Origin of the sequence: Streptomyces sp. NPDC058284 (assembly GCF_042881135.1) — a bacterium.
Taxonomy (GTDB): Bacteria; Actinomycetota; Actinomycetes; order Streptomycetales; family Streptomycetaceae; genus Streptomyces.
In genome coordinates, this window is sequence record NZ_JBHVYE010000016.1 from 112921 (window position 1) to 207400 (window position 94480).

85 protein-coding genes, 1 tRNA gene and 1 pseudogene (1 of these 87 cut by a window edge) are annotated in these 94480 nt (G+C 71.4%); 45 read left to right on the plus strand and 42 right to left on the minus strand.

Features of this window, described 5'->3' with window-relative positions:
• From ACFVYR_RS22655 to ACFVYR_RS22665, 3 genes are all read left to right on the plus strand, one after another.
• A protein-coding gene (locus tag ACFVYR_RS22655; protein WP_384251722.1) for an acyl-CoA dehydrogenase family protein crosses the window boundary here: on the plus strand, positions 1-953 show its 3' portion. Its footprint begins 199 nt before the window's first position; only the last 953 of its 1152 coding nucleotides appear in the window; its start codon lies beyond the left edge, outside the window; its stop codon occupies positions 951-953.
• Between the two features lie 60 nt (positions 954-1013).
• Entirely contained in the window at positions 1014-1301 is a 288-nt protein-coding gene (locus ACFVYR_RS22660) for a YiaA/YiaB family inner membrane protein (protein WP_384251493.1), read from the plus strand.
• Between the two features lie 98 nt (positions 1302-1399).
• Positions 1400-2047: a TetR/AcrR family transcriptional regulator gene (locus tag ACFVYR_RS22665; protein ID WP_384251495.1), complete on the plus strand. Its 648-nt coding sequence runs from the start codon at positions 1400-1402 to the stop codon at positions 2045-2047.
• Here ACFVYR_RS22665 and ACFVYR_RS22670 read toward each other — a convergent pair.
• A complete protein-coding gene (locus ACFVYR_RS22670) occupies positions 2038-2502 on the minus strand; it encodes a MaoC family dehydratase (RefSeq protein ID WP_384251497.1) in 465 nt (154 codons plus the stop codon). The two genes, ACFVYR_RS22665 and ACFVYR_RS22670, sit on opposite strands and share 10 nt — an antisense overlap.
• 119 nt (positions 2503-2621) lie before the next feature.
• Here ACFVYR_RS22670 and soxR point away from each other — a divergent pair, with 119 nt between their 5' ends.
• On the plus strand, positions 2622-3092 hold the full coding sequence (soxR, locus tag ACFVYR_RS22675; RefSeq protein WP_384251500.1) for a redox-sensitive transcriptional activator SoxR: 471 nt from the start codon (positions 2622-2624) through the stop codon (positions 3090-3092).
• Between the two features lie 169 nt (positions 3093-3261).
• Entirely contained in the window at positions 3262-3780 is a 519-nt protein-coding gene (locus ACFVYR_RS22680) for a hypothetical protein (protein WP_384251501.1), read from the plus strand.
• Between the two features lie 12 nt (positions 3781-3792).
• Here ACFVYR_RS22680 and ACFVYR_RS22685 read toward each other — a convergent pair whose 3' ends face one another.
• Entirely contained in the window at positions 3793-4401 is a 609-nt protein-coding gene (locus tag ACFVYR_RS22685; protein ID WP_384251504.1) for a hypothetical protein, read from the minus strand.
• A 311-nt stretch (positions 4402-4712) separates the two neighbouring features.
• Between ACFVYR_RS22685 and ACFVYR_RS22690 the strand changes: the two genes are divergently transcribed.
• A complete protein-coding gene (locus ACFVYR_RS22690) occupies positions 4713-7553 on the plus strand; it encodes a penicillin acylase family protein (RefSeq protein ID WP_384251506.1) in 2841 nt (946 codons plus the stop codon).
• Positions 7554-7565: 12 nt separating this feature from the next.
• Here the strand turns inward: ACFVYR_RS22690 and ACFVYR_RS22695 are convergent, their stop codons facing one another.
• From ACFVYR_RS22695 to ACFVYR_RS22705, 3 genes are all read right to left on the minus strand, one after another.
• The gene (locus ACFVYR_RS22695; RefSeq protein WP_384251509.1) at positions 7566-8834 is read right to left on the minus strand and encodes a serine-threonine protein kinase; all 1269 of its coding nucleotides are present in this window, start codon (positions 8832-8834) and stop codon (positions 7566-7568) included.
• A 66-nt stretch (positions 8835-8900) separates the two neighbouring features.
• The gene (locus ACFVYR_RS22700) at positions 8901-10235 is read right to left on the minus strand and encodes an MFS transporter (protein ID WP_384251511.1); all 1335 of its coding nucleotides are present in this window, start codon (positions 10233-10235) and stop codon (positions 8901-8903) included.
• Positions 10236-10293: 58 nt separating this feature from the next.
• Positions 10294-11628 (minus strand): erythromycin esterase family protein, encoded by a 1335-nt coding sequence (locus ACFVYR_RS22705; protein ID WP_384251514.1) that lies wholly within the window; start codon positions 11626-11628, stop codon positions 10294-10296.
• A 147-nt stretch (positions 11629-11775) separates the two neighbouring features.
• On the opposite strand from ACFVYR_RS22705, the gene ACFVYR_RS22710 reads away from it, so the two are divergent.
• From ACFVYR_RS22710 to ACFVYR_RS22725, 4 genes are all read left to right on the plus strand, one after another.
• Positions 11776-12471, plus strand: coding sequence for an alpha/beta fold hydrolase (locus tag ACFVYR_RS22710; RefSeq protein ID WP_384251516.1), 696 nt, complete (start codon positions 11776-11778; stop codon positions 12469-12471).
• Positions 12472-12576: 105 nt separating this feature from the next.
• Positions 12577-13341, plus strand: a complete 765-nt coding sequence (locus ACFVYR_RS22715) for an SDR family oxidoreductase (protein ID WP_384251518.1) — start codon at positions 12577-12579, stop codon at positions 13339-13341.
• Positions 13338-15020, plus strand: a complete 1683-nt coding sequence (locus ACFVYR_RS22720; protein WP_384251520.1) for a class I adenylate-forming enzyme family protein — start codon at positions 13338-13340, stop codon at positions 15018-15020. The genes ACFVYR_RS22715 and ACFVYR_RS22720 overlap by 4 nt, the downstream gene beginning before the upstream one ends.
• A gap of 21 nt (positions 15021-15041) precedes the next feature.
• Complete coding sequence (locus tag ACFVYR_RS22725) at positions 15042-15635, plus strand: TetR/AcrR family transcriptional regulator (RefSeq protein ID WP_384251522.1); 594 nt, start codon at positions 15042-15044, stop codon at positions 15633-15635.
• 36 nt (positions 15636-15671) lie between these two features.
• Here the strand turns inward: ACFVYR_RS22725 and ACFVYR_RS22730 are convergent, their stop codons facing one another.
• The 4 genes from ACFVYR_RS22730 to ACFVYR_RS22745 all read right to left on the minus strand — a co-directional run bounded on the left by ACFVYR_RS22730 (position 15672) and on the right by ACFVYR_RS22745 (position 19344).
• Positions 15672-16604, minus strand: a complete 933-nt coding sequence (locus tag ACFVYR_RS22730; RefSeq protein ID WP_384251524.1) for a hypothetical protein — start codon at positions 16602-16604, stop codon at positions 15672-15674.
• A 98-nt stretch (positions 16605-16702) separates the two neighbouring features.
• The gene (locus tag ACFVYR_RS22735; protein WP_384251526.1) at positions 16703-17917 is read right to left on the minus strand and encodes an acyl-CoA dehydrogenase family protein; all 1215 of its coding nucleotides are present in this window, start codon (positions 17915-17917) and stop codon (positions 16703-16705) included.
• A 10-nt stretch (positions 17918-17927) separates the two neighbouring features.
• Positions 17928-18959 (minus strand): phosphotransferase family protein, encoded by a 1032-nt coding sequence (locus ACFVYR_RS22740; protein WP_384251528.1) that lies wholly within the window; start codon positions 18957-18959, stop codon positions 17928-17930.
• 88 nt (positions 18960-19047) lie between these two features.
• Entirely contained in the window at positions 19048-19344 is a 297-nt protein-coding gene (locus ACFVYR_RS22745) for a hypothetical protein (RefSeq protein WP_384251530.1), read from the minus strand.
• Positions 19345-19495: 151 nt separating this feature from the next.
• Here ACFVYR_RS22745 and ACFVYR_RS22750 point away from each other — a divergent pair, with 151 nt between their 5' ends.
• Positions 19496-20431 carry an NADP-dependent oxidoreductase gene (locus ACFVYR_RS22750; RefSeq protein ID WP_384251533.1) on the plus strand — a complete coding sequence of 312 codons (936 nt, stop codon included), beginning with the start codon at positions 19496-19498 and terminating at the stop codon, positions 20429-20431.
• 26 nt (positions 20432-20457) lie between these two features.
• On the opposite strand, the gene ACFVYR_RS22755 is transcribed toward ACFVYR_RS22750, so the two are convergent.
• The 6 genes from ACFVYR_RS22755 to ACFVYR_RS22780 all read right to left on the minus strand — a co-directional run bounded on the left by ACFVYR_RS22755 (position 20458) and on the right by ACFVYR_RS22780 (position 24172).
• Positions 20458-20781 carry a DUF202 domain-containing protein gene (locus ACFVYR_RS22755; protein ID WP_384251535.1) on the minus strand — a complete coding sequence of 108 codons (324 nt, stop codon included), beginning with the start codon at positions 20779-20781 and terminating at the stop codon, positions 20458-20460.
• Positions 20778-21170, minus strand: a complete 393-nt coding sequence (locus tag ACFVYR_RS22760) for a YidH family protein (RefSeq protein WP_384251538.1) — start codon at positions 21168-21170, stop codon at positions 20778-20780. Before ACFVYR_RS22760 ends, ACFVYR_RS22755 begins: the two co-directional genes overlap by 4 nt.
• 43 nt (positions 21171-21213) lie before the next feature.
• Complete coding sequence (locus ACFVYR_RS22765) at positions 21214-21753, minus strand: NUDIX hydrolase (RefSeq protein WP_384251540.1); 540 nt, start codon at positions 21751-21753, stop codon at positions 21214-21216.
• Positions 21754-21768: 15 nt separating this feature from the next.
• A complete protein-coding gene (locus ACFVYR_RS22770) occupies positions 21769-22539 on the minus strand; it encodes a glucose 1-dehydrogenase (protein ID WP_384251542.1) in 771 nt (256 codons plus the stop codon).
• Entirely contained in the window at positions 22536-23180 is a 645-nt protein-coding gene (locus ACFVYR_RS22775; RefSeq protein WP_384251544.1) for a TetR family transcriptional regulator, read from the minus strand. Before ACFVYR_RS22775 ends, ACFVYR_RS22770 begins: the two co-directional genes overlap by 4 nt.
• Positions 23181-23281: 101 nt before the next feature.
• Positions 23282-24172, minus strand: a complete 891-nt coding sequence (locus ACFVYR_RS22780; RefSeq protein ID WP_384251547.1) for a DMT family transporter — start codon at positions 24170-24172, stop codon at positions 23282-23284.
• Positions 24173-24382: 210 nt separating this feature from the next.
• Between ACFVYR_RS22780 and ACFVYR_RS22785 the strand changes: the two genes are divergently transcribed.
• The 3 genes from ACFVYR_RS22785 to ACFVYR_RS22795 all read left to right on the plus strand — a co-directional run bounded on the left by ACFVYR_RS22785 (position 24383) and on the right by ACFVYR_RS22795 (position 28833).
• The gene (locus ACFVYR_RS22785) at positions 24383-26047 is read left to right on the plus strand and encodes an FAD-binding dehydrogenase (RefSeq protein WP_384251550.1); all 1665 of its coding nucleotides are present in this window, start codon (positions 24383-24385) and stop codon (positions 26045-26047) included.
• Between the two features lie 159 nt (positions 26048-26206).
• Positions 26207-27169 carry a hypothetical protein gene (locus tag ACFVYR_RS22790; RefSeq protein WP_384251553.1) on the plus strand — a complete coding sequence of 321 codons (963 nt, stop codon included), beginning with the start codon at positions 26207-26209 and terminating at the stop codon, positions 27167-27169.
• Between the two features lie 77 nt (positions 27170-27246).
• Entirely contained in the window at positions 27247-28833 is a 1587-nt protein-coding gene (locus tag ACFVYR_RS22795; RefSeq protein ID WP_384251556.1) for an APC family permease, read from the plus strand.
• A 44-nt stretch (positions 28834-28877) separates the two neighbouring features.
• On the opposite strand, the gene ACFVYR_RS22800 is transcribed toward ACFVYR_RS22795, so the two are convergent.
• Complete coding sequence (locus ACFVYR_RS22800; RefSeq protein ID WP_384251559.1) at positions 28878-30275, minus strand: gluconate:H+ symporter; 1398 nt, start codon at positions 30273-30275, stop codon at positions 28878-28880.
• Between the two features lie 104 nt (positions 30276-30379).
• Positions 30380-30895, minus strand: a complete 516-nt coding sequence (locus ACFVYR_RS22805; RefSeq protein ID WP_384251724.1) for a gluconokinase — start codon at positions 30893-30895, stop codon at positions 30380-30382.
• 138 nt (positions 30896-31033) lie between these two features.
• Between ACFVYR_RS22805 and ACFVYR_RS22810 the strand changes: the two genes are divergently transcribed.
• The 3 genes from ACFVYR_RS22810 to ACFVYR_RS22820 all read left to right on the plus strand — a co-directional run bounded on the left by ACFVYR_RS22810 (position 31034) and on the right by ACFVYR_RS22820 (position 35421).
• The gene (locus ACFVYR_RS22810; RefSeq protein WP_384251562.1) at positions 31034-31735 is read left to right on the plus strand and encodes a FadR/GntR family transcriptional regulator; all 702 of its coding nucleotides are present in this window, start codon (positions 31034-31036) and stop codon (positions 31733-31735) included.
• Between the two features lie 97 nt (positions 31736-31832).
• Positions 31833-32240: a YchJ family protein gene (locus ACFVYR_RS22815; RefSeq protein ID WP_384251565.1), complete on the plus strand. Its 408-nt coding sequence runs from the start codon at positions 31833-31835 to the stop codon at positions 32238-32240.
• 304 nt (positions 32241-32544) lie between these two features.
• Positions 32545-35421 carry a peroxidase family protein gene (locus ACFVYR_RS22820; protein ID WP_384251568.1) on the plus strand — a complete coding sequence of 959 codons (2877 nt, stop codon included), beginning with the start codon at positions 32545-32547 and terminating at the stop codon, positions 35419-35421.
• 82 nt (positions 35422-35503) lie between these two features.
• On the opposite strand, the gene ACFVYR_RS22825 is transcribed toward ACFVYR_RS22820, so the two are convergent.
• Both ACFVYR_RS22825 and ACFVYR_RS22830 read right to left on the minus strand, forming a co-directional pair.
• Positions 35504-37063, minus strand: a complete 1560-nt coding sequence (locus ACFVYR_RS22825; RefSeq protein WP_384251571.1) for an acetolactate synthase large subunit — start codon at positions 37061-37063, stop codon at positions 35504-35506.
• 81 nt (positions 37064-37144) lie between these two features.
• The gene (locus tag ACFVYR_RS22830; protein ID WP_384251727.1) at positions 37145-38173 is read right to left on the minus strand and encodes a GlxA family transcriptional regulator; all 1029 of its coding nucleotides are present in this window, start codon (positions 38171-38173) and stop codon (positions 37145-37147) included.
• 98 nt (positions 38174-38271) lie between these two features.
• Between ACFVYR_RS22830 and ACFVYR_RS22835 the strand changes: the two genes are divergently transcribed.
• The 10 genes from ACFVYR_RS22835 to ACFVYR_RS22880 all read left to right on the plus strand — a co-directional run bounded on the left by ACFVYR_RS22835 (position 38272) and on the right by ACFVYR_RS22880 (position 46908).
• Entirely contained in the window at positions 38272-38685 is a 414-nt protein-coding gene (locus ACFVYR_RS22835; protein ID WP_384251574.1) for a cupin domain-containing protein, read from the plus strand.
• A gap of 272 nt (positions 38686-38957) precedes the next feature.
• Positions 38958-39047, plus strand: coding sequence for a K(+)-transporting ATPase subunit F (gene kdpF / locus ACFVYR_RS22840; RefSeq protein WP_037802756.1), 90 nt, complete (start codon positions 38958-38960; stop codon positions 39045-39047).
• Positions 39048-39055: 8 nt separating this feature from the next.
• Entirely contained in the window at positions 39056-40720 is a 1665-nt protein-coding gene (gene kdpA / locus ACFVYR_RS22845; protein WP_384251577.1) for a potassium-transporting ATPase subunit KdpA, read from the plus strand.
• Positions 40717-42870, plus strand: a complete 2154-nt coding sequence (gene kdpB / locus ACFVYR_RS22850; protein WP_384251580.1) for a potassium-transporting ATPase subunit KdpB — start codon at positions 40717-40719, stop codon at positions 42868-42870. Before kdpA ends, kdpB begins: the two co-directional genes overlap by 4 nt.
• A 7-nt stretch (positions 42871-42877) precedes the next feature.
• The gene (locus ACFVYR_RS22855) at positions 42878-43549 is read left to right on the plus strand and encodes a potassium-transporting ATPase subunit C (RefSeq protein ID WP_384251583.1); all 672 of its coding nucleotides are present in this window, start codon (positions 42878-42880) and stop codon (positions 43547-43549) included.
• Between the two features lie 798 nt (positions 43550-44347).
• Positions 44348-44872: a DUF6879 family protein gene (locus tag ACFVYR_RS22860; RefSeq protein ID WP_384251586.1), complete on the plus strand. Its 525-nt coding sequence runs from the start codon at positions 44348-44350 to the stop codon at positions 44870-44872.
• Positions 44862-45695: a helix-turn-helix domain-containing protein gene (locus tag ACFVYR_RS22865; RefSeq protein WP_384251589.1), complete on the plus strand. Its 834-nt coding sequence runs from the start codon at positions 44862-44864 to the stop codon at positions 45693-45695. Before ACFVYR_RS22860 ends, ACFVYR_RS22865 begins: the two co-directional genes overlap by 11 nt.
• Positions 45696-45757: 62 nt before the next feature.
• Complete coding sequence (locus ACFVYR_RS22870; RefSeq protein WP_384251592.1) at positions 45758-46072, plus strand: hypothetical protein; 315 nt, start codon at positions 45758-45760, stop codon at positions 46070-46072.
• Between the two features lie 43 nt (positions 46073-46115).
• A complete protein-coding gene (locus tag ACFVYR_RS22875) occupies positions 46116-46352 on the plus strand; it encodes a DUF397 domain-containing protein (RefSeq protein WP_384251595.1) in 237 nt (78 codons plus the stop codon).
• Positions 46353-46443: 91 nt separating this feature from the next.
• The gene (locus ACFVYR_RS22880) at positions 46444-46908 is read left to right on the plus strand and encodes a hypothetical protein (protein WP_384251598.1); all 465 of its coding nucleotides are present in this window, start codon (positions 46444-46446) and stop codon (positions 46906-46908) included.
• A gap of 568 nt (positions 46909-47476) precedes the next feature.
• Here ACFVYR_RS22880 and ACFVYR_RS22885 read toward each other — a convergent pair.
• Positions 47477-47564 (minus strand) — tRNA-Leu (locus tag ACFVYR_RS22885).
• Positions 47565-47752: 188 nt separating this feature from the next.
• Between ACFVYR_RS22885 and ACFVYR_RS22890 the strand changes: the two genes are divergently transcribed.
• From ACFVYR_RS22890 to ACFVYR_RS22900, 3 genes are all read left to right on the plus strand, one after another.
• Complete coding sequence (locus ACFVYR_RS22890) at positions 47753-49078, plus strand: M20/M25/M40 family metallo-hydrolase (protein ID WP_384251601.1); 1326 nt, start codon at positions 47753-47755, stop codon at positions 49076-49078.
• A gap of 200 nt (positions 49079-49278) precedes the next feature.
• Positions 49279-49512 (plus strand): chaplin ChpH, encoded by a 234-nt coding sequence (gene chpH, locus ACFVYR_RS22895; RefSeq protein ID WP_384251605.1) that lies wholly within the window; start codon positions 49279-49281, stop codon positions 49510-49512.
• Between the two features lie 139 nt (positions 49513-49651).
• Positions 49652-50515, plus strand: coding sequence for a chaplin family protein (locus tag ACFVYR_RS22900; protein ID WP_384251608.1), 864 nt, complete (start codon positions 49652-49654; stop codon positions 50513-50515).
• Between the two features lie 85 nt (positions 50516-50600).
• Here ACFVYR_RS22900 and ACFVYR_RS22905 read toward each other — a convergent pair whose 3' ends face one another.
• Positions 50601-50789, minus strand: coding sequence for a DUF5703 family protein (locus ACFVYR_RS22905; RefSeq protein WP_355810220.1), 189 nt, complete (start codon positions 50787-50789; stop codon positions 50601-50603).
• Positions 50790-50836: 47 nt separating this feature from the next.
• On the opposite strand from ACFVYR_RS22905, the gene ACFVYR_RS22910 reads away from it, so the two are divergent.
• A complete protein-coding gene (locus tag ACFVYR_RS22910; RefSeq protein WP_384251611.1) occupies positions 50837-51640 on the plus strand; it encodes a hypothetical protein in 804 nt (267 codons plus the stop codon).
• A gap of 80 nt (positions 51641-51720) precedes the next feature.
• On the opposite strand, the gene ACFVYR_RS22915 is transcribed toward ACFVYR_RS22910, so the two are convergent.
• Positions 51721-53934 (minus strand): helix-hairpin-helix domain-containing protein, encoded by a 2214-nt coding sequence (locus ACFVYR_RS22915; RefSeq protein ID WP_384251613.1) that lies wholly within the window; start codon positions 53932-53934, stop codon positions 51721-51723.
• Positions 53931-54911: an aldo/keto reductase gene (locus tag ACFVYR_RS22920; RefSeq protein WP_384251616.1), complete on the minus strand. Its 981-nt coding sequence runs from the start codon at positions 54909-54911 to the stop codon at positions 53931-53933. The genes ACFVYR_RS22915 and ACFVYR_RS22920 overlap by 4 nt, the downstream gene beginning before the upstream one ends.
• Positions 54912-55080: 169 nt before the next feature.
• On the opposite strand from ACFVYR_RS22920, the gene ACFVYR_RS22925 reads away from it, so the two are divergent.
• The 3 genes from ACFVYR_RS22925 (at position 55081) to ACFVYR_RS22935 (ending at position 57488) form a co-directional block, all read left to right on the plus strand.
• Positions 55081-56136, plus strand: a complete 1056-nt coding sequence (locus tag ACFVYR_RS22925) for an LLM class F420-dependent oxidoreductase (protein ID WP_384251619.1) — start codon at positions 55081-55083, stop codon at positions 56134-56136.
• A 253-nt stretch (positions 56137-56389) separates the two neighbouring features.
• Positions 56390-57178 carry a ferritin-like domain-containing protein gene (locus ACFVYR_RS22930; protein WP_384251622.1) on the plus strand — a complete coding sequence of 263 codons (789 nt, stop codon included), beginning with the start codon at positions 56390-56392 and terminating at the stop codon, positions 57176-57178.
• A 115-nt stretch (positions 57179-57293) separates the two neighbouring features.
• Positions 57294-57488, plus strand: coding sequence for a hypothetical protein (locus ACFVYR_RS22935; RefSeq protein WP_384251625.1), 195 nt, complete (start codon positions 57294-57296; stop codon positions 57486-57488).
• Between the two features lie 31 nt (positions 57489-57519).
• On the opposite strand, the gene ACFVYR_RS22940 is transcribed toward ACFVYR_RS22935, so the two are convergent.
• Positions 57520-58002 (minus strand): MarR family winged helix-turn-helix transcriptional regulator, encoded by a 483-nt coding sequence (locus ACFVYR_RS22940; protein ID WP_384251628.1) that lies wholly within the window; start codon positions 58000-58002, stop codon positions 57520-57522.
• A gap of 77 nt (positions 58003-58079) precedes the next feature.
• Between ACFVYR_RS22940 and ACFVYR_RS22945 the strand changes: the two genes are divergently transcribed.
• Positions 58080-59333 (plus strand): multidrug effflux MFS transporter, encoded by a 1254-nt coding sequence (locus ACFVYR_RS22945; protein WP_384251631.1) that lies wholly within the window; start codon positions 58080-58082, stop codon positions 59331-59333.
• Between the two features lie 48 nt (positions 59334-59381).
• Here ACFVYR_RS22945 and corA read toward each other — a convergent pair whose 3' ends face one another.
• Complete coding sequence (gene corA, locus ACFVYR_RS22950; protein ID WP_384251729.1) at positions 59382-60383, minus strand: magnesium/cobalt transporter CorA; 1002 nt, start codon at positions 60381-60383, stop codon at positions 59382-59384.
• 61 nt (positions 60384-60444) lie between these two features.
• Between corA and ACFVYR_RS22955 the strand changes: the two genes are divergently transcribed.
• The 5 genes from ACFVYR_RS22955 to ACFVYR_RS22975 all read left to right on the plus strand — a co-directional run bounded on the left by ACFVYR_RS22955 (position 60445) and on the right by ACFVYR_RS22975 (position 67242).
• Positions 60445-61131, plus strand: a complete 687-nt coding sequence (locus ACFVYR_RS22955) for a histidine phosphatase family protein (protein WP_384251634.1) — start codon at positions 60445-60447, stop codon at positions 61129-61131.
• Positions 61132-61256: 125 nt separating this feature from the next.
• Complete coding sequence (locus ACFVYR_RS22960) at positions 61257-61847, plus strand: DUF3090 domain-containing protein (protein WP_384251636.1); 591 nt, start codon at positions 61257-61259, stop codon at positions 61845-61847.
• The gene (locus ACFVYR_RS22965; protein ID WP_384251639.1) at positions 61811-62632 is read left to right on the plus strand and encodes an SCO1664 family protein; all 822 of its coding nucleotides are present in this window, start codon (positions 61811-61813) and stop codon (positions 62630-62632) included. The genes ACFVYR_RS22960 and ACFVYR_RS22965 overlap by 37 nt, the downstream gene beginning before the upstream one ends.
• Before the next feature lie 133 nt (positions 62633-62765).
• Positions 62766-63995, plus strand: coding sequence for a cysteine--1-D-myo-inosityl 2-amino-2-deoxy-alpha-D-glucopyranoside ligase (mshC, locus tag ACFVYR_RS22970; RefSeq protein WP_384251642.1), 1230 nt, complete (start codon positions 62766-62768; stop codon positions 63993-63995).
• A gap of 187 nt (positions 63996-64182) precedes the next feature.
• Positions 64183-67242: an NPCBM/NEW2 domain-containing protein gene (locus ACFVYR_RS22975; protein ID WP_384251645.1), complete on the plus strand. Its 3060-nt coding sequence runs from the start codon at positions 64183-64185 to the stop codon at positions 67240-67242.
• A gap of 76 nt (positions 67243-67318) precedes the next feature.
• Here ACFVYR_RS22975 and ACFVYR_RS22980 read toward each other — a convergent pair whose 3' ends face one another.
• The 10 genes and pseudogenes from ACFVYR_RS22980 to ACFVYR_RS23025 form a co-directional block, all read right to left on the minus strand.
• Positions 67319-68311 (minus strand): PAC2 family protein, encoded by a 993-nt coding sequence (locus ACFVYR_RS22980; protein ID WP_384251648.1) that lies wholly within the window; start codon positions 68309-68311, stop codon positions 67319-67321.
• Positions 68312-68462: 151 nt separating this feature from the next.
• Positions 68463-68951: pseudogene (locus ACFVYR_RS22985) on the minus strand (FadR/GntR family transcriptional regulator); the annotation flags it as partial.
• 59 nt (positions 68952-69010) lie between these two features.
• Positions 69011-69778: a ferredoxin reductase gene (locus ACFVYR_RS22990; protein WP_384251650.1), complete on the minus strand. Its 768-nt coding sequence runs from the start codon at positions 69776-69778 to the stop codon at positions 69011-69013.
• A complete protein-coding gene (locus ACFVYR_RS22995) occupies positions 69771-70388 on the minus strand; it encodes a sulfite oxidase-like oxidoreductase (RefSeq protein WP_384251652.1) in 618 nt (205 codons plus the stop codon). Before ACFVYR_RS22995 ends, ACFVYR_RS22990 begins: the two co-directional genes overlap by 8 nt.
• Before the next feature lie 61 nt (positions 70389-70449).
• Positions 70450-71805, minus strand: coding sequence for an amidohydrolase (locus tag ACFVYR_RS23000; RefSeq protein WP_384251655.1), 1356 nt, complete (start codon positions 71803-71805; stop codon positions 70450-70452).
• Between the two features lie 49 nt (positions 71806-71854).
• Positions 71855-72616 (minus strand): purine-nucleoside phosphorylase, encoded by a 762-nt coding sequence (locus ACFVYR_RS23005; protein WP_384251657.1) that lies wholly within the window; start codon positions 72614-72616, stop codon positions 71855-71857.
• Positions 72613-73515: an ABC transporter permease gene (locus ACFVYR_RS23010; RefSeq protein ID WP_384251659.1), complete on the minus strand. Its 903-nt coding sequence runs from the start codon at positions 73513-73515 to the stop codon at positions 72613-72615. The genes ACFVYR_RS23005 and ACFVYR_RS23010 overlap by 4 nt, the downstream gene beginning before the upstream one ends.
• Positions 73515-74645, minus strand: a complete 1131-nt coding sequence (locus tag ACFVYR_RS23015; RefSeq protein ID WP_384251662.1) for an ABC transporter permease — start codon at positions 74643-74645, stop codon at positions 73515-73517. The genes ACFVYR_RS23010 and ACFVYR_RS23015 overlap by 1 nt, the downstream gene beginning before the upstream one ends.
• Before the next feature lies 1 nt (position 74646).
• A complete protein-coding gene (locus tag ACFVYR_RS23020) occupies positions 74647-76212 on the minus strand; it encodes an ABC transporter ATP-binding protein (protein WP_384251665.1) in 1566 nt (521 codons plus the stop codon).
• Positions 76196-77272 (minus strand): BMP family ABC transporter substrate-binding protein, encoded by a 1077-nt coding sequence (locus ACFVYR_RS23025; protein ID WP_384251668.1) that lies wholly within the window; start codon positions 77270-77272, stop codon positions 76196-76198. The genes ACFVYR_RS23020 and ACFVYR_RS23025 overlap by 17 nt, the downstream gene beginning before the upstream one ends.
• A 355-nt stretch (positions 77273-77627) precedes the next feature.
• Here ACFVYR_RS23025 and mtnA point away from each other — a divergent pair, with 355 nt between their 5' ends.
• Positions 77628-78689: an S-methyl-5-thioribose-1-phosphate isomerase gene (mtnA, locus tag ACFVYR_RS23030; RefSeq protein ID WP_384251671.1), complete on the plus strand. Its 1062-nt coding sequence runs from the start codon at positions 77628-77630 to the stop codon at positions 78687-78689.
• Positions 78690-78833: 144 nt separating this feature from the next.
• Here the strand turns inward: mtnA and mtnB are convergent, their stop codons facing one another.
• The 7 genes from mtnB to ACFVYR_RS23065 all read right to left on the minus strand — a co-directional run bounded on the left by mtnB (position 78834) and on the right by ACFVYR_RS23065 (position 86196).
• Complete coding sequence (gene mtnB / locus ACFVYR_RS23035; RefSeq protein ID WP_384251673.1) at positions 78834-79463, minus strand: methylthioribulose 1-phosphate dehydratase; 630 nt, start codon at positions 79461-79463, stop codon at positions 78834-78836.
• Positions 79460-80188, minus strand: a complete 729-nt coding sequence (gene mtnC / locus ACFVYR_RS23040) for an acireductone synthase (protein ID WP_384251676.1) — start codon at positions 80186-80188, stop codon at positions 79460-79462. Before mtnC ends, mtnB begins: the two co-directional genes overlap by 4 nt.
• Positions 80185-80775 (minus strand): acireductone dioxygenase, encoded by a 591-nt coding sequence (locus tag ACFVYR_RS23045; RefSeq protein ID WP_384251678.1) that lies wholly within the window; start codon positions 80773-80775, stop codon positions 80185-80187. Before ACFVYR_RS23045 ends, mtnC begins: the two co-directional genes overlap by 4 nt.
• 200 nt (positions 80776-80975) lie before the next feature.
• On the minus strand, positions 80976-82586 hold the full coding sequence (locus ACFVYR_RS23050) for an FAD-dependent oxidoreductase (RefSeq protein ID WP_384251681.1): 1611 nt from the start codon (positions 82584-82586) through the stop codon (positions 80976-80978).
• A gap of 5 nt (positions 82587-82591) precedes the next feature.
• Positions 82592-84139 carry a glycerol kinase GlpK gene (glpK, locus tag ACFVYR_RS23055; RefSeq protein WP_384251683.1) on the minus strand — a complete coding sequence of 516 codons (1548 nt, stop codon included), beginning with the start codon at positions 84137-84139 and terminating at the stop codon, positions 82592-82594.
• Between the two features lie 70 nt (positions 84140-84209).
• A complete protein-coding gene (locus ACFVYR_RS23060) occupies positions 84210-85001 on the minus strand; it encodes an MIP/aquaporin family protein (RefSeq protein ID WP_384251685.1) in 792 nt (263 codons plus the stop codon).
• A gap of 430 nt (positions 85002-85431) precedes the next feature.
• Positions 85432-86196: an IclR family transcriptional regulator gene (locus ACFVYR_RS23065; RefSeq protein WP_384251690.1), complete on the minus strand. Its 765-nt coding sequence runs from the start codon at positions 86194-86196 to the stop codon at positions 85432-85434.
• 306 nt (positions 86197-86502) lie between these two features.
• On the opposite strand from ACFVYR_RS23065, the gene metH reads away from it, so the two are divergent.
• The 4 genes from metH to ACFVYR_RS23085 all read left to right on the plus strand — a co-directional run bounded on the left by metH (position 86503) and on the right by ACFVYR_RS23085 (position 94436).
• Positions 86503-90039, plus strand: a complete 3537-nt coding sequence (metH, locus tag ACFVYR_RS23070; RefSeq protein ID WP_384251693.1) for a methionine synthase — start codon at positions 86503-86505, stop codon at positions 90037-90039.
• 99 nt (positions 90040-90138) lie between these two features.
• Entirely contained in the window at positions 90139-90834 is a 696-nt protein-coding gene (locus tag ACFVYR_RS23075; RefSeq protein ID WP_384251696.1) for an HAD family hydrolase, read from the plus strand.
• A gap of 337 nt (positions 90835-91171) precedes the next feature.
• On the plus strand, positions 91172-92779 hold the full coding sequence (locus tag ACFVYR_RS23080) for an ABC transporter substrate-binding protein (RefSeq protein WP_384251699.1): 1608 nt from the start codon (positions 91172-91174) through the stop codon (positions 92777-92779).
• A 70-nt stretch (positions 92780-92849) separates the two neighbouring features.
• Positions 92850-94436 (plus strand): ABC transporter substrate-binding protein, encoded by a 1587-nt coding sequence (locus ACFVYR_RS23085; protein WP_384251702.1) that lies wholly within the window; start codon positions 92850-92852, stop codon positions 94434-94436.
• The last annotated feature ends 44 nt before the right edge of the window (positions 94437-94480 follow it).

Consider the following 94480-nt stretch of genomic DNA (forward strand, 5'->3'; position numbering starts at 1 on the left):
TCGCGTACTGCCTGGTGACCGAGGAGCTGGGGCGCGGGGACTCCTCCGTGCGCGGCATCGTCTCGGTCTCGCTCGGCCTGGTCGCCAAGACCATCGCGTACTGGGGCAGCGAGGAGCAGAAGCGGCAGTGGCTGCCGGGGCTCACCTCCGGGGAGTACGTCGGGTGCTTCGGGCTCACCGAGCCGGGCACCGGGTCCGACGCGGGCAGCCTGACGACCAGCGCCGTGCGCGACGGTGACGCGTACGTCGTCAACGGCACCAAGATGTTCATCACCAACGGCACCTGGGCCGACGTCGTGCTCCTCTTCGCCCGCACCGGCGACGCCCCCGGGCACAAGGGCGTCTCCGCCTTCCTGGTCCCTGCGGACACCCCGGGCCTGACCCGCCGCACCCTGCACGGCAAGCTCGGCCTGCGCGGCCAGGCCACCGCCGAACTCGTCCTCGAGGACGTCCGCGTCCCTGCGTCGGCCATGCTGGCGCCCGAGGGCAAGGGGTTCTCCGTCGCCATGTCGGCCCTCGCCAAGGGGCGCATGTCGGTGGCCGCGGGCTGCGTCGGCATCGCGCAGGCCGCCCTCGACGCCGCGGTGCGCTACGCCGGCGAGCGCGAGCAGTTCGGCAGGAGCATCGCCCACCATCAGCTGGTGCAGGAGCTGATCAGCGACATCGCCGTGGACGTGGACGCCGCGCGCCTGCTGACCTGGCGGGTCGCCGACCTGATCGACCGCGGACAGCCCTTCGCCACGGAGTCCTCCAAGGCCAAGCTGTTCGCCTCGGAGGCCGCCGTGCGCGCCGCCAACAACGCCCTCCAGGTCTTCGGCGGTTACGGCTACATCGACGAGTACCCGGCGGGCAAACTGCTGCGCGACGCCCGCGTGATGACCCTCTACGAGGGCACGAGCCAGATCCAGAAACTCGTCATCGGCCGTGCTCTCACCGGCGTTTCGGCGTTCTGAGTACGCGCCTGAGTATCCGTACGGATACGACGCCCGTGGCGCCTCGCCGATGCTGTTCGCATGACTGAGCCGCCCGTGAGACAACAGACCACCAACGCCTTCTACGGCCAGGCCGTGGCCTCCTTCGCCGTGTCCATCGCGGCCGTCGCCGTCGGCATCGGCTACCTCGACGCCTCGGCCTGGGTGCGGGGCTTCCTCGCCATCGCGGTGCTCTACCTGACGACGTCCGCGTTCACCCTCGCCAAGGTGATCAGGGACCGGCAGGAAGTGGTGCAGATCGTCAGCAGGGTCGACCAGGCCCGCGTCGACAAGCTGCTCGCCGAGCACGACCCGTTCGGCACATCCTGACCGGGACCTGATCCCGGTTCCCGGGCCCAGGACAGGGTCTAAGCGCTTGCTCACCGTCAGAGGTATGGTGTCCCTCCCGAAAGCTGAAGGAGTGGGCGATGAGCGCGGCGGAGGAGATCGGCGGCGAGGAGCAGCCGTGGGGCGAGGTGAGCCCCGACGCGGCCAGGCGGCTGCTGATCGCCGCCGTCGAGGCCTTCGCCGAGCGCGGCTACCACGCGACGACCACCCGGGACATCGCGGGCCGCGCCGGGATGAGCCCCGCCGCGCTCTACATCCACTACAAGACGAAGGAAGAGCTGCTCCACCGCATCAGCCGGATCGGCCACGACAAGGCGCTCGCCATCCTGCGCACCGCGGCGGACGGCGAGGGCAGCGCCGCGGAACGGCTCGCGGCGGCCGTGCGCTCCTTCGTCGGCTGGCACGCCGCCCACCACATGACCGCGCGCGTCGTGCAGTACGAGCTCGACGCGCTCGGCGAGGAGCACCGCACGGAGATCGTCGCGCTGCGCCGCAGGTCGGACGAGGCGGTGCGGGACATCATCAACGACGGCGTGCGGGCGGGGGAGTTCGACGTCCCCGACGTGCCGGGCACCACGCTCGCCGTGCTCTCGCTCTGCATCGACGTCGCCCGCTGGTTCAACGTGGCGGGGCACCGGACGCCCGACGAGGTCGGCGCGCTCTACGCCGACCTCGTGCTGCGGATGGTGGGAGCGGCGGGCGCCAGGCCCGGGGAATCTCAGAAGTAGTAGCGCGACACCGTCTCCGCCACGCACGCGGGCTTGTCGCCGCCCTCGCGCTCCACGGTGACCTTCGCCGTCACCTGCACGCCGCCGTCCTTCGTCGGCGTGACGTCGGTGAGCTCGGCGGTGGCGCGCAGCCGGGAGCCGACCGGTACGGGGGAGGGGAAACGGACCTTGCCGGTGCCGTAGTTGATGCCCATCCTCATGTTCTCGACGCGCATGATCTGCGGCACCAGGCTCGGCAGCAGCGACAGGGTCAGGTAGCCGTGCGCGATGGTCGTGCCGAAGGGCCCCTGCGCCGCCTTCTCCGCGTCCACGTGGATCCACTGGTGATCGCCCGTGGCCTCGGCGAAGAGGTCGATCCGCTTCTGGTCGATCTCCAGCCAGTCGCTGTACCCGAGCTGTCCGCCGACTCCGGCGCGCAGTTCCTCGGCCGACGTGAAGATCTTCGGCTCCGCCATGTCCCTGGCCTCCTAGACGTATGCAGAAACGCACGCAGAAGCGTACGCAGACTAAGCGCTTGCTCAGCATGCGGTGTGCGCCGACGCGTGTCAACGGAGGTGCCAGTAGGGTTCGAGGGGTGCCCCAGATCCCAGAGAAGGTCAACGAACTCACGGTCGGCCAGCTCGCCGACCGCGGCGGCGTCGCCGTCTCCGCCCTGCACTTCTACGAGTCCAAGGGCCTCATCACCAGCCGCCGCACATCGGGCAACCAGCGCCGCTACCACCGGGACACGCTGCGCCGCGTCGCCTTCATCCGCGCCTCCCAGCGCGTCGGCATCCCGCTCTCCACGATCCGGGAGGCGCTCGACTCGCTGCCCGAGGAGCGCACGCCCAACCGCGAGGACTGGGCGCGCCTCTCGGAGGGCTGGCGCTCGGAACTGGACGAGCGCATCAAACAGCTGGGGCGGCTGCGCGACCACCTCACGGACTGCATCGGCTGCGGCTGCCTGTCCCTGGACACCTGCGTGCTCTCCAACCCCGACGACGTCTTCGGCGAGCGGCACAGCGGCTCCCGGCTCCTGGTGGACCGCAGGTCCCGCAGGACGTGACCCGCCGGATCCGACCCGTCGGCCGTGTCACCGGGTGACCACCGGAAATTCCCTGTGCGCCCCCTAGCCGCGAACGCGCCCCCGGCAGCACCGTGTTGGTACGCAAAGGAGCCGCGCACCGTACGTCGGCTTGCGCGCGGCACGTCGACGCCGACCGGGGGAGAGGCCGATGTCCGTTGTCATCTGCTCACTGCTGTGGGACACCGCGCGGCACGGACGGCAGTCCGTCAAGTACGACAGTGACGGCTACCACCTGGTGCGCTTCCCGTACGGCGCGGGCGACGAGTCGTACGACCCGTGGCACATGCACGACCCCGCGAAGGGCGGCGGGAGACCCTCGAAGTTCCCGGACGCCCGCTCGGGGCTGATATGGCCCAGCCACGAGGGCTGGGGAATGCTCTCCGCGATGGTCTTCTGGGAGGCAGACGCGAGGGCGACCGAGTTCCGCTCGCGCTACGTCAGGGACCCGCTGAGCCTGACCACCGGGTACGACTCGACCGCCACGACCGACATCACCCCGACCCGGGGCGGGCAGTACAGGACCTACCTCTGGCAGCTGTTCGTGCACCCGGACACACCCCTGGGCCTGAAGATCTCGGCACGCGGCGTGGGAGACGTGAAGCGTCCCACGCCGCTCATACACGCCCAGTTCAAGCTGGCCATCCACACGGACGTGAAGACGCCCTGACCGGCCCGCACCTCACGCCGGCACGAGGGGACGCAGCTGCCGCGCCTGCGCCCGCTCCACCGCGTCCGGCGTGAGGACGGGTGCGGGCACGACGATGCCGCAGCCCGTGCAGACCACTCCCGACGACGGCTCGTGCGCAAGCCCGTGCCGCCAGACGAGGTCGGTGTCCGCACAGACCGGGCAGGCCGCGCCCGGCTCCCTCTCCAGCGCCGCGATGAGCCGGCGCAGAACTTCGGCGAGGGGGGCGTGCGGGTGGATGTCCGGGTCGTCGCACCAGGCGATACCGCACCCTCCCCAGGTGCAGCGGTGCCAGTCGTCGACGCTCCCGGGGCGCCTGAGCCCGTCGTGCTTCTCCTTGCGGCGGCGCTCCGCGAAGCCCGCCTCGTAGGCGAGCCAGACCGCCCTCGCCGCCTCCAGCTCGTTCAGCGCCGCCACCAGCCGCGCCGGGTCGGGCGACCTGTCCTCCGGCCCCAGGCCGGCCCGGGAGCACAGATGGTCCCAGGTCGCCCGGTGTCCGTACGGCGCGAACCTCTCCAGGCACTTGCGCAGCGAGTACCGCCGCAGTGCCAGATCGCTCTGCGGATCACGCACCTGTCTCGCGAGACTCCGGAATCCGGCCATCGCCCTGCACCTCCGTCACACGTACTTCCGTACTGGTACCCGTGTTCCGTTTTCGCCGGCGCCGCTGTCGAGACGGGGCCCGTCACGGCCATCGATTCGAAACGACGTCGCCGAGTAGACGTATCGACTCGCGATTCGGCTCCCTCATCGCGCGACGTGTTTCGCCTGCCCGACCCGGCTGGGGTGATGCCTGCACAAGGGGGGCGCGTTGTGGTGATTCGGAAAAGCCGACGTATGTTCATCTTTCGAGTTCGCCAACTCGCCAGTAGCCTCCGGCGCATCGGTCTTCCGCAGGATCCGGAGGAGCACCCATGCGACGACGCGACGGCAGGCTCAGAACACTCACGGCGGGAGCGGCGCTCGCGCTCGGCGCCGCCCTCCTGGCGCCACTGCCCGGGGCCGTGGCCGATCCGGGCCATCCGGCGGCGAAGGGGCGGGCCGCAGGCGACGACGACTACTGCGGCAGCCAGTGCGCGGACATCCTGCCGCCCGGCGCGAACGGCAACGCGACCCTCGCCGAGATCCTCGCCCACCGGCTCCTTGGCACCCAACCCCCGCACGCGGACGACCAGTTGGGCCCCTACGACGCGCTCTCCTCCGGCTACACCTCGCTCACCGACGACCGCCTCACGGAGTTCTTCGACGATGCCTCCTTCGGGGTGCCCGACGGCCAGGCAGCCTCGGTCACCCGGCCGCGCGACGACGTGACGATCACCCGGGACAAGAAGTACGGCATCCCGCACATCAAGGGCACCACCCGCTACGGCACCGAGTTCGGCGCCGGGTTCGCCGCGGGCCAGGACCGGCTCTGGCTCATCGACCTCTTCCGGCACATCGGGCGCGGGCAGCTGACGTCGTTCGCGGGCGGCGCGCTCGCCAACCAGGGCCTGGAGCAGCAGTTCTGGCCGCAGGCCCCGTACACCGAGAAGGACCTGGAGAAGCAGGTCGAGTACATCAGGACGACGCAGGGCGAGCGCGGCAAGCAGGCCATGGAGGACGCGCAGGCCTACATCGACGGGCTCAACGCCTACCGCACGAAGTCGAAGGACGGCCGCTACTTCCCCGGCGAGTACGTCCTGACCGGCAAGATCGACGCGGTCACCAACGCAGGTGAGATAGCACCCTTCAAGATCACGGACATGATCGCGCTCGCCTCCGTGGTCGGCGGGCTCTTCGGCAACGGCGGCGGCGGAGAGGTCGAGTCCGCGCTGTCCCTCATGAAGTCCCAGGAGAAGTACGGCGTCGAGAAGGGCACCGAGGTCTGGGAGTCCTTCCGCGCCCGCAACGACCCCGAGGCCGTGCAGACCATCCACGACGGCACGAGCTTCCCGTACGCGGGCAAGCCGGCGAAGGCGCGCGGCACCGCCATGCCCGACCGGGGATCGGTCGAGCGCGAGCAGCTCGTGTACGACCGGACGGGCGGCGCGAGGACCGGCGCGAAGGACCCGGTGCAGGCGCCGAAGAAGCTCAAGCCGCTTCAGGGCATGTACGACAAGGGTGTCCTGCCCCCGGACCTGTTCCGGGCCGACGGCCACAAGAAGGGCATGTCGAACGCGCTGCTCGTCTCCGGCGCGCACACCGCGAGCGGCCACCCCGTCGCCGTCTTCGGCCCGCAGACCGGCTACTTCGCGCCCCAGCTCCTCATGCAGCAGGAGCTCCAGGGGCCTGGCATCAGCGCCCGCGGCGTCTCGTTCGCGGGCGTCGGCATGTACGTCCAGCTGGGACGCGGCCAGGACTACGCCTGGTCGGCCACCTCCGCCGGACAGGACATTACCGACACGTACGCCGTCGAGCTGTGCGAGCCGGGCGGCGGCGCCCCCACCAAGCAGTCGGCCGGCTACCTCTACCGGGGCACCTGCACGCCCATGGAGAAGCTGGAGCAGAAGAACGCCTGGAAGCCGACCCTCGCCGACTCCACGGCCGCGGGCTCCTACCGCATGCAGGTCTTCCGCACGAAGTACGGCGTCGTCACGCACCGCGCGAGCGTCGACGGCAAGCCCGTCGCGTACGTCTCGCTGCGCTCCACCTACCGCCACGAGGCCGACTCCATCATCGGCTTCCAGATGCTGAACGACCCCTCGTACGTCGACAACGCCACGACGTTCAAGAAGGCCGCCCAGCACATCAGCTACGCCTTCAACTGGTTCTACGCCGACTCGCGCGACATCGCGTACTACAACAGCGGCGCCAACCCCGAGCGCGCCGACAGCGTCGACCCCGCCCTGCCGGTCAAGGCCGGACAGGCCTACGAATGGCGGGACTTCGACCCGCAGGACAACACCTCGGCGCAGACCCCGCCCGCCGAGCATCCGCAGTCCGTCAACCAGGACTACTACATCTCCTGGAACAACAAGCAGGCCAAGGACTTCAGCACCGCGGGCTTCGGCATCAGCGCCGTGCACCGCGGCGACCTGCTCGACGGGCGCGTCAAGAAGCTCACCGAGGAGGGCGGGGTCACCCGCGCCTCACTCACCCGCGCCATGTCGGAGGCGGCCGTCACCGACCTGCGCGGCGAACAGGTGCTGCCCGAACTCCTCAAGGTGGTCACAAGCAAGCCGGTCACCGACCCGCAACTGGCCAAGGCCGTGCAGCAGTTGGACGCCTGGCGCAAGGCGGGCGCGCAACGCAACCAGACGGCGCCGGGATCGAAGACGTACGCCCACCCCGACGCCGTACGGATCATGGACGCCTGGTGGCCGCTCCTCGTCGAGGCCGAGTTCAAGCCCGGTATGGGCAAGGAGCTGTACGAGGCCCTGACCGCCCAGCTCGCCACCGACGAGGCGCCATCGGCGGGGCACGGACCCACCGGGGCGCACGCCGGATCGGCCTTCCAGTACGGCTGGTGGGGCTATGCCGACAAGGACCTGCGCACGGTCCTCGGGGAGCCGGTGAAGGGCGGGCTCGCCCAGACCTACTGCGGCGGCGGCGAGCTCGACGCCTGCCGCGACAGCCTGCTCACCACCCTCGCCCGCGCCGTCGCCGAGCCCGCCACCGAGGTCTACCCCGGTGACGAGGCGTGCAAGGCGGGCGAGCAGTGGTGCGCGGACTCCGTCATCCACCGGGCGCTCGGCGGCATCACGCACAAGCCGATCCAGTGGCAGAACCGCCCGACCTACCAGCAGGTCGTCGAATTCCCCCGGCACCGTCCGTAGCCGGACCCGCCATCAGCGCAGGGCGATCCGCCCGGCGGCGAACACGACACGCGCCAGTTCCTCGTGGCAGATGTCGCTGTGCGCGCCGGCGGGCGGGCCGCCCCGCCGCACCACCGACGACGTGTCGATGCTCACGCACCCCTCGGTGGGCACCCTTTCGCCCAGCTTGATGCGCCGGGTGCCGTCCACGGCCCGGATGCCGTTGTACCCGACGGCCCCCCACCGCTCCCACAGGTTGAGGAAGCTCGTGTCGTCGCCCGCCAGCTTCGACGCGAGCGGATACAGCCGCCCCAGGGCGTCGTCGAAGTGCGAGTAGCAGGCGACCAGCGGGCCGTCGATGCGGTGCTGCATGCCGTGCAGGGCGCCGCCGCGGAACCTGTCGTGCGGCAGCCGCTCGGCGAACGTGTAGTGCGAGAAGGCGCCCTCGAGCAGCGTCACCGACTTCACCGCGCGCACATCCGCAGGCATCCCGCGCAGCGCGTACGAGACGAGCCGGGCACCGAAGCTGTGCCCGAGGAGGTGCACCCGGATCGTCGGTACGTCCGCGGCGAGCAGGCCGATCGCCGGGCCGAGGCCCAGCTGGCCCACCGCGCCGGCCCGGCGCTTCATCGCGTAGTACGTGCCCTGCCGCAGCAGTTCGTGCGCGCCGTCCCACAGCCGCTCGCGCAGCTCACCGAGGAGCGCGGGCTCGCCGGTGTCCGAGCGCGCGGCGGCGAACACCTCGCACACCTGGACCGCGTCGTCGGTGAGCATGGCGGGCTCGCCCGCGCCGGTGTCCTGGCCGAAGTGGCGCGCCGGATGCGTCTCGCGCAGGGAGACCAGCTCGCGCACGCGCCGCCCGAACTCGTACATGCGGGACGGCACCCGGGAGCGCTCCGCGAGCAGTTCGGCGATCCGGTCCAGGGTCGCGCCGTGGTCGGGGAAGGCGCGGTCGAGCGCCCGCCGGGTGGCCGGGTCGAGCTCGGGGCGGCCGGGCGGGGTCGCGGGGACGGTGGGCGCGGCCGAGGGGTCGAAGTCGGGGATCGGTTCGTCGGGGAAGCGGATGGCGGGCCAGAGCACCCCGACGTAGCCGAGGCGCACCTCGGCCCCGCACAGGTCCTGGCAGGGGGTGAGGAAGCGCCGGTACAGCTTCCTGGCGTCCTCCTGATCGTTGTTCCAGCCGTGCGCGAAGACCAGCAGATCGGTGACGCGTTCACGTTCCGCGCCGGACAGCAGCTGGGCGCGCTGCGCCGTGTCGACGTCGCCGTCGGCGTCGAAGGTCAATTCCCAGTAGGGCTCCACGCCGGTATGGTCCTGCCGCCCGGCCCGGCTGGCCAGATGCCGCGCACGATCTGCGGGGGCGCGCTCTCAGGCGAGTTCCCGCTCCCGGGTCTCGGGCAGCGCGAGGACGCAGAGCAGCGAGACGACGGCCATCGCGCTCACGTACCAGCCCACCGACGAGGAGCCGAACGCCGCCTGTAGTCGGGTGGCCACCAGCGGCGAGACCGCGCCGCCGAGCACCCCGCCGAGGTTGTAGGCGAGCGAGGCGCCGGAGTAGCGGACGTTCGTGCCGAACAGCTCGGGCAGGTAGGCGCCCATCGGGCCGTAGACGACGCCCATGCAGAACAGCGCGCCGCCGAGGGCGAGGGCGATGAGCGCGGGCTGCCCGGTGTCGAGGAGCGGGAAGAGCACGAGCCCCCACACCACCGCGAGCGCCGCGCCCGCGAGGACCAGCCTGCGCCGCCCCGCACCGTCGGAGCGCGTCGCGGCGAGCCAGGTGCCGGCCGCGAGGAAGAGGCAGGCCACCAGGGAGAGGCCGAGCATCGTGTTGCGGGAGATGTGCAGGGTGCCGGTGGCGTACGAGAGGCAGTAGGTCGTGGCGGTGTAGAAGAGGCCGTACGCGACGACCATGCCGCCCGCGCCGAGCAGCAGTTCGCGCGGGTGGCGGCGGAGCACGTCGAGGGCGGGGACCTTGCTCGCCTCCTGCGCCGCCATGACCTTGGCGAAGACCGGCGTCTCACTGATCCGCAGCCGCACGAACAGGCCGACGCCGACCAGGACGAAGGAGAGCAGGAACGGCACGCGCCAGCCCCACGAGCGGAACGCGTCGTCGGAGAGTGTGGCCGAGAGCAGCCAGAAGACGGCGGTGGCCGCAAAGAAGCCGACGGACGGGCCGAGTTGGGGGAAGGCCGCGTACAGGCCGCGCTTCTTCCTCGGCGCGTGCTCCACCGCGAGCAGCGCCGCCCCGCCCCACTCGCCGCCGAGCCCGACGCCCTGGAGGAAGCGGAGCAGGATCAGCAGCACCGGGGCCCAGACGCCCCACGTGCCGTAGCCGGGCAGAAGACCCACGAGGGCGGTGGAGAGCCCCATCAGGAGCAGCGAGGCCACCAGGACCGACTTGCGCCCGACCCGGTCGCCGAAGTGCCCGAAGACCACCGAGCCGATGGGCCGGGCGGCGAACGCCACCGCGTACGTGGAGAACGACGCGAGGGTGGCGTTGACCGGGTCGAGGTTCGGGAAGAAGGCCTCGTTCAGGACGAGGGCGGCCGCCGTGCCGTAGATGTAGAAGTCGTAGAACTCGATGGCCGTCCCGATGAAAGAGGCCACGGCGACTCTGCGCAGGCTCTCGGGGCTCGCTTCCGCGTCCTGGACCTGCTGTTTCTCTGCTGCTGTCGCTTCGCTGTGCACGAGCGGCACTCTCATGGCGGATGCAGGGAGCAGTCAATACCCGGGACGGCTCGTCTCGGCTTCTGAGACCGCGTCACCCGGCGGGCCGCCGGTGGGCCGCCGTGACCTCGTGCAGATGGATCAGGATGTCGTGCGAGGGCGCGAGACGGATCTTGTACGGTCCGTCGGGCCACCCCGAGCCGATGCTGCGGGTCACGCGCGCCGTGCCGAGCCACTTCCTGGTGGCGGCGGGCAGCGTCCGCAGGTCCACGAAGTAGCCGTCGAGGCGCACCTTGTCGAGGGTGTGCTCGTTCATGCCGCGCGTGGCGGGGCCCACGGAGTACGACTTCCACCGTCCGTTGTCCGGGCCCTGCGCCATGAACGAGCCCCGGTCGAAGGTGAATCCGATGCTCGCGTACCGCTTGCCGAGGCGGTCGCGGAGGAAGGCGCCCTGCATCTTCGGATAGCGCGGGTCGTAGGACTCGTACGAGACATGGGCGTTGTGGGCCGACAGGAACACCTTGCCGCCCGTGTACCGCTGCCACCACGCGGTGTTCTGAGCCATCAGCCGGTCGCGGTACAGCATGGCGTCCTTCTTGCCCTCGTCCGTGTCGAGCGGGAAGGCGTACATGTCGGCGGTCTGTGCGACGGACCGGGCGTGGTGCAACGCGAGGCCGAGCGACGGGCTCTCCGCGCCCTTCTGACGGGACCTCAGCAACCGGTACGCCGTGCCCGCCTTCTTCGCCAGCGCCTCGCGTTCCGCGAGCGGCCGCCCCATGTAGGTGTCGCCGTCCGTCAGGCGGCGCAGCGGCGCGTACAGCCCGTCGATCCGCGGGAGCAGATCCGGCTCGTGCGCGCGCACGTAGTCCCGCACCCCGTCGAAGAGCTCCACGCCCTGCTCCGGGTAGTTGAGGTCGTTGCCCATGAAGCGCAGCTCGCGCTCCGGATGCCGTTCGTTGTACGCGCGCATCCAGCGCAGCAGATGCACGTACTCGTCCGTGTCCCACGGCGTCTTCGCCAGCTCCCGGTGGACCAGTTCGCGCGCATCGCCCGCGCCTCCCCGCACATAGGCGTCGAAGCGCAGCCCCGTCGTCCAGCTGACCTCCTGGGCGAAGGTGGTGAACCCCTTCTCGGCCACGAGGTGGCGGAAGACCCGCTCCTTCATGGTGAAGAACTCGTGGGATCCGTGCGTCGCCTCGCCGAGACCCACCACGGAGGCGTCGCCCACCATCCGCCCCAGCGGCCGCAGGTCCTTGGCGGCGCCGCCCGGGGTGGTCGAGCGCAACGGGTGGGCCGCACGCTCGATCGCCGCGACCGGACCGGCGGGACGCTGCGTGGCCACCGCGGCCCCGGGAGCGAGCAGCGCGCCCGCCCCGGCCACCGCCACCAGCAGGAGCGGAACCCCGCGCCGCGTCACCCGTGTTGTCATGCCTGCCTCCCCGACGTGCCGGAATCCCCGGTGGATTCCGCGTGGCGGATCACGGTCCCGTGCGGGCGGACACGGCACCATCCGGCAGGCACCCGCAGGCCCGGTGGGGTCTGCCCCACCGCGGCCGCGGCGTGTACGTTCGACGGCATGGCTGAATTCATCCTCGTGGCAGGCGCATGGCTCGGCTCGTGGGCATGGGAGGACGTGGCGCAGGAGCTGCGGGCGGCCGGGCACGGCGCCCACCCCCTGACGCTCTCCGGGCTCGCGGACAAGCAGCACGTGCCGGCCGGACAACAGACCCATGTACAGGACATCCTCGACGAGGCCGAGCGCCTCGGCCCGCGGGACGTCGTCCTCGTCGGGCACAGCTACGCGGGCATCCCCGTCGGCCAGGCCGCGGAGCGGATAGGCGACCGGCTGGCCCGTGTCGTGTTCGTCGACTCCAACGTCCCCGTCGACGGGGAGTCGTTCGCCTCCCTGTGGTGGCAGGGCGAGCCGGCCTTCGAGGCCCTGCTCGCGAAGGGCGACGGCTCCTGGTCGCCGAGCGCGGGGGACTTCGACGGACAAGGCCTGGACAGCGAGCAGGTCGCCCGGATCGCGAGCGGCGCGACACCGCACCCGGGCGCCACCCTGACCGAGCCCGCCGTGCTCGAACGCTCGCTGGACGAGCTGCCCGCGACGTACGTCAAGTGCCTGCTCGACGGGGAAGAGCCGCTGGAGGAGGTCGCCGACCTGCTCAAGAGCGAGCACTGGCGGCTCGTCGAGATGGACACCGGGCACTGGCCGATGTTCTCCCAGCCGCGCGAGCTGGCCCGGATCCTGCACGCGAGCGTACGCGCCTGAGCGGTCCGGGCACCGCCCCTCCACCCGCGCCGCCCCCCTTTCCCCGCGACATACCGACTGGTTAGTCTGCCGGGGAAGCCGAGCCGCGGGTGAAGGAGAACGAGCGTGGAGACCTTGCAGGACAAGGGAGTCGTCGTCACCGGCGGGGGAGGCGGGATCGGAGCCGCGCTGGCCCGCCGCTTCGCCGCCGAGGGGGCCCGCGTCGTCGTCAACGACCTGGACGGCGACAAGGCGCGGGCGGTCGCCGACGAGGTGGGCGGCATCGCCGTGCCGGGCGACGCCTCCGTGATCGTGCCGGAGGCCAGGGAGGCGCTCGGCGGCACGGTCGACGTGTACTGCGCCAACGCCGGGCTCGGCTCCGGCGGCAGCGAGGCCGCGCCCGAGGAGGTCTGGGCCACGGCCTGGGACGTCAACGTCATGGCGCACGTACGGGCGGCGAACGCGCTGCTGCCGCAGTGGCTGGAGCGCGGCAGCGGCCGCTTCGTCTCCACGGTCTCCGCGGCGGGACTGCTCACCATGATCGGCGCCGCGCCCTACAGCGTCACCAAGCACGGGGCGTACGCCTTCGCCGAGTGGCTCTCGCTCACGTACCGCCACCGCGGCGTCAAGGTCCACGCGATCTGCCCGCAGGGCGTGCGCACCGACATGCTCACCGCGAGCGGCACCGCGGGCGACCTCGTGCTCACCCCCACCGCGATCGAGCCCGCGGACGTCGCCGCCGCGCTCTTCGCGGGCATGGCCGAGGACCGCTTCCTGATCCTGCCCCACCCCGAGGTCGCCGCGTACTACCGGGCCCGCGCGGATACCCCCGACAAGTGGCTGGCCGGCATGAACCACATCCAGCAGAAGTGGGAGGCGACGCAGCGGTGAACGACTCCCATCCCGCCCGGTCCGGTTACGCGGCCAAGCCCTGGCTCGCCCGCCTCAACGACGCCCAGCGCGGCCCCGTCCACCCCGCAGCCTCCCTGCCGCACGCCTTCCGGGACGCCGTCGCCAGGGCCCCCGGGCACACCGCCCTCGCCTACTTCGACGGACGCCTGACCTACCGCGAGACGGATGCCCTTTCCGACTCCGTCGCCGGGCACCTGGCCGCGCGCGGCGTCGAACGCGGCGACCGCGTCGCCATCCTCCTGCAGAACACCCCGCACTTCGTGCTCGCGCTCCTCGGCGCGTGGAAGGCGGGCGCGACCGTCGTCCCCGTCAACCCCATGTACAAGTCCGCCGAGGTCGGCCACGTCCTCGCGGACGCCGGGGTGAGCGTGCTGATCTGCTCGGACCGCGCCTGGGAGACGTATCTGCGCGAGACGGCGGCAGGATCGCCGGTGCGCGTCGTCCTCACCGCCTGCCAGCTCGACCTGCAGACCCGCAACGACACCCGCGTCCTGGACTTCGAGCGCCTGCCGGTGCCCGCCGACGCCGACGACCTGGTGGCGGTCGCGCGCCAGGGGCACGAGGCCCCCGCCGACCGCGAGCCTCGCCCGTCCGACGTGGCGCTGATCAGCTACACCTCGGGCACCAGCGGCACCCCCAAGGGCGCCATGAACACCCACGGCAACATCACCTACAACGCCGAACGCCAGCGCACAGGATCCGGGATACCGGAAGGCTCCTGCTACTTCGCGATGGCGCCGCTCTTCCACATCACCGGCATGGTCGCGCAGGTCGCGGCCTGTATCGCCAACGCGGGCACGCTCGCCCTCGCCTACCGCTTCGAGGCCGGCGTGGTCCTCGACGCCTTCGCCGAGCACCGCCCCGCGTACACCGTCGGCCCCTCCACGGCCTTCATGGCGCTGGCCGCCCACCCCTCGGCGACCCGCGCGCACTTCGACTCCTTCGTGCTGATCTCCTCGGGCGGCGCGCCGCTGCCGCCCGCCCTGGTCGAGAAGTTCCGCGCCTCCTTCGGCCCCTACCTGCACAACGGCTACGGCCTCACCGAGTGCACCGCGCCCTGCGCCTCCGTGCCGCCGGGCCAGGAGGCCCCGGTCGACCCGGTCTCCGGCACCCTCGCCGTCGGCGTCCCGGGTCCCGAGACGGTCGTACGCATCCTGGACGACCACGGCCGCGAGGTGCCGTTCGGGGAGCAGGGCGAGATCGCCGTACGCGGACCGCAGGTGGTGCCCGGCTACTGGCGGCGCCCCGACGCCACCGCGGAGTCCTTCCCCGACGGCGAACTGCGCACCGGCGACATCGGGTTCATGGACCCGCGGGGCTGGCTCTACGTCGTCGACCGGAAGAAGGACATGATCAACGCGTCCGGCTTCAAGGTCTGGCCGCGCGAGGTCGAGGACGTCCTGTACGCCCACCCCGCCGTGCGCGAGGCGGCCGTCGTCGGAATCCCCGACAGCTACCGGGGCGAGACCGTCAAGGCGTACGTCAGCCTGCGTCCGGGCGACGGAACAGGACCCGACGAGCTGGCCGCGTACTGCAAGGAGCGGCTCGCCGCGTACAAATACCCGCGCGAGGTCGAGGTCCTGACGGAGCTGCCGAAGACGACAAGTGGGAAGATCCTCCGGCGGGAACTGCGTTCCCGCACCCGGCAGGACAAGTGACGCGAAAGGCAGGTGGCGACAGTGGCCCGAACGACGGACGGTGAAAGCACACCCGTCCCACAGCGCCTGCTGGCCGCCGCCACCAGGCTCTTCGCCGACCACGGCTACGACCGTACGTCGGTGCAGGAGATCGTGGAGGCGGCCGGCGTCACCAAGGGCGCGCTCTACCACTACTTCGGCTCCAAGGACGACCTCCTGCACGAGGTCTACGCCCGCATGCTCCGCGTCCAGCAGGAGCGCCTCGACACCATCGCCGACGCCGACGCCCCGGTCGAGCGGCGGGTGCGGGACGCCGCCGCGGACGTCGTGGTCACCACCATCGACAACCTCGACGACGCGTCGATCTTCTTCCGCTCCATGCACCACCTCAGCCCGGAGAAGAACAAGCAGGTCCGCGCCGAACGGCGCCGCTACCACGAGCGGTTCCGTGCGCTGATCGAGGAGGGCCAGGAGTCGGGCGTCTTCTCCACGGCGACCCCGGCCGACCTGGTCGTGGACTACCACTTCGGCTCCGTCCACCACCTGTCCACCTGGTACCGGCCCGAGGGACCGCTCACCCCGCAGCAGGTCGCCGACCACCTCGCGGACCTGCTGCTGAGGGCGCTGCGGCCATGAGGTGACCGGGCGGCCGGTCGCCCGCGGGAGCAGGCCTCAGACGCCGTCCTTGTGGCCGTTCGCGACGAGCAGCTGCTCCATGCTCTCGTGGGCGCGGGCGGCCTCGGTGTTGCTCTCGTCGTGGAACGTCCTGAGGTACTGGAAGAGGGCGCTCACGCAGGCGTCCCGCCCCTCGTACTGGGCGTCGTCCACGAGCCGGCAGTCCTTCGAGATCTCCCTCAGCCGCCCGTCGGGAGTGGTGTACACCGGGTGCCAGACCAGCTTCACGTCCGGGTTCAGCCGCTGGACCAGCCGCAGCTGCGGGATTTCCTGCGAGATGAGGACGCTCTCGGGGGCGTAGGCCCGCATGAAGATGTGCACGGGTCCGGTCGCACGCGCCACGAAGGCCTTGGACAGCACGTTCCACATCGGCGTCTTCAGCTTCCAGTCCGAGTGCACCTCAAGGACGTTGAGCACGCCGCCGATCCGGGTCCGCTCCAGCGGGGTGTGGCCTTTCCCGTACGCGTAGTCGCTGGCCGCGATCCCGCCCGACCACAGGGCCATGGTGGGCGTCCTGATCTCCAGGTGCTCCGTCATGAGCCTGACGAACTCCTGGTACCACGTGTTCGACGCGCGCAGTTCGCGCCGCTCCTGGTGGTCGGCCGTCCTCGCCCTGGCCTCGTCGTTCAGCGCGCCCTGCGAGTCGACCCCGCCGAGCAGCAGCTGCCACGCGTCGTCCGCGGCGGCCTGGGGGATGCCCGCGGCCCTCGTCAGCTCCTGGTACGGCCCCCACTCGGGGTGCTCGGTGGGCCGCGTGGCGTAGTGCTCGCCCGTGCCGCCCGTCTGACGCTGCACCCAGAGCGAGACGGCCGCGTTCCCCGCGCGCCGCTGCAACGCGGCCAGGCCCGTGGGGGGCGCCGCACGCCCGGCGGCGGCCCGCGCCGTCGCCTGCCGCTGCGAAGCTGTCGTCCGGGTCTCGCGCACGCTCATCCGCCCCTCCGGTTGCTTCCGCCGATCCTAGACGCGGCGGGAGCAACCGGAAGAGTGCGAAAGGGCAAGCAGGAGGGCATGCGCGACCCCCGCGCCGCCTACAGGTACTTCTTCAGCTCCCGCCGGGCGAGCGAGCGCTGGTGCACCTCGTCGGGACCGTCCGCGAGCCGCAAGGTCCGGGCCGCCGCCCAGAGTTCGGCCAGCGGGAAGTCCTGGCTGACGCCGCCCGCGCCGTGCAGCTGCACCGCCCGGTCCAGGATGTCGACCACCGCGCGGGGCGTCGCGATCTTGATGGCCTGGATCTCCGTGTGCGCGCCCTTGTTGCCGACGGTGTCCATCAGCCAGGCCGTCTTGAGGACGAGCAGCCGCAGCTGCTCGACCGCGACCCGCGCGTCCGCGATCCACTCCTGCACGACGCCCTGCTGGGCCAGCGGCTTGCCGAAGGCGGTGCGGGCCACCGCCCGTTCGCACATCAGCTGAACGGCCCGCTCCGCCATGCCGATCAGCCGCATGCAGTGGTGGATGCGCCCCGGACCGAGCCGCGCCTGCGCGATGGCGAAGCCGCCGCCCTCCTCGCCGACGAGGTTGTCGACGGGCACCCGGACACGGTCGAGGACGACCTCCGCGTGGCCTCCGTGGTAGTGGTCCTCGTACCCGTACACCCGCATGGCGCGCCGCACTTCGAGGCCGGGGGTGCTGCGCGGGACGAGCACCATGGACTGCTGGCGGCGGATGTCCGCGCCGTCCGGGTCGGTCTTGCCCATCACGATGAAGACGCCGCAGTCGGGGTTCATCGCGCCGGAGATGTACCACTTGCGGCCCGTGATGACGTAACTGTCGCCGTCGCGCTCGATGAGCGTGGTGATGTTCGTGGCGTCGGAGGAGGCCACCTCCGGCTCGGTCATCGCGAAGGCCGAACGGATCTCACCGGCGAGCAGCGGCTCCAGCCAGCGCTTCTTCTGCTCGTCGGTGCCGAACTGCGCGAGCAGCTCCATGTTGCCGGTGTCGGGCGCCGCGCAGTTCAGCGCGGTGGGCGCCAACTGCGGTGAGCGGCCGGTGATTTCCGCGAGCGGCGCGTACTGGAGGTTGGTCAGCCCCGCGCCGTGCTCGGCGTCGGGCAGGAACAGGTTCCACAGGCCCTGCCTGCGGGCCTCGGCCTTCAGCTCCTCGACGACGGCGGGCGTGTCCCACGGCGAGGCCAGTGCGGCGCGCTGCTCGTCGGCGACCGCCTCCGCCGGGTACACGTGCTCGTCCATGAAGGTGAGCAGCCTGGCGCGCAGCTCTTCGGTGCGGGCGTCGTATGCGAAGTCCATGGCGTGCGTCTCAGCCTTCCTGTCGTCCCCGGAGCGTGGCGCGGCCGTGCTCGATGAACACGGGCACCAGCTCGCCGATCCGGTCGAAGCCCGCGCCGACCGTCTGCCCCAGCGTGTAGCGGTAGTGAATGCCTTCAAGGATCACGGCGAGCTTGAACCACGCGAACGCCGTGTACCAGGAGACGGCCGACACGTCGCGGCCCGAGCGGGCGGCGTACCGCTCGATCAGCTCGGCCGGGTCGGGGTGTCCCGGCGCGCCCGCCGTGGTGCTGACGGGGGAGTCGGGCACCTCCAGCTTCGCGCTGTACATCACGAGCAGGCCGAGGTCGGTGAGCGGGTCGCCGAGCGTGGACATCTCCCAGTCGAGGATGGCCTTGATCCGGTCGTCGTCGCCGATCAGGACGTTGTCCAGGCGGTAGTCACCGTGCACGACCGTGGGCGCGGGGGAGTCGGGCAGTGCGCGGCCGAGCGCGGCGTGCAGCTCGTCGATGCCGTCGAGCTCGCGGTTGCGGGAGGCGTCCAGCTGCTTGCCCCAGCGGCGCAGCTGCCGGTCGAGGAAGCCCTCGGGCCGGCCGAAGTCGCCGAGCCCCACCGAGGCGGGGGCCACCGCGTGCAGGTCCACGAGGGTGTCGACGAGGCCGAGGACGGCGGCGCGGGTGCGCTCGGGGCCGAGCGGCGCGAGCTCCTGGGCGGTGCGGTACGGCGTCCCGTCCACGTACTCCATGACGTAGAAGGGCGCCCCGATCACGGCGTCGTCCTCGCACAGGAGGACCGGCGCGGGCACCGGCACGTCCGTCGGGTGCAGGGCCGCTATGACCCGGTGCTCGCGCTTCATGTCGTGCGCGGTGGCGAGGACATGGCCGAGCGGGGGGCGGCGGACCACCCAGCGCGAGGCGCCGTCCGTCACCGCGTACGTGAGGTTCGACCGGCCGCCCTCGATGAGCCGGGCGGTGAGCGGCCCGCCGGCCAGACCTGGCCGCTCGCGGTCGAGGTGGCCGCGCAACTGGTCGAGGTCGAGGCCCGGCGGGTGGTCTGAGCTCATTTTTCTGCTCCTGGTCGGCGTGGTGGCTGCTGCCACCCCATGATGCCGACCAGTCGGTATGCCGTCCAGAGGTTACCGGGCGGTCAACTCAGTGGTCGTCCCAGTGCCCGTCGTGAGCCGCGTGCCGGTGCCCGTCGTGAAGGTAGTCGACGTGGTCGCCGTGGGTCACGGAGTCGTGGCCGCAGCCGTCCCCGTGCCGGTGGTCGTGGCCCCGGTGCGCGGTGTGCCCGGTCGGCTCGCACTCGTCGTAGTGGTCGGAGTGCAGGCGGTGCATGTGGCCGTCGTGCGCGTAGTCGACGTGGTCGCCGTGCGGCACCTCGGGGTGGCCGCAGGCCGGGCCGTGGACGTGGTCGTGGACCGGGTGTTCATGGTGGAGCGTGGTCATGACGCACACCTTCTGTGACGTGGGGAGAGGGGTGCCGCCCGGGGAGGGGTGACCCTCTCAGGCTAGCCCCTGATGCCCTATTAATTCCGTTATGCGACCCTTGTTGATGTTTCGATGACCTCCGCGAAGGCGACCCTGTGAGGGCACTGGCATGAAGGCGATCAGCTACCGCAGCTACGGCGGACCCGAAGTCCTCGAGTACGGGGAGGTCCGCGACCCCAAGGTCGGCCCGGACTCCGTCCTGGTGAAGGTGCGCGCAGCGGCCGTGAACCCCGTCGACTACAAGTGCCGTGAGGGGCACCTCGACGGGCTCATCGACCCGGTCTTCCCCGTGATCCCCGGCTGGGACGTCTCGGGAGTGGTGGTCCAACCGGGCGCCGCAGCACCGGAGTTCGCCGTCGGTGACGAGGTCATCGGCTATGTGCGCGAGGACTTCCTCTCCCGCGGCACCTTCGCCGAGTACGTCGCTGCGCCCGTACGCACCCTCGCCCGCAAACCGCGCAACCTCACCTTCCCGGAGGCCGCGGGCCTGCCGCTCGCCGGGCTCACCGCCTACCAGGTCCTCAACGGGGCCCTTGAGGTGACCGAGGGGGACGTCGTCCTCGTGCACGCGGCGGCCGGTGGTGTCGGCTCGATCGCGGTGCAGCTCGCCCGGCACGCGGGCGCCCGCGTCATCGGCACCGCGAGCGAACGCAACCACGACTACCTGCGGGAGCTCGGCGCCGAGCCGGTCACCTACGGGGACGGGCTCGTGGACCGGGTCCGGGCGCTCGCCCCCGAAGGCGTCGACGCCGCCTTCGACACGGTGGGCGGCGACACGCTCAAGGCCTCCGCGGAACTCCTCGCCCCCGGCGGCCGGCTCGCGTCCATCGCGGACGGCGGGGTGATCGGCCTCGGCGGCCACTACTGCTTCGTCCGCCCCGACGCGGCCGACCTGCGGCGCCTGACCGAACTCGTGGAGCAGGACGTGGTGACCGTGCACGTCGACGAGACGTTCCCGCTGGAGCGGGCGGCCGACGCACACCGGCGCAGCGAGGAGGGCCGCACCCGGGGCAAGGTGGTCGTGACGGTCGACTGGGACGACTGACCCGCCCCTGCGGTACGCCGCGCGCCTCACACCACCATCGTCGCCGCGCACACCGCAAGGGCGAGGGTGCACAGCGCCGCCGTCCGCGCGGCCCGGAGCGTCATCGTCCGGGGCGCGCGCGCCGTCAACGCGACCATCCTGCGGTGCGCGACCGCCAGGAAGCCGAGCCAAAGGAGCAGGCACAGCGCGCAGGACAGCAGGCCCGGCGCGGTGGGCCCGGCGTGCAGCACCGCGCGGGCGGCGAGCACCGCGGCGACCGTGGCCGACAGCGTCGTACGCCGCCAGGCCAGACGCGTGCGCTCCGGCTGCAGCCCCGGGTCACGGACCTGCCGCCCACCGTCCCGGCTCACCCCTCCCACCCGAAGAGCACGACGATCACCATGGCGAGCGCGACCACCGCGACCGCAAGGCTCAGCACGGTCGGGAACCGGCTGGTCGGCAGGTCCTCGCTGCGCCGCATCGCACGCTCGCACCGCACCCAGTGGTTGACCGCGCGCAGTGAGCACAGGACACCCGCGGCGAGCAGTGCCAGGGCGAGACCGATCCGCCAGCCCCAGCGCAGGTCCGGCAGGAACTGGTCCACGGCGAAGCCGCCGCCGATCAGCGCGAGGGCGGTGCGCAGCCAGGCCAGGAAGGTGCGCTCGTTGGCGAGCGAGAAGCGGTAGTCGGGGGTGTCGCCCTCCTCGCGGATGCGCTCGGGGGCGAACCACAGCCGCAGACTCTGTACGAAATTGCTCACCGCCGCACCATAAGCCGTGCTGATCACGGGGCGGGGCAGCCCCTCAGGCGCCCGCACGGAAGGCCTTCAGACGCCGGTACGCGTCCAGCCCGTCCGGCACCCACTCCCACTCCCCGAGCCGCCGCTCCAACTCCTCCTCGGTGAGGAAGGTGTGCCAGGCGACTTCCTCGGCCTGGGGGTGCACCGGCACCTCGCAGCGCACCTCGTAGAGGTACGACCACCAGGTACGGCCCGCCCCGCCGTCGTACAGGAACTTGAACAGCGGTACGGGGCGCGGCAGGCCGCGCACGCCGAGCTCCTCCTCGGCCTCGCGCAGGGCGGCGTCGTCGTAGGACTCACCGGCCCCGACCACGCCGCCCACGAACATGTCGTACAGCGAGGGGAAGACCAGCTTGGCCGGGGTGCGGCGGTGGACGAAGACGCGGTCGTCGGCGTCCCGCGCGAGGACGAATGTGCAGCGGTGGCGCAGGCCCCGCGCGTACGCCTCGCCGCGCGGGGCCTCACCGACCACCTCGTCGTGCTCATCGACGATGGTGATGATCTCTTCGCTGGGGTCGGGCACGGGCCGGCTGTCGCTCGTCATACCGGCCATCCAACCTCACTGGCCCATGACGTACTTCACGGTCGGTCCTGCCGTCCAGCCGCCGTCGACGGCGAGTTCGGCGCCCGTCACGTAGGACGCGGCGTCCGAGAGCAGGAAGACCATGGCGCCCGCGATCTCGTGCGGCTCGCCGACCCGGCCCATCGGGGTGTTGGGGTACTTGCCCTCGCCCTGCTCGATGCCGACCTGGGCGGTCATCGGGGTGTACGTCATGCCCGGGTGGACGGAGTTGACGCGGATGCGGGCGGTGCCGAGCTCGACCGCGCCGATCTTGGTGAGGCCGCGTACGCCCCACTTCGACGCGCCGTACCCGGCGGTGAGCGCGAGCCCCATCAGGCCGGCCGCGGAGGAGATGTTGACGATCGAGCCGCCCCCGGCCTCCTTCATGGCCGGCACGACGGTCTTCATGCCGATGAAGACGCCGGTGAGGTTGATGTCGAGGACTCTGCGGAAGTGCTCGACGGACTCCGACTCCAGGAACTGGCCGGTGGATATCCCGGCGTTGTTCACCAGGCCGTGCAGAGCGCCGAACTCGGCGACCGCGAGGTCGGCGACGCGCCGCCAGTCCTCCTCGGACGTCACGTCGTGGCGCGCGAAGCGGGCACGCTCCCCAAGGTCCGCGGCGGTGGCCGCGCCCTCCTCGGCCAGGACGTCGGTGAGGACGACGTTCGCTCCGGCGGCGACCGCCTGGCGGGCGGCCTCGGCGCCCAGGCCGCGGGCGGCACCGGTGATGACGATCGTCCTGCCGGTGAGGTCGTACTGGGTCATGAGCTGGCTCCAAGGGTGGGTCGCGGGGCCCGCAGCAGGGCCGCGGTGGTCTGGACGAGGTCCGCGAGGAACACGTCCTCGCCGGTCAGGGGGGTGCTGCCCGCCAGGTACTGGCGGGCGCGGTCGCTCATCGCGGCGCCGATCAGGGTGAGTGCGAGGTCGAGCCGTTCCAGGCGGACCGGCTCGGGCAGCTCGGCGGCGAGGCAGTCCTCGAGCCGCCCGATCAGCGACCAGTAGACGGTGCCGTCGAGGGTGGGGTGCGGGGTGCGGGTGCGGACGCCGCTCTCGTGGCTGAGCTGGGCGCAGACGCGCAGGCAGCGGCGCCCGCGCTCGGTGCGCAGCTCGGTGGCCTCGGCGCTCACCAGGGCGGTGAGCAGCCCGCACAGCCCGGCGGCGTCGGCGCCGGCGCGTTCCAGTTCGGCGGTGAGCACCTGCTCCGTACGGCGCTGGCGCTCCGCCATCACCGCGTCGAGCAGACCGCCGCGCGAGCCGAAGTGGTACTGCACCGCCGAGGGGTTGCTCTGCCCGGCGAGCCGGACGATGTCGCGCAGCTGGGCACCGTCGACGCCTTGGGCGGCGAAGACTTCCTCGGCGGCACGGATGAGCTTCTCGCGGGTCTCGGGACCTGAGGTTCGGGCCATGCGACAACTCTAATGCTGGCCATTATTAAAAGCGAGGGCAATGCAGCCCGTCCGGCGTTCGAGGACGAACCCGGCGAAGCCGGTGATGAACCGGCAACACCTCATCGCCGGTCCACATACCCCCGCACAGGCCCCCGGCCAGACCCCGGCATCGCGGGATGCAGACCCAACAGCACCACCCCCGCCACGATCGCCGCCAGCCCCGCCGCCTGCCAGGCCAACGCCCCCGTGTCGGTCCGCAGCCGGTCCCCGAGGAACCCGACGCCGCACGCGATCCCGGCCAGCGGCTGCGCGGCGGTCAGCGCGGGCAGCGACATCCGCAGCGGCGCCGTCTCGAAGGCGCTCTGCACGAGGATCAGCCCCGTGACGCCGAGCACCGCCACCCCGTACGGCTGCCAGCCGGTGAGCACCTCGGAGACCCCGCCGTCGGCGAACCGGTCCCCGGTGATGCGTGTCAGCGCGTCCTGCACCCCGAAGAGGAGTCCCGCGGCCAGCGCGAGCAGCACCGGGCCCACGCCGAACTCGGTCCTCTTGGCGAACGCCGTCAGGAGCAGCGCCGCGCCCACCATCACACCGAAGATCAGCCAGTGCCGCAGCGGACTCGTCACCGCGTCGCCGCCGCGCGGCTGGCCCGCCACGATGAACGCGGTCACCCCGCCCGCGAGCAGGATGAGTCCGGCCCAGCCCTGGCGGCCCAGCGACTGGCCGGTCTGGTGCCGGGAGAGCGCGAGGGCGAAGAGCAGTTGGGTGGTGAGCAGCGGCTCGACGAACGAGATCTCCCCGCGGCCGAGCGCCAGCGCGCCGAGCACCATGCCGCACACCATCAGGCCGATGCCGGCCAGCCACCGGGGCTCCCGCATCAGGTCGAGGAGCAGCCGGGGTGAGAGGAAGTCGCTCAGCGGCGCGTTCTGCGCCACGTTCTGCTGCAGGACGAAGCCCAGCCCGAGGCAGCAGGCGGCCCCGAGGGAGAGGGCGAGGATCAGTACCGACACGTCACATACCTCGGGGGGTCGGGGGCCAGGCCGGGGCGCGCGAAATGGGGACTTCGCCGACCATAGTGGCCCATCGATCGCGCCACGCCCGGGAGCCAAGGCCATTCCCCGGCCCTGTTTCGGTTGACGTCGGCCATCGGGCTACCGAGGATCTGACCCACCGGTAACCACGCGGAACCACGCGGGACCCTGTCGAGGAGGACGACCCCTATGGCGTACGACGCAGATGTGATCGTGATCGGGGCGGGACTCGCGGGTCTCGCGGCGACCGCGGAGCTCGTCGACGCGGGGCGCCGGGTCATCCTCCTCGACCAGGAGCCCGAACAGTCGCTCGGCGGTCAGGCGCACTGGTCCTTCGGCGGTCTCTTCTTCGTGGACTCGCCCGAGCAGCGGCGGCTGCGGATCAAGGACTCCCACGCGCTGGCGCTCCAGGACTGGATGGGCACGGCCGGCTTCGACCGTCCGGAGGACCACTGGCCGCGCAAGTGGGCCGAGGCGTACGTCGACTTCGCGGCCGGTGAGAAGCGGCCCTGGCTGCACGGGCAGGGCGTGCGGTTCTTCCCGGTGGTCGGCTGGGCCGAGCGCGGCGGCTACGACGCGCAGGGCCACGGGAACTCGGTGCCGCGCTTCCACATCACCTGGGGGACGGGCCCGGGGCTGCTCGCGCCGTTCGTGCGGCGGGTGCGCGTGGGGGCCGCGCGCGGCCTCGTCGACCTCAAGTTCCGGCACCGCGTCACGGGGCTCTCGCGCAGCGCGGGCAGCGTCGACACGGTGACGGGCGAGATCCTCCAACCGTCGTCCGTCGAGCGGGGCAGGGCCAGCGGACGCGAGGTGACCGGAAGCTTCGAACTCCGCGCCCAGGCCGTCATCGTCACCTCGGGCGGCATCGGCGGCAACCACGACCTCGTACGCGCCCAGTGGCCCGAGCGGCTCGGCACACCGCCCAAGAAGATGATCTCGGGGGTCCCCGCGCACGTGGACGGCAGGATGCTCGGCATCGCCGAGGAGGCCGGGGCGCACCTCATCAATCGCGACCGGATGTGGCACTACACCGAGGGCATCGAGAACTGGAACCCCATCTGGGACCGGCACGGCATCCGCATCCTGCCGGGCCCCTCGTCCCTCTGGCTCGACGCACGCGGCGACCGCCTGCCCGTGCCGCTCTTCCCCGGTTTCGACACGCTCGGCACCCTTGAGCACATCATGAGGACCGGCTACGACTACACGTGGTTCGTGCTCAACCAGCGCATCATCGGCAAGGAGTTCACCCTCAGCGGGTCCGAACAGAATCCGGACCTGACCGGGAAATCCGTGCGCGGTGTCATCGACCGGGCGCGCGCCGACGTGCCGGGGCCCGTCAAGGCGTTCATGGACAACGGCGTCGACTTCGTCGTCGAGAAGGAACTCGGCGCCCTGGTGCGCGGCATGAACGCGCTGGCGGCGGAGTCGGCGGGCCCCCTCATCGACGAGGCCGCCCTGCGCGGGACCCTCGCCGCGCGCGACCGCGAGATCGCCAACCCGTTCACCAAGGACCTCCAGGTGACAGCGGTCCGCGGCGCCCGCAAGTTCCTCGGCGACCGGCTCATCAGGGCCGTCCCCCCGCACCGCGTCCTCGACCCCGCGGCGGGCCCCCTCATCGCCGTACGCCTCAACATCCTCACCCGCAAGACCCTCGGCGGCCTGGAAACCGACCTCTCCTCGCGGGTCCTCACCCAGGGTGGGCAGCCGCTGCCCGGTGTGTACGCGGCCGGGGAGGCCGCCGGGTTCGGCGGCGGCGGAGTGCACGGCTACCGCTCCCTGGAGGGCACCTTCCTCGGCGGCTGCCTCTTCTCGGGGCGCACGGCGGGCCGCGCCGCCGCCCGAGCGGTGAACTGAGGCCGCAAGGGGTTGGCGCAGGTGGCGGGTGAAGTCTGGTGATTTCGAGATGACTTGGTGAAGAACGGGGCGCTGCCGGGCCTTGACGTGGAGCGGTGCCTACCGCTTTGCTGTGCGTGATCATCCGTACGCAAGCCGCGCCGGGGAGGACGTCCCGCGGTGTCACCACCCCCACCCCCACTGGGCCGTTCCCGCAAGAAAGCCTCCGCGCACGCCTTCGACGCCGCACTCGACGACGCCGAACTCGTCACCGCGCGGGCCGCGTTGGCGCAGGGCCGCTGGACCGAGGTCCGTGCGCTGCTCGCCGCGACCGGCGACGACTGGGACCGCAGGGGACACCGCTTCGACGTCCTCGGACAGGTGCCCACCACCACCGCGTGGGCCCGCGACTGGCGCCTCGCCGAACCCGAGAGCCACGACGCCGAACTGCTCCTCGCCTTCGCCGCCGTGCACAAGGCGCTGCGCGGCAAGGCCCGTTCGGACACCGTCCGCGACCGGTGCCGCGAGGCCGCCGCGCGCGTCCCCCACGATCCGACGCCCTGGCTCGCGCTGCTCCTGCTCGAACGCTCACTGGGCCGCGAGGAGGATGTCGTACGCCTCTTCGACGAGGTCCGCCACCGCCACCCGGAGCACCACCACGCCCACCACCTGATGGTGGCCCGGCTCGCCGAACGGCGCCCCGGCGCGGGCCAGGACCCCCTGCACGAGGTGTACGACTTCGCGGCCTGGGCCGCCGAACAGGCGCCCGCAGACTCGCCGCTGGCCGTCCTGCCCGTCGTCGCGCACGCCGAGCGCTACCGCGTACTCGCCGCCGCGGGCCTGGAGTCGCCCGACCCCCTCGTCTCCGGGCACTGGACCGGGCGGCGCGCCCGCGGCGTCATGAAGGCCGCCCTCGACTGGTGGCTCGCGTGGGAGAGGGCCCACCGGCCCGGCCACCCGCGCTGCCTCATCGACCTCAACTTCCTCGCCCACGCGAAGACCTGCGAGGGCAGGGCGGCCGAAGCCGCCGCGCTCTTCCACCGCATCGGACGGCACGCGACCCCGGCCCCCTGGTCGTACCCGGACCGGGACCCGTACCCGGCGTTCACCGCCGCCCGGACCACCGCGTTCGGCCCGTCCTGACCGGCTCGGCCCGACCGCCCCAGCTCGACCCACCGCAACCGTCCCCCGATCCGTACCCCCGAAAGGACAACCGCGCCATGGCGACGGGAAGTTCGAGCCCGAGCGGCATCAGAGCATCCGGCGAACCGGCGGGCGACGCCGGGATCAGCACGTACAAGGGACAGGAGCGGGCGCTGCGAGCGGGCCGGCTCGGCACGGCAGGGCTGCTGCTGTCCGTGCTCGCCGCGACCGGGCCCCTGATGGTCGTCGCCGGCGTCATGCCCACCACCTACGGCGTGATGGGCATCGTCGGCCAGCCGCTGCTCTTCCTCATCCTCGGCGTCGTCCTCGCGCTCTTCAGCCTCGGCTACGCCGAGATGAGCCGGCACGTGCACAACGCCGGAGCGTTCTACGCGTACATATCCCGCGGCCTCGGCGGCACTGCCGGCGCGGGCGCCGCGCTGGTCGCGCTCGTCGCCTACAGTGCCCTCCAGGCGGGCCTGTACGGCCTTCTCGGCTTCGAGGTGTCCGGGCTCCTGGACACGTACGTCGACATCGAGGTCGCCTGGTGGATCCCGGCGCTCGTCACCGTGGCCGTGGTCGCCGTCCTCGCCTGGCTGAAGATCGACCTCAACGCGCGCGTGCTCGGCGTCCTGCTCCTCATCGAGGTGGCGCTCGTCGCCGTCTTCGACATCGCGGCCCTCGCCGACCCGGGCAAGGAGGGCCTGTCGCTGCACGCCTTCAACCCGGACACCCTCAGCGGCGCGGGCGTCGCCACGTCCCTGTGCTTCTGCATCGCGGCGTTCACCGGCTTCGAGCAGGCCCCCGTGTACGCGGAGGAGACCAGCCGCCCGCAGGTCGTGGTCGCCCGCGTGATGTTCTTCGCGGTGGGCTTCGTCGCCGTCTTCTTCGCGGTGAGCTCCTGGGCGCTGACGGTCGCGGCGGGCCCCTCCGGCATCGTCCCCGCGGCGCGGGAGCAGAGCGCGGGGCTGCTCTTCGGCCTCACCGAGTCCCGGCTCGGCGCCACCTTCACCGATGTGCTCCACGTCCTCTTCGTGACCGGCATGTTCGCGGCGATCCTCAGCTTCCACAACGTCGTCGCGCGCTACGCCTTCGCGATGGGGCGCGAGAAGCTGCTGCCCGCGGCGTTCGCCCGCACCAACACCTCAACGGGTGCGCCCGGCACCGGTTCGCTGCTCCAGACCGTCATCTCGGTGGTGGTCGTCGTGGCCTTCGCCGTCGCGGACGACGGGGCGGCGGGCGATCCCACCGCGCCGGTCCTGCACCTGTTCACGTGGGGCGGCAACATCGGGGCGCTCGGCGTGATCCTCCTGATGGCCACCGCGTCCGTCGCCGTGATCGTCTTCTTCGCCCGCCGAGGCGCCGCGCGCGCCCAGGCCTGGCGCATCACCGCGTCCGCGCTCGCCACGGTCGGCCTGCTCGTCATCGCCGGCTACACCGTCAAGGACTTCGACGTCCTGGTAGGCGCGGGCGAGGGCTCCACGCTCAGCTGGGCGCTGCCCGGAGTCATCCTCGCCGCCGCGGTGACCGGCGTGGCCTACGGGGCGTTCCTGCGCTCCACGAACCCGCAGGCGCACGCGCGGATCGGACTCGGCAACGAGGCGTTCCAGCTGGAGAAGGCGTCGTCGTCGCCGGGCGGAAATCCCAGCCCCTCCGGCGACTGAGGAGCGGGGTCCGGGGGCGCCCCGAGCCGGGTCGCCCCCGAGCCTCAGATGATCAGCGACAGCAGGAGGACCAGTCCCCCCGCCACCACAGAGATGATCGTCTCCATCACCGACCACGTCTTCACCGTCTGGCCGACGTCCAGGCCGAAGTACTCCTTCACCAGCCAGAACCCCGCGTCATTGACGTGCGAGAAGAACAACGACCCCGCACCGATGGCGAGCACGAGCAACGCCGTGTGCGCCGTCGACATGTCCGCGGCGAGCGGCGCCGCGAGCCCGGCCGCCGAGATCGTCGCGACCGTCGCGGAACCCGTCGCGAGCCGGATGGCCACCGCGATCAGCCAGGCGAGCAGCAGCGCGGGGATCGACCAGTCCTTGGAGAGGTCCAGGATCATCTGGCCCACGCCGATGTCGATGAGCGTCTGCTTGAAGCCGCCGCCCGCGCCCACGATCATCAGCACGCCGGCGATCGGGGCGAGCGACTTCTCGACGGTGGTGGACAGCCGGTCCTTGGTGAACCCGGCCGCGCGGCCCAGCGTGAACATCCCGACGATCACCGCCGCGAGCAGGGCGATCAGCGGCGAGCCGACGACGTCGAAGACCCGCTGCACCGTGGTGCCGGGATCGTCGACCACGATGTCCACCAGCGCCTTGGCCAGCATCAGCACGACCGGCAGCAGCACGGTGGCAACCGTGACACCGAACCCGGGGCGCTTGTCCAGCTCCTCCGAGGGCCGCTGCGGGATCATCTTCTCGGGCGCGGGTACGTCCACCCACCGCGCCGCCACCCTGGAGAACAGCGGTCCCGCGATGATCACCGTCGGGATCGCGACGAGGACGCCGAGCGCCAGCGTGACGCCCAGGTTGGCCTTGACCGCGTCGATCGCGACGAGCGGTCCCGGGTGCGGCGGGATCAGCCCGTGCATCACGGAGAGACCGGCGAGCGCCGGGATGCCGATGCGCATCAGCGAGTAGTTGCCGCGCTTGGCGACCATCAGGACGACCGGGATCAGCAGCACGATGCCGACCTCGAAGAAGAGCGGCAGCCCGATCACCGAGGCGATGAGGACCATCGCCCAGGGCATCGCGCGCCCGCCCGCCCTGGCGAGGATCGTGTCGACGATCTGGTCGGCGCCGCCGGAGTCGGCGAGCAGTTTGCCGAGGATCGCGCCGAGCGCGATGAGGACACCGACGCCCGCGACGGTCGAGCCGAGCCCGCCCGTGAAGCTGGCGATGGCCTTGTCGAGCGGCGCGCCCGCGAAGGCCCCGAGCGCGAGCGAACCGACGGTCAGCGCGAGGAACGCGTGCAGCTTGAACTTGGTGATGAGCAGGACGATGACGGCGATGCCCGCGAGAACGGCGATCCCCAGCTGGGCGTGGCCCGCCGAGGTGATCGGCTCGACGGAATCCGCTGCCAGCATCTCGACGCTGAGATGGGTCACGGTGCTTTCCTTGTACGTGAGTGAGTCGTGCCCCGACAGGGGCGCGGGGAACTGCGCGACCAGCCACATGCGGCCCGCAGCAGAAGAACCTCCGGCGGGAGCACTCAGCCGAGTCGACCGAGCGCCTCGACCGCCCGGTCGGCAATCTCCTCCGGGGACCCGGCGACGTCGACGCCGACGCCCACCTCATCCGCCCCGAGAGGCTCCAACGTGGCGAACTGCGAATCAAGCAGCGCCGCAGGCATGAAGTGCCCCTGCCGCTGCCCCATCCGCTCCTCGATGAGGGCCCGGTCACCGGTCAGGTGGACGAAGACGACGCCGGGAGCCGCGGCCCGCAGCCGGTCCCGATAGCTCCGCTTCAGCGCCGAGCTGCTGACCACCCCGCCCCGGCCGGCGCGCCCGTGCGCCCACGCGCCGATCGCGTCGAGCCAGGGCCACCGGTCGTCGTCGGTGAGCGGCGTGCCGGAGGTCATCTTCTGGATGTTCTCCGCCGGGTGGAAGTCGTCGCCCTCGGCGTACGGGACGCCGAGCCGGTCCGCGAGCAGGGGCCCGATCGTGGTCTTGCCGGTCCCTGCCACGCCCATGACTACGACGACGTGGGGGGTGCGCCGTTCCTGCATCGCGTCCTGCCTCGCTGTCTTCATCGACATCGGTCGGTTGTTCACGTCACTGAAACCCATTAGGTCTGACGAATTCAAGAGTGTGTGACATAAAAGTCTGACTTATTGTTCCGGGTGTGCCCCTCGTAGGCTTCCGTCATGACCGCACAGGCCCGAGGGCTGCACTCCCGCGTACTGGAAAGCCTCGGGCCCGCCATCACCGCCGGCGAGTACCCGCCGGGCAGCGTGCTGCGCACGGACGAGCTGGCCCAGCGCCTGGAGGTGTCCCGCTCCGTGATGCGCGAGGCGGTCCGGGTCCTTGAGTCCATGCACCTGGTCGCCTCCCGCCGCCGCGTGGGCGTGACCGTACTGCCCACCGAGGAGTGGAACGTCTACGACCCCCAGGTCATCCGGTGGCGCCTGGCCGGCGCCGACCGGGCACGGCAGCTCCGCTCGCTGACCGTCCTGCGCTCCGCCGTCGAGCCGGTCGCCGCGGGGCTCGCCGCCCGGCACGCCACGGCCGCACAGTGCGCCGAGCTCACCGAGTGCGCCCTCGGCATGGTCGCCCACTCCCGGGGCCACCAGCTGGAGGGCTACCTCCGGCACGACGTCGCCTTCCACCGGGTCATCCTCAACGCCTCCGGCAACGAGATGTTCGCCCGGCTCGGCGATGTCGTCGCCGAGGTCCTGACCGGACGTACCGCACACCAGGTGATGTTCGAGGACCCGGACCCGCCCGCCGTCACCCTGCACGTCAAGGTCGCCGAGGCGGTCAGGGAGGGCGACGCGGCCCGCGCGGAGGCCCTGACCCGGGAGATCGCCCTCGGCGCCCTGGACGAACTGGACATCCTCGCCCCCTGACACCGGGCGCGGCACGCGGCACGCGGTTCCCGGTACCTGAACCCCGCGCGCGAGCCCCGCGCGCGCCAGCCCGCGCCGGTCGGCCACAATGGACGGCATGTCCCGACGCGCCGCCCGCCCCACCGCCACCCCCTGCCCCTGCGGGCACCCCGAGACGTACGAGCGGTGCTGCGGCAGGCTGCACCGGGGCGAGGCCGCCGCGACGACCCCCGAAGAGCTGATGCGCTCCCGCTACAGCGCCTTCGCCGTGCGGGACGAGAGCTACCTGCTGCGCACCTGGCACCCGCGCACCCGGCCGCCGCGCGTGGAGTTCGACCCGGCGCTGCGCTGGACCGGCCTGGAGATCGGCGCGACCTCCGAGGGCACCGCCTTCCACACCACCGGCACGGTCACCTTCCGGGCCCGCTACACCGACGGCGGCCGCCCCGACTCCCTGCACGAGAAGAGCCGCTTCGAGCGGCTCGACGGCGCGTGGGTCTACGTGGACGGCACCTTCATCGAATAGGCGCCGGCCCGCCACCGCCACCCGTCGGGACCCGGCCACCGCGCGGACCGCGCGCGTGGGACTGCTGGGGAGCGTGAACTCACACGGGGTGTGAAAGGCGGTCCGGCGCACGTACACCGCACTCGGTTGACAGCCGCCCACGGGCCCAAACGCCCTGCCCCGCCCGCCTGTTCGACACCGGGCCGCGGTCGCGTACATAGGCGGGAACCGCCGCTGCGGCCCACCGGCGCTGCCAGTAGCGTCTGCCTGCCCCCCTGTGCCGTACGCAGCCCCGCACGCAGCCGTGTGAAGGAAGAGGCGCCCGATGGCCGACACCGGACAGCAGCAGAGTTACGAGCGCTACATGGGCGGGAGTCCGCAAGCCGAGCGCCGGCTGTTCCAGCGCCTGGCGCGGGAAGTGATGAAGGTCCAGGAGAAGAACCGGCGCGCGGCCAGGTCCGCGGGCCTGGAACGCACCCTGCACGCCAAGGCCGCCCTCGGCGTGGAGAACGCCCGCCTGCGCTTCCACGACGACCTCCCCGACGCCCTGCGCCGCGGCTTCGCACAGCCCGGCGCGGTCTACCCGGCGACCGTGCGGCTCTCCAACGCCGGCGGCATCCGGCAGGCCGACGGCGCGCCCGACCTGCGCGGCCTCGCCGTGCGCGTGACGGTGTCCGCCGAGGAGAACCACGACCTGCTGGCCACCAACCACCCGGTGTCGCACGCCCGCGACGCCCGCGAGTTCGTCGCCTTCGCCCGCGCCATGGCGGGCGCGACCACCCGGACGAAGAAGGCGCTGGCCCTGTTCGTCAAGCTCCCGCTCGCCGTCGGCCCCACCACCGCCACCCGCATGCGGCGCAACGTCAGGGCGGCCTCCCGGCATCCCGTCAGGAGCCTCGCGGCGGAGACGTACTGGAGCCGCAGCGCCATCCTCTGGGGCCGGGCCGGGCCCGTCCGCTATCTGCTGCGCCCGGTGCCGGGCGGCCCCGCCCCCGGCTCCGGCGGCGAGCGGCGCGACCCGCAGTACCTGCGCCGCGAGCTTGAGACGCGCCTGGTCCGGCACGACATCGCCTTCGACCTGTGCGTCCAGCGGTACGTCGACGAGCGGCGCACCCCCGTGGAGGATGGCTCCGTCGAGTGGCCGGAGTCCGTCGCGCCCGCGGTGGCCGTCGCCACGCTCACCATCCCCAGCCAGGACCTCGACACCGCTCAGGCGCGGGCCGCGGGCGGTCGCGTGGAGGTCATCGGCTTCAACCCCTGGTACACCACCGACGACTTCCGTCCGCTCGGCAATCTCAACCGCGCCCGCAAGTCCGCCTACGAGGCCAGCGCGGCACACCGCCACGGACTGCGCTTCGTCACGGAGGAGCCCCTGCGCAACAAGGCGCTCGGCGCGCCGGTCGGCGCCGCGCTCCGCCTCCTCAACCGCTATGTGCCCTGGCACCGGCTGCCGCTGCAGGCGAGCCTGCTCAACCTCGTCTTCCTGCGCAAGGCGCTGCGCCGCTTCAACCTCATCGACACCGACGTGTACGAGGCGCCGCCCGAGGCCGGGCCCGTGCCCGCCCCGTTCGACGAGCAGCTGCGCACCGTCCGGTCCTACGACGGGACCTACAACGACCTCTCCCGGCCCGCCATGGGCGCGGTCGGCGCGGTATTCGGCCGCAACATCGAGCCGGTCTACCGCCCCGACCTCTTCGACGTCCCGAACCCGGTCACGGTCAGCCGCCAGCTCCTGTACCGGGACACGTTCCTGCCCGCGACCTCGCTGAACGTACTGGCCGCCGCCTGGATACAGTTCCAGGTCCACGACTGGGTCAACCACCGCCGCCACAAGCCGGGCGGCAAGTCCGTCGAGGTGCCGCTGCCGCCCGGCACGACCTGGCACAACACCCCGGGCGGCCCCGCCGAGAAGGTGATGCGCTTCGCCGAGAACGAGGGGCTCGAACTCCCCGGCGACCGGCCGCCGATCCTCTTCGACAACCTCGCGTCCCACTGGTGGGACGGCTCCGAGGTGTACGGCGAGAACGAGCGGACCGCCAAGTTCCTGCGGGAGCCCGACGGGGGAGCCAAACTCCGCCTGGACGACGGCCACCTGCCGATCGGCCCGAACGGCATCCCGCTGACCGGCTTCGCCGAGAGCTGGTGGATGGGCCTCAGCGCCATGCACACCCTCTTCGCCCGCGAGCACAACGCGGTCTGCGACGCGCTGCGGCACACGTACCCCTCGATGAGCGAGGAGAGCGTCTACCACACGGCACGCCTGGTCGTCTCCGCCCTCATCGCCAAGATCCACACGGTGGAGTGGACCCCGGCGATCCTCGCCACCGAGGCCATCGACCTGGGCCTGCACACCAACTGGGACGGGCCGCCGGACCGCTGGCTGCAGAAGCTCGGCCTGTGGCTGTTCGAATCCCACTCGCTGACGGGCATCCCGAGGACGCTGCCCGACCACCACGGCACGCCGTACTCCCTGACGGAGGAGTTCGTCACCGTCTACCGCATGCACCCGCTGATCCCCGACGACTTCGAGATGCGCGAGCACCACTTCGGGCAGCGCCTCGAGACCCTCGGCTTCCGCGACATCCAGGGCGGCGCCGCCGAGGCCGCCATCCGCAAGACCGGCCTCGCCGACACGCTGTACTCCTTCGGCATCTCCCACCCGGGCGCGATCACGCTGCACAACTTCCCGCGCGCGCTCCAGCGGTTCGAGCGCGACGGCGAGATCATCGACCTGTCCGTCGTCGACCTGGTACGCACCCGCAGGCGCGGCGTGCCCCGCTACAACGACTTCGTCGAGGGCCTGCACAAGCCGCGCATCCGCCGGTTCGAGGACCTCTCGCAGGACCCCGAGACCGTCGCCCGCCTCAAAGACGTCTACCGCTCCGTCGACGAGATCGACACCGTGGTCGGCCTGTTCGCCGAGAACCCGCCGCACGGCTTCGGCTTCAGCGACACCGCCTTCCGCGTCTTCATCCTGATGGCCACCCGACGGCTGCAGAGCGACCGCTTCCTGACCGTCGACTTCCGCCCCGAGATCTACACCCCGCTCGGCATCGACTGGGTGCAGAAGGGCGGCATGAACTCCGTCCTGCTGCGGCACTGCCCGGAGCTCGCGGGCCTGCTGCCGCGCGGCGCGAGCGCGTTCGCGCCATGGCGGCAGGTGCAGCCGGTGAGCGACGGCGGACCACGCGCCGGCGGCTGACGGCGGCCCCGGCACACCCTGGGCTCGCGGACCCGGCCGGAGATTTCGGGAAGGAGCCGGGCCGGGGACATGACACAGGCCCTCAACCCAGCGCCGGCACCACACAGTCGACGAGGAACGGCCCCGGCTCCGCGAGCCCCCGCTTCAGCGCCACGGCGAACTCCTGTGCCGTCGTGGCCCGTTCGGCCGGTACCCCCATCCCGCGCGCCAGCGCGACGAAGTCGAGGGACGGCCCCGACAGATCCAGGAGCCGCCGCGCCCGCGCACCGCCCGCCGCCCCCACCGCCCCGAGCTCCAGATTCAGGATCGCGTACGACCCGTTGTCGAAGACGACCGTCGTGACGTCGAGCCCCTCCCGGGCCTGGGTCCACAGCGCCTGCAGCGTGTACATCGAGGCCCCGTCCCCGACCAGCGCCGCCACGGGCCGGCCGGGGCAGGCCACCCCCGCCCCCACCGCGAGCGGCAGCCCCTGCCCCATCGCCCCGCCGGTCAGCGTCAGCCAGTCGTGCGGCGGCGCACCCGCGGTCGCCCCGGACAGCCAGAGACCCGAGGTGTTGGCCTCGTCGACGACCACGGCGTCCGCCGGGAGCAGCGCCCCGATCACGGCGGCCGCCGACTCGGCGGTCAGCTCACCGGTGGGCATCCCGGGCCGGACCGCCTCCTGGCGTACGGGCCTCGCGCACGGCCCGACCACTTCGGCGAGCCCTTCGAGCGCCGCCGTCACATCCTCCGCGCCTGCCGCGAGCGTGTGCACCGTGCACCCGTCGGGAACCAAGGTGCCGCTCTGCCCCGGATGGGCGAAGAAGGCAACCGGCGACGCGGCACCGGCCAGCACCAGGTGCCGTACGCCCGCGAGTTGGCGCACCGCGCCCGCAGCGAGGTAGCCGAGCCGCTCGACGGCGGGACTCCCCGCGCCCCGCTCCAGACGGGCCGGGAAGGTCTCGCACAGCAGCCGCGCCCCGCTCGCCCCGGCGATCCGCCCCGCGGCGGCGAGCCCGGCGCCGCGCGCGGCCGCCCCGCCGAGCAGCAGCGCGACCTCGTCACCCGACCGCAGCGCCGCGGCCGCGCCCGTCACGGCGTCCACGGAGACGAGGCCGCGCCGGGCGGGCGCGGGGCGCGGGGAGGCGGGCGGTCCGTCGGCCTGCGACCAGGACACGTCGGCGGGCACGACGAGCGTCGCGACGGCGCCGGGCGGTCCGGCCGCCGCGGCGACGGCGGCCGCGACATCACCGGCGAGCTCCGAGGCGTAGTACGTACGCCGCGTCCAGGCCGACACCGTGCGGGCCAGCGCCCCGATGTCGGACTCCAGGGGCGCGTCGAGCCGCTTGTGGCGCAGGGCGTGGTCGCCGACGACGTTGACCAGGGGCGTCGCGGCCCGCCGTGCGTTGTGCAGGTTCGCGAGGCCGCCCGCGAGGCCGGGGCCGAGGTGCAGCAGCGTGCAGGCGGCGCGGCCCGTCATCCGCCCGTATCCGTCCGCGGCACCCGTCGCCACGCCCTCGAAGAGGCAGAGGACGGGCCGCAGGCTGGGCGTCCCGTCGAGCGCGGCCACGAAGTGCAGCTCGGAGGTGCCCGGGTTGGCGAAACACGCTCGGACACCCCCGGCCACGAGGCCGTCGACCAGGATCTGCGCTCCGTTCGGCATGGCGGTCCGCCTCTGCTCGGTGGCAATGGGGTGGGCGCGCGGTGGGGCGGCGGCCCCCGGTGCGTGGGAGGGGCCCAGTCTTCACGGAGTCCGGGGCGTGACGGCAGCCGGGATCCGGCCAGCCGCCGCGGGCACACCGGGGCCGAACCTGCGCCGGTAGTCCGACGGGCTGAGCCCCGTCTCGCGGCGCAGCCTGGCCCGCAGGTTGGCGGCGGTGCCCAGGCCGCTGCGGTGCGCGACCACGTCGATCCGCTCCTCGCCGCGCTCGATGAGTCGGCAGGCCAGGGCCACGCGTTCGCCGGTGAGCCAGGCCAGCGGAGTGGTGCCGAGCTGGGCCTGGAACCGGCGGTGCAGGGTCGCGGGGCTGACCCCGGCGCGGGCCGCGAGACCGGCCACGGTGAGCGGCTCGGCGAGACGCTCCTGCGCCCAGGCGAGCAGCGGCGCGAGCGACTCGTCCCGCACCTGCGGAACCGGCCGCTCCACGAACTGCCGCTGTCCGCCGTCCCGGTGGGCGGCGAAGACGAGGCGCCTGCTCACGGAGTTGGCGACCTCCGCGCCGAAGTCGCCGCGCACCACGTACAGGCTCAGATCGAGGGCGGCGGCGCTGCCCGCGGCGGTGAGGATGTCGCCGTCGTCCACGAAGAGCACGTCCGGTTCGAGCCGCACGGCCGGAAATCGCTCACGGAAGGGGCGCGCCCACTGCCAGTGGGTGGCGGCCCGGCGTCCGTCGAGGATGCCGGACTCGGCGAGCGCGAAGGCGCCGGTGCAGAAGCTCATGATCCTGGCGCCCCGCGCGTGGGCGCGCCGGACGGCGTCGAGCACGGCCGGGGCGCGCGGCACGGTGTGGTCGGGGCGGCCCGGCATGATCAGGGTGTCCGCCGTGTCGGCGGCGTCGAGTCCCGGTACGCCGGTCAGGCTGAAGAACCCGTGGTTCATCCGCACCTCGGGCCCGGTGGCGCACAGCACGATCTCGTACAGGGCGCCGGGCAGGCCGAGTTCGGGGCGCGGCAGCCCGAACACCTCGGTGGCGACGCCGACTTCGAAGGGGTTGGTCCCCTCGTCGATGACGACCACGACGCGGTGCGGGGGCGCCTGCGTCCGCGCCCGCATCCGCGCCTGTGGCGGCGTCGGCGGTTGCGAGGATTCTTGCGGCATGCGCGATTTCTAGCACTCGTGGTGGCGGCGCGTCACGCCGGAAGATCGATGTCATGAACCCGGAACCACACCTCAAGAACAGCGAACCTCTCTCCCTGGACCAGGCGCTCGCCTCCTTCGACGACCTGTGGAGCCCGCGCATCGTCACCTCCGTCAACGACTACGACGTCCGCGTCGCCAAGGTCGAGGGCGAGCACGTCTGGCACGTCCACGACGACACCGACGAGTTCTTCCTCGTACTCGGCGGCGAGCTCCACATCGATCTGCGCGAGCCCGCGGGGGAGCGCCGCGTCACGCTGGAGCAGGGCTCGGTCTTCACCGTCCCGCGCGGCACCGAGCACCGGCCGTACGCCCCCGACGGCGCCCGCATCCTGCTCTTCGAACCCACCGGCACCCTGACCGTCGGCGACCGCCACGAGGAGATCCCGGACCACGTGGACGCGACCGCGGGACACCCGCTCAGCTAGCGCCCCGACGCGTAACCCCACAGGTCAGAGCCCTCACGCCCGCTCATACGGGCAGAGATCGTAAGAGACCCGTCAAGAGGCCCGCCGGCGCCGTATGGAGGGCGTCAACGGAGGACGGAACGGCTCGAACGGAGGCTTTCCTCTAATCGTCCGTTCGAGCAGTTTCCCCATCTCTTCCGTCAGGAGCTCACGATGGCCGACCTGGCCTTCGTCGTCACCACGATCGCGGTCTTCGCGCTGGTGGCAGCCGTCGCCAAGGGGGTGACCAAGCTGTGACCGCCGAGAACGTCGTCGGCCTAGTCGTGGCCGTCGCCCTCCTTGGCTATCTCGTCCTCGCCCTCGTCTTTCCGGAGAGGTTCTGAGTACGGATATGAGCCCCGTCCTTGCCGGTGTGCTCCAGCTGCTCGCCCTGGTGGCGGCGCTCGCACTCGCATACCGCCCGCTCGGCGACCACATGGCCCGCGTCTACAGCTCGAAGAAGCACCTTCGCGTCGAGAAGTGGATCTACCGGGCCATCGGCGCCGACCCCGACACGGAGATGCGGTGGCCCGCGTACCTGCGCGGCGTCCTCGCCTTCTCCGCCATCGGCGTCCTCTTCCTCTACCTGCTCCAGCGGCTCCAGGGCTCGCTGCCAGGATCACTCGGCTTCCGCTCCATCGACCCGGACCAGGCCTTCAACACCGCCGCCTCGTTCGTGGCGAACACCAACTGGCAGTCGTACGCCGGTGAACAGGCCATGGGCCACGTCGTGCAGACCGGCGGCCTCGCCGTGCAGAACTTCGTCTCCGCGGCCGTGGGCATCGCGGTCGCGGTGGCCCTGGTACGCGGCTTCGCCCGCTCCCGCACGGGTGAACTGGGCAACTTCTGGGCCGACCTGGTGCGCGGCACCGTCCGCGTCCTGCTCCCGATCTCCGTCGTCGGCGCGCTCGTCCTCGTCGCCTGCGGCGCCCTGCAGAACTTCTCCGGCATCCATGAGGTCGGGCAGTTCATGGGCGGCAAGCAGCAGTGGAACGGCGGCGCCATCGCCTCGCAGGAGGTCATCAAGGAGCTGGGCACGAACGGGGGCGGCTACTTCAACGCCAACTCCGCGCACCCCTTCGAGAACCCCAGCCCGTTCTCGAACCTCTTCGAGATCTTCCTGATCCTTCTCATCCCGTTCGCGCTGACGCGGACCTTCGGCAAGATGGTCGGCTCGGTCAGGCAGGGCTACGCCATCCTCGCCACGATGGCGACGATCTGGCTCGCCTTCACCGCGCTGATGATGTGGACCGAGTTCCACCACGGCGGCCCGGCCCACGACCTGGCGGGCGGGGCCATGGAGGGCAAGGAGACCCGCTTCGGGATCGGCGGGTCGTCGATCTTCGCGGTGGCCACCACCCTCACCTCCACCGGCGCCGTGAACTCCTTCCACTCCTCCTACACCGGCTTCGGCGGCGGCATCGAGATGCTCGGCATGCAACTCGGCGAGATCGCGCCGGGCGGCGTCGGCTCCGGCCTCTACGGCATGCTCGTCATGGCGGTCATCGCGGTCTTCATCGCGGGCCTGATGGTCGGCAGGACGCCGGAGTACCTGGGCAAGAAGATCGGCACCCGCGAGATCAAGCTGGCGGCCTGCTACATCCTGATCACCCCGGCGCTCGTCCTCGGCTTCACGGCCGTCGCGACGGCCCTGCCCACGCCGGGGAACTCGATGACCAACTCCGGCGCGCACGGCTTCTCCGAGATCCTCTACGCCTACACCTCCGGGGCCAACAACAACGGCTCGGCCTTCGCGGGCCTGAACGCCGACACCCAGTGGTTCAACAGCACGATCGGCATCGCGATGCTGCTCGGCCGCTTCCTGCCGATGGTGTTCGTGCTGGCCCTCGCGGGCTCGCTGGCGCAGCAACGGCCGGTCCCGGCGACCACGGGAACCCTGCGCACCGAGAAACCGCTCTTCACCGGCTTGCTGGTCGGCGCAATCATGATCATCACCGGTCTGACCTATTTCCCCGCGCTCGCGCTGGGACCGCTTGCCGAGGGGCTTGCGTCATGAGCACACACCTGCACGAGAACGAGCCCGGCGACCGGAGCGGCGGTTCCGTCGCCACCGCGGACCGCGCCCCCCACCAGGACCTTCCCACCGGTCACACCGCCACCCACGACACCCGGGTCGGCGCAGGCCTCTTCGACCCGGCCCAACTCCTGACGTCGCTGCCGGACGCCTTCCGCAAACTTTCGCCGCGTGTGATGGTCAAGTCCCCGGTCATGTTCGTCGTCCTGATCGGCTCGGTGGTCACCACCGTCCTCGCGATCCTGGACCCGGGGGACTGGTTCGGCTGGGCGATCACCGCCTGGCTCTGGCTGACCACGATCTTCGCCAACCTCGCGGAGGCCGTCGCCGAGGGCCGCGGCAAGGCGCAGGCGGACACGCTGCGCAAGGCCAAGACCGACACGGTGGCGCGCCGCCTGACCGGCGGAGGCGAGGAGTCGGTGCCCGGCACCGACCTGCGCGTCGGCGACCTGGTCGTCTGCGAGGCGGGCGACATCATCCCCGGCGACGGAGACGTCGTCGAGGGCGTGGCCTCCGTCGACGAGTCCGCCATCACCGGCGAATCGGCCCCCGTCATCCGCGAGTCCGGCGGCGACAGGTCCGCCGTCACGGGCGGTACGAGGGTGCTCTCCGACCGCGTCGTCATCAAGATCACGACGAAGCCCGGCGAGACGTTCATCGACCGCATGATCAACCTGGTGGAGGGCGCGGCCCGGCAGCGCACACCCAACGAGATCGCGCTGAACATCCTCCTCGCCTCCCTCACCATCGTCTTCCTGCTCGCCGTCGTCACCCTCAAGCCCTTCGCGATCTACGCCGGGGCCGACGACCAGACCTCGCTGATCGTCCTGACGGCGCTGCTCGTCTGCCTGATCCCGACGACCATCGGCGCCCTGCTCTCCGCGATCGGCATCGCCGGCATGGACCGCCTGGTCCAGCGCAACGTCCTCGCCATGTCGGGCCGTGCGGTGGAAGCGGCGGGCGACGTGTCGACGCTGCTCCTGGACAAGACCGGCACCATCACCCTCGGCAACCGCCAGGCCGCCGAGTTCGTCCCGGTCCGCGGCACCACCGAGGCCGAGGTCGCCGACGCCGCCCAGCTCTCCTCACTGGCCGACGAGACGCCCGAGGGCCGCTCCATCGTCGTACTCGCCAAGGAGAAGTACGGCCTGCGCGAACGCCACCAGGGCGAGCTGACCGGCGCCGAATGGGTCCCCTTCACCGCGCAGACCCGGATGTCCGGCGTGGACATCGAGGGCCGCAAGGTCCGCAAGGGCGCGACCGGCTCGGTCATCGCCTGGGTCGAGGAGCGCGGCGGCGAGGTCGCCCCCGACGCGCGGACCCTGCACGACTCGATCTCCCAGGCCGGCGGCACCCCGCTGCTCGTCGCCCTGGAGGACGAGAACGGCGCCCGGGTCCTCGGGGTGATCCACCTCAAGGACGTCGTCAAGGAGGGCATGCGCGAGCGGTTCGACGAACTGCGCCGCATGGGCATCAAGACCGTCATGATCACGGGCGACAACCCGCTGACCGCCAAGGCCATCGCGGACGAGGCGGGCGTGGACGACTTCCTCGCCGAGGCCACCCCCGAGGACAAGATGGCGCTGATCAAGCGCGAGCAGGCCGGCGGCAAGCTGGTCGCGATGACCGGCGACGGCACGAACGACGCTCCCGCGCTCGCGCAGGCGGACGTCGGCGTGGCCATGAACACGGGGACGTCGGCCGCCAAGGAGGCCGGAAACATGGTCGACCTCGACTCCAACCCCACCAAGCTCATCGAGATCGTCGAGATCGGCAAGCAACTCCTCATCACCCGGGGTGCCCTGACGACCTTCTCGATCGCCAACGACGTCGCGAAGTACTTCGCGATCATCCCGGCCATGTTCGCCGTCGCGTACCCGAGCCTCGACAAGCTCAACATCATGAACCTGTCGTCGCCGGAGTCCGCGATCCTCTCGGCGGTCGTCTTCAACGCGCTGATCATCGTGGCCCTCGTGCCGCTGGCCCTGAAAGGCGTGCGGTACCGGCCGATGACGGCCGACCGGATGCTGCGGCGCAACCTCGGCGTCTACGGTCTCGGCGGCCTCATTGCCCCGTTCATCGGCATCAAGATCATCGACGTACTCCTCTCCCTCCTCCCCGGCATTGGGTGACGCGGTCATGAACAACAACTCCGTACGGAACTCCGCCCGGCTGCTGGGGGCGGGCCTGCGCGCCCTGCTCGTCCTGACCGCGCTCTGCGGCGTCCTCTACCCGCTGGCGGTGACCGGCGTCGCCCAGGCCCTCTTCCACGACAAGGCCAACGGCTCCGAGGTGAGCGCGCACGGCAGGACCGTCGGCTCCGAACTCATCGGCCAGCGCTACGACCTGCCGCTGAAGAAGGGCCAGAAGACACCCGAGCCGGACCTCAGGTGGTTCCAGCCGCGCCCCTCCAACGGCCTCGGCGAGAACAGCGTCAACACCCGTTACGAACTGCTCGTCTCCGGCGCCACCAACCTCTCCGGCGACAACAAGGAGCTGATCGACCAGGTGAAGGCCGCGAAGGCAGCCGTGATCAGGGACAACTCGACCCCGACCCACAGGCTCACCCCCGCCGACGTCCCGCCCGACGCGGTCACGTCCTCCGGCTCCGGCCTGGACCCCCACATCTCCCCGGCCTACGCCAGTCTCCAGACCCACCGCGTGGCCGCCCGCAACCACCTCTCCGTACGCCAGGTACAGCACCTGATATCCGCCAACACCGACGCCCGAACCCTCGGCTTCATGGGCGAACCGAGGGTCAACGTCCTCCGACTCAACATCGCGCTGAGCGAGCTGACGGGGAGGAACTGAGTCGGAGTCGTGCTGCCTGTGCGGGCTCCCTGCATCAGGCCATCGCCAGTACTTCCGGAAGGCTCCGACGCTCATATCTCGACAGGCGCTGCCGCACGCAGAGCGAGGTGGGTGCGCTTTCACCGAGGTCGGCTTCTGCTGACACACCAGCCCCGACCGGCGGTGCGCAGCAGCCCCGGCAACGGCGTTGGCCAGATCTCGGACGCGGTCCGAGTCTGCCCCCAGCACTGACCCCACAGGAAGGCACACCTTGCGCAAGCCAGAAAATTGGTACGGGGCACTTGGGACGAGCCGAAGGTAGCGGCGCAATGGCTGGGGGAACGACTGGTCGAATGCGGACCCCGGCTCGCCTCCGAGTCGGATCGTGACAGCACGCGGCCGACGGTCCTGGGCAACTCCGCGGCCGAAAGGCTGGACCGGGCGGCGACCTGCCCGCTTCCATCTGGAGAGGCCCGCATTCCTGTCCGTAGCCCTGGTGACGTGCTCCCCGAACCGCACAGGACCTCTCCTGCCGGACGAGATCCGCGTGCGGTCCCGGCAAAGCAGAAGACCCCGGATGCGTTGGTCGCGTGACCATCCGGGCGGAGCGGGCTCCCTTCGCTCATCCGCCCATGATCGTCTACCCGACAACACGAATATCGGCGATGTGCCGTAGACCTGCCAGGCTCAGCCGACCTACCGTCCTCTTGGCGCCAGGGACCGATCCTGCAACGAAGGAGGGCACGATGGCACGCGAGGAACTGAGCCGCCTCACCGGCCTTGTGGAGATCCCGGAGCACGTTCTGAGGGAGGCCGTCCGTGCTCTTGGATGGTGAGGAGTGGCGTAGGTTCTTCGACACCTTCGAGCACGAAGCGTGGCGGTTCGAGGCGCAGCCCACCTACACCATGCCGAAGGAGCAGGAGAACGTCGCCCGATTCCTGCGGGGCGAGAGCAAGCCCGACGACCACAATGCTCGCTGGCATGAACGGGTACGGGGATACGTAGAGTCCGGCAAGCGCGTCGGCCGTGTGCGCATCGTGCGCCAGCCGCTCACCGACTATCAGCGGTACCAGTTCGCATGGGGCATCCCCGGCAACATCGCGGCAGGGGAGGACATCCGCGTCTTGGATGTGACTCAGGAGGGATACGGTCTGCCGCTCTCCGGGCGTGACTGGTGGATGTTCGACGAACTGCGCATCGCACACCTGAACTTCCGGCCAGACGGCACCCAGATCAGTCGCGTGACATACGAGGGAGACCCCGCTCCATATCGGGAATGGCAGCGAATCGCCCTGGAGCACGCAGTGCCTTTCGAGGAGTATGTGAAGGGCCTTGACGTTTGATCCTGGGCAGCTAGGCCAGTCGAAGACCGACCTGGCGGCGGTACTGCGCACGATGCGTAGGCGAGCCAGCCGTACACAGGTTTGGCTCGCCCATCGGTGCAGCATGTCCCAAACCAAACTCAGCAACATTGAGACCGGTCGGATCACGCCGGGCCTTGTCGACGTCGAGTTGATTCTCAGAGCCCTCGATGCACCCCAAGAAATGGTGGCAGAAGTCGCCGCCCTCGCGAGGCTCGCCAATACGGAGTGGCAGGGAAAGCGGGCGTCGTGGCGCCGGGGATTAGAGAAGCGGCAGTCGGAATTGGCGGGCCTCGAAACGGAAGCCGTGACGCTCCGGTATTTCCTGCCCGCGATGGTGACGGGGCTCCTCGCCACACCGGAGTACATCAGGGCGAGCTTGGGCCATGCGCCAGTGGATGTCTCCAAGACCGTTGCGAAGAAGCTGGACCGGCAAGCGGTCCTCTATGACGCCAGGAAACGGTTCACGTTCCTGTTGACGGAGCAGGCCGTCAGATGGACTGTAGTCCCCCACGCCGCGATGGCCGTACAGATCGACCGCCTCGTCTCACTGTCTCACCTGCCGAACGTGCGCATTGGCGTGATCCCGTTGGAATCGGTGATCGCAAGAGGCCCAATGAACACCTTCACGGTCTACGACCAACGCTTGGCGACTGTCGAGACGTTCACCGGGCGCCTAGTTTTCCAGGACGCTCGGGACATCGCGGAACACCTCGAAGTGTTCGGTTTGTACGAGCGTCATGCGTTGTTCGACGGAGATGCCAGAGAGCTGCTCGGAGAGTGGGCTACCTCTTACCGTTCATGATCTTCTACCCCACAACGTGCATATTTCTGGAGACTCGGCGCTGACGGGCCGAGGATGTACTCATGCCGACCGAACCGAAGGATCCGAGACAGAAGGCCCCGCAGGGTTGGCGGATGGACCCGATCCCAAGCCGTCCGGCGTACCGGGATGCTGACGGCAAAATTCGCATTCCTGTGTGGCTGACGAAGAACGGTCGGCATATGGCAGACACGGAAATGATTCTGCTCCCGTCCGAGGCGGCCTTGCTGGCCGACAACCTGACCAACGCGATGCGCGACAACTCCAGGTCGATGCTGCACGAGCTCTTTCGGGAGAACGCGACGGCTCTTGGCCCGGGTGTCGTGTTCGTGTCGAAGCCGGACCGGTACCGGCTCTGAGTCTGCCCCCCCCTCAGCGCTGATCTCCCAGGAAGGCACACCCATGCCCGAAACCGGAACCGACCTGTACAGCCTGCCCATCGACGGCGTCACGTTCCTCAAAGCGTGCGGAGGCAACACGCACCCTGACGGCGAGGCTTGCGCCACGCTGGCGAAGATCGGCCCCCACGCGTGGGCGTTGGGCGACAGCAAGCGGCCCGGTGCGGAGCCGTTGCGCTTCACCACCGAGGAACTGCACGCGGCCGGTATCGACCCGGCCCGCTTCGGCCTGTCCGCCTGACGGCCACTCCTTGTCCCCCGGCCCTGGCTCACCCCCGAGAGGCAGGGCCGGTCGGGCGCTCCTCTTCTTCCTGCACTGAACGGGACGACAGTTGCACCACCACGGCTACCTGTGGACCGGCTCCAAGCAACGGTTCGATGGCGAGGCGCTGCGACGGCCCCCGCACCCTGATCCTCCTCCGGCCGATAAGCCGGAGCTGATCCAGCGGTACAGGGAAGTGAAGGCGGAGTTCCCGACCGTGGACCTGCCACCGCTGGAGACGGCCCACTGGCTGATCAAGCCCGCAAAGCTCGTGCGCGGCACCTGGGACGAGCCGAAGGAAGCGGCGGAATGGCTCGGGCAACAACTGACCCAGTACGCACCCCGGTTCGCCTCCGAGTCCAACCGTGACAGCACGCGGCTGGCGCTGCTGGTCCACTCCGCTGCGGAACGGCTGGGCTGGGGCGGAGATGTGTCCCACGGCTTCTACCTCGAACGGCCCTCGTATCTGTCCCTGGCCCTGGTGTGCTGCTCACCGAATCGGGCCATGCCGGAACTGGAGTGCCCGTTGCGGTAGGTCCTCTCTCAACAACAAAGCCCCGGTCCGAAATGGGCCGGGGCTTGCTTGTGTTGGTTTGGTTGGAGGAGTGCTCGGAAGGGGTTGGCGTCGAGCGGTTCCGGGCGCTTCGGTTCCGGCACGGGGACCGGGGCCGGGGTGGGCGTGGCCCGGTAGGCGTCCATGCGGAGAACCGTGGCGCCATTCCGTGCAGGTGTGGCCGGCCGGGATCCTGGGAGCGGTTCCGGCTTCCGTTCCGGTGACAGTGCAGTGGCCGGCCGCTGGGTCGGCAGGGTCTTGCCGAGGATGCGCGCGTACCGGCGGACGATCCGCCACAGCGGCCGAGCGTCCTCGGAGAGCGTGATCACGCGGGGCCGGGCGGTGGCCCACCCATAGGCGTCGGACAGTTCCGAGCCGTCGACCTTCGGCAGGCTTAAGAACGGAGCCCGGAAGCTCGCCGCCTCCGGAGCGAACAGGCTCGGCCTGTCATCCCTGGTCTGACCCGGGGAATCTCTGGGCCGTTGGTCACGTGGTTGGTCACGCCACTGCCCTGAAATGCAGAAAACCCCACGTGAAGTGGGGTCTCAGCTGGTGTCCGAGGGGGGACTTGAACCCCCACGCCCGTTAAAGGGCACTAGCACCTCAAGCTAGCGCGTCTGCCATTCCGCCACCCGGACAAGGTGTCTGTCTTCGCGGGGCGTTCCCCGCGGCGACACAGAGAACATTACCAGGCCTCCAGGGGTGCCCGATCACCCCCGCCACCCGCTGTGAACTGCTGATGACGACACCCGCCCGCCCTTGGGCGTGGAGCCGCGGAGAGAGAGGATGAGGGGGACCACCAGCAGCGAATGCGGGAGGAACCAGCGTGAGCGGGTCCAGCACGGGCAAGGCCGTCACCGGTGAGGACGAGGTCGTCGACCTCTGTCGCGAACTGATCCAGATCGATACGAGCAACTACGGCGACCACTCGGGCCCGGGGGAGCGCAAGGCCGCCGAGTACGTCGCGGAGAAACTCGCCGAGGTGGGCCTCGAACCGAAGATCTTCGAGTCCCACCCCGGCAGGGCCTCCACGGTCGCCAGGATCGAGGGCGAGGACCCGTCGCGGCCCGCGCTGCTCATCCACGGCCACACGGACGTCGTGCCCGCCAACGCCGTGGACTGGACGCACCATCCCTTCTCCGGGGAGATCGCGGACGGCTGCGTCTGGGGCCGGGGCGCCGTCGACATGAAGGACATGGACGCGATGACCCTCGCTGTCGTCCGCGAGCGGATGCGCAGCGGCCGCAAGCCGCCGCGGGACATCGTCCTCGCCTTCCTCGCGGACGAGGAGGCGGGCGGCACGTACGGTGCGCGCTACCTCGTCGACAACCACCCCGGTCTCTTCGAGGGGTGCACGGAGGCGATCAGCGAGGTCGGCGGCTTCTCCTTCACGGTCAACGAGAACCTGCGGCTCTACCTCGTCGAGACGGCCCAGAAGGGCATGCACTGGATGAAGCTGACCGTGGACGGCACCGCGGGACACGGCTCGATGATCCACAAGGACAACGCGATCACCGAGCTGTCCGAGGCCGTCGGCAGGCTCGGACGGCACAAGTTCCCGGTACGGGTCACCAAGACGCTGCGGCACTTCCTCGACGAGCTCGGCGACGCGCTCGGCACCGAGCTCGACCCGGAGAACATGGACGAGACGCTCGCCAAGCTCGGCGGCATCGCCAAGCTCATCGGCGCCTCCCTGCAGAACACCGCCAACCCGACGCAGCTCGGCGCAGGCTACAAGGTGAACGTGATCCCCGGGCAGGCCACCGCGCACGTCGACGGCCGCTACCTGCCGGGGTACGAGGAGGAGTTCCTGGCCGACCTCGACCGGCTGCTCGGCCCCCGGGTCAAGCGCGAGGACGTCCATGCCGACAAGGCTCTGGAGACCACCTTCGACGGCGCGCTCGTCGACGCCATGCAGACCGCCCTGCGGGCCGAGGACCCGATCGCCCGTGCCGTGCCGTACATGCTCTCGGCCGGCACGGACGCCAAGTCCTTCGACGACCTCGGCATCCGCGGCTTCGGCTTCGCGCCGCTGAAGCTGCCGCCGGAGCTGGACTTCGCGGGCATGTTCCACGGCGTCGACGAGCGGGTGCCGGTCGACGGCCTGAAGTTCGGCGTCCGGGTGCTCGACCGGTTCATCGACGCTTCCTGACCGAGTCCGACCGGGAAGCGTCCGGGAATCGCTCGGAAAGCGGCTTCTTACGTGCTGAAACGACTCTCCAATAATCGTCAGCGCGTGCGTACTTGCCTGAGAAGAGTGAAAGGAACCATAGGCTCGTAGCCCCACTACTTCCTTCTCGTTACAGGTGATGCAGTCCGCGGCTGGGACTGCATTGCCAACAAGGAGGAATAATGATCAAGAAGATCGTCGCCGCTGTGGCAGCCACGGGTGGCCTCGTGCTCGCGGGCGCGGGTTTCGCCACCGCTGACGCCGGCGCCCAGGGTGCCGCCGTGAACTCCCCCGGCGTGCTTTCGGGCAACGTTGTCCAGGCTCCCATCCACGTGCCGGTGAACGTCTGCGGCAACACGGTCTCCGTGATCGGGCTGCTGAACCCCGCCTTCGGCAACGTCTGCGTCAACAAGTGACGGTGTTGCGTCTCGCCCCATGAGGGTCTGAGTCCGTCGGCCCCGGAGTGCGTGCCATGCACTCCGGGGCCGACGGGCATTCCACGTCCGGGCGAATACGTCCGGGCGTCTTCCGGTAGGCAAAAGGCAGGAAACAGCTATGCGACAGGTCACGCGCAAAGGCCTGATGACTGTGGCGGCCGCGACCGGCGTTCTCGCCGCGACCGGCGGTTACGCACACGCGGATTCAGGAGCCGTCGGCAGCAGTTCGGATTCGCCCGGCGTGGCGTCGGGCAACTCCGTCCAGCTCCCCGTCGACGTCCCGGTCAACGTGTGCGGCAACACCGTGAACGTGGTCGGCGTCCTCAACCCGGCGGCGGGCAACCACTGCGCCAACCCCTCCCGAGGGGGCGGCGGCCCGCACAAGTCGGGCGGCGGAGCGTCGGCGCACGGGAGCAGCAGCAACTCACCCGGCGTCGGCTCCGGCAACAACGTGCAGCTGCCGATCGACGTCCCCGTGAACGTCTGCGGCAACAGCGTCACCATCGGCGGCCTCGGCAACACGGCCATGGGCAACGAATGCGCCAACGAACCCGGCACGTCGGTGACGCCGCCGGGCCACGGAAAGCCCCCGACGCACCCCGGCCACCCGGGCGAGCCCGAGCACCCGGGGAAGCCCGGTCACCCGGGCAAGCCCGAGCACCCGGGCAAGCCCGAGCACCCGGGCAAGCCCGGAGGCCCGGACGACCACGGCAAGCCCGGGAAGCCGCACGCTCCCCGGCCGCCGGGCAGCGCCGAGGACCACGTCGTCCCGAACCACCCGGGCGCGCAGAACCTCACGCCGCCCAAGGGAACCTCGCAGCTCGTACCGCCGGAGGGAACCTCGCGACTGGTTCCGCCGGAGGGGCTCGCGCAGCTCGCGTCGACCGGCAGCGAGCTGCCGCTCGGCCTCGCGCTGCCGCTCGGCGCGGGCGCGCTGCTCGCGGGCACCGTGCTCTACCGGCGGGCCCGGGCCACCGGCTGAGCCGCCGCCCACGGGCAGGCGAACGGAGCGGGTCCCGCGACGGCGGGAGCCGCTCCGTTCCGCGTCCAGGCCCGGCGCACGGCTCTCACCAGGTAGCCCTCACCTGGCGGATGATCCGTCGCTTCAGCCGCACTCTGCGGCTGCCGTCGGGGTGCAGTCTCAGGCGGTCCAACTCCCAGTGTCCGTACTCGGCGTGGTCCGTCAGCAGGCGTGTGGCTTCCTTGCGGGTGACCCCGCGCGGTACATACACGTCGACAAATTCGTATTCCGGCATCGCATCTATTGTGCGGGCATGGGCCCGGTACGGATAGCGTCTGCACTATGTCTGATGCTGCGCAGCCCACCGCTGCCGAGGTACGCGCCGCCGCCGAGGCGGTCAAGACCGCGCTCGACCGCCACCTGGCCGCGGTCGAACGCAGGTCGGGCGAGGACGATCCGGCCGTCTACGAAGCGTTCAACGCACTCGCCTCCGCGGCCGAGGAGTACGACGAACTCCTCTACGACCGCTATGACGAGGTCACGCCCTTCGAGATCCCCGGCACGGAGGACGCGCTCCCGCCGTACCAGGGCCCGGAGGAGGCGAACGCGCTGAGCGTGCTGATCCGCCGCGACTACACCGTGGCGGAGCCGCAGCGGCTGCTCGCCCAGGCCCAGCGGGTCGCCGACCTCGACGCGGGCGTGGGACGGGGCGCCGGCTCGGCCGACACCGTGCACAGTGCGCTCGGCGTCCTCTTCGGCGAGTTCGAACCGGACGAGATCTCCTCACGGCACAAGGAGTTCGGCCTGGAGGAGGGCGACTCCACGCTCTGGGTCACCGCGGTGGACACCCCCGCCGAGCCGGGGGAGTGGCTCGACGCCCCCTTCGACCAGGCGGACCCGCACCGCGTCGTGTGCCGGTTCGACGTCAGCGTGGTCTTCGACGACGAACTGGACGACGAGGGGCTCGGGCTCGACGGCCTCGACACGGACGTCGACATCGACATCGACCCGGATGTGGCCGTCCCCATCGACGAGATCGACGAGATCGACGAGATCGACGAGATCGACGCCGACGGCGATGAGGACGCCGGTGACGAGGGTGAGGCGGACGAGGAAGGGCGGGACGTCCACAGGGCCGGCCGCTGACGGCCCTCCCGGCGTATCGCTTCTGCGCCCGCCGCCGCTGACTCGGGGCGGCGGGCGCACTCACCGCGGAAGCGGCCCGCTCAGGCCGTCGCCGCAGGCACCTGCGGGCGCAGCAGCGTCTGCAGGCGCGTCGTACGGTCCTTCCAGAGGCGCTCCGCCACCGCGCGCGGCAGCGCCTGCTCCACGCCCTGCACCACCGACAGGTGCCGCTCCCCGCGGGTGAACGCCGTGTACACCCACGGCCGGGTCAGTACCTGTGCCGCGTCGCCCGGCAGCACCACGACCACCGCGGGCCAGCGCAGCCCGGCCGCCTGGTGCGCGGTGAGCGCCCACGCGTGCCGCACCTCCCGCTCCACCCGCTCCTTGGGTACGACCACGGGGGCGCCGTCGCACTCCAGGTGCAGCCCCTCCGCGTCGGCCCGCACCACACGGCCGAGCACGGTACGGCCGGCCGCCGGGACGTGCGCGACGCGGTCGGCGGGGTCGAAGCCGCCGAAGCGGCCGGGGCCCGGATTCAGCCGTTCTTTCAGCGCGGTGTTGAGCGCCCGGGTGCCCGCGGCGCCGCCGTGTCCCGGCGTGATGACCTGCGTCTGCTCGGCGGGCACCCCGATCGCCCTCGGCACCGAGTCCGCGACGAGCTGCACGGTGCGGTGGATCGCCTCCGCGGCGTCGCGCACCGGGACGAGGACGACCTCCTTGCCGGGCGCGTCGACCTGGTTCAGCTCGCCGATGCCGATGCCGGACGTCAGCTCGCCGATGGGCCCCGGGTCCGGGGTGCGCGAGACGACCTGCGGGCAGCAACGCGCGGCGACGAGGTCGGCGAAGACGCGGCCGGGGCCCGCGGACCACAGCACCCCGGGATCGCCGCTGAGCACCAGGCGGGCGCCGTCCGGCAGGGACTCGACGAGCATCGCCGCGGCCTCCACGTCCAGCTGCGGCGCGTCCAGGACGACCAGGAGGTCGAGGGCGAGCGCGCCGTCCGCGTCGCGGCCGGGACCCTCGGCGCCGGAGAGCAGCCCCGCCACGGTCACCGCGGCCCCCTCCGCGCCGCTCGCCCGTGCGAGGCGGGCGCGTCCGTCGGCGCTGTGGGCGGCGGCGCACACCCGCAGGCCCATGGCCGACGCCGCGGCCACCAGCGTGGCGGGCTCGGCGCGCGCCTCCTCGCCGCCGGAGTGCAGCACGAGGCCGTGCCCGGCGACGGCGCGGATCAGCTCGGCCGCGGACCCCGACGCCCCGGCCGCGGCGCTCTCCCAGTCGGCCGCGGGGCCCGGTCCTTCCTCCTTGGGCAGCGCGTTGATCACCCGGGCGAGGCCGTCGGCGAGGCTCTCCTCCGCGAGCGCGTACCGCTCAAGTCCGATCAGGATCCGGACCGGGCGCTCGGGCTCGCCGTCCGCGTCCTCCGCACCCTCATGGGCGCCCTCGTCGGAGCGCTGGACGGGCACATCGGCGCCTTCCAGGGCGTCCTGGAAGACCAGGGCGTCGCCCTCGGCGACGGCACTCTGCACGGCCGCGTCCGGATCAGGCACCGCACGCTGCCCGAGGGCGGCGATCAGCGCGGCGGAGTCGAGCGCCGTGTGCCCCGCGACGGCGGCCTGCTCCAGGAGCCATACGGTGATCGCGCGGCCCCTGCGCTCGTCACCGGGCCCGCACTCCGGGCCGAGCAGGGCCCTGGCGAACCCGTCGGCCTGCTCGGGCCGCACCCCGGAGACCCGCAGCAACTGCCAGGGGTCCGCGCGCAGTCGTTCCCCGGCGCCCTCGCCGAGCACGGCCGCCGCCTGCTCCGCGAGAGCGGCGGGCGCGCCACCCTCGGCGAGCACGGCACGGATCTCCTGCACGGTCTCCTCGGCGGGCTGCGCCGACGCGGTCTGCCGCGGACGCACGGGCTCGGGAGCGTGGGACGGGGCGGGCCTGCGGGGTGCGGGCTCCGGATCGCGGAAGGCGCTCGCGACGGGCTTCTCGCCGCTCTCCACGGCGCGCACGGCGGCGAGCAGGTCGGCGGCGGTGCCGCTCAGCTTCGTGCCCGCCTCGATCGGGCCCTCCTTCGACGCCTTCCGCTGCTCGATGCGCTCCCGCAGCTCCCGCTGTGCGGCGATCTCGGCCTCGGTCTCGGACAGCTCGGTGCTCTCGCCCTTGGCCTCGCCCGCGTCCGTGCCCTCGCTGGTGCCCGCGTCCGGGGCGTCGGCGGAGGCGCCGCCCTCCGGTGCCTCCGGCGCGGCGTCCTGCGCGCCCGGCGACTCCGTCTGCTCCGCGGCAGCGGCCCCCGGGTCCTCTGCGGCGGCGGGTTCCGTACTCACAGCGTGCTCCAGTCGTGATCGGGATAGCGGTGCACGGGCGCCGACACGTCGTCGAGCGCCTGGCAGATCTCGTCAGGAAGACTAAGGGTCTCCACTGACAATGCCGCCGTGAGCTGCTGCGCGTTGCGCGCGCCGACGATCGGGGCCGTCACGCCGGGGCGGTCGCGCACCCAGGCGAGGGCGACCTGGAGCGGGGAGGCGGCGAGCCCGTCGGCGGCCGTCGCGACCGCGTCGACGATGCGGCCCGCCGCGTCGTCCAGGTAGGGCGCGACGAAGGGTGCCAGCTGGTCGGAGCCGCCGCGCGAGTCGGCGGGCGTCGCGCGGCGGTACTTGCCGGTGAGGACGCCGCGGCCGAGCGGTGACGAGGGCAGCAGACCCACCCCCAGGTCGACGGCGGCGGGCAGCACCTCCCGCTCCACGCCGCGTTGCAGCAGGGAGTACTCCATCTGCGTGCTGGCGAGCCGGGTGCGGGTGCCCGGCAGGGCGAGCTGCCAGGTCGCGGCCTTGGCGAGCTGCCAGCCGCAGAAGTTGGAGACCCCCGCATAGCGGGCCCGTCCGCTGCTGACCGCTATGTCGAGGGCCTGCAAGGTCTCGTCCAGGGGTGTCGCCGGGTCGAAGGCGTGCACCTGCCACAGGTCCACGTAGTCCGTGCCGAGCCGGATGAGTGAGGCGTCGAGCGCGTCGAGCAGATGGCCGCGCGAACCGTCGAAGCGCCGCTCGGGGTCCGGCACGCTGCCGGCCTTGGTCGCGATGACCAGGTCGCGCCGGGGCACGAGCCGCTCGATCAGGCGCCCGAGCAGATACTCGGCCTCCCCGTCGCCGTACACATCGGCCGTGTCGACGAGGGTGCCGCCCGCCTCCCAGAACACCTTCAACAGGTCGGCGGCGTCGTTCTCCTCGGTGTGACCCCAGGTGAGGGTGCCGAGTCCGATGCGGGACACGCGAAGGCCGGTGCGGCCGAGATGCCTCTGCTCCATGGGCGCTGAGATTACTGGCCGGATCCCGGCGAGGGGCGGGCCTGTGGACAAACCAGCGATTGTGGAGAACCGCACCACCCTTCCCGGCGCTCCTGACGGATCACGCACCGCGCGCTACAGTCCCCGCACAGGCACGTTACTCATGAGTACAGCGGTAAGGGGATCGGTCATGCAGCTCGGGATCAACCTCGGCTACTGGGGCGCCGGGATGGACGCGGACAATCTCGCCGTCGCCAGGGAGGCCGACAAACTGGGCTACGCGGTCTGCTGGGCCGCCGAGGCGTACGGCTCGGACGCCGCGACGGTGCTGTCCTGGGTGGCGGCGCAGACCGAACGCATCGACATCGGATCCGCGATCTTCCAGATCCCGGCCAGGCAGCCCGCGATGACCGCGATGACGGCCGCCACCCTCGACTCGCTCTCCGGCGGCCGCTTCCGCCTCGGCCTCGGGGTCTCCGGGCCGCAGGTCTCCGAGGGCTGGTACGGCGTGAAGTTCGACAAGCCGCTGGCCCGCACGCGTGAGTACGTCGAGATCGTCCGCAAGGCCATGACCCGCGAGCGCCTCTCCTACGAGGGCGAGCACTGGACGCTGCCGCTGCCCGGCGGCCCCGGCAAGCCCATCAAGCTGACCGTCCACCCGCAGCGCGAGCACATCCCGCTGTACGTCGCCGCGATCGGCCCCAAGAACCTGGAGCAGACCGGCGAGATCGCCGACGGCGCCCTGCTGATCTTCCCGGCCGCCGAGCACCTCGAGGACACCGCGATCCGGCACCTGCGCGCCGGGCGTGAGAAGGCCGGCAAGACGATGGAGGGCTTCGACGTCGTCCCGACGCTGCCGCTGGCCGTCGGCGAGGACTCACAGGTCGACGCGCTCGCCGACATGTTCCGGCCGTACACGGCGCTGTACGTAGGCGGCATGGGCAGCCGCAAGCAGAACTTCTACAACCAGCTGGCGCGGCGCATGGGATACGAGAAGGAGGCCGCCGAGATCCAGGACAAGTACCTGGACGGCGACAAGGACGGCGCTGCCGCCGCCGTGCCGCGGCAGCTGATCGACTCGACCACGCTGCTCGGTTCCGTGGACCGGATCGCCGACCGGATGCGGGCCTACGCCGCGGCCGGCGTCACCACGCTCACCCTGGCCCCCGCGGGCTTCACGCTGGAGGAGCGGCTCACCGCGCTACGCGCAGGCACCGAGGCACTGGAGCGCGCCGACCTCACGTGAGGGGCGAGCGCAAGGCAACGTAAGGGAAGAGGCAAGCGGGGAAGTCCGCGGCCGTGGTGGGGGCTCGGGGGGTCTTCCCCGCCACGGCCGTCACGGAGAACAACGCACCACGGGGGCCCGCGGTTACGGCCTGGCGGCGGCGGGGTGTCCTTCGTTCGGCGGAGCGGACCCGTACACCTGTTGCCCGGCGGGGAACCTCGCACTTGAGTGGCCTGAGGGGAGGTTCACGCACAGGGCATGGAGGTGTCGGCTGATGCTGTCGGCCAAGGCTGTCTTCGGGGAGATCCTCGACCACGACGAGTCGTTCCGGCTCTTCTGCTCCATCGCCGCGAGCGGCGAGGCCCAGGGCGGCTGGGAGAACGGCCGCATCGCCGCCCTCGTCCCGGAGAGCGAACGCGCGCTCGCCCCCAAGATCGCCCGGCACGGCGCCGACGAGGACAAGCACGGCAGGATCTTCCACGCGCTGCTCAAGAAGCGCGGCCTGCGGCCGGCCGATGTCCCGCACGAGACCGACTACACGATGCTCCTCGAGCGGCACGGCATCGGCCTCGCCCACGACCGGCTGAAGACCGACAGGCCGCTCACCGTGCGGGACCTCGTCACGTACCTCGCGCACAGCAGGGTCACCGAGCAGCGCGCGTCCGAGCAGATGCGGCTGCTGCTCAGGTACTTCGCCGACCACCCGGACATCGGCCGGGCGGTACGGATGATCTCCCACGACGAGGACAACCACCTGGCGTACTGCCACGAGGAGTTGCTGCGGTTCGCGTCCGTCGGGCACGGCCGCGCCATCCAGCGCATCCTGCGCGAGTGCGCGCTCACCGAGATCCGCGTCCACCGCGATGTGAGCCTCGCCGTGCTGGACCGCATGGGACGCATCCTCCACTGGCCGCACGCCAAGCGCCAGCTGCTCACCGCGGGGGTGCACGCCATGTACGGCTTCGAGCGGTCCTGCGGCTGGCGGCGGATGGTCTGTCTGAAGACGCCCACGCGGCGCGACGCCCTGGGCGGCCCCGCGACACCGGCCCCCGAGTTCGCCTGACCTCGGGGGCGGGGCCGGGGCCCGGCCGCGCAGGCGTAACCGGCGACAGCGGACCAGGCCGTGCGTCACACCGGGCCTACAGCAGCACGAAGGAGGCGGAGGAAGGAGGTCCGGCATGAGCGTCGCCACCACCGAGCACAACGGCCCGTGGACCGTCGCCGACGTCCTCGCACTTCTCGAAGACCGGCGGTATCGCTACGAGCTCTACGGGGAATCGCTGATCATGTGGCCCGCCCCCGGCGCCCGCCGGCAGCGCGCATCGTTCCGGCTGCACGTCGCCATCGACCCCGCCGCCCTCAACCGCCGCTAGCGACACCACCTCGGTCCCGGCCGCAGGGCTGTCAGTCGCGGCGGAGGGCTCGCAAGGTGGAGCCGAGAGCTCGCAGTGCGGGTGTCGCGGCGGCGAGGGCGGCACGGTCATCGGCGGGCAGCGCGGCCAGGGCATCGGCGAACAGGGCGGCCCAGGCATTCTCGATCCGAGCCATTCCGTGCTGGGCGTCCAGCGTCGGAAACAGCCGAACGGCTCGACGGTCGTGAGGATCGGTCTCGCGTCGAATCAACCCCTGGGCGACCAGACCCCGCACGGCGGTACTGGCGTTGCTCCCGTGCAGCCCGAGTTCGCGCGCGAGTTCGCCCGTTCCTGTGCCCGGGGATTCCAGCACATAGCGCAGAACTTCCAGGTCCGACGGCGGTAGCGGAAGCAGCCCCGCCTCCTCGACCCCCCGCAGCCGCAGGACGCGGGCGAGGGCATAGACGGCGGGGGTCAGCTGCCTGGCTTCGCGCAGGAGCGCTTGGTCGTGGAGTTCGCTATTGCCCTTGGTCACCCTCCCATCCTAGCTTTCCCTATAGCTATATAACTATAGTCACCTTGCCTTGTTGCCCTTCCTCCCCCGGAGCGACCGTGACCACCCATGCCCGCAGCCAAGCCGGCCGGCCGGTGCCGAAGCCGGCGCCCCCGTCCCCGCCGGGTCGCCTGACCACGACCCTCGCGTTGCTGTCCTTCGTGATCCCACTCTCCACGGACATGTACCTTCCGGGCTTTCCTGCCATGGCCCGGGACCTGTCCACGGACACCGCCGGCGTCCAACTCACCCTCACCACGTTCCTCTTGGGCCTCGCCGTCGGCCAACTGATCCTCGGCCCTCTCTCCGACCGGTACGGACGCCGGAAGCCGATCCTCTTCGGAACCGGCATCTGCACCTTGGTCACGGCGCTGTGCGCCGTCGCCCCCTCGATCCAACTCCTGACCGGCCTGCGATTCCTCATGGGATTCAGCGGGGCCGCAGCCGTAGTCGTCGGCCGTGCCGTGGTCTCGGACATCGCGTCCGGCACGGCCGCCACAAAGATCTTCGGCATGCTGATGGCCCTGGGCGGCAGCGCGCCCATCGTGGCGCCGCTGGCCGGCGGGGCCATAGTGAACGGCTCCGGCGGTTGGCGCACGGTCTTCTGGGTGCTGGCCGGCGTGACCGCGCTCATGTTCCTGGCCGCGCTGCTCCTCGTTCCGGAGAGCCTGCCCGGCGAACACCGACACGCCCGCGGCATCCGGACCACGCTCAAGGCCGCCGTGTCGGTCCTGACCGACCGCCTCTACCTCGGCCACACACTTGCCTTCTGCTTCGCCAGTGCCACCCTGTTCTGCTACATCGCCGCTTCCCCCTTCCTGCTGCAGAACGTTCTGGGCTTCAGCGTCGGCGACGCGTCCATGGCCTTCTCCGTCGGCGCCCTCACCGCGACCGCCTCCAGCGCCGCCGCGACCCGCCTCGTGAGCCGCTATGGCTCCCGGCTCCTGTTGCACACCGGCCTTGCCGTGCTCCTGATGTCGAGCGCCCTCGCCCTACTCGTCACCGCCACAGGAAATCTCAACCGGGTGTGGGCCCTCGGCCTGGTCGGCATCGGCTTCCTCGGCCTCGGGCAGGTCTTCGCCACCGCCCCCGCACTCGCCCTCACACGCGTACCACACGCGGCCGGCACCGGTTCGGCAGTGCTCGGCACACTGCAAAGCATCCTCGGAGCGGCCGTCGCTCCCTTGATGGGCGTGGCAGGCGGACATACCGTCGTGCCGCTGTTCCTCGGCATGACCGGCTGCGCCCTGATGGCCACGCTCGCACTGTGCTTGACCGGACGAGACCGGCCGCCGGCCGATCGGGTCCCATGAGACACCGCGCACTCCGCAGAAGGACGGATCCCGGGCGCTCCCGGCCCCCTACAGCCAGCCGCGGCGCTTGAACATCCGGTACAGGACGACTTCCATGCCGGCCATCAGGAGGATCACGGCCGGGTAGGTCCACACCCAGTGCAGCTCGGGCATGTGGTCGAAGTTCATCCCGTAGATGCCCGCGATCATCGTGGGGACCGCGGCCATGGCGGCCCACGCCGAGATCTTCCGCATGTCGTCGTTCTGCCGCACGCTCATCTGCGCCAGATGCGCGTTCAGAATGTCCGACACCAGCCGGTCAAGGCCCTCCACGGACTCGTTGACGCGCGTTAGATGGTCGTTGACGTCACGGAAGAAGGGCTGCGCCGTCTCGTCCACGAAGGGCACCGAGGGGCCGAAAGGGCCCGCTCCGGAGAGGCGCGCCACGGGCAGCGCCAACGGTCCGGTCGCCCTGCGGAACTCCAGGATCTGCCGCTTGAAGGTGTAGATCCGCGACGCCGTGTTCCGTGAGGAACTGCCGCCGTCCGGCGAGAACACCTCCGCCTCGAGGACCTCGAGGTCGGCCTGAAGCTCGTCGGCGACCTCCAGATAGTGGTCCACGGAGGCGTCGGCGATCGAGTACAGGACAGATGTGGGCCCGTGCCTGAGGACGTCAGGATCGGCCTCCAGGCGATGGCGTACGGCTCCCAGTGGCGCGCCCTCGCCGTGCCGGACGGTCACCACGAACGAGTCGCCCATGAAGATCATGACCTCGCCGGAGGAGACGGTGTCGCTGTCCTGCTCGTACACGACCGGCTTGAGCACCATGAACAGCGAGTCGTCGTAGACCTCTAGCTTGGGCCGCTGGTGGGCCTTGAGGGCGTCCTCCACGGCCAGCGCGTGCAGCCCGAACTCCTGGCTGACCTTGTCGAACTCGTCCTCCGTCGGTTCGTGCAGACCGATCCACACGAACGCCTCCCGCGAGGCTCTCGCCTCGTCGAGGGCAGCGGAGAAGTCCTCGGGGCCCTGGGTGCGGCGTCCCTCTCGGTAAATGGCGCAGTCGACGATCACACCGCGCATTCTTCCCGGCCATCCGGGTTTCGCACCCCCTGAGCCGCTTAGGCTGAACCGCATGCCCACGCTGATCCTCGTCCGGCACGGACGCTCCACCGCCAACACCGCCGGTCTGCTCGCCGGGTGGACCCCCGGTGTGGCCCTCGACGAGCGGGGCGCCGCGCAGGCCGCCGCGCTGCCCGGACGGCTCGCCGCGCTGCCCCTCGCCGAGGTCGTCACGAGCCCCCTGCAGCGCTGTCGGGAGACCGTGGCGCCGCTGCTCGCCGCCCGCCCCGGCCTCCAGGAGCACACGGAGGACCGCATCGGGGAGTGCGACTACGGCGACTGGTCGGGCCGCAAGCTCGCCGAACTCTCCGACGAGCCGCTGATGGAGGTCGTCCAGCGCCACCCGTCCGCCGCTGCGTTCCCCGGCGGCGAGTCCATGCGGGCCATGCAGACGCGGGCCGCCGAGGCGGTACGCGAGTGGAACGCGCGCGTGGAGCGCGACCACGGCGAGGACGCCGTCTACCTGATGTGCTCGCACGGCGACATCATCAAGTCCCTCGTCGCCGAGGCCCTCGGCCTCCACCTCGACCTGTTCCAGCGCATCTCAGTGGAGCCCTGTTCCGTCACCGCCATCCGCTACACCCGGCTACGGCCCTTCCTGGTACGCCTCGGGGACACCGGCGACTTCGCCTCGCTGGCCCCGCGCGAGGACGCGACGGGCGCCGACGCCACGGTGGGAGGCGGTGCGGGCGCACCGTGATCGTCGCCCGCAGTAGGGTGAGGCGGGCCGGAGCTGCCCCCGCAGCCCGTCCGCAGCCGTTCAGCCGTCGCGGCGAAGCCGTCGCGACACCCCCGTACTTTGCAGTCGATCAATGGAGACAGGACGTGTCCCGTCAGGTGTTCCTCTACGACCCGCCGGAGCGTTTCGTCGCGGGAACGGTCGGGCTGCCCGGACGGCGTACCTTCTTCCTGCAGGCCTCCGCGGGCGTCCGGGTGACCAGCGTCGCCCTGGAGAAGACCCAGGTGGCCGCGCTCGCCGAGCGCATGGAGGAACTCCTCGACGAGGTCGTACGCCGCAGCGGGGGCAGCGCCGCGGTGCCGGCCGTCGCCCCCTCCGAGGTCACCGACAGCGCGCCGCTCGACTCGCCCGTCGAGGAGGAGTTCCGCGTCGGCACGATGGCGCTCGCCTGGGACGGCGAGGAGGAGCGGATGATCGTCGAGGCCCAGGCCCTCGTCGAGCTGGACGCCGAGACCGACGACGATCTGGCGGCGGCCGAGGAGAAGCTCCTGCAGGACGAGGAGAACGGCCCGCCGATGCTCCGCGTCCGGCTCACCGGGGCGCAGGCCCGCGCCTTCACCAAGCGGGCCCTCGACGTGGTGAACGCGGGACGCCCGCCGTGCCCGCTGTGCAGCCTCCCGCTCGACCCGGAAGGACATGTATGCCCGCGCCAGAACGGATACCGGCGGGGAGCGTGAGCACCGACCACGTCGCGCTCCTCACCCGCGGGGAGCTGACCGTGCGCGGACGCATCCGCGAGGCCTCGAACGCGGTGCTGTACTGCACGGTCGCGTACGAGGGCCGAGAAGCCGCCTGCGTCTACAAGCCCGTCGCCGGCGAGCGCCCCCTGTGGGACTTCCCCGACGGCACGCTCGCGCAGCGCGAGGTCGCCGCGTACGAGGTGTCGCTGGCCACCGGCTGGGACCTGGTGCCGCCGACCGTGCTGCGCCAGGGACCGCACGGCGAGGGCATGTGCCAGCTGTGGATCGAGGGCTCGGACGACACGGAGCTGCTCGCCCTCGTCGACGGCGAGGAACCGGGCGAGGGCTGGAAAGCGGTCGGTTTCGCGCGCGTCGACGAGGAGCGGACGGCGCTCCTCGTGCACGCCGACGACGTACGGCTGCGCCGCCTCGCCGTCCTCGACGCGGTGATCAACAACAGCGACCGCAAGGGCGGCCATCTGCTGGCCGCCGACGGCCGCCTCTACGGCATCGACCACGGCGTCACCTTCCACGCCGAGAACAAACTGCGCACGCTGCTGTGGGGGTGGGCGGGGGAGCCCCTGACGGACGAGGCCGTCGAGGTACTGGGGACCCTGCGGGACGGGCTCAAGGAGGGCGGCGCGCTGGCCGAGCGGCTGGCCGGGCTGATCACCCCCGCGGAGACCGAGGCGCTGCGGGGCCGGGTGGCGGCCCTGCTGCGGTCGGGGCGCCATCCGGAGCCGACGGGGGACTGGCCGCCGATTCCCTGGCCGCCCGTCTAGCCCGAGCAGCGGGGCCCGGCCCGGTGCCGACGGGCACGGCACATAGCGCCGGATCCGGCAAGAGTGCGGAACCGGACACCGATTCGTTGATCCCCACTCGTATGCGGACGCCCCGTCCGGTTAGGCTCAGGGCATGCATGCCTGGCCCGCTTCTGAGGTCCCCGCCCTTCCTGGCAAGGGCCGCGACCTCCGGATCCACGACACCGCGACCGGTGGACTCGTCACCCTCGACCCCGGTCCCGTCGCCCGTATCTACGTCTGCGGCATCACCCCGTACGACGCGACCCATATGGGTCACGCGGCGACCTACAACGCGTTCGACCTGGTGCAACGCGTGTGGCTCGATACCAAGCGGCAGGTTCACTACGTCCAGAACGTGACCGACGTGGACGACCCGCTCCTGGAACGCGCCAACCGCGACGGCAAGGACTGGGTCGAACTCGCCGAGGGCGAGACCGCGCTGTTCCGCGAGGACATGACCGCGCTGCGGCTCCTGCCGCCGCAGCACTACATCGGAGCCGTCGAGGCGATACCCGGCATCGTGCCGCTCGTCGAACGGCTCCGCGACATGGGAGCCGCCTACGAGCTCGATGGCGACGTCTACTTCTCCGTCGAGTCGGACCCGCACTTCGGGGAGGTGTCCGGGCTCGACGCCGCCGCCATGAAGCTGCTCTCCGCCGAGCGCGGCGGCGACCCGGACCGCCCGGGCAAGAAGGACCCGCTCGACCCGATGCTCTGGATGGCCGCCCGGGAGGGCGAGCCGAGCTGGGACGGGGCTTCGCTGGGCCGCGGCAGGCCCGGCTGGCACATCGAGTGCGTCGCCATCGCCCTGGACCACCTGGGCATGGGCTTCGACGTGCAGGGCGGCGGATCGGACCTCGCCTTCCCGCACCACGAGATGGGCGCGTCCCACGCCCAGGCGCTGACCGGTGAGTTCCCCTTCGCCAAGGCGTACGTCCACGCCGGCATGGTCGCCCTGGACGGCGCGAAGATGTCCAAGTCCAAGGGCAACCTCGTCTTCGTCTCCAAGCTGCGGCGCGACGGGGTCGACCCGGCCGCCATCCGCCTCAGCCTCCTCGCGCACCACTACCGCGCGGACTGGGAGTGGACGGACGCGGTTCTGGCGGAGGCCGTCGAGCGGCTCGGCCGGTGGCGTGCGGCCGTCTCCCGTCCCGACGGGCCTTCCGCCGAGGCGCTCGTCGAGGAGATCCGCGAGGCCCTCGCCGATGACCTGGACGCGCCGAAGGCGCTCGCCGCGGTCGACGCCTGGGCCGCCCGTCAGGACGCCGACGGCGGTTCGGACGAGGGCGCGCCCGGCGTCGTATCCCGTGCCGTGGACGCGCTGCTCGGCGTGGCCTTGTAGCTGTCGTCCTCGCTGAGGTCGATCGCCCTGCGGGCTCGTCCTCAATCGCCGGACGGGCTGGAATCTTCCGCCCGTCCGGCTTTTCGTGTGCGGGTCCGCCCGGCAGGGCGGGTGCGCCGCCGGAAGTCCACGAGCAGGGCAGCAAAGTCCATGGCCCCGGGGCCGGTCGAAGCGCTAGACCTCCGCCATGAGATCTTCCACGCGCTGCAGATCGGCGGCCGCTGCCGCCCTCCTGGGCCTTCTCGTGGCTTTCGCGGGGCCCGGCGGCGGCTCCGCGCGGGCCGCCGACGAGCCCGCGACCACCGTCGGTGACGTCACCGGGTTCGCTCACGAAGGACCCGTCTACCGGCTGACCGCGGGCCGGGCCGAGGCCCGCGTCAGCTTCGTGTCGGCCGGGACCTTCCGGCTCGAACTCGCGCCCGACGGGACGTTCACCGACCCGGCGGGCAAGGACATCGTCCTGCCGCAGGGCAAGGCGCCGCGCACCTCGTGGGCGGACAAGGGCGACCGCTACGAGCTGAGCACCTCCGAGGTGACGCTGCGCGCCTACAAGTCGCCGCTGCGTTTCGCCCTGTACCGGGCCGACGGCAGCCGCGTCTGGGCCGAGTCCAAGGGGCTCTCCTGGACCAAGGACGCCACCACGCAGAGCCTTGCGCGCGGGGCGGACGAGCAGTTCTACGGGGCCGGGATGCAGAACGGCCGCGGCAACACCTCGCACCGCGGCAAGAAGGTCGAGGTCGGCGTCGACTACGACTGGGACGACGGCGGGCACCCCAACTCCGTGCCCTTCTACCTGTCTTCGGCCGGGTACGGCGTCTTCCGGAACACCTACGCCCCCAACACGTACGACTTCGCCGAGCCCGTGACCGCCACCGCTGCGGAACAGCGCTTCGACGCCTACTACTTCGCGGGGCGCGGCGACGACGCGGCCAAGGACGTCATCGGGCAGTACACGAAGCTCACCGGCAAGCCCTTCATGCCGCCCGTCTACGGCATGGAGATCGGCGACGCGGACTGCTACCTCCACAACGCCAACCGCGGTGAGCGCCACACCCTGGATGCCCTGAAGGTCGCCGACGGCTATGTCGAGCACGACATGCCCAACGGCTGGATGCTCGTCAACGACGGCTACGGCTGCGGTTACGAGAATCTCGCCGAGGTCTCCAAGGGCCTGGCGGACCGCAGGATGAAGATGGGGCTGTGGACCGAGGACGGCCTCGACAAGATCGCCGAGCAGGTCAGGGCGGGCCAGCGCGTCGCCAAGCTCGACGTCGCCTGGGTGGGCGACGGCTACAAGAAGGCACTCGACGGCTGCAAGGACGCCTACCGCGGCATCGAGGACAACAGCGATGCCCGCGGCTTCACCTGGGCCCCCGAGAGCTGGTCCGGCGCGCAGCGCTGCGGCGTGCAGTGGTCCGGCGACCAGAGCGGCAGCTGGGAGTACATCCGCTGGCAGATCCCGACGTACGCCGGGTCGACCATGTCCGGTCTCGCCTACACCACCGGTGACGTCGACGGCATCTTCGGCGGCAGCCCCAAGACGTACGTTCGCGATCTGCAGTGGAAGATGTTCCTGCCGGTCACGATGACGATGGACGGCTGGGCCGCGACCGACAAGCAGCCCTTCCGACAGGGCGAGCCCTACACCTCCATCAACCGCAAGTACCTGAAGCTGCACGAGTCGCTGCTGCCCTACCTCTACTCGTACGCCCACGAGGCGACGAGGACCGGTGTGGGCGCGGTGCGGCCGCTGGCCCTGGAGTACCCCCATGACCCCAGGGCCGCGACCGACGCCGCCAAGTACGAGTTCCTGACCGGTGAGGACTTCCTCGTCGCGCCCGTCTACCGGGACACCGCCACCCGCGACGGCATCTACCTGCCCAAGGGCACCTGGACCGACTACTGGACCGGGCGGACCTACCAGGGGCCCACCACGATCGACGGCTACAGCGCCCCCCTCGACACACTGCCCCTCTTCGTCAAGGGCGGCGCGAGCGTGCCGATGTGGCCGGGCGGCATACGGTCCTACCAGGACCGCAAGGCGGACTCCCCGCTCGCCTGGGACATCTACCCGCAGGGCCGGTCGTCCTTCGAGCTGTACGAGGACGACGGCGTGACCCGGCAGCACCGCGTCGGAAAGTACGCCACGCAGCGTGCGGACGTGCGGGCGCCGCGCTCCGGGGCGGGCGACGTGAGCGTGCGGATCGGCGCCAACAAGGGCGAGTTCGATGGCAAGCAGCGCAGCAGGCCCTACGCGTTCACGCTGCACACCGGGGACGCGCCGAGCCGGGTCGCGCTCGACGGGCACCGGCTGCCGCGGTTCACGTCGAGGAGCGCGTACGACAGCGCCCGGCAGGGCTGGTTCTACGACCGGGACGACCGGGGCGGGGTCGTGCGGGTGAAGACGGCCTCGCGGCGCACCGACCGCTCCTTCGGGCTGACGCTCGACGACACCAGCGCCGTCGGCGGCGCCGTGTCCGGCGCTACCGCCGCGGTGAACGTACCGGCCGGTCAGGAGCTCGGCGCGGGCACCCCCGGCAAGGTAGCCGTCGACGTCACGGCGGGCACGAGGGCCGCCACCGGCGTCGATGTCACCCTCGACGCGCCCAAGGGGTGGACCGTCACCGCCGCGCAGGCCGGCCGGATCCCCGCCGGGACCACGCGCCGCGTCGAGCTCGCCGTCACCCCGGCCAAGGACGCGGAACCGGGCGAGTTGCCGCTCACCGCGAGCGCCCGCTACCGCTCGGCGGGCCAGGAACGCACCGCCACCGCACGGTTCGCGCTCGCAGTGGTGCCCGAAGCGCCCGGCAAGGACACCTGGGCGAGCGACATGGCGTGGCTGACGTCCACCAACGGCTACGGTCCCGCCGAACGAGACCGCAGCAACGGCGAGTCGGGGGCGGGCGACGGCCGGACACTGACCCTCGCGGGCAAGACGTACGAGAAGGGGATCGGCACGCACGCCGACTCCGTCATCGAGGTCTACCCGGGCGGCCGCTGCTCGAAGTTCACCGCGGACGCGGGCATCGACGACGAGATCAACGGCTATGGAGAGGTCGCCTTCTCGGTCGAGGCCGACGGCAGGGCGCTGTGGACGTCACCGAAGGTGACGGGTGCGTCGGCGACCGTCCCGGTCGACGTCGACGTGCGCGGCGCCCGGCACGTCCGGCTGAAGGTGACGGACACCAACAACTCCAGGAGCGGGGACCACGCGGACTGGGCCGCGGCCAAGTTCACCTGCGCGTAGAGCAGTTGGGCGGCGCCGGACGGGACGTACCCCGCCCGGCGCCGCCCCACGGACGGTGCGTACGCCGAGACGGTCCTCAGTCGTCCGGGGAATCGGACGTGCCGGACGGGCCGGAATCGTCGCCGTCGCTCTCGCCCTCCGCGCCCTGGCCGGGCCGCTGTGTGGGCTTCGGCTTCGGGGGCCGGGTGCGGTCGCTGGGCGCGTCCCGCAGATACGCCCCTCCGTCACCGCCGTCCCTGCGTCGCAGATACCGCTCGAACTCGCGGGCGATGGCCTCGCCGGAGGCCTCGGGGAGCTCCGCGGTGTCCCGCGCCTCCTCAAGCGACTGGACGTACTCCGCGACCTCGCTGTCCTCGGCCGCCAGCTGGTCCACGCCCACCTGCCAGGCGCGCGCGTCCTCGGCCAGTTCGCCCAGCGGGATGCGCAGGCCGATCAGGTCCTCCAGGCGGTTGAGGAGCGCCAGGGTGGCCTTGGGGTTGGGCGGCTGCGACACGTAGTGCGGGACGGCCGCCCACAGGCTCACGGCGGGAACGCCCGCGTGGGTGCACGCCTCCTGGAGGATGCCGACGATGCCCGTCGGACCCTCGTACTTCGTCTCCTCCAGGTCCATGGTGCGCGCCAGGTCCGGGTCGGACGTCACGCCGCTGACCGGGACGGGGCGCGTGTGCGGGGTGTCGCCGAGCAGCGCCCCCATGATCACCACGAGCTCCACGCCCAGCTCGTGCGCGAAGCCCAGGATCTCGTTGCAGAACGACCGCCAGCGCATGGACGGCTCGATGCCCCGCACCAGGACCAGGTCGCGGGGCTTGTCGCCGCCGACGCGGACCACCGAGAGACGCGTCGTCGGCCAGGTGATCTTGCGCACCCCGCCGTCGAGCCAGACCGTCGGCCGGTTGACCTGGAAGTCGTAGTAGTCCTCGGCGTCCAGCGCCGCGAACACCTCGCCCTTCCACTCCTTGTCGAGATGCGCGACCGCGGCGGAGGCGGCGTCACCGGCGTCGTTCCAGCCCTCGAACGCGGCCACCATGACCGGGTCGACCAGCTCGGGTACCCCCTCGAGCTCGATCACCCAGGCCTCCTTCCGACGTTCCCTTGCGTACCCCCCAACCTTACGGCGTCCACGGGGTCCCTCCGCAGCCCCCTTGCGTGGGGGAGTGCGTGATCACTGCCCACGTCCGGGCCCGGGAAACGACGGTTTCACGCAGGGCAGCGGGGCGGTGTCACAGCGTGGAGCGCAGCCACTGCTCGACGCTCGCGATGTGCACCGTCGCCCACGACCTGGCCGCCTCCGCGTCGCGGTCCCGCAGCGCGGCGAGGATCGCCCGGTGCTCGTGCAGCGTGCGGCTGACGGCGTCCTCCTGGGTCAGGCCGCGCCACACGCGAGCCCGGGTGGTGGGCCCGGAGAGGCCGTCGAGCAGGGAGCACAGCACGGAGTTGCCGCAGGACTGGACGATGCCGCGGTGGAACTCCAGGTCGCAGGCGACCAGCTCCTCCACGGACGGCGCGGCGCCCAGCGCGTCCAACTGCCCGCCCAGCGCGTCCAGTTCGGCGTCGGTGAGATGGGCGCAGGCCATCGCCGTGGCGGCCGGTTCCAGGGTCCGGCGCACGGCGAGGAACTCCAGGACCGTGTCGTCGCGGTGGAAGTCGACGACGAAACTCAGCGCCTCCAGGAGGAGTTGGGGGTCCAAACTGGTGACGTACGTGCCGTCGCGCCAGGCGATTATGGACCGCGGCGCGGTCGCCTCGTACGGAGAGACGGGGGAGCGGGTCAGCCGAAGCGCTCGATCCGGATCCGGTCCACCGGCTGGCCGCCCTCCACAAGGAGGCGCGAGGCGTGCTCGGCAAACCCGTTGGAGCCGCAGATGTACGCCTCCCAGCCGCCCTCGGGCCGTCCTGCCGCGTCCAGGTGGGGCGCCAAGTGGCCGGCGTTCAGGCGGCCTTCGGACCGGGTCAGGACGACGGTGGTCTCGTCGGCGTACTCGTCCGCGTAGATCAGGTCCTCGGGCGTGCGCGCCGACACGATCAGGCGCACCGGCACGGCGAGCCCGGCGAGCCGGTGGTGGCGGACCATCGACATCAGCGGCACCACGCCGGAGCCGGCCCCGAGGAGCAGCGCGGGACGGTCGCCCGGCCAGGCGAAGAAGCCGGACAGCGGCCCGCGCACCTCGACGGTGTCGCCGACGTGCGCCACGGTGTGCAGGTGCCCCGACACCTCGCCGCCCGGCACGTGGTCGAGGGTCAGCTCGATCTCGCCGCTCTCGTCGGGCGCGGAGGCGATCGAGTAGTGGCGCTGGGCGACGTAGCCGTCCTCGGCGGTGAGCCGCAGCATCAGGTGCTGGCCCGGCAGATGCCCCTGCCAGTCGGGCACCTTCAGGCGGAACGTCGACACGAGCGGCGTCTCGCGGCGGATCTCCACGACTGTCGCCCGCTGCCACATGGCCGCGGAACGGTTGCTCACCGCGATGCGGCCGGGCACGGCGAACGCCGTCGGCGGCACGAAACGCTCATCGGGTCCGGGATTCGTGAGGTCAGTCACCGGCGTAACGCTCCTCGGCCCACGGGTCGCCCCGGTGGTGGTAGCCGTTCTGCTCCCAGAAGCCGGGCTCGTCGCGGTCGAGGAGCCGGAGCCCCGCCACCCACTTGGCGCTCTTCCAGAAGTACAGGTGGGGGACGATCAGCCGGGCCGGGCCGCCGTGCTCGGCGGGCAGCGGCCCGTCGCCGTACTCCCAGACGATCCACGCCTTGCCGTCCGTCACGTCGGACAGCGGGAGGTTCGTGGTGTAGCCGGTGTGCGAGTACGCGACGACGTGCGCCGCCGTGGGGAGCGGGCGGGCCGCGGCCAGGAACGTGTCCAGGCTCACCCCGCCGAACCGCACCCCGAACTTGGACCAGCTCGTCACGCAGTGGATGTCGCCCCGGTACTCGGACGCGGGCAGTGCGTGCGCCTCGTCCCAGCTCCAGGTGTGCGGGGCCGCGACGAGACCGTCGACGCGGAACGTCCAGTCGGCGGCGGCGAGCCGCGGGGTGACCTCGGCGGACAGGACGGGCCAGCCGTCGCCCGCGTCGTACTGCCCCGGGGGCAGCCGCGGGTCGCGGTCGGCGGCTCGGGCGCGGCCGGTGAAGCCGCGGGTGGGTTCGAACGTCATGCGGTGGGTGCCACTTCGGGAGCTCTCGGGGGTTGCTGTCACTTCGGTCCGGGGCTGCGGGTCAGGAGACCGGTGCCGCCTCGGAGGCGGTCGCCGCGTCCTGGAGGGCCCGCAGGACGGCCTGCTCGTCGAGGGTGAGCAGGGTCCGGTCGCGCATCAGGACACGTCCGTCCACCACAGTGTCCCGGACATCGGCGGCCGACGCCGCATACGCCAGCGTGGACCACGGGTCGTGCCGGGGCGCGAGGTGCGGCCGGTCCAGGTCGAGGACGATCAGGTCGGCCTGCTTGCCCGCCTCCAGTGAACCGAGGCGGTCACCGAGTCCGAGCGCACGCGCCGACTCGACGGTCGCCATCCGGACGGCCTGCTCGGCGCCGACCGCGGTGGGGTCGCCGCCCGCCTTGTGCACCAGCGCCGCGACCCTCACCGCGCCCAGCAGGTCGAGCGTGTTGGAGGACACCGCGCCGTCGGTGCCGAGGCCGACCGTGACGCCCGCGCGGAGCAGGTCGGGCACGCGCGCGATGCCGCAGCCCAGCTTGAGGTTGGACACCGGGCAGTGCGCCACCGCCGTGCCGGTGCGGGCCAGCGTCGCGATCTCGGCGTCCGTGAGGTCCACGGCGTGCGCGAGCAGCGTGTCGGGCCCGAGCACGCCGAGCGAGTCGAGCAGCTCCACGGGGCGCACGCCGTGCTGTTCGACGACGGTCGCCACCTCCGCCGCGTTCTCCGACGCGTGGATGTGCAGCAGCGCGCCGTGCTCCCGGGCGAGCGCGGTGATCCCGGTGAGCTGCGCGGGGTCCAGCGTGTACGCGGAGTGCGCGCAGACGACGGGACGGGTGCCCGGCGCCGGAACGTACGCCTTCAGGTGCGCGGTCGCCCAGCCGAGCCGCTCCTCGTAGGGCCTGCCGTCCGGCGGGCCCGGCACGTCCATGAACGTCGGCCCGGTCAGCAGCCGCCACCCGGCGTCGCGGGCCGCCTCCTCGGCCGCCTCGTGGAACCAGTACATGTCGAGCGCGGTCGTCACCCCGCCCCGTACGGACTCCGCGACGGCGGCCCGCATCGCGGTGGCCACCGTGTCCGGCGAGAGGATCGCGGCCTCGCGCGGGACGACCCGGGCCAGGAAGCCCTGGAGCGTGACGTCGTCGGCGATGCCGCGCATCAGGTTCATCGCGAGGTGCGTGTGCGTGTTGATCAGGCCGGGCAGGACGAGGCAGCCGCGCGCGTCGATCTCCTCGGCCGCCTCGTACACCGCGCGCAGCCGCTCCGCGGGCCCCACCTCGACGACGCGGCCCCCGCGCACGGCGACCGCCCCGTCCCTCACGACGGTGCCCGCCGCGTCGACGGTCAGCACGTCGCCGCCGTGCACCAGCAGGTCTATGGAGCCGCCGCGGTCCTGGGCCGGCAGGTCAGTGGGGTGCATCGTTCCGTTCTCCCTGGTCGCCTCGGTTCGGGCTGATCGCTACGGTCGTTCAGCGCTCGGTGGAGGCCAGCAGGCGCAGCGCGTCCAAGGTTATCCGGGCACCCCGGTCGACCCCGGCGGCGACCACCTCGCGGTGCGGGTCGTACCCGCCGGTGGCGTCCTTGTCGACGAGCTCGTCGGCGTTCGCGCCGTCCACGACCAGGGCGCCGCCCGCGGTCAGACCGTGTGTCGACGCGAAGACGTACAGCGCCGAGAGCTCCATCTCGATCGCGGCGATCCCGGCGGCCGCGTACGCCTCGCCGGGCAGCGGCAGGAAACCCGGCTGGAACGCGGCCCGCGTCCACACCACCCCACGGTGGTACGGGGCTGCGGCGGCCCGCGCCGCGCGCTCCAGGGCGAGCACCGCCTCCGGCGCCGAGAACGCCGGGTACTCGGCGGGGATCAGCTGCTGCGTCACGCCGTCGTCGCGCACCGCCGCGTCCGCGATGACCAGGTCGCCGTCGCGGATGCCGGGGCGGATCGCACCCGCCGTGCCGAGCCGCAGGATCGTCGTGACGCCTGCCTCGGCGAGCTCCTGGAAGAGGAGGATCGCGCCGGGCGCGCCCACGCCGTGCGAGGCGACGACGACGGGCGTGCCCTGCCAGGTGCCGGCGAAGACGCGGTACTCACGGTGGTACGACACCTCCTTCGCGTCGGCCAGGAGATCGGCCACGGCGGCCGCACGGCCCGGGTCGCCGACGACGACCGCGTGCGCGGGCAGGCCGGCGCGGGGGACACGGGTGATGGGCAGCGCGTCGGTGAGCGACGTCATGTGGAGGCTCCTAGGAGGGACTCGGGTTGCTTGCGGCGCCTGCGGCGCGCCGTGGAAAGGAAGAGGGCGACCAGGGTCACCACGTAGGGGGCGGCGTCGGTGGCCTGCGGCGGAAGACCGTTGCCCTGCAACCGGAACCCGACCGCCTCCGCGACCCCGAAGAGCAGCCCGGCGAGCAGCACCCCCAGGGGCAGCGCCCGGCCCAGCAGCACCGCGACCACGGCGATCCAGCCGCGCCCCGCCGTCATGTTCTCCGAGAACAACGTGACGTTGCCGAGGGCGAGTTGAGCCCCGGCGAGGCCGCAGAGCAGCCCGCCGGTGAGGACGGCCGCGTACTGGTACTTCACCGGGCTCACCCCGAGCGTCGCCGCCGCGTCCGGCGCCTCGCCGACCCCGCGGAGCCGCAGCCCCCACGGGTGACGCGCGAGGAACACGGCGGCGACGGCGACCGCCGCCCACGACACGTACACGAGCGGCGAGTGCCCGGACAGCACGGGCCCGAGGAAGGCCAGGTCGACGGTCCCGAGCCCCGCCAGGTCCGGGTCGGAGAACGTGCCCTGCACGCCGAAGACCGTACGCAGCAGGAACCCCGTGAGCCCGACGGCGAGGAGGTTGAGCGCGACACCGAGGACGACGGCGTCGCCCCGCAGACTGATGGTCCCCACGGCGAGGATCATCGCGTACGCGGCGGACGACAGGGCCGCGAACAGGACACCCAGCCACGCGCTGCCGGTGAACCAGCTGCCCGCGACCGCGCTGAAGCAGCCGACGAGCATCATACCTTCGAGGCCGATGTTGAACACGCCGGCCCGCTCGCACACCGCGCCGCCGAGCGCGGCGAGCAGGATCGGGGTGAGGGCGAGGAGCGCCGAGTGGAACAGCGCGGAGTCGACGGACATCAGAGGTCCCCCTCAGGAGCGGTGGGAGCCACGGGGGCCGTAGCGGCCGTGGGAGCCTTCGGAGGTACGGCCTTCCTGGCCGCGCGCCGCCAGGTGAAGCGCAGGCGCGCGGCCAGGAAGACGATGACGACGGCCTGCAACACCTGCGTCAGCTCGCGCGGCACCTCCGTGGCGCGCTCCATCGCGAGCCCGCCCACGTCGAGCGCGGCGAAGAACAGCGCGGCGAGCGCGGTGCCGAGCGGCGCGGCCGAGGCGAGGAGCGCGGCCGTCAGACCGGTCCAGGTGTGCCCGGCGGCCGTCAGCGAACCGTCGATGAAGCGGTACGGGAAGCTGAGCACGCCGATCGCGCCGACGAGCCCGGCGACGGCGCCGGACACCGCCATGAGGCGCAGCGTGAGCCGGGGCGCGTCCACGCCCGCGTACGCCGCGAAGCGCGGGTTGAGCCCCGTCATGCGGATCTCGTAGCCGGTGGCGGTCCTGGCGTCGGCGAAGACGAAGACGCCCGCGGCGATCACGACGAGCACGAGCCCGACCGTGACCGTCGACGACCCGAAGGCGGGCAGCTCCACGCCGGCCGGGAGCCGCCGGGTCTGCGGGAGGCTCGACCCCTCCTCCTTGAGCGGGAACCGTGCGAGGTACGACGCGAAGGACATCGCCGGGTAGCTCAGCAGGAGACTGCTCACCAGCAGCGGCACCCCGAACCGGTTCTGGCAGACCGCGGCGAGCGCCGCGTACAGGGCGCCCGCCAGCATCCCGGCGAGCAGCGCGGCGACCACGGCGAGCGGCGCGGGCACCGGAACGTACAGACCCGTGGCCGCGGCGGCGATCCCGCCGAGCACGAGCTGCCCGTCGCCGCCCAGATTCAACAGGCCCGCCCGCATCGGGATCGCGAGCGCGACGGCGAGACCCAGGATGCTCGTCCCGGTGGTCAGCGTCGACCCGATCCCGTCGGGCCCGAGCGAGCCGCTGACGACGGACCCGTACGCGCCGAGCGGCTCGGCGCCCGTGCCGACGAGGAACAGCGCCCCGACGAGGACGGCGGCGACGACGGAGTGCAGGGCGGACGACGTGAGGGCCCGCCGGACGGGGGAGTGCTCCCCGTACAGGCGGGAGAGGCTCTCGACGGCCATGTCAGCGGGCCTCCTTGAAAGGGGCGGACGGGACGGGCGCCGTGGCGGGGGATGCGGCGGACCCGTCGGGCGCTCCGCCCGCCATCGCGAGGCCCAGCGTCCGCTCGTCCGCCTCCGCGCGGGTGAACTCCGCCGCGATCCCGCCCTCGTACATCACGAGGACCCGGTCCGAGAGGCCGCGGATCTCGCTGAGTTCGGCGGAGACGAGCAGGATCGCGTGGCCCGCGTCGCGGTGCGCGACCAGGTGGTCGTGGATCGTCTGGACGGCGCCGATGTCGACGCCCCGGGTGGGCTGCTCGACGATCAGCAGGGGCGCTTCGTGGGCCAGTTCGCGACCGATCACGACTTTCTGGAGGTTGCCGCCGGAGAGCGAGCCCGCGGGCTGTCCCGTCGACGCGGCCTTGATGCCGAAGCGTTCGACGAGCACGCGCGCGTGCTCGCGGAACCATCCGGGGCGCAGCAGGCCGTGCCCCCGGTGGTGGCCCATGGCGAGGTTCTCCGCGACCGTCGCGGCCGGCGCCGTGCCGACCGCCGTGCGGTCCTCGGGGACGTACGCGAGCCCCGCCGCACGCCGCTCCGCGGCCGACGCGCCGGTGACGTCCTGCCCGGCGAGCCTGACCCGGCCCGCGACGGCGGGCCGCAGCCCCGCGACGGCCTCGACCAGTTCGGACTGGCCGTTGCCCGCGACCCCCGCGACGCCGACGATCTCCCCGGCGCGGACGGTGAGCGACACGTCCCGCACCCCGTCCGCCGTCAGGGACTCGACCGTCAGGACGGCGCCGCCGGGGGAGCCGTCCTGATGCACCCGGTCCAGCTCCACCGCGCGCCCTGTCATGGCCGCCGCGATGGCGTCGGCGCTCGTGTCCGCGGTCCGCATGCGCGCCGCGACCCGCCCGTCCCGCAGCACGGTCACCGCGTCGCTGCCCTCCATGACCTCGCGCAGCTTGTGCGTGACCAGAAGGACGGTGCGGCCGTCGTCGGCCAGGGAGCGGAGCACCCCGAAGAGCGCGTCCGCCTCCGCCGGCGTCAGCACGGCCGTCGGCTCGTCCAGGATGAGCGTCCGGGCACCCCGGTACAGGAGTTTGAGGATCTCCACCCGCTGGCACACCCCCACCGGCAGGTCACCGACCTTCGCCGACGGATCGACGGCGAGCCCGTGCTCCTCGGCGAGCGCCGCGACCCGCCGCACCGCCTCCGCCCGGTCCGTGAGACCGAACCGGCGCGGCTCGGCCGCGTACACGACGTTCTCCGCGACCGTGAAGGACGGGAACAGCTTGAAGCTCTGGTGCACCATCCCGAGGCCCGCGGCGATCGCCTCGCTCGGGCTCGTGAAGGACACCTCGCGCCCGTCGAGCAGGATCTGCCCGGCGTCCGGGCGCAGCAGCCCGTACAGGACGGACATCAGCGTCGACTTGCCCGCGCCGTTCTCACCCATCAGGGCGTGAATCTCACCGCGCCGGACAGTCAGGTCGACGCGGTCATTGGCGAGGGTGCCGGGGAACTCCTTGGTGATGCCCCGCAGTTCGACGGCGTGGGGGGCGCCGTCCGGCTCAGGCCGCGGGGTCATCGACGGTCAGCTTTCCGGCCGCGATGTCGTCGCGCAGCTTCTTGACGCGCGCCAGCACGTCGGCGTTGGCGGGCTTTGCGATCAGGCACTCGGAGTCCTTGAGCCCCGGCTCCAGGCCGGTCAGCGACATGCCGCCCTCCTTGAGGCCGTACGACACGGTGGTGCCGCCCTTGCCGCCGAGGATCTGCCCGATGCCCTTCTCCACGGCCACGTCGGTCTTCTTCAAGACGTTGTCGACGACCTCGCCGGGGCTGGTCAGGCACTGGTTGGCGTCCACGCCGTACGCCGTGAAGCCCTTGCCGCCCTTCGCCTGCGCGGCCTTCGCGGCCTGGAAGACACCCGTGTTGCCCGCGGCCGCGGCCGCCATGACCTGGTCGACGCCGCCCGACCCGAGCGTCGACGCCTGGTCCTTGGCGCGCGCCGCGTCGTTGAACGGCGACTGCCCGCCGACGAACAGCGTCCGGGACCGCACGCCCGGCTTCACCTTCTTCGCGCCCGCCGCGAAGGGCTCGCTGTACCGCCGGAACTGCGGGGTGTCGAGCACGTCGACGGCGCCGACCTCCTTGCTCCTCGTGAGCAGTCCTGCCTCGGCGCCCGCGAGGAAGACGGCCTCGTGCTCACGGAAGACGGCACAGGTGACGTTCTCGTACGTCTTCTTCGTGCACGCGTCGACGAGCAGGAACTGCTGCTTCGGGTGGGCCTCGGCCTGCTGCGCCACGATGTCCGCGAACTCGAAGCCGACGAGCGCGATGACGTCGGGCGCGGAGTCGACGGCCGAGGCGACGTTCTGCTGCCGGGAGTCGGTGTCGCTGCTCTGGAACACCTTCTGCGAGCCGTCGTGCGCCTTCGCGGCCGCCTTCACCCCGGACACCGCGAGCTTGAGGAACTCGTTCTGGGCGACGGGGTCGGGGGTGACGAGCGTGAACGCCTTGCCGCCTCCCTCACCGCCCGAAGCGCCGTCCTTCGCCGCCGCGTTGCAGCCGGTGGCGAGCAGGACGGCGCCGACGGTCGCGGCGGTGAGTCTCAGGGGCGTGCGCGTACGCGGAGACAGCAGGGGCATGGCATCGCCTTCGTGGAGGTGCCCGGGGCACGGGCGGTGACAGGAGAGTCGTACGTGGTGACAGGAGAGTCGTACGTGCTGGAACGGTGTCGCTCAGCGGAAACAGCGGCGACAGCGGCACATTCGGCGGCCACAGGACACGGCGGGGCAGCACATCGCGCCGGATTTCGTGGCCATGGCTGTCCTCCTCGCACCGTCGATCGGATCGATCTGTCCTGGGTGGCGGCGAGGGTAGCACCGGAATTCGGACGGCCGTGCGGTCGTCTCGACATGTGGTTCGAGCACGTCGGGTACGGTGACGGCACCCCTCCTCCCATGGCCGGAAACGCCCCCCTCGCACTCGGAGTTGACCCCCATGAACAGCCAGGAACTGCGCGCCGTGACCTGGACGGCGGCCGTGGAGGGCGGCGTGCCGTCCCTCTCCCTCATCGACCAGACGGCGCTCCCGCACTCCCTGGAACGCCTCGACGTCACGACCGTCGACGGCGTGGTCGACGCGATCGTCCGCCTCGTCGTGCGCGGCGCCCCCGCCATCGGCGCGGCCGGTGCCTACGGCGTCGCCGTCGCCATGGCCCAGGCCGCACGCGAGGGCTGGGACCGGACCCGCCTGGACGCCGAGATCACCCGCGTCCGCGAGGCCAGGCCCACCGCGGTGAACCTCATGGTGTGCGTCGACCGCGTGCGGCCCCACGTCGACCGGGGCATCGACGCGGTCCTCGCCGAGGCCGACGCGATCGTCCGCGAGGACCTCGCGGCCAACCACGCGATGGGCGCGTACGGCGCCGACTGGCTCCTCGACCGCGTCGCGCCCGGCACGGACCGCCCGCTGCGCATCCTCACCCACTGCAACACCGGCGCCCTCGCCACGGCGGGCTGGGGAACGGCGCTCGGCGTCATCCGCGAACTTCACGCCAGGGGACGCCTGGAGACGGTGTACGCCGACGAGACGCGCCCCCTCCTCCAGGGCGCCCGCCTGACCGCCTGGGAACTCGCCCAGGAAGGCATCCCGCACCACGTCCAGGCGGACGGCGCGGCGGCCGGCACGATCCTGCGCGGCGAGGTCGACGCGGCCATCGTCGGCGCGGACCGCATCGCGGCCAACGGCGACACCGCCAACAAGGTCGGCACGGTCGGCGTCGCCCTGGCCTGCGCGCACGCGGGCATCCCGTTCATGGTGGCGGCACCGACCACCACGGTGGACCTGGCGACGGCCACGGGCGACGGCATCCACATCGAACTCCGCCCGGAGAACGAGGTGTTGGAGTGGGCAGGCATCCGCACCACCCCGGCGGACTCCCGAGGCCACAACCCCGCCTTCGACGTCACCCCCGGCTCCCTGGTGACGGCACTGGTGACGGAGCGGGGCGTACGGGAGATATCGAAGGGGGAGCTGCCGGAGGGAATGCCCGGCGTCTGAGGGCGAGCGCAGAGAGCCGATCACAGCCCGTCCGGCGTTCGAGGACGAACGAGGCGGAGCCGGTGAAGAACCGAGCCCCGCCCGGCGGAGCCGGAACATTCGGGAAGGGGCGGAATCGGGGAAAGAACCGCCGGAGGCAAAACCTCAGCCCCGCCCCCGCCCCCGCCCCCGCTCCAGCTCCAACTCAAGCAGCCACTCCACGACTTCGGCCCGATGCCGCGCCTCGCGAGGATCCGCACCCCACACATAGATCCCGTGCCCGGCCACCACCACCGCCGGCATCCCCGGCCGCAGCGCCGCCTCAAGCCGATCCCCGAGCACCCCCATGTCCTGGCTGTTCTCGATCACCGGCAGCGTCACCGCCACCTCGTGCGTCGGATGCCCGAGCCCCTTCAGCATCTCCAGGTTCTCGAAGGGGATCCCGTCGGGGGAGCGCTGCCCCACGACGACCGACGCCACCGTGTGGACGTGCACCACCGCGCCCGCACCGGTGAGCCGCACGACGCGCGCGTGCAGCGCCGCCTCGGCCGAGGGACGCCCCGGCCCGGCCGCCGCCCCCTGCCCGTCCGTCAGCACCACGTCCGACGCCGTCAGTTCGCCCTTGTCGCGGCCGCTCGCCGTGACGGCGAGCCGGAGCGGATCCCGCGAGAGGACCAGGGAGAGGTTCCCGGACGTCCCGCGCATCCACCCGAACGAAGCGAACCGCGCGGCCTCCGCGGCGAGCACGGCGCCCGCCTCCGCCAGATCCATGGCCGCGGTGGTGGTCTCGGTCATGAACTGCTCCCGGTGGCAAGGGTGATCCCGGAGAAGGCCGAGACCTGCGGGTGGTCGCCGAAGTCGGCGTCGGCATAGGGCTCCCCGGCCCGGCGCACCCCGACCACCCGCCAGCCCGCGGCCCGCGCCGCGTCCAGCTCGCCGGGCCGGTCGGAGAGGAAGAGCAGCCGCCCGGGGGCGACCCCGGTGGACGAGGCGATGGCCCGGTAGGACGCCGCCTCCTGCTTGGGGCCCGCGTTCTGTGTGTCGTACAGACCGCTGACGAGATCCAGCAGATCGCCTTCCGCGGAGTGCGCGAACCATGCCCGCTGCGCGGCCACGGACCCGGAGGAGTACACGTACAGCCGTACTCCGTCCGCGTGCCAGCGCCGGAGGACCGGGATGACGTCCGGGTAGAAGTGCGAGACGAGTTCGCCGCGCGCGAAACCCTCCGCCCACAGGATGCCCTGGAGCGTCTTCAGGGGCGTCGCCTTGCGGTCGGCGTCGGCCCACTCGCCGAGGACCTTCTCCACCCGCGCCGCGTCCGCGTCCGGCTCGCCGATCTCCGCCCGCACCTGCGCGACGGCCCGCGCCACCTCCGGCTCGGCGCCCCGCGAGGCGAGCAGCTCACCGAACCGCTCGCGGGCGTAGGGGTACAGCACGTCCACCACGAACCCCGTGGCGCTCGTGGTGCCCTCGATGTCGAGCACCACGGCGTCCACGGCGCCCGGATTGTGCTCCGTCACGCGGCGTACCCCGCGTGGATCTCGTCGAAGTCGGGGAAGCGGTCCGCGATCGGGCTGCCCGTGAACGTGCCGATCCAGCCGTCCTCCTCGTGGAAGAAGCGAATCGCCGTGAACGCGGGGGACGTCCCCATGTCGAACCAGTGCGTCGTGCCGCGCGGCACGCCGAGCAGGTCGCCCTTCTCGCAGTACACGGCATGCACCTCGCCGCCCACGTGGAGGTAGAAGATCCCGGCGCCCGCGACGAAGAACCGCACCTCGTCATCGTCGTCGTGCGTGTGCTCGGCGAGGAACTTCTGCCGGGCGGCCTTCGCCTTCCCGGCCCACTCGGGGTCGTCGCCGGCCGGCGGGTGCAGCGCCACCACGTCCACGGTCCTGAAGCCCTCTTCGGCGTTGAGCCTGTCGATCTCCGTGCGGTACGCGGCGAACACGGTGTCGCTGTCGGCGTCGGCCGGCACGTCCTCGCGCACCGGCCACTGCTCGTACCGCACCCCCACCGGAGCGAGCGCGGCCGCGATCTCAGCCGGATCCGAGGTACGGCGCACGACGGTCTCGGGGCCGGTCTCCGGCCAGGTCGTGAGGAGAGTCATGAGTCACTCCAGGGCAGGTCAGGGCTGATCTTCGGATCGTAGTCCGCACCGTCGGCGCAGCACAGGGCGTCCCACAGCGTGGACGGCCCGGCCCAGTACACGCGTAAGGGGCGGTCGCCATGGCGACCGCCCCTTACCGACCCTCCAACGGTCCTCTACGGCTCCTCTACGGAGGAGTCCGTCAGATACGGAGGAATCCGTCAGGCCTTCTTGCCCAGCAGGTCCTCGACCTTGCCGCGCACCTCGTCCGTGGCCAGGCCCCGGATCGTCAGCGTCGTGCGGCGGCGCAGCACGTCGTCCGCCGTCTCGGCCCACTCGTTGTCGCGGGCGTAGACGACCTGGGCCCAGATCTCCGGGGCGTCCGGGTGGACGCGCTCGGCGAGCTCGGGGTTCTCGTTCGCCAGGCGGGCGATGTCGAAGGAGAGCGAGCCGTAGTGCGTCGCCAGGTGCTTGGCGGTGTCGGCGGCCATGCGCGGGCCGGGCGCGGGACCGTCCACCAGGAGCCGGTGCGCGACCGCGCGCGGGTTGGCGATACCGGGCAGCGGCAGCTTCTTCGGCAGCTCGGAGATCGGCTCGTAGTCGTCGCCGAGCGGGTGCCCCGGGAGGGACTCCAGCTTCTTCATCACCGTACGACCGATGTGGCGGAACGTCGTCCACTTGCCGCCCGCCACCGACAGCATGCCGCCGGCGCCTTCGGTGACGACCGTCTCGCGCTTGGCCTTCGAGGTGTCGCCGGGACCGCCGGGCAGCACCCGCAGACCCGCGAAGGAGTACGTGATCAGATCGCGGGACAGCTGCTGGTCGCGGATGGAGAACGCGGCCTCGTCCAGGATCTGGGCGGTGTCGGACTCGGTGACCCGCACGTCCGCCGGGTCGCCCTCGAACTCCTCGTCCGTGGTGCCGAGGAGCAGCATGTCCTCCCACGGCAGGGCGAAGGTGATGCGGTACTTGTCGATCGGCGTGGCCAGCGCGGCCTTCCAGGGGGCGGTGCGCTTGAGGACCAGGTGCGCGCCCTTGGAGAGGCGGATGGAGGGCGCCGCGTTCGGGTTCTCCAGCTTGCGCAGGTGGTCGACCCACGGCCCGGTGGCGTTCAGGACCAGGCGGGCGTTGACGCCGAACTCGTCACCGCTCATGCGGTCCTTGAGCTCCGCGCCGGTGACCCGGCCCTTGGTGAAGCGCAGCCCGGTGACCTCGGCGTGGTTGAGGACGACGGCGCCGGCCTCGACGGCCGCGCGGACCGTCATCAGGGCCATGCGGGCGTCGTTCATCTGGTCGTCGCCGTAGACGGCGACGGCCTTCAGGTTGTCCGTGCGCAGCTCCGGCACGTCCTGCGCGGCCTTGGAGGGCGAGAGCAGGTGGCCGACGCCGTCACCGAACGCGGACAGCGCGCTGTACGCGAACACGCCCGCGCCCAGCTTGGCCGCGCCGTGCGGGCCGCCCTTGTAGACGGGCAGGTAGAAGGTGAGCGGGTTCGCCAGGTGGGGGGCCACCTGGCGGGAGACCGCGCGACGCTCGAAGTGGTTCTCCGCGACCAGCTTCACCGCGCCGGTCTGCAGGTAGCGCAGACCGCCGTGGAGGAGCTTGGAGGAGGCGGAGGAGGTGGCACCGGCGAAGTCGGCGGCGTCCACCAGGGCCACCCGCAGCCCCGACTGCGCGGCATGCCAGGCGGTGGAGATGCCCAGGATTCCGCCGCCGATCACCAGGAGGTCGTACGTCGCCTTGGAAAGCTGCTCCCGGGTCTCGGCGCGGCTCTGGTGGGAACCGGCGGCCGGATGCGTCCCGAGGGCGGGGACGCTCTGCAGGGTGGTCATGGTTCTTACTCCTCGGCAGCGTTCTCGTCGAGCCAGCCCATGGAACGTTCCACGGCCTTGAGCCAGCTCTTGTACTCACGGTCGCGGGTGCCCGCGTCCATGTGGGGGGTCCATTCGGCGGCCCGGCGCCAGTTGGCGCGCAGCTCGTCGGTCGAGGACCAGAAGCCGACGGCGAGACCGGCGGCGTAGGCGGCGCCGAGGCAGGTCGTCTCGGCCACCATCGGGCGCACCACGGGTGCGTCGAGGAAGTCGGAGATGGTCTGCATCAGCAGGTTGTTGGAGGTCATGCCGCCGTCGACCTTGAGGGCCGCGAGCTCGACGCCGGAGTCCTTCGTCATGGCGTCGGTGATCTCGCGGGTCTGCCAGGCCGTGGCCTCCAGGACGGCGCGCGCGATGTGCGCCTTGGTGACGTACCGGGTCAGGCCGGCGATCACACCGCGGGCGTCGGAGCGCCAGTACGGGGCGAAGAGGCCAGAGAAGGCCGGTACGAAGTAGGCGCCGCCGTTGTCCTCGACCGACGACGCGAGCGTCTCGATCTCGGCGGCGGAGTTGATCAGGCCCATCTGGTCGCGCATCCACTGCACCAGCGAACCGGTGACGGCGATGGAGCCCTCCAGGGCGTAGACCGGCTTCTGGTCGCCGATCTGGTAGCCGACGGTGGTCAGCAGGCCCGAGTAGGAGTTGATGGCCTTGTCACCGGTGTTCAGGAGCATGAAGGTGCCGGTGCCGTACGTGGACTTCGCCTCGCCCTCGTCGAAGCAGGTTTGGCCGAACAGGGCCGCCTGCTGGTCGCCGAGCGCGGAGGCGACGGGGATGCCGCCCAGCAGATCGCCGAGCTTTCCGCCGGTGACCTCGCCGTAGACCTCGGCGGAGGAGCGGATCTCGGGGAGCATCTGCGTGGGGACGCCGATGGACTCGCAGATCCGCTCGTCCCACCGCATCTTGTGCAGGTTCATCAGCATGGTGCGGGAGGCGTTGGTGACGTCGGTGACGTGCTTGCCGCCGTTGACGCCGCCGGTCAGGTTCCAGATGACCCAGGAGTCCATGGTGCCGAAGAGGATGTCGCCCGCCTCGGCGCGCTCGCGCAGGCCCTCGACGTTGTCGAGCAGCCAGCGGGCCTTGGGCCCCGCGAAGTAGGAGGCCAGCGGGAGGCCGGTCTCGCGGCGGAAGCGGTCCTGGCCGACGTTGCGCCCGAGCTCCTTGCAGAGCGCGTCGGTGCGGGTGTCCTGCCAGACGATGGCGTTGTGCACCGGCTCGCCGGTGTTCTTGTCCCACAGCAGCGTGGTCTCACGCTGGTTGGTGATGCCGATCGCCTTGATGTCGTCTCTGGTGATGCCGGCCTTGGAGACGGCTCCGGCGACGACCTCCTGGACGTTGGTCCAGATCTCGGCGGCGTCGTGCTCGACCCAGCCCGGCCTCGGGAAGATCTGCTCGTGCTCCTTCTGGTCGACGGAGACGATCCGGCCGTCCTTGTCGAAGACGATGCAGCGGCTCGAGGTGGTGCCCTGGTCGATGGCCGCGATGAAGGGGCCTGCGGTGTGTGCGTCGGTCACGGTGTGCTCCAGTAGTTCTTTGCTGACGGCTCTCAAGCGTCTGTGGCGGTCATCGGTCGCTTACGTGGGTCTACTTGAACGCCACGTTGTAGAGACCGCCGGCGATGGCGCCGCCGATCAGCGGACCGACGATCGGCACCCAGGCGTACGACCAGTCCGAGCTGCCCTTGTTCGGCAGCGGGAGCACGGAGTGGATGATGCGCGGACCGAGGTCACGGACGGGGTTGATCGCGTAGCCCGTGGGGCCACCGAGCGAGAGGCCGATGCTCACCACGACGAGCGCGGTGATCAGGGCGCCGAGGGTGCCGAGGCCGTTGCCGCCGTCGTTGAGGCCCTGCGTGAGGATGGCGAGGACCAGGACGACCGTGGCGATGATCTCCGTGAGCACGTTCTGGACGTAGTTGCGGATCTCGGGCCCCGTCGAGAAGACGCCGAGCACCGGTCCTGCCGCGGGGGCGGCCTTCTGATCGACCATGCCTTCTTCGGCGGGCTGCGCCGCGAGGATCTCGGGGTCGGTCAGGTGGGCCTTGAACTGGCCCATGTACGTGACCCACACCAGAACGGCGCCGATCATCGCGCCCAGCAGCTGCGAGCCCAGGTAGAGCGGTACGTCGCTCCACTTGGTGCCGCCCTCGATGGCGAGGCCGAGCGTGACCGCCGGGTTGAGGTGGGCGCCGGAGACGCCCCCCGCGAGGTAGGCGCCGGTCAGTACGGCGAAGCCCCACCCGAAGGTGATCGCGAGCCAGCCGGCGTCCTTGGCCTTTGAGCGCTTGAGCGTGACGGCGGCGCACACGCCACCGCCGAGCAGGATGAGCACGGCGGTACCGATGGTCTCGCCGATGAAGATGTCGGAGCTGGACACCCGCGACTCCTTTGTCCTTCGTCCAGGGGAAGGCGAACCCCGGGTCCCTCCGGTGGTCCGCGACCTCAGGTGAGGTCGTTGTGCCGGCCCTTGGCCTTGTCACACTCTAGCGCGTAATGCCGGTAGGTGTTCGACAATGCCGACCGATGGACGCGAGTCTCACCCCGGGGTTACTCAGTCGTCAAGAGTTCTGTTATTGAAAACACGATCGTTATTGATCGTTCCGCCTTATCGGCCTCCGCCTGCGGATTTCCGGCCCGCGCGGGTGCGTCGGTCGCCGGCCGGGAGCGTGCCGCCTGCGCGCTGAGGCGCCCGGGGGGCGGGGTGGCGTGAGCGGGTGGCGCGGGCGGGGGCGTACGCGGGTGGTGCAGGCGGGGTGGCGCAGGCGGGGTGGCGTACGCGGCGGCGTGGGACTCGGGGAAAGCCCCGGTCAGAAGCGGCCGGCGCCCAGATCGCGGGAGACGGCGCGCGCGCAGTCCCGCACCGCGGCGATCAGCTCGGGCCGCAGCTCGCCGTCCCGGCAGACGCGCTCGACGGCGCCGGTGACGCCGACCGCGCCCACCGGCATGCGCCGCCGGTCGTGGATGGGGGCGGCGACGGAGGCGATGCCCTCCCAGGTCTCCTCGACGTCCGCCGCGTACCCGCGCGCGCGGGTCAGGTCGAGGACGCTCTCGAAGTCGTCCGGGTCGGTCACCGTGTGGGCGGTGAAGCGCTTGCTCTCCACCTCGACGGCTTCGTTGTGCGCGACCGGGTCGAACGCGGAGAGGACCTTGCCGAGCGCCGTGGAGTGCAGCGGCTGCATGGCCCCCACCTCCAGGACCTGGCGGCTGTCGTCGGGCCTGAAGACGTGGTGGACGATGAGCACGCCCTGCTGGTGCAGGACGCCGAGGTGGACGCTCTCGCCGCTGGAACGGGCCAGGTCGTCGGTCCACACCAGGGCGCGGGCCCGCAGCTCGTGCACGTCCAGGTAGCTGTTGCCCAGGCGCAGCAGCTCGGCGCCCAGCTGGTAGCGGCCGGACGCGGAGTCCTGCTCCACGAAGCCCTCCGCCTGGAGGGTGCGCAGGATGCCGTGCGCCGTGCCCTTGGCGAGGTCGAGGGCGGAGGCGATCTCCGAGAGGCCGAGCCGTCGCTCCCCGCCCGCGAGCAGTCGCAGCATCGCCGCGGCCCGTTCGAGCGACTGGATGTTGCGTGCCATCGCAGCCCCTGCCTCCGTTCCCCTCGCGTGATGTCGCCGCACCTGAGTCGACGTTCGACAATGCTGAACACTATCGGTCGTTGTCGACCTCCCGCTAATGCGCGGACGGCACGTGTTCCCCCACACTCCTCCCTCCGGGCGCCGCCCCCGCACTGTCAAGTACCGGAACCGGCCGGGACCCACCCCGCGAGTCCGCCTCGTGGACTCCTCCACCACGGCACGGCCGGTCCCCGCTACCCTGACCGAGTGCGCCCTCCAGCCAGAAGGCGCAAAGCCGACAGCCGTCGCACTCCAGGGAGCTCTTTCATGGCCTCGTCGCCAACCCCGTCGTCGCAGTCCACGCCCGTGTCGTCCGAGAGCAGGACCCGAGCCGACGCCCTCCGCGAGGCCCTGGCCACCCGCGTGGTGGTGGCCGACGGCGCGATGGGCACCATGCTCCAGGCCCAGGACCCCACGATGGAGGACTTCCAGCAGCTGGAAGGCTGCAACGAGGTCCTGAACGTCACCCGCCCCGACATCGTGCGCTCCGTCCACCAGGAGTACTTCGCCGTCGGCGTCGACTGCGTGGAGACCAACACCTTCGGCGCGAACTACGCGGCCCTGAAGGAGTACGACATCCCGGAGCGCAACTTCGAGCTCTCCGAGGCCGGCGCCCGCATCGCCCGCGAGGTGGCCGACGAGTTCACCCGCGACACCGGCCGGCAGCGGTGGGTCCTCGGATCGATGGGCCCCGGCACCAAACTCCCGACCCTCGGCCACGCCCCGTACGCCGTCCTGCGCGACGCCTACCAGACCAACGCCGAAGGCATGATCGCCGGCGGCGCCGACGCGCTCCTGGTGGAGACCACCCAGGACCTCCTGCAGACCAAGGCCGCCATCCTCGGCGCCCGCCGCGCCCTGGACGCCACCGGCGCCAGCCTCCCGGTGATCTGCTCGGTCACCGTCGAGACGACCGGCACCATGCTCCTCGGCTCCGAGATCGGCGCCGCCCTCACCGCCCTGGAGCCGCTGGGCATCGACATGATCGGCCTGAACTGCGCCACGGGCCCGGCCGAGATGAGCGAGCACCTGCGCTACCTCGCCCGCCACTCGCGCGTCCCGATCTCCTGCATGCCCAACGCGGGCCTGCCCGTCCTCGGCAAGGACGGCGCCCACTACCCGCTGACCGCCCCCGAACTGGCCGACGCCCAGGAGAACTTCGTCCGCGAATACGGCCTCTCCCTGGTCGGCGGCTGCTGCGGCACCACCCCCGAGCACCTGCGCCAGGTCGTCGAGCGGGTGCGCGGCCAGGAGCTCACCCCCCGCGAGCCGCGCCCCGAGCCGGGCGCCGCCTCGCTGTACCAGTCGGTGCCGTTCCGCCAGGACACCGCGTACATGGCGATCGGCGAGCGGACGAACGCCAACGGCAGCAAGAAGTTCCGCGAGGCCATGCTGGAGGGCCGCTGGGACGACTGCGTGGAGATGGCCCGCGACCAGATCCGCGAGGGCGCGCACATGCTCGACCTGTGCGTGGACTACGTGGGCCGCGACGGCGTCGCCGACATGGCCGAGCTGGCCGGCCGCTTCGCGACCGCCTCCACCCTGCCGATCGTCCTCGACTCCACCGAACTCCCCGTCCTGCGGGCCGGATTGGAGAAGCTGGGCGGCCGCGCGGTCATCAACTCCGTCAACTACGAGGACGGCGACGGACCCGAGTCCCGCTTCACGAAGGTCACCGAGCTCGCCAAGGAGCACGGCGCCGCCCTGATCGCGCTGACCATCGACGAGGAGGGCCAGGCCCGCACCGTCGAACACAAGGTCGCCATCGCCGAACGGCTCATCGACGACCTCACCGGCAACTGGGGCATCCACGAGTCGGACATCCTCATCGACACCCTCACCTTCACCATCTGCACCGGCCAGGAGGAGTCCCGCAAGGACGGCATCGCCACCATCGAGGCGATCAGGGAGCTGAAGAAGCGCCACCCCGCCGTACAGACCACGCTGGGCCTCTCCAACATCTCCTTCGGCCTGAACCCGGCCGCCCGCGTCCTGCTCAACTCCGTCTTCCTCGACGAATGCGTCAAGGCCGGACTGGACTCGGCGATCGTGCACGCCTCGAAGATCCTGCCGATCGCCCGCTTCGACGACGAGCAGGTCACCACCGCCCTCGACCTCATCTACGACCGCCGCGCCGAGGGCTACGACCCGCTGCAGAAGCTCATGGAGCTCTTCGAGGGCGTCTCCACCAAGTCGATGAAGGCGGGTAAGGCCGAGGAGCTCCTCGCCCTGCCCCTGGACGAGCGCCTGCAGCGCCGCATCATCGACGGCGAGAAGAACGGCCTGGAAGCCGACCTGGACGAGGCCCTCCAGGACACCCCCGCCCTCGACATCGTCAACAACACCCTTCTGGAGGGCATGAAGGTCGTCGGCGAGCTCTTCGGCTCAGGCCAGATGCAGCTGCCCTTCGTGCTGCAGTCCGCCGAGGTGATGAAGACCGCCGTCGCCCACCTCGAACCCCACATGGAGAAGACCGACGACGAGGGCAAGGGCACCATCGTCCTGGCCACGGTCCGCGGCGACGTGCACGACATCGGCAAGAACCTCGTCGACATCATCCTCTCCAACAACGGCTACAACGTCGTCAACCTCGGCATCAAACAGCCCGTCGCCGCGATCCTGGACGCCGCCGCCGAGCACCGGGCCGACGTCATCGGCATGTCCGGCCTCCTGGTGAAATCCACGGTGATCATGAAGGAGAACCTGGAGGAGCTCAACCAGCGCAAGATGGCGGCCGACTTCCCCGTCATCCTCGGCGGCGCCGCCCTGACCCGCGCCTACGTCGAGCAGGACCTCCACGAGATCTACGAGGGCGAAGTCCGCTACGCCCGCGACGCGTTCGAGGGCCTGCGCCTCATGGACGCCCTCATCGCCGTCAAGCGCGGCGTGCCCGGCGCCACCCTCCCCGAACTCAAGCAGCGCCGCGTACCGACCAAGGCGACGGCGGCCGTCCTGGAGAGCGACGAGGACGACCAGCCCGCCCGCTCCGACGTCGCCACCGACAACCCCGTCCCCACCCCGCCGTTCTGGGGCACCCGCGTCGTCAAGGGCATCCAGCTCAAGGAGTACGCGAGCTGGCTGGACGAGGGCGCGCTCTTCAAGGGTCAGTGGGGCCTCAAGCAGGCCCGCACCGGCGACGGCCCCTCCTACGAGGAACTCGTCGAGAGCGAGGGACGCCCGCGCCTGCGCGGCTGGCTGGACGAGCTGCACACCAAGAACATGCTGGAGGCGGCCGTCGTCCACGGCTACTTCCCGTGCGTCTCCAAGGGCGACGACCTGATCATCCTGGGTGAGGACGGCTCGGAGCGCACCCGCTTCACCTTCCCCCGCCAGCGCCGCGGCCGACGGCTCTGCCTCGCGGACTTCTTCCGCCCCGAGGAATCCGGCGAGACCGACGTCGTCGGACTGCAGGTCGTCACCGTCGGCTCCCGGATCGGCGAGGCCACCGCCGAACTCTTCGCCGCCGACTCCTACCGCGACTACCTCGAACTGCACGGCCTCTCCGTCCAGTTGGCCGAGGCCCTCGCCGAGTACTGGCACGCCCGCGTCCGCTCCGAACTGGGCTTCGCGGGCGAGGATCCGGCCGACGTCGAGGACATGTTCGCCCTGAAGTACCGCGGCGCCCGCTTCTCCCTCGGCTACGGCGCCTGCCCCGACCTGGAGGACCGCGCCAAGATCGCCGAGCTGCTCCAGCCCGAGCGGATCGGCGTCCAGCTCTCCGAGGAGTTCCAGCTCCACCCGGAGCAGTCCACCGACGCCATCGTCATCCACCACCCCGAGGCGAAATATTTCAACGCGCGCTGATCCGGCGCAGTCGTACACTGGTCGGTCCAGTGCAGGCCGGTTGCCTTCCCGCAATAGGAGGCAGCCGGCCTTCTCGTCCCTTACGGAAGGTGTGGTCGCATGACCAGTACGGTTCCCGCGCTCGGCACCCAAATGGCCGAAGCCTCCGCGCTGCAGGGTGTGCTCCTCGACATGGACGGCACCCTCGTGGACACCGAGGGCTTCTGGTGGGACGCCGAGGTCGAGGCGTTCGCCTCCCTCGGCCACGCGCTCGACGAGGCCTGGCGCGACGTCGTCGTCGGCGGCCCCATGACGCGCAGCGCCGGCTTCCTCATCGAAGCCACCGGCGCGGACATCACGGTCCCCGAGCTCACCGTGCTGCTCAACGACCGCTTCGAGGACCGCATCAGCCGCTCCCTGCCACTGATGCCGGGCGCCGCGCGCCTGCTCGCCGAACTCGCCGCGCACGAGGTGCCCACCGCCCTGGTCTCCGCGTCGCACCGCCGCATCATCGACCGCGTCCTGGACTCCATCGGCGCCCACCACTTCGCGCTCACCGTCGCGGGCGACGAGGTGGCCCGCACCAAGCCCCACCCCGACCCCTACCTCCTGGCCGCCCGCGGCCTCGGCGCCGACCCCACCCGGTGCGCCGTCGTCGAGGACACCGCGACCGGCGTCGCCTCGGCGGAGGCCGCGGGCTGCCGCGTGGTGGCCGTGCCGTCCGTCGCACCCATCCCCGCCGTCGCGGGCCGCACCGTCGTCCCCTCCCTCGAAGCCGTCAACCTGCCTTTCCTGCAAGGCCTGATGACCCTCTGACAGCTCTGCCCGCGACCCCATTGGACGTGTGACGTTTCCCACTCCAATGAGGGTCGACAGGGGTGATCGGCTGTGCACGGAGCCCCTGCCGGGGCCCGAGTGGTGTGGCGTTGTGTCCCGATTGGTGGGAGCGTGCACGAAACCTTCCGGTGTCGGGTTATCGGTGCGTCCACGCCCGGTTTCACAGCGTGATTGATTAAGGTCTTACGCCCCCTCCGGCGCTCACCTGGTGCGGACTAATCTCGTCGCGAGAACATCGCCCCACCCCCGTGCCCCACCAACCCTCACCCCGCGTTGCGGGATTCACGGGATTCAACAGCTCTGGAGAACGTCGAGCATGAACCGCAAGACTTTGGTGCTGCCGGCAGTCATAGGTCTGCTCGCCCCCGCGCTCGCCGCGTGCGGCGGCTCGGACGGCTCGGACGGCGACAAGCCGGTCGCGGTCGGCACCACGGACGCGTTCGCCATCTCCAAGGAGGTCCCGGCGCCCTTCGACCCGGCGTACGCCTACGACGCCGGCTCCTGGAACCTCCTGCGCCAGACCGTCCAGACGCTGATGGCCATGCCGCGCGGCGGCGGCGACCCGCAGCCCGAGGCCGCCGAACAGTGCGGCTTCACCGACACCGGCAACGAGCGCTACGCCTGCAAGCTGCGCAAGGGCATGACGTTCTCCGACGGCAAGCCGCTGACCGCCGCCGACGTGAAGTTCTCCATCGAGCGGGTCCGCGACATCAAGATCAAGAACCCCAGCGGTTCGGACGGCCTGGTCTCCAACGTCGACGAGATCGAGGTCCAGGGCGACCGCGACATCGTCTTCCACCTCAAGAAGCCGGACGCCACCTTCCCCTTCAAGCTGGCCACCCCCACCGCGGGCATCGTCAGCAAGGAGCACTACAGCAAGACCAAGCTGCGCGACGGCTTCGACATCTCCGGCTCGGGCCCCTACACCGCGGAGCCGGAGATCAAGGACAACCGCCTGGTCAAGACGGTGTTCACCAAGAACCCCTCGTACAAGGGCGGGTTCAAGGTGCAGAGCGACAAGGTCGAGCTGCGCAACTTCGCGGACACCGACGCCATGGGCAAGGCGCTCGAGGACGGCGACATCGACCTGATGACCCGCACCATGTCGCCCGAGCAGGTCCGCGAGCTCGACGCGGGATCGAGCAAGAAGATCGACCTGGTCGAGATGCAGGGTCTGGAGATCCGCTACCTCGCCTTCAACACCGACGCGCCCACGGCCAAGAACAAGGCCGTCCGCCAGGCCATGGCCCAGCTCGTCGACCGCGGCGCGCTGGCCTCCTCGGTGTACGGCTCGACGGCCGACCCGCTCTACTCCCTGGTGCCCTCCACCATCACCGGCCACGCCAACTCGTTCTTCAACAAGTACGGCAACCCCAGCACGGCCAAGGCGCGCACCCTCCTTCAGAAGGCGAACATCTCCACCCCGGTGAAGATGACGCTGCACTACACCACGGACCACTACGGCCCCGGCACCAAGAAGGAGTTCGAGCTGCTGCGCAAGCAGCTGAACGCGTCCGGCCTGTTCGACGTGACCATCAAGGGCGTCCCGTGGAACACCTTCCGCGCGGCCGAGCGCGACGGCAAGTACGCGGCCTACGGCATGGGCTGGTTCCCCGACTTCCCCGACGCCGACAACTTCCTCGCGCCCTTCCTCGACAAGGACAACTTCCTCGGCTCGCCGTACGTGAACGACACGATCAACGACCAGCTGATCCCGACGTCGCGACGCGAGGCCGACCGGCTCGCCGCCTCCAAGAGCATCCGCAGGATCCAGGACATCGTCGCCGAGGACGTACCGGTGCTCCCGCTCTGGCAGGGCAAGCAGTTCATCGCGGCACGCGACGACATCACGGGCGTCGCATGGGCCCTCAACTCGTCGTCCAACCTCCAGCTGTGGGAGCTCAGTCGCGGCGTCAGCGGCTGACGCCGACGCCCGAAGGCCGCTCCGGCCCCCTCAAGTTCAGCGCAACGTACACAACACCGAAGGCACGTAAGTGAATCGTCGTAACCAGTGGCTGGCCCTTCCCCTCACGGGAGGGCTCGCCGCCGCCCTGCTGACCGGCTGCGGCACGGAATCGGGCGGTGCGGGGGACACGGGCGACGCGGTCGTGATGGGGATGTCCGACGACGTCCTCGCCACCGACCCGGCATCCGGCTACGACCCCGGTTCCTGGCTCCTGTTCAACAACGTCTTCCAGTCGCTCCTGAGCTTCCCCAAGGGCGCCACCGAGCCCGAGCCGGAGGCCGCCAAGGAGTGCGGCTTCACGGACACGAAGGCGAAAGTCTTCAAGTGCGAGCTGCGTGACGGACTCAAGTTCAGCAACGGCAACGCGCTGACTTCAAAGGACGTCAAGTTCTCCTTCGACCGCATGCGGAAGATCAAGGACGACGCCGGACCGGCGATCATGTTCCCCATGCTCGACCGGGTCGTCGCCCCGGACGCCAAGACGGTCGTCTTCAAGCTGAAGTACTCCGACGCGACCTTCCCCAGCAAGATCGCCTCGGGCGCGGGCTCCATCGTGGACCACCGCGAGTACGACATGAACGCCCTGCGCACGGACGGCGAGGCGGTCGGATCGGGACCGTACAAGCTCGACTCGTTCACCAAGGAGCAGGCGACCTTCTCCGTCAACTCCGACTACCGGGGCACCGCCAAGACCAAGAACGACGGCGTGGCCATCAAGTTCTTCCACGGCGATCAGAAGGGCCTGAAGAAGGCGCTCCTGGGCGGTGACATCGACCTGGCCTACCGAGGCCTCGCCCCCGCGGACATCGCGGACATCGAGCGGGACACCTCCAAGGAGGGCCAGGACGTCAACATCGTGGAGGGCACGAGCGCCGAGGTCCAGCACCTGGTCTTCAACATGAAGGACCCGGTGGCGGGCAAGCTCGGCGTACGCAAGGCCATCGCCTACCTCCTGGACCGCGACGCCCTGGTCAAGGAGGTCTACCAGGACACCGCGACGCCGCTCTACTCCATCGTCCCGGCGGGCATCGGCGGCCACAGCACCGCCTTCTTCGACACCTACGGCGCCCGCCCGCAGCGCGCGAAGGCCGCCGCCGCACTGCACGGCGACGGCATCAACGGCAAGGTCAAGCTCACCCTCTGGTCGACCCCCTCGCGCTACGGCCCGGCGACGGACCAGGAGCTGAAGGCCGTGGCCAAGCAGCTCAACGCCTCCGGCCTCTTCGACGCCGACGTCAAGTCCGTCGGCTTCGAGCAGTACGAGAAGGACATCGAGGCCGGCAAGTACGGCGTCTACGTCAAGGGCTGGGTGCCCGACTACCCGGACCCCGACAACTTCACCCAGCCGTTCTTCGGCAAGGGCAACGTCCTGGACAACAACTTCCAGAACAGCGCCATCACCCGGAAGATCATCCCGGCCACCGCCACGGAGAGCGACCGCAGCAAGACCGACAAGCAGTACGACGAACTGCAGGACATCGTGGCCGACCAGCTGCCCGTCCTGCCGGTCTGGCAGGCCAAGCAGTACGCCGTCGTCCGCGACAGCGTCTACGGCCTGGAATCCTGCCTCGACGCGTCCACCGTCTTCCGCTTCTGGGAGATCAGCAAGGGCTGACGCACGACTCCGCGTACGTACCGACGAAGGTGGCCGTCCCCCCG

What these genes read in the sequence shown, in the direction of transcription:
- ACFVYR_RS22660 (WP_384251493.1), top strand. Translation starts at nt 1,014, where the DNA reads ATGACTGAGCCGCCCGTGAGACAACAGACCACCAACGCCTTCTACGGC.
- ACFVYR_RS22665 (WP_384251495.1), top strand. Translation starts at nt 1,400, where the DNA reads ATGAGCGCGGCGGAGGAGATCGGCGGCGAGGAGCAGCCGTGGGGCGAG.
- ACFVYR_RS22670 (WP_384251497.1), bottom strand. Translation starts at nt 2,502, where the DNA reads ATGGCGGAGCCGAAGATCTTCACGTCGGCCGAGGAACTGCGCGCCGGA.
- ACFVYR_RS22680 (WP_384251501.1), top strand. Translation starts at nt 3,262, where the DNA reads ATGTCCGTTGTCATCTGCTCACTGCTGTGGGACACCGCGCGGCACGGA.
- ACFVYR_RS22685 (WP_384251504.1), bottom strand. Translation starts at nt 4,401, where the DNA reads ATGGCCGGATTCCGGAGTCTCGCGAGACAGGTGCGTGATCCGCAGAGC.
- ACFVYR_RS22690 (WP_384251506.1), top strand. Translation starts at nt 4,713, where the DNA reads ATGCGACGACGCGACGGCAGGCTCAGAACACTCACGGCGGGAGCGGCG.
- ACFVYR_RS22700 (WP_384251511.1), bottom strand. Translation starts at nt 10,235, where the DNA reads ATGAGAGTGCCGCTCGTGCACAGCGAAGCGACAGCAGCAGAGAAACAG.
- ACFVYR_RS22705 (WP_384251514.1), bottom strand. Translation starts at nt 11,628, where the DNA reads ATGACAACACGGGTGACGCGGCGCGGGGTTCCGCTCCTGCTGGTGGCG.
- ACFVYR_RS22710 (WP_384251516.1), top strand. Translation starts at nt 11,776, where the DNA reads ATGGCTGAATTCATCCTCGTGGCAGGCGCATGGCTCGGCTCGTGGGCA.
- ACFVYR_RS22730 (WP_384251524.1), bottom strand. Translation starts at nt 16,604, where the DNA reads ATGAGCGTGCGCGAGACCCGGACGACAGCTTCGCAGCGGCAGGCGACG.
- ACFVYR_RS22735 (WP_384251526.1), bottom strand. Translation starts at nt 17,917, where the DNA reads ATGGACTTCGCATACGACGCCCGCACCGAAGAGCTGCGCGCCAGGCTG.
- ACFVYR_RS22740 (WP_384251528.1), bottom strand. Translation starts at nt 18,959, where the DNA reads ATGAGCTCAGACCACCCGCCGGGCCTCGACCTCGACCAGTTGCGCGGC.
- ACFVYR_RS22745 (WP_384251530.1), bottom strand. Translation starts at nt 19,344, where the DNA reads ATGACCACGCTCCACCATGAACACCCGGTCCACGACCACGTCCACGGC.
- ACFVYR_RS22750 (WP_384251533.1), top strand. Translation starts at nt 19,496, where the DNA reads ATGAAGGCGATCAGCTACCGCAGCTACGGCGGACCCGAAGTCCTCGAG.
- ACFVYR_RS22765 (WP_384251540.1), bottom strand. Translation starts at nt 21,753, where the DNA reads ATGACGAGCGACAGCCGGCCCGTGCCCGACCCCAGCGAAGAGATCATC.
- ACFVYR_RS22770 (WP_384251542.1), bottom strand. Translation starts at nt 22,539, where the DNA reads ATGACCCAGTACGACCTCACCGGCAGGACGATCGTCATCACCGGTGCC.
- ACFVYR_RS22775 (WP_384251544.1), bottom strand. Translation starts at nt 23,180, where the DNA reads ATGGCCCGAACCTCAGGTCCCGAGACCCGCGAGAAGCTCATCCGTGCC.
- ACFVYR_RS22785 (WP_384251550.1), top strand. Translation starts at nt 24,383, where the DNA reads ATGGCGTACGACGCAGATGTGATCGTGATCGGGGCGGGACTCGCGGGT.
- ACFVYR_RS22795 (WP_384251556.1), top strand. Translation starts at nt 27,247, where the DNA reads ATGGCGACGGGAAGTTCGAGCCCGAGCGGCATCAGAGCATCCGGCGAA.
- ACFVYR_RS22805 (WP_384251724.1), bottom strand. Translation starts at nt 30,895, where the DNA reads ATGCAGGAACGGCGCACCCCCCACGTCGTCGTAGTCATGGGCGTGGCA.
- ACFVYR_RS22810 (WP_384251562.1), top strand. Translation starts at nt 31,034, where the DNA reads ATGACCGCACAGGCCCGAGGGCTGCACTCCCGCGTACTGGAAAGCCTC.
- ACFVYR_RS22815 (WP_384251565.1), top strand. Translation starts at nt 31,833, where the DNA reads ATGTCCCGACGCGCCGCCCGCCCCACCGCCACCCCCTGCCCCTGCGGG.
- ACFVYR_RS22820 (WP_384251568.1), top strand. Translation starts at nt 32,545, where the DNA reads ATGGCCGACACCGGACAGCAGCAGAGTTACGAGCGCTACATGGGCGGG.
- ACFVYR_RS22825 (WP_384251571.1), bottom strand. Translation starts at nt 37,063, where the DNA reads ATGCCGAACGGAGCGCAGATCCTGGTCGACGGCCTCGTGGCCGGGGGT.
- ACFVYR_RS22830 (WP_384251727.1), bottom strand. Translation starts at nt 38,173, where the DNA reads ATGCGGGCGCGGACGCAGGCGCCCCCGCACCGCGTCGTGGTCGTCATC.
- ACFVYR_RS22835 (WP_384251574.1), top strand. Translation starts at nt 38,272, where the DNA reads ATGAACCCGGAACCACACCTCAAGAACAGCGAACCTCTCTCCCTGGAC.
- kdpA (WP_384251577.1), top strand. Translation starts at nt 39,056, where the DNA reads ATGAGCCCCGTCCTTGCCGGTGTGCTCCAGCTGCTCGCCCTGGTGGCG.
- kdpB (WP_384251580.1), top strand. Translation starts at nt 40,717, where the DNA reads ATGAGCACACACCTGCACGAGAACGAGCCCGGCGACCGGAGCGGCGGT.
- ACFVYR_RS22855 (WP_384251583.1), top strand. Translation starts at nt 42,878, where the DNA reads ATGAACAACAACTCCGTACGGAACTCCGCCCGGCTGCTGGGGGCGGGC.
- ACFVYR_RS22870 (WP_384251592.1), top strand. Translation starts at nt 45,758, where the DNA reads ATGCCGACCGAACCGAAGGATCCGAGACAGAAGGCCCCGCAGGGTTGG.
- ACFVYR_RS22875 (WP_384251595.1), top strand. Translation starts at nt 46,116, where the DNA reads ATGCCCGAAACCGGAACCGACCTGTACAGCCTGCCCATCGACGGCGTC.
- chpH (WP_384251605.1), top strand. Translation starts at nt 49,279, where the DNA reads ATGATCAAGAAGATCGTCGCCGCTGTGGCAGCCACGGGTGGCCTCGTG.
- ACFVYR_RS22900 (WP_384251608.1), top strand. Translation starts at nt 49,652, where the DNA reads ATGCGACAGGTCACGCGCAAAGGCCTGATGACTGTGGCGGCCGCGACC.
- ACFVYR_RS22905 (WP_355810220.1), bottom strand. Translation starts at nt 50,789, where the DNA reads ATGCCGGAATACGAATTTGTCGACGTGTATGTACCGCGCGGGGTCACC.
- ACFVYR_RS22910 (WP_384251611.1), top strand. Translation starts at nt 50,837, where the DNA reads ATGTCTGATGCTGCGCAGCCCACCGCTGCCGAGGTACGCGCCGCCGCC.
- ACFVYR_RS22920 (WP_384251616.1), bottom strand. Translation starts at nt 54,911, where the DNA reads ATGGAGCAGAGGCATCTCGGCCGCACCGGCCTTCGCGTGTCCCGCATC.
- ACFVYR_RS22925 (WP_384251619.1), top strand. Translation starts at nt 55,081, where the DNA reads ATGCAGCTCGGGATCAACCTCGGCTACTGGGGCGCCGGGATGGACGCG.
- ACFVYR_RS22930 (WP_384251622.1), top strand. Translation starts at nt 56,390, where the DNA reads ATGCTGTCGGCCAAGGCTGTCTTCGGGGAGATCCTCGACCACGACGAG.
- ACFVYR_RS22935 (WP_384251625.1), top strand. Translation starts at nt 57,294, where the DNA reads ATGAGCGTCGCCACCACCGAGCACAACGGCCCGTGGACCGTCGCCGAC.
- ACFVYR_RS22955 (WP_384251634.1), top strand. Translation starts at nt 60,445, where the DNA reads ATGCCCACGCTGATCCTCGTCCGGCACGGACGCTCCACCGCCAACACC.
- ACFVYR_RS22965 (WP_384251639.1), top strand. Translation starts at nt 61,811, where the DNA reads ATGCCCGCGCCAGAACGGATACCGGCGGGGAGCGTGAGCACCGACCAC.
- mshC (WP_384251642.1), top strand. Translation starts at nt 62,766, where the DNA reads ATGCATGCCTGGCCCGCTTCTGAGGTCCCCGCCCTTCCTGGCAAGGGC.
- ACFVYR_RS22975 (WP_384251645.1), top strand. Translation starts at nt 64,183, where the DNA reads ATGAGATCTTCCACGCGCTGCAGATCGGCGGCCGCTGCCGCCCTCCTG.
- ACFVYR_RS22995 (WP_384251652.1), bottom strand. Translation starts at nt 70,388, where the DNA reads ATGACGTTCGAACCCACCCGCGGCTTCACCGGCCGCGCCCGAGCCGCC.
- ACFVYR_RS23000 (WP_384251655.1), bottom strand. Translation starts at nt 71,805, where the DNA reads ATGCACCCCACTGACCTGCCGGCCCAGGACCGCGGCGGCTCCATAGAC.
- ACFVYR_RS23005 (WP_384251657.1), bottom strand. Translation starts at nt 72,616, where the DNA reads ATGACGTCGCTCACCGACGCGCTGCCCATCACCCGTGTCCCCCGCGCC.
- ACFVYR_RS23010 (WP_384251659.1), bottom strand. Translation starts at nt 73,515, where the DNA reads ATGTCCGTCGACTCCGCGCTGTTCCACTCGGCGCTCCTCGCCCTCACC.
- ACFVYR_RS23015 (WP_384251662.1), bottom strand. Translation starts at nt 74,645, where the DNA reads ATGGCCGTCGAGAGCCTCTCCCGCCTGTACGGGGAGCACTCCCCCGTC.
- ACFVYR_RS23020 (WP_384251665.1), bottom strand. Translation starts at nt 76,212, where the DNA reads ATGACCCCGCGGCCTGAGCCGGACGGCGCCCCCCACGCCGTCGAACTG.
- ACFVYR_RS23025 (WP_384251668.1), bottom strand. Translation starts at nt 77,272, where the DNA reads ATGCCCCTGCTGTCTCCGCGTACGCGCACGCCCCTGAGACTCACCGCC.
- mtnA (WP_384251671.1), top strand. Translation starts at nt 77,628, where the DNA reads ATGAACAGCCAGGAACTGCGCGCCGTGACCTGGACGGCGGCCGTGGAG.
- mtnB (WP_384251673.1), bottom strand. Translation starts at nt 79,463, where the DNA reads ATGACCGAGACCACCACCGCGGCCATGGATCTGGCGGAGGCGGGCGCC.
- ACFVYR_RS23045 (WP_384251678.1), bottom strand. Translation starts at nt 80,775, where the DNA reads ATGACTCTCCTCACGACCTGGCCGGAGACCGGCCCCGAGACCGTCGTG.
- ACFVYR_RS23050 (WP_384251681.1), bottom strand. Translation starts at nt 82,586, where the DNA reads ATGACCACCCTGCAGAGCGTCCCCGCCCTCGGGACGCATCCGGCCGCC.
- ACFVYR_RS23065 (WP_384251690.1), bottom strand. Translation starts at nt 86,196, where the DNA reads ATGGCACGCAACATCCAGTCGCTCGAACGGGCCGCGGCGATGCTGCGA.
- metH (WP_384251693.1), top strand. Translation starts at nt 86,503, where the DNA reads ATGGCCTCGTCGCCAACCCCGTCGTCGCAGTCCACGCCCGTGTCGTCC.
- ACFVYR_RS23075 (WP_384251696.1), top strand. Translation starts at nt 90,139, where the DNA reads ATGACCAGTACGGTTCCCGCGCTCGGCACCCAAATGGCCGAAGCCTCC.
- ACFVYR_RS23080 (WP_384251699.1), top strand. Translation starts at nt 91,172, where the DNA reads ATGAACCGCAAGACTTTGGTGCTGCCGGCAGTCATAGGTCTGCTCGCC.